Origin of the sequence: Cobetia sp. MMG027, from assembly GCF_027947415.1 — a bacterium.
Taxonomy (GTDB): Bacteria; Pseudomonadota; Gammaproteobacteria; order Pseudomonadales; family Halomonadaceae; genus Cobetia; species Cobetia marina.
This window is the reverse complement of sequence record NZ_JAQJIO010000002.1, coordinates 115,344-230,686: the sequence shown is the minus strand read 5'-3', so window position 1 is coordinate 230,686 and position 115,343 is coordinate 115,344. Positions and strand designations below refer to the sequence as shown.

The following is a 115,343-nucleotide window of genomic DNA, read 5'->3' as shown; positions in this document are numbered from 1 at the left end:
AGCCGGACGAGAAGCTGTCCGAAGACCTCAAGGCCGCGGGTGACAAGCTGTTCCAGGACTGGAAATCACGCGCCGGCAATGAAGGCCAGCAGCTGCTCGAGCGTTATCGCGCCGATCTCGATGCCTGAGCCCCGCCTGCCAGCGCCGAGCGTTCGTCCCATCATCTGAACGCTCGGCACCTGGCCGGTATCGTCACCCCGCCACGCGATGATCACGTCGCTCCCCTGTCCGCCTCTGCCCGCTGGCAGACGCGACACGGGTCTCCCCGACACGGCATCGCGTGGCCACCCTCACCTTCCCTGTGAGTGCATGTCATGACCTACTTCCTCGACAGACTCTATCGCCTCGGCGCGTGGGGTGCGGCAGCTTGCATGCTGCTGATCTGCACCCTGGTCAGCCTGCAGGTCTTCCTGCGCCTGATCGACGCCATCCTGGTGATGTTCGGTGCCGAACGTCTCGGCTTCGAGATCTCCGGCGTCTCGGAAATGGCCGCCTTCCTGCTGGTCGGCGCCACCTTCCTGAGCCTCGCCTATACCTTCACGCACCACGCGCACATCCGCGTGACGCTGGTCATCAATCGCCTGCCGCCCGCCGTGCGTGTGTGGGTCGAGAGCCTGGCGCTGCTGATCGCACTGAGCCTGAGCGTATTGATCACCCATGAACTGGTACTGCTGGTCGGCGAGAGCCTCGAGTACCACGACATTTCCTCCGGCCTGCTGGCCCTGCCGCTGTGGATTCCGCAGAGCGTGCTGGTCGCCGGTACCGGCCTTCTGTGCCTGGCGATTCTCGAGACACTGATCGCCACGCTGCGCACCGCCTTCACCGCGCCTTCACGCTACGTGGCGCCCGAGCCCGAAGACGGAGCCGAATGACATGCTGACACTCATCCTCGTCACTCTGCTGGCCCTCGCCTTGCTGCTCGGCGGCGGCGTGTGGGTCGCCTTCTCACTGATCGGCACCGGCTGGATCGTGCTGACCTTCTTCTCCACCTTCGAGACCGGCCCGATCCTGGCCTCGGACTTCTGGGGTGCCAGCTACGGCTGGGACCTGACCGCCCTGCCCATGTTCGTGTGGATGGGCGAGATCCTGTTCCGCTCCGGACTCGCCGACAACATGTTCCGCGCGCTGGCACCGTGGCTCAATCGCCTGCCGGGCCGCCTGCTGCACTCCAACATCATCGGTAGCGGTCTGTTCGCCGCCGTGTGCGGCTCCTCCGCCGCCACCTGTGCCACCGTCGGCAAGATGACCCTGCCGGAGCTTGAGCGACGCGGCTACGACAGCAACCTGGCCATCGGTACCCTCGCCAGCGCCTCGACCCTCGGTCTGCTGATTCCGCCGTCAATCATGATGATCGTCTACGGCGTGGTCACCGAGCAGTCCATCTCGCGCCTGTTCATCGCCGGTGTCCTGCCGGGCATGCTGCTGCTGGCCCTGTTCATGGGCTATCTGGCGATCTGGTCGAAGGTCGTCGGCGAGCCGCAGGGTCGCGCCGGCCATGATGAGCCGCACATGAGCTTCATGGCCAAGCTGCGCAACAGCGCCCAGTTGATTCCGCTGCTGGCACTCATCGGCGGCATCCTCGGCAGCATCTACGGTGGCCTGGCGTCACCGACGGAAGCGGCGGCGGTCGGCGTGGTGCTGTCGCTGATCATCGCGCGACTCAATGGCCACATGAGCGCCGCCACCTTCAAGGAATCGCTGTTCGCGGCGCTGCGCACCTCATGCATGATCGCCTTCATCATCGCCGGTGCCTCCTTCCTGTCCTCCGCGATGAGCTTCACCCAGATTCCGATGCAGCTGGCCGAAGGCATCGCCACCCTGGGGCTGTCGCCGACCATGCTGCTGGTGGTGCTGACGCTGTTTCTGCTGATTCTGGGCTGCTTCCTGGATGGCATCTCGCTGATCCTGCTGGTGACCTCCATCATCATGCCGGTCATCGAAGCCGCCGGTTTCGACCTGATCTGGTTCGGTATCTACCTGATCATCGTGGTCGAGATGTCGCAGATCACCCCGCCGGTGGGCTTCAACCTGTTCGTGATCCAGAGCCTGACCGGCAAGGACATCATCACCATCACCAAGGCGACGCTGCCGTTCTTCCTGTTGATGATCTTCTCCATCGTGCTGATGCACCTCTTCCCGGAAATCGTGCTCTATCTGCCCCAGGCCATGAACGGCTGATCCGGCCCTCCACGTCCCCGACGCACTGTCACGGCAGACAGATCCCCTCCCGGGACGTCGTCCTCTTCCAGACCTCCCTTCGGGGAGGTCTTTTTCGTGGCTTCTCCTTCCCACGCCAAGTCGCTAGGCTTGTGACACGCAAGCGCTTCAGGCTGCCGCCCGTGCTTCACACTGACACGCCACCGCCGGACCTCACCGTGCCCGACTCCCTGACTTCTCCCGTCACCTCACCCATCGCCGACTGGCGCCGTCGAAAGCGCCATGGTGCCCTGTGGCTCTGGACCAGTGGCCTCGCGGTCCTGGCCGCCTGCCTGCTGGATATCAGCCAGGGCAGTGGCGAGCTGCCCCTGGCACGTCTGCTGCCCGCACTGTGGCAGAGCGAAGCGAACGATCCGCTCGCCCACGCCATCCTCTGGCAACTGCGCCTGCCCATCGCGCTGATGGCGGTGACCGTCGGCGCCTCCCTGGCCATGGCCGGTGCCCAGATGCAGACCCTGCTGCACAACCCGCTGGCCGACCCCTTCACGCTGGGAGTCTCGGCGGCGGCCAGCGTCGGTGCCGGGCTTGGCCTGATCCTGCATCTCGACCTCGTGCAACTGGTGCTGCCCTCATGGCAGAGCCTCGCAGGCGCGGGGCTTGGGGTCACGCTGAATGCCTTCCTCTTCGCGCTGGGGGCCTCGCTGGTGCTGTGGAGCGCACAGCGCCTGCCCGGCGTCGGCGTACAGACTCTGGTACTGCTGGGCATCGCGCTGATGTTCTTCTTCAATGCCCTGCTGGGCGTGCTGCAGTTCGTCGCCTCGCCCGAGGCATTGCAGCAGCTGATCTTCTGGTCGATGGGCAGCCTCGAGCGCAGCAGCTGGTCACGCCTGGCCGTGTTGAGCCTGGTGATCGCGCTGTGTGCGGTGGTCTTTCATCGTCGACGCAGCGAGCTGACCGCCCTGAGCCTGGGGGAAGCCCAGGCCCGTGCGCTGGGCGTGGACGTGCGCCGCCTGCGTCTGAGCGGCCTGATGTGCACGGCGCTTCTGACCGCCACCGCCGTCTCGTTCGTCGGCAGCATCGGCTTCATCGGCCTGGTCGCGCCCCACATCGCCCGCCTGCTGGTAGGTGAACAGCAACAGCGCCTGCTGCCCCTCTCGGCGCTGATCGGCGCCCTGCTGCTGTCGCTGACCTCGATCCTCAGCCGTTCGCTCATCCCCGGCGTGCTGCTACCACTGGGCATGATCACCGCGTTGATCGGTCTGCCCTTCTTCGTCAGCCTGACGCTCAAGCGCCGAGGACACGACGGATGAACCAGCGACATGACGCGCCCACCGCCGAATCCGACGCGCCAGCCCGCCTCGCGCAGTCTCGCGACGAAGGCGCTCTCGATGGCCAGGGGCTCGTGCTTCAGGATCTCAGCGTCCTGCGCGGGGGGCATCCGGTGCTGGACATGCCGGGCACGCTGCGCGCACACCGTGGCGAGCTGACCGCCCTGCTCGGCCCGAACGGTGCCGGAAAATCGACCCTGTTGCAGACGATCGCCGGGCTGCTGCCGGCCAGCGGTCAGCTGTGTCTCGACGGGGAGGCACTGGCGTCCCTCACGCCACGCGAGCGCGCGGCACGTATCGGCTACCTGCCGCAGCTCAGTGAAGGCGGCGCGATGCTTGAGGTCTTCGAGTCGCTGCTGCTGGCGAGACGCCTGGCCGGCCATCTGGACGAGCAGGCCAATCTGCACCACTGCGAGGCGCTGGTCAGCGCACTGGAGCTGGCCCCGCTGGCCTCCCGACGACTCGGGCAGCTTTCCGGCGGACAGCGCCAGCGTGTCGCCATCGCCCAGGCGCTGGTACGCGAGCCGGCGCTGCTGATGCTGGATGAACCCACCAGCGCCCTGGACCTGCACTTCCAGCTGGCGGTGCTCGACTGGCTTGGCCGCGATGCCCGCGACCGTCAGCGCATCGTGATCGTCGCGCTGCATGACCTGAGCCTGGCCGCGCGGCATGCCGCCCAGCTCTGGCTGCTGGATCGCGGGCGTCTGGCGGCCAGCGGCCCGCCGCGCGAGGTACTGAGCGTCGAGCGACTGCGCGAGGTCTACGCCATCGAGGCACGGGTCGACTGGCCAGAGGATGGCAGCCCGCCCGCCATCGTGGCCCTTCGCGCACTCTAGGCCTGCCAGCTCTTCCCGTTCTTCCAGCCCTGCCGACTCTTCCCGTCCCTTCTGGCGCTTTGCGTTCTGTCAGGCGCGTCGCGTTCGCAAGCGCTCTTGGTCAGCCGCCTTTTGCCTTCTGGCGAAGACAAAAAAACCGCCCCCGACGCATGCGTCGGGGGCGGTTTTTCACGGGGCCATCAGCCCTCACGCAGACTCAGGACAGGTGAGAGGCCTGAGAGCCGGTGTCGATCATGCCGTGCTGCTGGCCGCCACCATGACCGCCGCCGTGGCCGCCATGACCATGATCGAACAGACCACAACCGCCGAGTGCCAGGGTGGCCGCGACCAGCGCGATCGGGAACAGATTCTTGATACGCATGAGACGTCTCCAATTCAAGGTTCGCTACACAAGACTCCCGTCAGCGAGTCTTCACTATGGCGTTCACTCTACTCACATCGGTGGCCAACGATAATCCTGCGCAACGCCTTTCCTTGATTGCTGCACACCGTGTACAACAATCGCGACGGGCCTGTCTGGGTTTTTCCGGCCCCCGTCCAGGTCAACGCGCCTTGAGCCCGCGCATATGCGCCGGAATCACCATGCGCTCGAACAACTCGAACAACAGCTCCGCGCAGATGGCCAGCAGCGCCGCCGGAATCGCGCCGTACAGCACCAGATCATAGTCGTTGAGCGAAAGCCCCGTGACGATGGGTTCGCCCAGCCCGCCCGCGCCGATGAAGGCCGCCAGGGTCGCGGTACCGATGTTGATGATGGCGGCGGTCTTGATCCCTGTCAGCAGATTGGGCGTCGCCAGCGGCAGGATGACGTGACGCAGCTGCTCACGGCGCGTCAGCCCCATCCCGCGCGCCACCTTGACCAGCAGCGGGTCCACCGTCAGCAGTGCGGTGATGGCCGCGCGGATGATCGGCAGCAGGGAGTAGACGAACAGCGCGATCACCGCCGGCACCACCCCGATCCCGAACAGCGGAATCATCAACGCCAGCAGCGCGATGGAGGGGATGGTCTGCAGCAGGCCGGTGACGTAGAGCACGACCCGCGAGACCTTCGGATTGCGGTAGACCAGCAGTGACAGCGGCAGACCGACCAGACACGCCAGCAGCAGCGCGGACAGCGTCAACTGCAGATGCTCGATGAGATTGGTACCGAGCTTGTCCCACTTGGCGCCACTGACTTCGCGTTGCTCGGTGGTGATGCCCTGCTCCTGAATGAAGCGGCTGGCCACCTGGGCGAAGCTCTGCTCCTCGGTGGAGACCTCGGCATTCAGCGCCTGCATGCTGTCCTCATCGAGACTGCCCGCCAGCTGATCCAGCGCCGCGACAGCCTTCTCCGGCAAGGCGGCATTCACGAAGGGCACCGCCAGATACTCGGGGAAATAGCCCTGGTCGTCGTCGAGCAGCACGAAGTCGAAGCGCTGGATGTCACCCTCGGTGGAGTAGGCATCGGTGGCGTCGATCTTGCTCTCGCGCAGCGCCTGATAGGCGATGCCGTGTTCGATGCCACGGGGCACCTGCGGCAGCGCGTAGGCATCCGCCAGCCCCGGCCAGCCATCCGAGCGCTTGATGAACTCATGCGACATCGCGATCGAGAGCTCCGGGTGATCCGCCAGATCACCGATCGTCCTGATCCCCAGCGACTCGGCCTGCTCACGCCGCATGCTCACGGCATAGGTGTTGTTGAAGCCCAGTGGCTTGAGCACCCTGAGCCCCCGTTCACGACTCAGAGCATCGAGCTTGTCGAGCGGCGGCACGCTGTCCAGATTGAGGATGGCGTGCGCCAGGGTGCCGGTGTACTCGGGATAGACATCCAGCTCCCCCTCCGCCAGCCCCTGATAGGTGATGATGGTCTGCCCCAGCCCGAGGCGACGCTCGACAGTGAAGCCGGCATCCTCGAGTACCTGGGCGAAGATCTCGCCGAGCAGATGGCCTTCGCGATCCGCCTTGGAGCCCACCACGATGGGCTTGTCCTCGGGCCATGCCGCGGCTTCCTCTTCCGCGCCGGCAAGCGGGCTGCTCACCAGGGCCCCCAGACTCGCCAGCGCCAGGCCGGCGATCATCAGCGCGCCGGACAGCCCGCGGCGCGAACGTTGCAGGACGGGAGTCGTCATCAGCGTCTTCATGCGCGTGCCTCCAGCAGTCGGGCCACGCGCTCATCCGCTGGCGCCCTGGCGATCGTCTCGGGACTGGCAGCCTGCAGCACCACGCCGGGTGCCATCACCACCATGTGGTCGGACAGACTCAGTGCCTCATTCATGTCATGGGTCACCATCACCACGCTGCGCGGCTCTTCCTGCTGCATGCGCTGGAACTGGGCATGCACCTCGATGCGCGTGATCGGGTCCACCGCAGAGAAGGCCTCATCGAGCAGCAGCAACGGTGGCTCCAGCATCATCGCGCGACACAGGCCGACCCGCTGCGCCTGCCCGCCGGAAATCTCATGCGGATAACGCGTCAACAGCGCCAGATCCAGGTCCATCATCTGGAACAGCCGCGTGATGCGCGCCTTGACCCTGTCCGCCGTCCAACCTTCGCGGTCCGCCAGAATGGCGATGTTGTCGCGCACGCTGAGGTGCGGAAACAGGCCGATCTGCTGGACGGCGTAGCCGATGCGTCTGCGCATGGCGGGCAGATTGGCATAGTCCACCCCCTTGCCGAAGACCTGTACCTCGCCGCTGTCCGGACGTATCAGCCCGTTGATCAGCTGCAGCAAGGTGGACTTCCCGCAGCCACTGGCACCGACCAGCGCGGTAATACGATCACGCGGCAGTTCGAGGTCGATGCCTTCGAACAATCGCTGACCCGAAAAGCCCTTGTGCAGATCGCGAAAGCGAACCGCCGGGGCGCGAGCATCACTCATCGAGAAGATCCTTCTTGCAGGTGAGAGGTGGGCAACGATGACGGCGCCTGCCCGTCGGTCAGGCCTTTTGCCTGCCATTCAGATTAACAGTGACACGCAGGTCAGGCGACTCTGGTCACGGCGTGAGTGCCGGCGTGAGTGCCGGCGTGAGTGCCGGCGTGAGTGCCCGCGCGATCCCAAGAGCCAGCACACGTCAGCTGACACTGCCTGCGACCTTGGTCAAAGCGCATGATGATAACCTTTACGTTAACGTCAACTTTGCTCTAGAGTGATTCCAGAGCCACCTCAGGCGGGCTGTCACTGACGGATCTCCCACCGCCTGCACCGGCCATGAACACTGCCTCGCCTGTCGCGTGGCTGCACGCACAGTCAAGACGCTCGAAGCGCTTCTCATCTCATCGCTGCAAAGGATGCCCGCTCATGCACAGCCTCTATACGCCGCTGGATTTCGGACTCGACGAGACACACACCCTGCTGCGTGAGCAGATCAATGCCTTTGCCCGCGACGAGATCGCACCACGCGCCGCGGAGATCGACGCCAGCAATGCCTTCCCCGATGACCTGTGGCAGAAGTTCGGCGACATGGGCCTGCTGGGCATCACCGTCCCCGAGGAAGATGGCGGCAGTGGCATGGGCTATCTGGCGCACTGCATCGCCATGGAAGAGATCTCGCGGGCCAGTGCCTCGGTGGCGCTGTCCTATGGGGCCCACTCCAACCTGTGCGTCAACCAGATCAAGCTCAACGGCAGCGCGGAGCAGAAGGCGCGCTACCTGCCCAGGCTGATGAGCGGTGAGCATGTCGGTGCCCTGGCGATGTCAGAGCCCGGCGCAGGCTCGGACGTGGTCTCGATGAAGCTCAAGGCCGAGAAGCGCGGTGACCACTACGTGCTCAACGGCAACAAGATGTGGATCACCAATGGCCCGGATGCCCACACGCTGGTCGTCTATGCCAAGACCGACCCGGACGCCGGTTCCAAGGGCATCACCGCCTTCATCATCGAACGCGACTTCCCCGGCTTCTCCACCGCGCAGAAGCTCGACAAGCTGGGCATGCGCGGCTCCAACACCTGCGAACTGGTCTTCCAGGACTGTCAGGTGCCGGCCGAGAACGTGCTCGGCGAGGTCAATCGCGGCGTGAAGGTGCTGATGCGTGGGCTGGACTTCGAGCGCACCGTGCTCGCCGCCGGCCCCATCGGCATCATGCAGGCCTGCATGGACATCGTGGTGCCCTATCTGCATGAGCGCCGTCAGTTCGGCCAGGCGATCGGCGAGTTCCAGCTGGTACAGGGCAAGATTGCCGACATGTATACCACGCTGAATGCCTGCCGCGCCTATCTCTACGCCGTGGCCGGCGCCTGTGATCGCGGCCAGACCTCGCGCAAGGACGCCGCCGGCGTCATTCTCTATTGCGCCGAGAAGGCCACCCAGATGGCGCTGGATGCCATCCAGCTGCTGGGCGGCAATGGCTACATCAACGAGTACGCCACCGGCCGTCTGCTGCGCGATGCCAAGCTCTACGAGATCGGTGCCGGCACCAGCGAGATACGCCGCATGCTGATTGGCCGCGAGCTGTTCAATGAAAGCGCATGACGCCCCACACCATCCGTTTCCCTTCGCTGATGGAGCTGCCGCATGGCCATTCTGACCTCCCTGATCAATCCGCGTAGCGACCAGTTCCGTGCCAATCATGCCGCGATGCAGGCCGAGGTCGAGCGCCTGCACCAGCTGCTGGACGGTGTCGCCGCCGGTGGTGGCGACAAGGCCCGCGAACGCCACGAATCGCGCGGCAAGCTGTTCGTGCGGGAACGTATCGACCACCTCATCGATGAGGGCTCACCCTTCCTGGAGCTGTCGGCGCTGGCGGCGCATGACGTCTATGACAGCCCGGTGCCCGGCGCGGGACTGGTCACCGGCATCGGCCGCGTCAGCGGTGTGGAATGCGTCATCGTCGCCAACGATGCCACCGTCAAGGGCGGCACCTATTTTCCGCTGACGGTCAAGAAGCACCTGCGTGCCCAGGAAGTGGCCCGCAAGCATCGCCTGCCCTGCCTCTACCTGGTGGATTCCGGTGGCGCGCATCTGCCCCATCAGGACGAGGTCTTCCCGGACCGCGATCACTTCGGCCGCATCTTCTACAACCAGGCGACGCTCTCCGCCGAAGGCATTCCGCAGATCGCCGTGGTGATGGGCTCATGCACCGCCGGTGGCGCCTACGTTCCGGCGATGGCCGATGAATCCATCATCGTGCGCGAGCAAGGCACCATCTTCCTCGCCGGCCCGCCGCTGGTGAAGGCGGCCACCGGCGAGGACATCAGCGCCGAGGCACTCGGTGGCGCCGAGGTGCACTGCAAGATCAGCGGCGTGGCCGATCACTTCGCCGACAATGACGCCCACGCCCTGCAACTGGCACGGCGAGCCGTCTCGCGCCTCAACTGGCAGCGCAAGGGGCAGCTCGCGCTGCGCGAATCCCGCCCGCCACGCCTGGACCCCAACGAGCTCTACGGCATCGTCGGCACGGACCTCAAGAAGCCCTATGACGTGCGCGAAGTGATCGGTCGGCTGGTGGATGATTCGGACTTCGATGAATTCAAGCGCTACTACGGCGAGACACTGGTGACCGGCTTCGCTCACCTGCACGGCCATCCGGTGGGCATCATCGCCAACAACGGCGTGCTGTTCTCGGAAAGTGCCGTCAAGGGCGCCCACTTCATCGAGCTGTGCGCCCAGCGCAAGATTCCGCTGGTCTTCCTGCAGAACATCACCGGCTTCATGGTCGGCTCACGTTACGAGCACGAGGGCATCGCCAAGCACGGTGCCAAGCTGGTGACGGCGGTGGCCTGTGCCAGGGTCCCCAAGTTCACGGTGCTGATCGGCGGCAGTTTCGGCGCCGGCAACTACGGCATGTGTGGCCGCGCCTACGACCCCAACCTGCTGTTCATGTGGCCCAACGCACGCATCTCGGTGATGGGCGGCGAGCAGGCGGCCAACGTGCTGGCCCAGGTCAAGTATGAGCAGCATGCGCGGGAGGGCCGCGACTGGCCGCAACAGGCACAGGAGGACTTCAAGGCACCGGTGCGCGAACAATACGAGCATCAGGGCCACCCCTGCTATGCCAGCGCCAGACTCTGGGACGATGGCGTGATCGACCCGCTGCAGACCCGCGACATTCTCGGCCTGTCCCTGGCCGCCGCGATGAATGCCGAGATAGAGGAGAGTCGCTTCGGTGTCTTCCGCATGTGATTCGCTCAACCAGTGAGAAGCCCTGACAGCCGACTCACTGGATGAATGATGATCCATTGGCTAACTGATTGGACAAGGTGACGATGACTGAATTCTGCCGACTCGAGATCGACAAGCGCGGTGTCGCCACTCTGACCCTGGCGCGCCCCGGGGTGCACAACGCCTTCGATGACCGGTTGATCAAGGCGCTGAACGGCCATCTGACGCACCTGCACGCCCTGGCGAGTCAGGGCGAGGTACGCGTGATGGTGCTGGCCTCCGAAGGCAAGAGCTTCTCGGCCGGGGCCGACCTCAAGTGGATGCAGCGCATGGTCGAGTATTCGCGCGAGGATAACCTTGCCGATTCCCGGGAGCTTGCCCGCCTGATGCAGCTGCTCGATGAACTGCCCTGTCCCAGCGTGTGCCGCGTGCAGGGGGCCACCTTCGGCGGCGCCGTGGGTCTGGCGGCCTGCTGCGACATCGTGCTGGCGGCCGAACGCGCACGCTTCTGTCTCTCCGAGGTGCGCATCGGCCTGGCACCGGCGGTGATCAGCCCCTACGTGCAGCGCGCCATCGGCATGCGCCAGATGCGCCGCTATGCACTGACCGCGGAAGTCATCGATGCCCACACCGCCCACCAGCTGGGGCTGGTGCATGACGTGTGCAGTGATGAATTGCTGGAGGCGCGCGTCGCCGACATGGTGAGCACGCTGCTGGCGACCTCGCCCGAGGCCAGCCGCGCCACCAAGGCCCTGCTCGCCGAGGTGGCCGTCGTCGACGACGACGCCCGGCGTCAGACACGCTGCTGTGAGGTGATCAGTCAGCTGAGGGTCAGTGAACAGGGACAGGCTGGACTGGCGGCATTCTTCGCCGGGACTCGCCCGCCCTGGGCGCCATCCGACGACGACAGCGCATCATCATGACGCGCCCTTCATCGACTCGCGGACAACGTCCTGAGCCACCCTCGGTCTTCTGCTGAGACGCGCCTTGCGACCGCCCCCTTTTTCCACTTCGCCACGGGATCTTGCCATGAACGTCAATCGCGATACTGAACAGCGACTGCCCACCGGTTGCGGTGAGATCCGCAAGCTGCTGATCGCCAACCGAGGTGAGATAGCGGTCCGCGTGATGCGCACCGCTCGCGCCATGGGCATCCAGACCGTTGCGGTCTACTCCGATGCCGATGCCAATGCCCTGCACGTGCGGGAAGCCGACGAAGCCGTGCGCCTCGGCCCTGCCAGCGCCAGGGAGAGCTATCTGGATGTCGACAAGGTCATCGCGGCAGCCCGCCAATGTGGCGCCGATGCCGTGCACCCGGGCTATGGTTTCCTGTCCGAGAATGCCGGCTTCGTGCGCGCCCTGGCCGAGGCCGGACTGATCTTCGTCGGCCCGCCGGAAAGTGCCATCGCGGCCATGGGCGACAAGTCGGCCGCCAAGGCGCGCATGCAGGCCGCCAGCGTGCCGTTGGTGCCCGGCTATCACGGCGATGACCAGAGTGACGCGCTACTGCAGTCCGAAGCCGACCGCATGGGCTACCCGGTCTTGATCAAGGCCTGCGCCGGCGGTGGCGGCAAGGGCATGCGCGTGGTCGAGCAGGCTCGGGAATTCCAGGCAGCGCTGGACAGCTGCCGACGCGAATCCCGCGCGGCCTTCGGCGACGAGCGCATGCTGATCGAGAAGTATCTGACCCAGCCGCGCCACGTCGAGGTTCAGGTGTTCTGTGACAGTCATGGCAGTGGCGTCTATCTGTTCGAGCGCGATTGCAGTGTCCAGCGTCGTCACCAGAAGGTGCTGGAAGAGGCCCCGGCACCCGGCCTGACACCGGCACTGCGCCGCGAGATGGGCGAGGCCGCGGTACGCGCCGCACGGGAAATCGGCTACGTCGGCGCCGGTACCATCGAATTCCTCCTCGATGCCCCGCAGCCCGGCAGCGAAAGCCATGGCGCCTTCTACTTCATGGAGATGAATACTCGTCTGCAGGTCGAGCATCCCGTCACCGAGATGATCACCGGCGAGGACCTGGTCGAATGGCAACTGCGCATCGCGCGTGGCGAGCCACTGCCCCGCCAGCAGGATGAACTTGAGCTCAAGGGTCACAGCTTCGAGGCGCGGCTCTATGCCGAGGACCCCGACAACGATTTCCTGCCTGCCACCGGTCTGCTGGAACGCTTCCGACTGGATCTCATCGGCGCCGGACTTGCCGGTGCCGAGGTCGAGAGCGCGCAACAGGCCTCCGGTACGACGACCCTCAAGGTGCGTCTGGACAGCGGCGTCGCCGAGGGCGATGACGTCTCGATGCACTACGACCCGATGCTGGCCAAGCTGATCACCTTCGGCCCGAGCCGTGAACAGGCACTCGATGCGTTGCTGCGTGCCCTGGCGGCGCTCGAGATCCGTGGTGTCACCACCAACCGTGCCTTCCTGACGCGACTGGCGGCGCATCCGGATTTCCGCGCCGCCCATCTGGATACCCGCTTCATCGAGCGTCACCACGCCAGTCTGTTTCCGACGCCTGAGCTGGACCCCGGCACGCTGGCGACGAGTGCCCTGCTGGCCCTGGCACGCCTCAATGACAGCGATGACGCATCTGGCTCGTCCGCGCCGACCCAGCCTGTCAGCCCCTGGCAGCGCCGTGATGGCTGGCGCAATGGCACGCCCCACCAGGTGACGTTGGCGTTCTGCCTGCCCGGGGACGCCGAATGCGAGGAACACAGCGACAAGGTGGCTCAGGTCATCGCCCGCCGCCCGCGTGCCTCGGGCGGGCCCGCGAGCGTGAACGACGCCCCTGTGCCTGCCTCGGGCTGGCAGCTGGAAGTGAGCACCCACTCTCACGGGAAGCGCCAGACGACACGCCTTGATGGCCACCTGTCGCGTCTTGCCGGCAATGCCATCGCCGTGACGCTGGACGGGCACCGTCGTCGCTATCAGGCCAGTCACGCCCCGGCGCGTGGTGGCGAGCTGCTGGTGCTGACCTGCGCGCAGAGCAGCGACGCACTCCCGTCCGAGTCGCGCCTGCTGTGGCGCCGCGCGGACGCCGTCGACCACGCGCAGCATGAGACCCAGGCGACCCTCAACGCCCCGATGAATGGCACCGTGGTCGCCCAGCTGGTCGAGGCTGGCGTCGCGGTGACGGCCGGCACGCCCTTGATGGTGATGGAGGCCATGAAGATGGAGCACACCATGAACGCGCCCGCCGATGGTCAGGTCGCGCAGTTCCACTTCCGTGCCGGCGACAGCGTCACCCAGGGTGACGTGCTGCTGGAATTCACGGCTGACGACGCCAAGGAGTGAGTGAGCATGCACTTTCCTGACAGCGTACGTATCGTCGAGGTCGGTGCGCGTGATGGCCTGCAGAACGAGTCCGCCCATGTCGATACGACGACCAAGCTGGAACTGATCCGGCGCCTTGCCGACTCGGGCCTGCGCCATGTCGAAGCCGCCAGTTTCGTCTCCCCCCGCTGGGTACCCCAGATGGCGGACCATCGCGAGATCATGCTGGCACTGGCCGAGCATGACACCCGTGGAGTGACCACATACTCCGCCCTCACTCCCAATCTCAAGGGGCTGGAGGCGGCGCTTGAGTGTGGCGTGCGTGAGGTGGCGGTGTTCGGTGCGGCCAGCGAGTCCTTCTCGCAGCGCAACATCAACTGCTCGATCGCGGAATCTCTCCAGCGCTTCGCCCCCGTGATGGCGCGTGCAGCGGCAGCCGGCGTGCGTGTGCGCGGCTACGTGTCCTGCGTGCTGGGCTGCCCCTACGAGGGCGAGATCGCCCCTGAGCAGGTCGCGGCGGTCGCGCGTGAGCTGCGTGACATGGGCTGTCATGAAGTCTCGCTGGGGGACACCATCGGCACCGGCACCCCGCTCAAGGCCAAGCAGATGCTGGAACGCGTCAGCCGCGAGGTGCCGGTCGAACGCCTCGCCGCCCACTTCCACGACACCTATGGGCAAGCGCTTGCCAACCTCTACGCGGTGATGGAAGAAGGCATCGCGGTGATCGACAGCTCGGTGGCCGGGCTGGGGGGCTGCCCCTATGCCAAGGGGGCCTCGGGCAATGTCGCCACCGAGGATGTGCTCTATCTGCTGCAGGGAATGGGCATCGACACTGGCGTGGATCTGGCACGCCTGGCCGCGACCGGCGACTGGATCAGCCGCAAGCTCGGGCGCCCCAATGGCTCACGCGTCGGCCAGGCTCTGATGGCGAACGGCTGATGGCGAACGGCTGATGGCGAGCGGGGAAGGTTGCCGCTGGAATTGCGACCAAGCGCCGCAGCAGCGGGCCATCTGCCCGCAATCGGTGTAGGCTTGCCGGCTTCCGCGCACCGCTTGAGCCCGATGCGCGCCTTTCCATCGCATGTCCTTGCCTTGAGCGCCGCGCCCCCCGCAGGCGCACGACACAAGCGGGACAGACTTCAGGACACCGAGATGAGCGCCCTCCCCAACTGCCCGGCCTGCAATTCCGAATTCACCTACGACGACGGCATGCAGTTCGTCTGCCCGGAGTGTGCCCACGAGTGGTCCAAGGAGGCCGTCGTCGAGGACACCGGGCCGGTCTATCGTGATGCCAACGGCAACGAGCTGGTGGATGGCGACACCGTCACCGTGATCAAGGACCTGAAGATCAAGGGCACCTCCTCCGTGGTCAAGGTCGGGACCAAGGTCAAGAACATCCGCCTGATCGAAGGGGACCACGACATCGACTGCAAGGTGGATGGCGTCGGCCCGATGAAGCTCAAGTCCATGTTCGTGAAGAAGGCCTGAGCGGTTCGAGTGCCTCTGGTGACACCAGAGAAGCGTCATGAGCCATGAGCCATGAGCCATGAACCATGAAGCCCCGCCAGAGTCTGCTCTGGCGGGGCTTCATGCGCTGATGCTCCAAGACACCCGCTCTCGCCGGGGGTCCGTGAGCACTCACTGCTTGGGAGTCGGCTTGTCCAGGGGCGTGACGTTGGAAATCTCGATCAGCCGTTGCCCACCCACCTTGAATTCGAAACGACCGCTGATCTGGACTTCGCGCCCGAGATAGGCACCGATGCGTTCGGGGGGATGCAGCTCGATACGCTGCTGCCCGGCGCCTTCCAGCCAGTAGCGCTCCGGCACCTGCTCACTGCGTATCCTGCCCTGCACGGCCACCTGCTCGCCCTGCCAGGCCTCCGAGTGCTCGAGCAGCGTGGTGACACTGGCAGGGCGCGGCGCACCCAGCTCGTCACAGCCGCTCGCCAGCGCCAGCAGCATCGCCACGCCCACCATCAGTCCGCGTTGCCTGTGATCCTTCATGTTCGTTCCTCATGTCGCTGCCCATTTCCCGTGATGGGCAGCGCTCCTGAAAATTCGGGGATGGCGTCTTTCAGGCAATCCTGTCGCGCAGGGGTTCCCGTCCCCTGACACGGCCAGACGACGGATCACCACTCGCGAGGGGGTAAATGCGAAGTTCCGAATACTTCAGTGCCAAGTGTGACAGCTGTTAGACGAAGCGATAAGTCGCCAAGGCGGACAGACCAACAGAATCAGCCAGTCTCATCAGGTCGTCGCGTCTGCCACGGGGCACTCGACCAGTAGCTGGCATGATGGCAAGGTCTCGTCACGTCATGCTTTCGCATGCCCCGCTTGTCATCCTCTCGATCAGGACACAGGTCAGGGTCGCCATGTCGAAGGCCGGCGCCACGTCGGAAACGACGTGGCAGACCCGGCAGGACGAGAGACCATGAAGGACATTCCCCACCCAGAACGCAAGAGACTTCACGATGATGACACGCAAAGTGGCCTATATCACCGGCGGTGCCCAGGGAATCGGACGCGGCATCAGTGACTACCTGCTCGCCCATGGCTGGCGAGTCGCGGTGGTGGATATCGACGTCCGGGCGGGCGAGCAGTATCTGGCGAGTCACGCCGCGACCCACGGCGAGCCGGACAGCCTGCGCGTCGAGGCCGTGGATGTGCGCAATGAAGACGCCGTCGCCGCCAGCATCGCGGCCACCTGCCAGGCCTTCGGGCGCTTGGACGCCGTGATCAACAACGCCGCGATCGCCGACCCCTTCCAGGGCAAGCTCGAGGAACTGTCCCTTGAACGCTGGCATCAGGTACTGGATACCAGCCTGACCAGCAGCTTCCTGACCGCCAAGCACGCCGCGCACCATCTGCGCGAGACCGGCGGCAGCATCGTCAATCTGGCCTCCAGCCGCGCCCTGCAATCCGAGCCGGATACCGAGGCCTACGCCGCCAGCAAGGGCGGAATCGTCGCCCTCACCCACGCCATGGCGATGAGCCTGGGGCCGGAGATTCGCGTCAATGCGGTCAGTCCAGGCTGGATCGATGCAAGCCCCCTGCAGAAGGACGGCGAGGCGGAGTCGCTGAGTGACGAAGACCACGCCCAGCATCCCGTCGGACGCGTCGGCCATGTCGATGACATCGCCGCGCTGGTGGCCTTCCTCATCTCGGAAAAGGCCGGCTTCATCACCGGTCAGAATCATGTCGTCGATGGCGGCATGACCCGCAAGATGATCTATGCCGACTGATACGAAATGGCCTGATACGACAAGGCCCGATACGACAAGGCCTGATACGACAACGCCTGGCGCATAGTCGCGTCAGGCGTTGTCCGTCCACTTCCTGCCCCCGCCTTCAGCGCGGCGGAGAGATTGCCATCACACCGCGTGCGGTGCCAGCCACTGCTTGAGCTGACCGGCCTGCATCACGCCGGATTCACGCGCGAGCTCCTTGCCCTGCTTCATCACCAGCAGGGTCGGAATGCTGCGAATGCCGAAACGACCGGCCAGCGCCTGCTGGGCTTCGGTGTCGATCTTGGCGAAGCGCACGCGGGTACCCATCTGCGCCGCGACCTCATTGAAGATCGGCCCCATCATCTTGCACGGACCGCACCAGCTGGCCCAGAAGTCGATCACCACCGGCATCTCGCTACGCGTGACCAGTGCCTCGAAGTTGGCGCTGGTCAGTTCCAGCGGCTCCTGGGGCAGCACGGCGGCGCTGCACTTGCCGCAGACGGGATTGTCATCCAGACGCGCGGTGGCCACACGATTGAGGGCAAGACATTGCGGACAGGCCAGCACGAGGGATTCAGACATGATCGGACTCCAGAAGAATGGGGATGCGGCGCGCTGCGCTGACGGCTCAGCGTCAGACACGTACCGATAGCGCAGATCATACGACTCGTGGGCCGATAAGCAATTGAGGCATCTTATCGCCTTGATTGGCTGGCTGTATCAGCCGCTCACGGGCTGACATCTGCCCCCTCGGGATATTCCCTCATCGGCGACACGGGCCCTGCCAATCATGGCAGGGCCCGTGTCGTTCATCCCCCGTGCGCCCCATACCGTCAGGTCACACGCTGGCCAGCCCGAACTTGATGCACAGCGTCACCAGCACCAGCAGGAAGAGGGTTTCCACCACCATCAGGATCACCGGCTTCCAGCCCACCACCGCCAGCTTCTGAAACGACGTCTTGACCCCCAGCGCGGCAATCGCCGCCACCAGACACCAGCGTGAGAGGTCTGTGAAGCCTTCCACGGCGACGCTCGGCACCCAGCCGAGGCTGTTGATCAGCACCAGAGCCACGAAGGCGATCAGGAAGGTGGGGAACATCGGCACCTTGCCCCCTTCATCGCCATTGGCCTGGCGTGCACTGCGAAACAGCAGCATGAAGACCATCACCGCCGGTACCAGCATCGCCACGCGCAGCAGCTTGACGAAGGTGGAGACATCGCCGGTGTGCTCGGAAATGATGTAGCCCGCCCCCACCACCTGGGCCACGTCGTGGATGGTGCCGCCGAGTAAGATGCCGGCCTCGGTATCCTCAAGCCCCAGCAGTCTGACGATCAGCGGATAGGTGATCATCGCCACGGTCGAGAGGGTCGTCACCCCGACCACGGTCATGATGGTGTGACGCTCACTGGTGGCGTTGCGCGGCATCACCGCCGACAGCGCCAGTGCCGCCGAGGCACCGCAGATGGCCACCGAGCCACCGGTCAACAGCCCCATGTCACGGTCCAGCCCCATCACGCGCGCCAGCAGCGCGCCGAACACGATGGTCGCCACCACCCCGAGCACCACCGTGATCACCGGGCCAACACCGAGACTTGCGACCTGCTCCAGCGTGATGCGCACGCCCAATAGCGCCACGCCGAGGCGCAGTACCGTCTTGGAGGCGAACTCGATCCCCGCCCTGCAGGGTCCGTCCTCGGAGAGAAAGTGCAGCGACATGCCGAACAGCAAGGCATACAGCAGCGTCGGGCCGCCGTAATGATCGGCGATGAAGGTGGTCGCCAGCGCGATGAGGATGCAGATCAGCAGGCCCGGCATGATGATGCGCACGCGCCCTTCCAGATTCCGCAACAGACGGGTAGGCGGTGTCGATGTGTCGTGAAGTGATGAGCTGTCGTGATTGGCCACGCGAATATCCCATGAAAAGGCAAGCAGGATGGCAGGGCCTGAGCCCTGCCCTGGAAGATGACAGATGCCGGTACCTGCTAGCTCGCCTGCGCCATCTCGCGCTGAGCCGCCTTGATCATGTCAGCGGCCTTCTCGGCGATCATGATGGTCGGGGCATTGGTGTTGCCCGAGACGATCACCGGCATGATCGAGGCATCGACCACCCGCAATCCGTGCAGGCCATGCACTCGCAGCGCGTCATCCACTACCGCCAGCGGGTCGTGGCCCATCTTGCAGGTCCCCGCCGGGTGATAGATGGTCTGGCTGAACTGGCGCGCGGCCTCCAGCAACTCCTCGTCACTCTCGTACTGCACGCCGGGCACGTACTCTTCGCTGATCACGGCGGCCAGCGGTGCCGCCCGGGCGATACGCCGCGCCACCTTGATGGCGTCCACCACCACGCGGCGATCTTCCTCGGCACTGAGGTAGTTGGGCTGGATGGAGGGATAGACGCTGGCATCCGCGCTGGTGATGCGCACATGGCCACGGCTGTGCGGGCGCAACTGGCATACGGACGAGGTGAACGCCGAGAACGGGTGCACGCCATCGGCGGGCTTGTCGGCACTCAGCGGCTGCATGTGGAACTGGATATCCGGGCGTGTCAGCCCCTCGCGTGACTGGGTAAAGGCACACACCTGGCTGGCCGCCAGGGTCAGCGGGCCGGTGCGTGTGAAGAGGTACTGGGTGCCGACCGCCAGCTTCTTGATCGGGCTGCGCACTTCATCATTGAGGGTGCGGCACTGGGTCTTGAACACCAGCCGCACCTGCAGGTGGTCCTGCAGGTTTTCCCCGACGCCCGGCAGCGCATGCAGACATTCCACCCCGACACTGGCCAGATGCTCAGGGTCCCCGATGCCGGAGCACTGCAGGATCTGCGGACTGCCGATGGCGCCGCTGGACAGCACCACTTCGCGCTCCGCCCGCGCCGAGCAGACATTGCCCTTCACCTCGTACTCGACCCCGACCGCGCGCTTGCCTTCCAGCAATACCCGACGGCAGTGAGCATGCTTGACCAGCGTCAGATTGCTGCGCGTGAGCGCCGGACGCAGGAATGCCTTGGCCGTGCTGCAGCGCAGGCCCCGATACGTGGTCTGCTGGAAATAGCCCACCCCCTCCTGACGCTCACCATTGACGTCCTGGTTGAGCGGAATTCCCGCCTCCACCGCAGCCTGGATGAAGCGCTCGGCGATCTCTCGCTTGAGGCGCAGATCCGAGACATGCAATGGGCCATCCGCCCCATGCCACTGGTTGGCCCCCCGCGCCTGGCACTCCGACTTGCGGAAATATGGCAGGACCGACTGATAGTCCCAGCCTTGATTGCCCTCGGCGGCCCAGTCGTCGTAGTCCTCGCGCTGGCCACGAATGTACAGCAGGCCATTGAGCGAACTGGACCCCCCCAGCACCTTGCCGCGCGGCCATTGCAGCCGACGACCATTGATGCCGGCATCCGGGTCGGTCAGGTAGCACCAGTCGGTGGCGGGGTTGTGCATGGTCTTGAAATACCCGACCGGCACATGGATCCACGGATTCCAGTCCGAGCCACCCGCTTCGAGCAGCAGCACCTTGATGGAAGGGTCTTCGGTGAGACGATTGGCCAGTACGCAACCGGCGGAACCCGCCCCGATCACGATGTAGTCATAGAAGGCTTTGGCGTCTGCATTGGCGTAACGTGTTGTTTTCATTATTTTCTCAACCATATTGAGACATATTGTCTCGTAATCATGGTATCGAAAGCATGTTTCGTCAAATACGAAACAAAACGTCTCGTTTATTTTGCCAAAGCACAAGAACTGCCCTACATTGAGATTTGTCTCGCGCCGGTAAGGGATGTGAAACGCCCCCCGAAGCCGAAGCGGAACCGAAGCGGAACCGAACCGGGACCGAAGCGGAGCCGAAGCGGAACCGAACCGGGGCCGAAGCGGAACCCAGTCACACGCTCGCTTTCGTCACGTGTGAAAAGACACCACAAGAAAAAGACGCCAACAGGTGTCATGACGCCAGGGAACACCAGATTCCCACTGCGTTCAGCCCAGACTGCATCCCACCACAAAAGCAAACACAACACCGGGAGCACTACCATGCCATCGCCACTCAGCAAGTTGTCACGCCGTGACTTTCTCGACATCTCGGGCCGCTTCGGTCTGACCTCGACCCTGCTGGCCGCCACCGGCCTCGGCGCAGGTCTTACCGCGTCCACGCTGGCGCGCGCCGCCGATCAGGAGCAGCAGAAACGCTACAAGACTGCGCCCAAGTTCCAGCTGCGCTTCGGTGCCTCGGGCTTCAACGAGCGCAATCTCGATATCCAGAAGTCCGGCCAGCTGTTCTTCGCGCGGGATCTGGAAGAACGCACCAACGGCGCCATCCGCGTCGAATTCATGGGCAGCAACGAGGTCTGCAACCAGCTGGACTGCGTGGCCAAGACCCAGCAGGGCATCGTCGACATCTACTCGGCCTCCACCCAGAATTCCTCGGGCAGCGCGCCCTACCTGAACGTGCTCGACTTCGCCTATCTGTTCCCCACCGTCGCCTCGATGTTCCACTTCTTCTATCACAGGAAGAGCGAGCAGCTGCTGCGTGAACCCCTGCGCCAGCGCCACAACCTGCAGTTTTTGTTCACCCACTGTGACCTGCGCGGCATCATGCTCGGCCTCAAGTGGCAGGACAAACCGCTGGTCACCAGCATCGACCAGCTCAAGGGCACCAAGAACCGCGTCACCGGCACCCAGATGGGCCGGATCGCCATGGAGCAGCTGGGCCTGAATCCGGTGCCGGTCGCCTGGGAAGAGACCCTCGATGGCCTGCGTCAGGGCCTGCTGGATGGCGCCGAGACCTGGATGAGCGCCGTGGCCTACGCCGGCATGGCCCCGGTGGTCTCCCAGGCCGTCGACCTGCGCTTCTTCGCCGGCACCGAGCACACCGGCATGAGCCTGCCCAAGTTCGACAGCCTCGGCGCAGAACTGCAGGACCAGGTGATGGAGTCCGCCTACTGCGCGCAGATCTTCACCCAGGGCATGAACGAGGCCGGGCGCTTCGAGATCGTCGGGGCCACCGAGCACCCCGCCCCCGGCACCGTCTTCGCCGAGAACAACGTGCGCGTGGCACCACTGTCGGATGCCGAACGCTCACGCGCCGAACAGATGTGCTCGCCGGAATTCAATCCCGAGCCGTGGGAGCAATGGCGTGAGCGCCTCAACAAGTGGTCCGGCGGTCTCGACATCTATCAGGAAATCCATGCCGTCGCGCGTGAGATCTCCCGCGACACTGCCGCCGTCAACGTCAAGCCGCAGCGCTGGTGGAGGGGGTAATGGGCGATACCACCATCTTCAGCCAACCGACCAAGCACCCCGCCATCAAGAAGGCCGCGCCCTGGGCGCGTCCCTTCCTGTGGCTGGATGCCCATCTGGAACAGGTCGTCATCCTGATCGCCTATTCCGGCATGGCCGGCATCATCTTCGTCGAAGTCATCCGGCGCTTCTTCTTCGGCCTGCAGGCCCCCTGGAGCACCAGCATTCCGGTGCTGCTGTTCCTGTGGCTGACCTGGTTCGGCGCCTCGCTCAACGTCAAGAAGCGCACTCACCTGAGCCTCAACGAGATCCGCATGAAGCTGCCGCGCGGTGGCCAGTTCGCCTGTCTGATTCTGGATGCCGTGCTGTGGATCGGCTTCGGGCTGATGGTGATCTACTTCACCACCACCCAGGTGACGCTGGCCTATGACAACTACGCCATCGTGCCGGGCACCGACAACGTCATGCAGTGGTGGTTCTACCTCGCCACGCCGCTGGCGTGGGTGATGATCATCTATCGCGTGCTGCAGAATCTCTACGCCGACTGGGCGCGCTATCGCCGCGGCGAGTCCTTCAACCTGCAACCGTCCATCATGGACTGAGGAGGTCATCATGACTGACAGCATCTGGATCTCCCTGATCACGGCGGGCGTGACGGCCTTCTTCCTGCTGGGGGTGCCCATCTTCCTCGTCATCGGCCTGTGGGTGGTCGGCACCAGTCTGGTGATCGACTTCACGCTGGCCAATGTCGGGGTCACCCTCTTCCAGGGCCTGAGCTTCTTCGGCCTGCTGGCGCTGCCGCTGTTCATCCTCACGGGGGACCTGATCAACGCGGCGGGGATCGCCAAGCGACTCTCCGACTTCGCCTACTCGACCCTGAGCTGGATGCGCGGCGGTATGGGCATGTCGACCCTCGGCGCCTGTGGCCTGTTCGCGGCGATTTCCGGCTCCAACGCCGGCACCACCGCCACCATCGGCTCGATCATGCAGCCCGAGATGGTCAAGAACGGCTATGACGAGCGCTTCGCGGCCGCCACGGCCGCCTCCGGCGGGACCGTGGGCATCATCATTCCGCCCAGCATCATCTTCATCGTCTACGGCTTCATGATGAATCTGTCGATCAGCGACCTGTTCATCGCCGGCATGGTGCCGGGCGCCCTGATGGTCATCGCGATGATGGTCGCCTGCTATCTGGTGGCCCGCCAAAATGGCTGGGGTCAGCTGCAACCCTTCAAGGCGGGCGTCAGCGCGAGGCTGGCACGCAAGGCCTATCTGGGCTTCGCGACCATCGGCGTGGTGGTCTACGGCATCTACTCGGGCAAGTTCTCGCCGACGGAAGCCGCCGCCATCACCGTGGGCTTCACCATGATCGCGGGACTGCTGATCACACGGGAAATCAGCCTGAAGAAGCTGCCGACCATCATGCTGCGTTCAGGCCAGATCGCCGGCATGCTGGCACCGCTGATCGCCATCTCGGTGGTCATGCAGCAACTGCTCTCGGTACTGGGGGCCGGTCAGGCGCTCAGCGACATGCTCAGCGGTATCGACAACTACTATCTGACGCTTGGCACCTGCATGCTGATCATCCTGCTGGCCGGCATGATTCTGGAAAGCCTGCCGGTGACCATCATCCTGGCGCCGATTCTCGCCCCCATCGCCCAGCAGGCCGGCGTGGACCCGATCCACTTCTCGGTCATCTTCCTGGTCGGTGCGGCCATCGGCTTCGTCACGCCCCCCTTCGGGCTCAATCTGTATGTCGCCAGCAGCATCACCGGCATCTCCTACGTCAGACTGGTGAAGTACGTGATTCCCTACTTCATCGCCCTGATGGCCTGCTGGCTGGCCATCTGTCTGATTCCGTCTCTTTCCCTGTTCCTGGTAAACCTGTAACACTAGCCTCATCGACAGCCCCGCGAGGGGCTGTCTTCGTCTCATTGCCGCTGCGGACACCCCCGTTCCCGGTTGACGTGATGAATCGATGCACTGACGCCCTGCCGACCTGCACCTGACGGCCGACATGTCCCTTGAGACCTTCCGCGACATGCACCGACAGGCAGGATGAGGACACTAGATGAGCAAGGACACTCCCACGAATTCGACGCTCTTTCGCGCGCTGGGCCTGCTGGAAGAGGTCGTCACCGCTCAGCACCCCATCAGCGCCGCGGATCTCGAGAAGCGCTTCGAGATTCCCAAGCCCACCGTGCACCGTCTGCTCAAGCAGCTGGAAGAACAGCAGCTGATCAGCCGGGATCTGGATGGCCGTCACCTGTTGCCCGGCCAGCGTTTCCGGCGCATGTCGCTGGGCGCACTGGCCAATGAGGGCCTCAAGGCGCCACGCCGCGTGCTGCTGGAAAAGCTGGCCGGGAAGGTCGGCGAGACCTGCAACCTGACCCTGCTGGATGGCCACGAGGTGATGTACTACGACCGCGTGGAAACCAACTGGCCGGTGCGTATCCAGCTGGCCCCCGGCTCGCACCTGCCCTTGCACTGCACCGCGAGCGGCAAGCTATTTCTGGCACTGATGCCGCTGCACCGTCGCCGCGCGCTGCTGCAGAGTCTCGCGCTCGAGGCCCATACGCCCTGCACGCTGACCTCGCGGACCACGCTGGAAGAGGCACTCGACACCGTGGTGCGCAATCAGCTGAGCACCGACGACGAGGAGTTCATCCAGGGCATGGTGGCGATTGCCGTGCCGGTCTTCGATGAGGTCGGCCAGATTCAGGCCACCCTGGCGATCCACGCGCCACGCCTGCGCCACTCCATCGAGTCCTTGCTGGAATGGGCACCACTGATGCGTCAGATCGCCACTGAGCTGGAAGGTACGCTATAGACCGTGGCTTCCCCGCTGCATCGCCCGAAAGACATCGCCCGACTGGCATAGCCCGACTGGCATCGCTCGAGTTGCATGACACCCAAACAGCTCGCCCCCGCAGACAGTCACTGTCCTGTGGGGGCGAGCTGTTTCATATGCCGTCTTGCTGCCTCCGCCTGTTCCCAAGGCGTCTCTTTCGAGGCGTCTCTTTCGGGGCGTCTCTCCCCCTGACTCAGGGCGTCGGTACCACCACCACCGGAATACTGGCGCGCTTGATCACCCCCTTGGTGACCTTGCCCGCGTAGGAGGCCACGAAGCCGCGCTTGTTGGTGGCCATGATGATCATGTCGCAGTCATGGCGCGTGGCGTAGCGGATGATCTCCGAGGCCGGATAGCCCTCCACCACATTCAACCCGGCGATCATCGGGCGTGGATCGCCGTCGTCATGGGTGCTCCAGAAGTCCTCCATCATCTTTTCCAGGTTCTCCCTCGCCTGATCGAGCCGTTGCTGCATCAGGCCCTCCAGCGTCGGCTTGTGACGGATGTTGACCTTGAGGGTGTTCATCACGTCATCCGACAGCGCCTTCACCGCATGCAGCACATGCAGCTCGGCGCCCGTCGCGCCCGCCAACCATACCGAGCGCGCCAGTACCCGCTCACAGTCTCCGCGCAGGCCCACACAACACAGGATTCGTCTGACTGCCGGCATATCCACTCTCCTTGCCGTTGATGAGAGGCATCAGGTGCCGCTGGCCTTTCAGTAACCCATCACCCTGGGTAGCCACAGCGAGATCTCAGGCACATAGGCGATCAGGAAGATGGCCGCCACCGACCCTGCCGCAAAGGGCAATGCCTTGAGCGAAATCTCCTCGATGGAGGCCCCGCCTATCCCCGAGGCCACGAAGAGGTTCTCCCCCAGCGGTGGCGTCTGGAAGCCGATGGCCAGCGCACAGACCACCACGATGCCCACGTGCACCGGGTCCATCCCCAGCATGTACATGATCGGCAGCAGCACCGGGGTGAGAATCATGATCGCGGCCAGCGTCTCCATGAACATGCCGACGAACAGCAGGAAGACGATGATCATCGCCCAGATGAGATAGAGGTTGTCGGTCATCGCCAGCATGCCCTCGGCGATATGGGCCGGCACGCGTTGCTCGACCAGCAGCCGCCCGAACACCGTCGCCGTGAACAGGATCAGCAGCACGCGACCGGTGATCCAGGTGGTGGTTTCCAGGGTGCGCAGCGTCGGCTTCCACTTGAGTTCCTTGTGCAGGAAGATGCCGACGATCAGGGTGTAGACGATGGCGACGATGGCGGATTCGGTCGGCGTGAACAGGCCGCTGTAGATGCCACCGAGGATGATGAAGGGCGCCAGCATCGACCAGATCCCCTTCCTCAAGGTGGCGCGGATATGTGTCCACGACCAGCTGTTGGTCAGCCCGCGATAGCCGCGTTTCTTCGAGATCACGTAGTTGATCATCAGCAGGAAGCCGGCGATCACCACGCCGGGCATGACGCCCGCGATGAACAGCTTCGGGATGGAGAGTGTCTGGAAATCGCCATGCAGCGCCACCGCTTCGGGAGGTGGCTGCAGCCCCATGCCGGAAATCCCGAAGATCACCATCGGGATCGAGGGCGGAATCACCACGCCAAGTCCACCCGAAGACGCCGTGACCGCCGAGGCATATCCCCGGTCATAGCCGCGCTTGGCCATCGCCGGAATCATCAGCATGCCGACCGCCGCCGTGGTGGCAGGTCCGGAGCCGGAAATCGCACCGAAGAACATGCAGGCAAACACCGTGGCAGCGGCAAGTCCCCCGGTCACCGGGCCGGCAAAGGCCTCGGCGATATCGACAAGACGCCGCGAGATGCCGGCGGCCTCCATCAGCGCCCCGGCCAGAATGAAGGCCGGCAATGCCATCAGCGGGAAGGCGCCCACCGAGGTAAAGGCGATCTGCACGAAGGCCATCGGGTTCTCGCCGATGCTCAGGTAGGTCGCCAGTGCCGCGACCCCCAGCGAGACGGTGATCGGTGCGCCAAGCACCAGCAGCAGGAAGAAGACGCCAAACAGGATATAGATGATGGTGGAATCGATCATGGTGTCCCGCTCCCGCGCTTGTCGTCATCATTGACGGATGGTCCTGTCTGCTTCAGCTCCTGCATTGCCTGGGAATCCGGGTCCACGATGTCTTCCTTGCGCACGAACTTGAGATAGTTGGTCTGGAGAATGCGCACCGTCATGGCGGTAAAGGCCAGCGGCAGAATCAGATAGAAGTACTTCATCGGCACGCCCATCGTCTGCGACTTCCAGAACAGGTTCATCTTGTTGAACACGAAGTCGTAGCTGTAATAGATGAACACCGCATTGAAGGCGATCCAGATGATATCGGTGAGCACGCCACAGGCGGTTTCCACCCAGCGCGGCAGAAAACGGAACTGGAAGGTCACGCGGTTGTGCGCCGACATGCGGGTGGCATAGACCGCCCCGAGATAGGCAAACCACACGAAGGCATAGGTCGCCAGCTCGTCTCCCCAGGGAATCGAGTAGCTGAAAAGGTTACGCAGCATGATCTGCGCGAAGAGAATGATGACGAACACCACCAGCAGGAACTGGCAGAGATAATTCTCGAGATTGTCCAGACACTTCAGAAATATCCGCATGCAGATACGTCTCCTGACATCGATGGCGTTCGCCACCCCCTGCCTGGCGCCCTTCGCAGGACGACAGACAGGGGAATGACGGACGGGCCGTTGAAAGCCTCAGCAGCTCAGCGCGTCATCAGGGAGCGGTGGACGGATCACGCCCGAGTGTCTCGAGCACTTCCACCAGCTTGTCGCGCCCACCGATGCTGTCGTAGAAGTCCGGCCAGATGCTGGATGCCTTGGCGATCCATTCCTTTTCGTCATTGGCGGGCTGGGTGATGGTCATGCCGTGCTCTTCCACCAGTGATTTCTTGATGGAATCCTCGGTGGCCAGCAGGTAGTCGTAGCTGTGGGACGTCGCCTCTTCACCCGCCGCCAGCACCAGCGTCTGCTGCTCTTCGCTCAAGCTCTGGAAGGTGCCTTCGCCCATGATCAGCGGTTCCATCGAGAACACGTAACAGCTGTCGGTGACGTGGTTCTGTACTTCGTAGAACTTCATGGCATCGATGGTGATGTAGGGATTGTCCTGACCATCGACGACACCCTGCTGCAGGGCGGTGAAGGTCTCGGACCACGCCAGCGGGTTGGGATTGACGCCCCAGGACTGGTAGGAGGAGATCATGATCTCGTTCTTGGGCACGCGGATGACCATGCCGGCCAGGTCCTCGGGTGAGGCGACGGCCTGCTTGGAATTGGTCAGACGACGGCAGCCGGAATAGGCCCAGCCCAGAATGCGGATACCGGAATCGCGCAGGGTATTGTCACGCAGCTCATCGCCGATCTTGCCGTGGGTCAGCGCCTTGGCATCGTCAGGGCCGTGGATGACATACGGCAGGGTCAGCACGCCGACGGTCGGCGAGAAGGGCGTCAGGTTGTTGATCGCCACCACTGACAGATCCACCAGGCCCATGCTGGCGTTGTTGACGGTGTCCTGCTCGCTGCCCAGCTGGCCGTTGGGGAAGAGGTCAACCTTGATGTCACCGCCGGACTTCTCTTCCACCAGGCTTGCGAAGGTCTTGCCCAGCTCGTACTGGGTGCCACCGGCGGCATCCCCCAGGGCCATCTTCCAGGTCGCGGCATTGGCGCCCCCGGCCATGGCCAGACTCGCGGCCGTCACCGCGACGGCCAATGACGCCTTGAGCGCGCTGGCGCCAGAGAAGTCGCGGAGGTCTGCTGATTGGGTCTGTGTCGAGTCGATCATCTTGTCTGTCCCGTCGTTATTGTTGTTGCGGGCTCCTGACGGCTGCGTGTGACCGCGAGCGTGGCACTGCGCCGGCACTCGTCAATGACGCCCGCTCTGCCTCCCACCTCCAGCAGTGTCGGTCTGTCATTCACGAGGTCCATCACACACTCATCTGCAGCCCTCAAGAGAGGGAGTGGGAAGTCGCGTCGTGCTGTCACTGTGCTTGCCACTTCACTTTCTTCCCCTGCGCCAGACCTCCATAGAACCAGTCCACTCCCATCGATGGGGCCAGTCTCGCCAGGCGCTTGCCCTGCCCCGCGCCGTCTGCCTCAATGAGGGCATTCCCGACGCATGACGAGGCGATCAAGCTCACCGCTCGCCCTGGACATGACGGGACAGGCAGGTATGAAAAATGCATGAAAAACGGGGACTTCCACGAAGATCCCCGCGACAACAACAGAGAAGATGCATGAGCCACCCGCTGTTTCACCTCGATGCCTCGCGCAAGGAAAGTCTGCAGTTCCAGATACGCGAGCAGATCTCGCAAGCCATTCTCGAGGGCCATCTGCCCCGCGATGAGGCACTGCCCTCCAGCCGCAAGCTGGCCCGCGAGCTGAATGTCGCGCGCAATACCGTGATGCTGGCCTATGACCAGCTGCTGGATGACGGCTTCCTGATCGCGCGCCAGCGCAGCGGCTATTTCATCAACCCCGACATTCTCAAGGGCCGCGCCGACACGCCGGTACGCCTCAATGACATCGACGCCGACAGCCTCGACTGGGATGAGCGCCTGGCCATCAAGCCCTCCGTGCAACGTGCCATCGAGAAACCCGGCGACTGGCACCAGTACGACTACCCCTTCCTGTATGGCCAGCTGGACCCGGAATTCTTCCCCACCCAGCACTGGCGGGAATGCAGCCGGGACTCGATGAGCGTGCCGTCGATCCGCAGCTGGTCGGTGGACCACATCAATCATGATGACCCGTTGCTGGTCGAGCAGATTCACCAGCGGCTGTTGCCACGCCGGGGGGTCTGGGCAAGCCCGGAGGAGATCCTGATCACGGTGGGGGCGCAGCAGGCGCTGTGGATCAGCTGCATGCTGCTGCTCAAGCAGGGCCAGCGGTTCGCGATGGAAAACCCGGGCTACGTCGACATGTACAACATCGCGCGTACCTTCACGGACGACATCCAGCTGCTGCCCATCGACGGCAAGGGCCTGCAGCCGGTGGAATCGCTCAAGGACTGCCGGCTGGTGTTCGTCTCGCCCAGTCACCAGTCGCCCACCGGCGTGACCTTGCCGCTGGAGCGCCGCCGCCAGCTGCTGGACATGGCCGAGACAGGCAATTTCCTGATCATCGAGGACGACTACGAGAGCGAGAGCAACTACGCCGACAACCCGACGCCCGCACTGAAGAGTCTCGATCGCCACAAGCGGGTCATCTATGTCGGCAGCCTATCCAAGACCCTCGCCCCCGGCCTGCGTCTGGGCTACATGGTCGCGCACCCCACGCTGATTCGTGAGGCGCGTGCGCTGCGCCGCCTGATGCTGCGCCATCCGCCGACCAACAATCAGCGCGCGGTGGGACTCTTCATCGCGCGGGGCTATCACGACAGCCTGCTCAACCAGATGCATCAGGTGATGCAGCGCCGCTTCCTGGTGATGCGCGACGCCATCCTGCGTCACCTGCCGATGATGAGCACGCCCTCCACCTATGGCGGTTCCTGCTTCTGGATGCACGGGCCGGCCAGCCTGGATGCCCATCGACTGGCCGCCCTCGCCCGCCAGCAGAGCATTCTGATCGAGGTGGGCGATCTGCACTTCTTCTGCGATCGCGACCGTCATCGCCACTACTTCCGCCTCGGCTTCTCGGCGATTCCGGAATCGCGTATCGAAGCCGGCATCATGAAACTGGCCGAGCTGGTGCCACTGGCGATGCAGGCGCCCGAAAGAGTCACTGACATGAGCGCCTGATTCTCGACAGGCACTAATGGCGAATTATTACCCTATAGCTAAAAAAGAAGCTCCCTGACTGGCCAACAAGACGTGGCAATCAGGGAGCCTCTTGTCCTTCAGGCAATCGTGCTTGCAGACCATGTCAATTGCAGGCTACTGCGCCTCGTCCTTCATCGCATACCAGCGATACAGGCAACGCTGGCCGGTACGGCGGAATGGCGCGAACAGCGGCGACTCCACCTTGTTGAGCACATTGGGATACGGCAGGCGAGACTGGAAGATCGGCAGCACCAGATCCGCCGCGTCCCTGGCGATCCACTGGGCGAGACGCTTGCCCGCCTGGGCGGAATACATCACGCCGTTGCCGCCATAGCCCATGGCGTAATAGACGCTCTGCTTGGGGTCCGGCTGATGGATGCGCGGCATCATGTCGTGACTGACATCCACCCAGCCCCACCAGGAGTAATCGACCTCGATGCCGGTCAGCGCCGGGAACTTGCGATGCATGTCGGCGATCAGCAGCTGCTCGTATTGCGCCTTGGGTGCATCGCGGCCTGATACGGCACTGCGACTGCCGATCTGCAGGCGGTTGTCCGGCAGCAGGCGGTAGTAATGGCGCAGCACGCGAGTGTCGGTGAGCACCTGGTGGGTATGAAAGCGTGTCGCCTCGATTTCCTGCGCCGTCAGCGGGCGCGTCACCAGCGAGTTGGAGAGCACCGGCATCAGGCGCTTGTCGAGCTCCGGATGCAGCTTGCCGGAGGTGTAACCGCCGGTGGCCATGCCCACCGAACGCGCCTTGACCACGCCACCCGGCGTTCTCAGATAGTGCACGCCATCGCGGGTCTCCCAGCTCTCCACCGGACTTGCCGGGTGTACCTTCACCCCCAGACGTCGCGCCTTGCGCAGATAGCCGAAGGCCAACTTGCCCGGGTGCACGCCGATGCCTTCCGGCTCGTGCATCGCGCCGCAGGCCTCTTCATCCCCGACCCACTCGTTGCGCACCGTGGCACCATCGATGATGCGGGCATCGTAGTGGAAGGTCTCGCGCAACAGGCGCGCCTCCTTCTCCAGCCCCGGCATCATGCGCTCGCGGTGGGCGATATACAGATGACCGCCCGGCTGCGGATCGCAGTCGATGTCCTTGATCAGCTCCTTGAAATTCTCCATGCCCTCGACGCACTCACGGTGCAGGCCATGGGCGGCCTCGAGACCGTAACGCTCGATCCACTGCGAACGTTTGAGGCGACCGGTGGCGCACTGCGCCTGGCCGCCATTGCGGGTCGAGCAGCCCCAGCTGACCCGATTGGCCTCCAGCACGGTGGCCTTGATGCCGTACTTCTCGGCCAGCACGATGGCGGCGGTGAGTCCGGTGAAGCCGGAGCCGACGATCACCACATCCGCGTCGATATCACCCATCACCGGGCCATCATCCTGCGGTGGCTCACCGGCGGTGGCGACCCAGTAGGTCGGCGCGTAGTCGCGCCCTTCGCCGGGGGTGGCGCTCACCAGCGGGTCATAGGCCGGGTCATACGGCTGAGAAGCCTGAGTGGCCGGGCGCTGCTCTGACTCGCTGCCCACCTCATCTGGCCGGGCGCCGTGCTGCACGATAGTTTCCATCTCGAACACCTCCTCTCACCCGCAGGGCGCGCACGCCATGACGTGCTGCCCAGGGGCAAAGACAGCTTCAGAAACCGCTTCCCTGATCGATGCGCCACTGGCGCTCAGACATTGACGGGCGGACGATTCTTGCGGAAGGCGTTCTTGATCGCGATCTTGCCGTCACGCAGCGTGAAGGCATCGATCATGCGTGCTTCGCTGCGCGCGCCATCGGCGGTGGTGCCGGTGTAGGTGCTGATGACGAAGCCACGCTCGCCATCGGCGAAGATTTCCGCGTCGATCCACTGGGCGTCCGGCGCGTTCTGCCAGGCAGCGGAGAGGCCCGCGCGCACTGCGTCCTGACCGGCGAAGGTCTTGCCTTCCAGCTCCGGCCCGGCAATGGCGAGGAATTCGCAGTCATCGGTCATCATCGACAGGCAGTCGTCGATGTCGTGACGGTTGAGGGCATCGCAGAAGGCACTCAGCAGTTCGATGGTGGCTTGGTGGGTCATGGGTCGGGCTCCGCAGTCTTGTTGTTGGGCTTGTGGTTCGAGCGTGTCGTTTGAGCAAGGGCATCAGCGATCGCTGCGCCATGCCCCGAGACTACGCCCCTGCCATCACTGCCCTTTAGCACCAGTTGGCCGCCAGCGATTGGGCCAGTTGGCAGCATTGCGGCGTGCCTGGTACCAACTGGACCCATCGTCCCCGCAAGCCCGCGCGAGACAGCGGGGTCAACTCGCCAGAGCGGTGGCGATCTCGACTCCCGGTGGCGTGAAGGCATGAGCCGACATGAAGCTCTCACGGCCCAGCAGGAGGTCACTGAGCAGACGGGTGGCGGCGGGCGCCAGCACCAGGCCATTGCGGTAGTGGCCCGCATTCACGTAGAGGCCGTGAAGGCCCGGTACCGCACCGATGAAGGGCGTGCCATCCGGCGTGCCCGGGCGCAGGCCCGCCCAGTGATGCTCCGGTTCAAGCTCGCCGAGTGCTGGCAGAATGCTCGCAGCGCTGGCATGCAGTGACTCGCGTGCCTCTAAGGTGGTGGACTTGTCGAAGTCCTGATGCTCCAGGGTCGAGCCGATCAGAATCCGCCCATCGGCGCGCGGAATCACGTAGCGCCCATCGCACAGCACCACCCGCGACAGCAGCGGATCTTCCACACGGCAAAGCCCCGCCGCCACCGGATTGAACACCATCATCTGGCCCTTCACCGGGCGCACCGGCAGCAGCACACCGGCGGCGGCGAGCAGCTTGCCACTCCAGGCGCCGCCACACACCACGACGTTATCTGCGCTGACGGTCTCATCAACCAGCCGGACGCCCGTGACACGCGACGGCGTGGCAAGCACCAGTTGCGTGACCTCGCACTCTTCACGCACCCGGATACGCACATGCGCCAGCAGACGCGCACGTAGCGCCTGACCGAGGCGCGGATTGCGGATGCTGCCCAGCGTCGGCATCCACAGCGCCTGCTGATGGCCCGCCGCCAGATGCGGCTCACGCGCGTAGAGCGCCTCCCGCCCGATCACCTCCAACGGCTTGTGCTGGGTGCGCGCCCAGTCCAGCGCCAGCGCCTCGTCCTCCACCCGCAGGTAGAGCAAGCCCTTCTGGCGGTATTCGGGGTCAATGCCGGTGGCCTCCTTGAGCGCCTCGGCAAGCCTGGGGTATTCGCCTTCTGACCAGCGTGACAGCGACGAGATGGCACTCGAGTAGCGCCACGGATACAGCGGCGAGACGATGCCGCCCCCGGCCCACGACGCCTCGCGCCCGCACTGGCCGCGCTCCAGCAGCGTGACCGTCTGGCCGGCCTCGGCCAGCTGCCACGCCATCATCATGCCCATCACGCCGCCACCAATGATCAGGGTATCGCTCATCTGCCTTGCTCCTGCGGGGGAATGAACAATCACAAATCTCATATTTCGATACGATTTGCATTATTTTTAGAAACAAAGCTATATTCAAGCCATTGCCGCTGCCCGGTTTCCTGCGTCTCCGCGACAGGTTTGCCGACCTCCCCGATACAGGTCTACCTGGCAGCCACCGACAAGAATGACGAGGGAGACACCCCGTGAGCGACGCCACCACGATGCATCATGCCAGCGCCGACCCGCGCAATGACCAGGCCAATGCCGAGCAGCCCCTGCCCGCCGGCCAGTTGCAGCCCACTGAGCTGCGCGGCGTGCGCGAGCTGTTCGGCATCGACAGTGATCTCAAGGTGCCGGTCTTTCTGGAGCGCGACGCCCACGTGCCGGAAATCGACACGGCCTATCGCTTCAATCCCGATGTCACCCTCGCCATCCTCGCCGGCTTCACCAACAACCGTCGCGTGATGGTTCAGGGCCTGCATGGCACCGGCAAATCGACCCATATCGAGCAGATCGCCGCGCGCCTCAACTGGCCGTGCCTGCGCGTCAATCTCGATGGCCATGTCAGCCGGCTGGATCTGGTCGGCAAGGACGCCATCGTGATTCGCGACGGCGTGCAGGTCACCGAATTTCAGGAAGGCATCGTGCCCTGGTCACTGACCCGCCCCATCGCGCTGATCTTCGATGAGTACGATGCCGGCCGCCCGGACGTGATGTTCGTCATCCAGCGCATTCTGGAGCGCGACGGCCACTTCACGCTGCTGGATCAGAACCGCGTGATTCGCCCGCACCCGCAGTTCCGGCTGTTCGCCACCGCCAATACCGTGGGGCTGGGCAATCAGGATGGGCTCTATCACGGCACCCAGCTACTCAACCATGCGCAGATCGACCGCTGGAACATCGTCGCCAAGCTGGATTACCTGCCGCGTGATGAGGAAGTGAAGATCGTGCTGGCCCGCGTGCCGGCCAAGGACAACGAGCGTGGCCAGGCGCTGATTCGCGCGATGGTCGCGGTGGCGGACCTCACCCGCAAGGGCTTCGCCAATGGCGATCTGTCGAGCCTGATGTCGCCGCGCACCGTGATCACCTGGGCGGAGAACTGCGAGATCTTCCGCAATCCAGCGCTGGCCTTCCGTCTCTCCTACCTCAACAAGTGCGATGAGCATGAGCGCCCGCTGGTCGCCGAGTTCTATCAGCGTTGTTTCGCCAGGGAGCTTGAGGAGTCCGCGGCGCTGATGGAGAGCGATCTGATGAGTGAACAGGACAGCGACAAGGGAGCCCGGGCATGAGTGCGGCCCAGCAGGTACGCCGTCGTCAGCAGTATCTCGAGGAGCTTGCGGCGGCAAGTCTCGGGGCACTCAGCGGTCAGGCCGGCTGGGCCTATCGGGGGCGGCGCCTGAGTCGGCATGCGCAGGCGCTGCCACTGCGCACGCCGCATCTGCGCCTTGAGGAGGATGACTGCACGCTCGACAACTATCGCGCGGTCAGCGATGCCATCGCGCTGCGCCTGCTCCACACCGACGAGGCGCTGCATCTGGCGGCGCGCCCGGCGCTGCCGGAAACCCGTCTGATCTATGACCTGCTGGAACAGCTGCGCGTCGAGGCGCTGGTCGATCCTGACATGCCCGGCGTGAAGGAAAATCTGGCGCGGCGCTTCACCGACTGGTGCCTGGCCTTCTATCACGCGGGCCTGACCGAGACGAGCAGCGGCATCCTGATCTACAGCGTCATCCAGTCGTGCTGGTCGCGCCTGATGGCCTGCGCGGTGATCCACGAGACGGAGGATTACATCGAGACGACGCGCGCCTCCTTCTATCAGGCGCTGGGCGCTGACATGGCGGGGCTGAGACGCACGCGTTTCGATCAGGCGGCCTATCAGCAGCACGCGCTGAACATCAGCCTGTGGCTGGAGCAGGAACTGGCCGAGTCGCTGGAGGAGCAGGACGGCGAGGAAGATGACGACTCCGATGCCAGCCAGCGCTTCGCGCTGTTTCTGGAAAACGAGGATGAAGAAGCGAGTCTGCTCGAGGAGCAGGCGGCATCGCCGCTGCCGAGTCATCGGCGTGGCGCGCCGGAGGAATTGCTGCCCTATCAGGTGTTCACCACGGCCTATGACCGCGAGCTGGAACCGGCCAGGCGCATGCGCGCCGCGCTGCTTGATGAGTATCGTCAGGCGCTGGATACGCGTCTGGCGGAGCAGAAGATCAACGTGCGACGACTGGCACGTCAGCTGGCGCGCCATTTCAGCTCGCCGCAGCGGGAGGGGTGGCACTTCGGGGAGGAGGAAGGAATCATCGATGGGCGGCGGCTGAGTCAGGTGATTTCCTCGCCGGACGAGCGGCGGGTCTTCCAGCGCGAGCGTTGGGTGCCCGAAGCCAGTGCGCAGGTCAGCTTCCTGATCGATTGCTCCGGTTCGATGAAGGTGCATGGCGAGGCGGTGGCGATGCTGATCGAGATACTCACCCGCGCGCTGGACATGGCCGGTGTGCCCACCGAGGTACTCGGCTTCACCACTGGCGCCTGGAATGGTGGCCGCGCCCTGAAGGACTGGCGACGCGCCGGCAAGCCCGCGCGTCCGGGCCGCCTGAATGAAGTGCAGTATCTGGTCTTCAAGCCCACCTCACTGGCGTGGCGCCGTGCGCGCCGCAACTTCGGCGCCCTGCTCAAGGCCGATCTCTACCGCGAAGGCGTGGATGGCGAAGCCGTGCAATGGGCCTGCTCACGTCTCGCGGAAAACGCTCCTGCCGGCGAAGGCGCGCGCCGTCTACTGGTCGTCATCTCCGATGGCAGCCCCTGTGACAGCGCCACCAACATGGCCAATGACGAGCAATACCTCGACAGCCACCTCAAGCAGGTGGTCGCGCAACAGACCCGCTCCGGCCGCCAGGCCATCCTCGGCCTCGGCGTCGGGCTGGACCTCAGCGCCTACTACCCTAACCAGCTGATCATCGACCTCGAACGCACCCTCGACAACGCCCTCGCCGATGAAATCGTGTATCACATGGCGCAGGCGTGTCGGCATCAGGGGAAGTAATATATACAGGAATCACTGAACCCCCTTTGACTTATTTATATCTTAAAGAACTTATCATTCTCTGACAGTTCTAAAATTGTAGATTCCTCTAAGTATCCAGAAAACTTTTGACCTGCTATTTTATCCCTCATCAAAGCAATAATATATTGACCATCTAGCTTATCCGCTGTTTTAAAAATATCATGCACTTGATTAACATCAACGTCTTCAATACTGTCATGCACGACGAATGTAGGTCTTTTTAACCCTAGCTCCTTAACTAACTTTATATAAGCCATGTCAAAAGCACTAAGCTCGCCTTTCTTTTTTCCCCCTGTAGAGTTCGGTGTTACACTAACAACTTCAAAACTACATCTCTCTTTCTCAGAGTCAAAATTTAAATCAAAGATGTATCTTTCATCATAAAAACACTTGCTTAGCTCGCCAAAAAGCCTATTAAAGTGGCTAACATTGCTATTTAGACTATCTGTGTTACTTTGTATCCTGTCTACAACTTTTTGCTTTTGCTCCTCTAGTTTAGCAAGTGATGCTTTAACTTCTTCTATTCTACTTAGCAATGTATTAGCCCTTGCTATTTCCTCTTTAATATTTGAAAGTTTCTGATATAGCGCAGCTATAGACTTCAATACTGAAGGCTCTTTTATATGCTGAAGTAATTCCGATTCATGTTTCTGCAAGCTTGATATCTCTTCCCGCAAATTTCCTTCTTCTTCTAGACACTCTGTTATACCAGCATTAATATAAGAAATCTTATTATTTATGACCTTATTATGGAAAATCATAAGATCTTCCATTGATCGTAATAGCTCTCCACTTATAGACACTTTAGCATCTAGATATATTTCTTGTAGGTACTTTCCGTTAATACTTGTTGAGTTCTCCTTCAGACTTTCTATAGATTTATTCAAATACATTGACTTAGACTTTACTTTAGAATACCTTATAGTTAGGTCCGATATTTCACTTTGTATCTTAACTAATGATTTCACATTATCATCTTGAGTTCCAGTAAAGTCATAACTTTCGATTCTTTCGATGATCTCTTTCTCTTCTGTATGTAATGGAACTATCATTTTCCTCAACACACTTTCTTTATAAGGCTGCCGATACGCAGTCAACTGTTGACTGCTAGAGACTATATCTAGATTTAATTTTGCCTTTTTCTTTAATAGGTCCAGCTCTGAAAAACCGAAAAGAAAGAGATATAACTGGTCATAGACATCGTGTTTTGTTGTAGGAAATAAAAACCTTGTAGTATTTTGCATTTTATAGTTTGTGTTTCTAATAAACTTATTAGAAACAGTACGTACCGTAGGCTTCTCGGAGCTCAACCCAAACACTTGAGAAGCCACTATTCTTTCGTAATCTTTTTTATTAGCTTCTTCCGAATCAATATAATATTCAGATTTAGATGCGGTTAGAGTAAGCGTTCGCCCTATTGTATATTTATTTTCATCGTAACCAATAAACTTTAGCTCAACTAAGACTTTATTATTTTTTATAAAATCTACTACTTGAGGTATAGGATTGTTATGCTCGCTCTCAGTATATATTTCTTTGCCATTAGATAAAAACATATAGTCCAGCAAGCGAGATAATGTAGACTTGCCTACACTATTACCTGATGATTGGTCAGGATTAGCAGAGTTGACTATAATATTGAGACCTCTTTTAAAAGAAATCTCACGAAGAATGTTATTATTTTTAAAAACAGTAAGGCTGATTAAAAACATACAAGTCTCTCATCATCATTTAAGTCAACAGCGCCAATAGCATACAGCCAGTCCAATGTGTAAACATATACATCATATGAAATTCCATGACTATACTTTAACACATTGTAGAGCTCACCCAGCTCTACTTCGCCTGCATTATCTGCTAAATGCGTTAGTATATGGGCACCTAAACTTACTGGATTGACTTCTGGGTCTGAATCAATTGTGATCATGAGGGTTTTCCATGACAATACACTCAACTATACTATATCCAACAATTAGATTCACACCAAAGACAATGTCTTCTTCAAAATATCCATCCTGTAAATCTGAAGAATTCTTAACAAAAACCATTGTAGCGTGGGCCACATCCTCGACTATATTGTCCGAGTTTTCTCTTAACTTATTCAGATCAAATGGATTGATTTCAATAGAGTATTTACACAAAGAATCCGTATAGAAATCTTTCATCTGTCTTTTTAGCTTTCTATCACCATTCATAATGTTCCTATTAAGTTCCTTTATTGAGTCATCAACTAATAATGACTCTCCTCTATAATCTATGAGATATCTTTTGGAACGTTTAAGATCATTAAGCTTTATTTTCACTTCTATGTCGGCTGGCTCACGCCTCAGATCATCCGCAGTAGCACTATTTGTCGCAATGATCTCGATAAGCTTTCCAATCACTGTAGGTCTACGTATAGAAGACTCATTTCTAATTGTAATTGGAGCTTTATTATCGGTAAAAGTTATATCACCTGACATAACTAGCCTCTATTATCAATACTAACGGGCCCGGAGTTGTCTTGAAAGAATTGTGACTTATCTCCTTGCACCAAATTATTATATTTCAATACAACTTCACTTACTTCATTTTTAAGAGTAATGTTTTCTTTAACAACACGTTTTTTACTCAAATATTGACAAACAGCAATGATAGACGACACAACTGATAAAACAGTTACTCCAATATTTACCAAAGGAAGCCTTATAAATCCATATATAGCGTCCACTATATCCATTCACTCACCCTCTAGCTTTATAAAGAACAGTAATCGCAAATTTACAATCGATCATGTAGCAGTATAGCATTAAGCCACTAAAAAAAGGTGAGATAAAATCTCACCCTTCTTTAACAAGTATATCTTTTACTAATTGATATGTCAGCTACGTACTTCTATATTGCTGCGCCTGAACAACAGTCACCGCAATGACATTGAGAATGTCGGCGGTGGAGCAGCCGCGCGAGAGGTCGTTGGCGGGTTTGGCGAGGCCCTGTAGCAGCGGGCCGATGGCTTCGGCGCCGCCGATGCGTTCGGCGAGCTTGTAGCCGATATTGCCAGCTTCCAGATTGGGGAATACCAGCACGTTGGAGGTGCCCTTGACGCGGGAGGTAGGCAGCTTGCGCTCGGCGATTTCCGCCACGATGGCGGCGTCGAGCTGCACGTCTTCATCGATGGCGATCTCCGGGCGTTGCGCCCGCACGAGATGCGCGGCCTGCACTACCTTGTCCACCGAGGCGTGATGCGCGCTGCCATTGGTGGAGAACGACAGCATCGCCACCCGTGGGTCTTCCCCGAGCAGAGCCTGGGCGCTATCGGCGGCGGCCAGCGCGATCTGCGAAAGCTCTTCCGCGTCGGGGTCGATCACCAGCCCGCAGTCCGAGAAGATCATGCCGCCCTTCAGGTTGTGGAACGGCTTGCACAGCATCATCAGAAAGAAGCTGGAGACCAGCTTGCTGCCCGGCGCCAGGCCCAGTAACTGGATGGCGCTGCGCACCACATCGGCGGTGGTATTCACCGCCCCCGCCACCGAGCCATCCGCCAACCCTTCGCGCACCAGCATGTTGGCGAACGTCAGCGGATCACGAATCTTCTCGGCGGCCTGCTCCGCCGTCATGCCCTTGGCCGCGCGATGGGCGTGCAGCGTCTCGGCAAGCCTGGCGGTGTGCTCGGAGGTGGCGGGGTCGATCAGCTCACAGCTTCCCAGCGAGCCATCCTCGAGCCCGGCTTCTCTGGCAGTGGCGGCGATGACGGTCGGGTCGCCCACCAGCATCACCTGCGCCAGGCCCTGCTCCGCCGCGCTCACCGCCGCCTGCACCACCCGCATGTCCTGCCCTTCGCAGAGCACGATACGACGCGGGTCTGCCTTGGCCCGCGCCAGAATGTTGTTGAGTGCCTTCATGTCTGTCTCCTCGCTGCCCCTGCAGGCAGCCGACACATCCAAAAAGCCCCGGACATCAGAAATGGCCGGGGCAAGGGAGAGGTTCCGTCTAGCTTGCGTGTTGCGCCATGTTCGCTTGCGCGCCTGTCCACTCAGGCGCGCAAGGGCCGGGCGTTACACGTAATCCTGATACTTCTCGAGCAGACGCACCGGCTTCTTGAGGGCGTCGCGGCGGAACGGGTCGCCCAGTTCGCGGGTACACATCACCTCGATGACGCAGGTCTTGCCTTCGTTCATCTGCATGTCGATGGCCTTCTTGAGCGCCGGGCCCACGTCTTCCAGACGGTCGACGGTGATGCCTTCGGCCCCCATGGAGCGCGCGATCTCGGCGAAGCTCTGGTTGTCCAGCTCACCGGCGACGAAGCGACGGTTGTAGAACTCGACCTGGTTCTTCTTCTCGGCGCCCCACTGGCGGTTGTGGAAGACGACGGCGGTGACCGGAATGTCGTGACGCACGGCGGTCATGATTTCCATCAGGCTCATGCCCCAGGCGCCGTCACCGGCGTAGGCGATGGCCGGACGTTCCGGCGCGGCGGTCTTGGCGCCCATGATGGTCGGCAGAGCGTAGCCGCAGTTGCCAAAGCTCATCGGGGCGAAGAAGCTGCGCGGCTTGTCGAAGCGCAGGTAGCTGTGGGCCACGGAATTGATGTTGCCGATGTCGGTGGAGACCATGACATCTTCCGGCATCGCCTTTTCCAGCTCGCGCAGAACCTGACGCGGGTGCAGGTATTCGCCGCCGGAGAACGGCTTCTCGTCCTTGGCCTCGTCGATGGCGTCGAGGCTGAAGGCGTCCTTCTCGTGGGTCCACTCGTCAAGCTCGGCTTCCCAGGCGGCCTTCTCTTCGCGGATGGTGCTGAGGCGCGAATCCTTGGTGGCATCGCACTCGAGATTGCGACCGGACAGGCGCTCGGTCAGGGCGATGGCCGCTTCACGCGCGTCACCGCAGATGCCGACGGAGATCTTCTTCACCAAGCCCAGCATCTTGTGGTCGGCATCGATCTGGATGATCTTCGCGTCCTTCGGCCAGTAGTCCATGCCGTGCTGCGGCAGGGTACCGAACGGCCCGAGACGCGTGCCCAGCGCGATGACGACATCGGCCTGGGAGATCAGCTTCATGCCCGCCTTGGAGCCCTGATAGCCGAGCGGACCACACCACAGCGGGTGGCTGGCCGGGAAGGAATCGTTGTGCTGGTAGCTGTTGACCACCGGCGCGCCGAGACGCTCTGCCAGTGCCTTGCACTCCTCGACGCCATCCGCCATCACCACACCACCACCGGAGACGATGACCGGGAACCTGGCGCTGGCCAGCAGCTCGGCTGCCTCATCCAGACTCTTGCTGCCACCCGGGCCACGGTCCACGCGTGCCGGCTTGGGAATCTCGCACTCGATCTCGCCGTAGAAGTAGTCACGCGGAATGTTGAGCTGGGTCGGGCCCATCTCGGACATGGCACGATCAAAGCAGCGGCCGGTGTATTCCGCCATGCGCGACGGGTGGGTGACGTGGCCCTGGTACTTGGTGAATTCCTGGAACATCGGCAGCTGCTTGCATTCCTGGAAGCCGCCCAGGCCGATGCCGGTGGTGCCGGCTTCCGGGGTGACGATGACCACCGGGCTGTGCGCCCAGTAAGCGGCCGCGATGCCGGTGACGCAGTTGGAGATGCCCGGGCCGTTCTGGCCGATGACCATGCCATGACGACCGGAGACACGCGCATAGCCGTCGGCCATGTGAGCGGCGCCCTGCTCATGCACCACCGGGATCAGACGGATGCCGGCCGGCGCGAAGATGTCCATCGCATCCATGAAGGCGGAACCCATGATGCCGAACATGTCGGTGACGCCATTGGCGACCATGGTTTCCACGAAAGCCTCGGAGGGCGTCATCTTCTGCTTGCCCTGCACGACCTTGCGGTTGTCTGCGCTGTCTTGAGTGCTCATGGCGTCTCCAACTATCAATTTTATGTTTATTGGTACATTTAGTTCCGATTACCGAAACATGTGACCAAAATTAGCCCTCACCATGGCGCTCGTCAAGCTAGATTTCATAAAATGATAGAAAACGCGTCTTTTTTAGAAACTTCTTCCGTCCTATGGAGTACTGTTAAAGTAGGCACAGCAACGCAAGGCACTGACGGGCCGAGCGTTTCGGCGCCATACTGCCCAGCGCACGGATTGAAGGAGGGAACAGCCCATGAACAGTGCCACCCAGCCCCAGGCAAGCCTGCCGCGTGCCAGCAAGGACGCTGACAGGGACACCGGCAAGGAAGGCAGCAAGATAGAAGGCGATACGCCCGCCCAGCGTCTGCTGGCGCTGCTGGAAGTGATCGCCGCCAAGGATCAGTTCTTCACGCTGCAAGGACTGGTGGAAGAGACCGGCCTGCCCAAGCCGACGCTGCATCGCATGCTCCAGCAGCTGGAAGGCAGCGGCATGCTGCAGCGCGAGGCGGACAACCGCCATTACAGCAAGGGCAGTCGGCTGCGCCGTCTGGCGGAAAATCTGCTGCTCAACGATACCGTGCAGGGCGCGCGCCACGGCGTGCTCAGCCGGCTGATGGAAGAGGTGGGGGAAAGCTGCAACATCACCGCGCTGTCGGGCAGCGAGGTGCTGTATCTGGATCGCGTCGAGACCCAGGCGCCGCTGCGCTTCTATCTGCATCCCGGTTCCCGGGTGCCGGTGCATTGCTCTGCCAGCGGCAAGCTGTTTCTGGCCCAGATGCCGCCCGGCCAGCGCCGCCGCCTGCTCAAGGGCACACCGCTGAACGCGATGACACGCAATACCCTGACCGACATCGACTCCGTCGAGGCCGAGATCGAGCAGGTCCGCCGGCAAGGCTATGCACTGGATGATGAGGAATTCCTGCCCGGGCTGGTGTGCATCGCGGTGCTGGCACCCAACCCGGACGGGCCGTCCAACATCGGCGTGGCGATCCAGGCGCCGGTGATGCGTCAGTCGCGCGAGGACATGCTCAAGCATCTGCCGGCACTCGAGCGCGCCGCCCGGGACATCGCCGCCATCCAGCGTGGGGCGATTCCGTCCTCCTGAGGCCAGCGGACTGGGTTGGACTGGGCTGGGCTGGGCTGGGCTGGGCTGAAGCTCGGCAGAAGCTGGACAGCGACAGACACAAGGTCGTGCTTCCCGTGATGCGCGTGAGGGGCTAGCCTAGCGGACTGCCTTCCACACGCCACGTCGAGAACACCATGTCCGCCAGCGATGCCTTGCGTCTTGTCCTGCTGTCCACCCTGTGGGGCATGTCTTTCATCTTCATGCGCGTGGCCGCGCCGGAATTCGGCCCGACCACATTGATTCTGCTGCGCATGGGCATCGGCGCGCTGGTGCTGGCCCCGCTGCTGCTGGGCGCGGGCCGCCTGAAGATGCTGTGGGAACACAAGGGCTCGCTTGCGGTGCTGGGCCTGACCAGTCAGGCACTGCCCTTCTGCCTGCTGGCGCTGGCCACCACCCAGCTGGAGGCCGGCTTCACCTCGCTGATCAACGCCACCACGCCGCTGTTCACCGCGCTGCTGGGCATGGCGCTGTTCGCCACGCCGATCCAGAAGCAACAGTATCTGGGACTGGCCGTGGCCTTCAGCGGGGTCTATGTGCTGTCGAGTGACCGCCTCGATTTCCAGCTCGGCGGCGATGGCTGGTTCATCCTCGCCGCCCTGGGGGCGACCTTCTGCTACGGCTTCGCCTCCAATTTCTCGCGCCAGCGTCTGAGTCACCTGCCCTCACCGGTGCTGGCCGCGGGCAGCTCGCTGATGTCGTCCCTGCTGTTGCTGATTCCGGGCCTGTGGATGTGGCCGACAACCAGCGTCAGCCTGGAGGCCTGGGGCAGCGCCATCGCGCTGGCGGTACTCAGCACCAGCCTCGCCTTCCTGATCTTCTTCCGCCTGCTGGCCAGCGCCGGCGCCACCGCGACCACTTCCGTCACCTTCCTGGTACCGGTCAGCGCCTTGCTGTGGGGCAACATGCTGCTCGATGAGGTGATCGATGCGCGCATCCTCACCGGCATGGGCATCACCCTGCTGGGCACCGCCATCGCCACGCGTCTGATTCGCCTGCCGACTCGCCAGAAAGTCGCCTGACGGCTGCCGCGCAATGCCAGAAGGCCCGCCCCTGAACGTGAGGTTCATGGGCGGGCCTTCTGGTTTATAGGGCTTCTGGTTTATAGGGCTTTTGGTCTATGGGGCTTTGGCTTCATGAGCGTTGTGGGTCTGGGGAGCTCAGACGCGGGTCATTCGGGTCAATCGAATCAGCCCGCCGCTTCCTCGGCGGCGTCCGCCAGCGCTTCGAAGACACGCGCCACGGCTTCCGCGCCCGGGTCGTTGTGGCCGACCAGATGGGCGGCGGGCACATAGGCGGAGCGTCCGGCCCGTGCCTTGGCCATCTCCGCGGTGGCATCCGCCCCTTGGCGGGCGGCGCGTGCCATCGCGGCCCAGTCGATGCGCTCGCCCTGCACCGACGCCTGCAGTGCGTCCAACGCCGGCAACAGCGCATCCAGCAGGCTGCGGTCCCCGCGCACGGCGCCGCCGTAATGCTGCATCCGCCCCACACCGTGATCGAGCGCCTCATGCCAGCGCTGTCCCAACGAGGCAGGTGCACGGGCGTCTGCCTCGCTGGCTTGCGTCTTCCACCGCGTCGCCGCCGCGGTGAACAGGGTCGAGAGCAGCACGCCACTGGAACCGCCCATGCCGTAGGCCAGCTGCTTGCCGATGGAGGTCATCAGCTCGCCACTGTCACCACAGGCCAGCTCACAGTCCTCCAGCGCTTCCAGCACAGCACGGGCACCGCCGGCAAAGGTGGTGCCGGTATCCCCGTCCCCGCTGATGGCATCGAGACGATCGAGATCCACCTCACTGGCCAGCAGGACTTCCAGCACAGCACGCAGTCGCTGCTCGACCTGAGGGTCGCCCGGCAGCGCTACCCTCGCCCGGCCTTCCCGGGCAGCACGCGCCTGGCAATCGGCCTTGGCTCGGGCGCGCTCGGCAAGCGTGGAGGCGTCTTGAACAGCGCGCCCACCCTCCTGACGAGGCGTGAAATGCGCCAGCGGCACCACCCGCTGAACACCGGGCCAGGCACGCGGCGCACAGCGGGCATCCAGTGCCTCTTCCAGCAAGCCGTCCAGCGGCAACAGCGTCAGCGAGAAGCCGTGCATGTCCAGTGAGGTCATCAGCGGCTGGGGTCCCACCACGGCGTGAATGCCCAGCGCCTTGAGCGACGGATGCGCCAGCGCCTCGTCGAGCAGGACCGCGCGCTCCAATGCCGAGCAGCCACCCAGATCATTGATCATCAGCAGATGGCCGGTGGCGGGCAAGTCACCCCCGGCCTCCTTGCGCGAGTGCCCCTGTATCAGCGCCGCCACTACCTGATCCATCAGGGCATGCACGTCGCAGTCTCCGGCGTGGCTGGCGAACTCCAGCGTGGTGGCGCCCGGCTCGCCATGAATGCCGAGTCCCAGCTCCGGCGCGCGTGGCTCACGCGGCTTGCCGGGATGACGCCCGACATCGAGTGCCATGCCCAGGGTCGAGCAGCTGTCCGCCACCCGGCGCGCCACGGCGGTGACCTCCTCGAGATCCGCGCCGCCTGCCGCCAGTGCCCCGGCGATCTTGTGGACCAGCAAGGTGCCAGCCAGCCCGCGCGGCTGCGGGTTGTCAGGCAGCGCCACATCATCGGCGACGATGACCATCTCGACCTTGAGTCCTTCCTGACGTGCCCGTTCGGCCGCCAGACCGAAATTGAGGCGGTCTCCGGTGTAGTTCTTGACGATCAACAGGGTCCCCGCGTCACCGGTCACCTCTCTGAGCGCCGCGAGCACCGCCTCCACCGTCGGTGAGGCGAACAGCTCGCCACATACCGCCGCGGTGAGCATGCCGGCCCCGACGAAGCCGGCATGCGCGGGCTCATGCCCGGAACCGCCGCCGGAAATCAGCGCGACCTGATCGCGCTGCCAGTCATCGCGCACCACCAGGCGCATGCCGCTGTCCGGCGCGGACAGACGCAGGCCGCTGCCATCGGGGTGCTGCAACTGGGCACTGCCGGAAAGCGCCGCGCCGATGATATCGCCCGACTGATGGAAGAACTGATTGACGCACTGTCGGCCTGTCTCGTTGTGACTCATCCTTCACTCCTTGAGGACCCTCGCCCTGCTGGTGACATGACGCCTGTCATCTCTCTGCCAGTGTCAGTCAACCATTGCCCATGCGGGATTGCCATCCGACATGACGATCAGTCCCGAGGCAGACAGAGACGACAGGGCGATACCGAGCTGACAGAAGCCCCGAGATGACAGAAGCTCCGAGATGACAGAAGTTCTGAGATATCAGAAGTTCTGAGAGGCAGTGATAGCACAAGCAGATGGCAATGCGGCGTCAGCCTGCCATCCGCGCTGTCACTCGTCGATGACCGGGCGGGTGGCGGGGTCACGCGCAGGCGTGAGGGGGATGGCGCTGTCTGCACGTGTCGCGGCGGAGGCCTGGGCCAGGGTGTCCAGCGGCGAGGCGACGGGGATCTCGGGAGGCAGACGCGGGGAGGTGCCGGCGGTGTGCCGCGCTCTGGAGGGAGAGTCCTGCAAAGCGCTGACGCGGGGCGCCTCGCCATGCCGCAAGGGGGCATGCAGATGGTAGCCGTGCTTGCCGCTGCGCTTGACGCGATACATCGCCTGATCGGCATATTCCAATGCGGCCGCGAAGTTGCCGGTGGCGTCTCGGCCGAAGCAGACCCCGATGCTCAGACCGATGCTGGCCTGTCCCGTGCTGATCTCGAGGGGCTGGCCGAAGCGTGCCAGCCAGCGCCGCACGATCATCTCGATACGCGCCGGTGTCATGCGCGGCAGCTGGAACAGGAACTCATCCCCACCGAAGCGCGCGGCCAGGTGGTGATGGACGCCCAGATGATGCAGCTCTTCATTGAGACCGTGGGCGAGCAATACCAGCACTTCATCGCCAGCACGATGGCCCAGCGCATCATTGACCTGCTTGAAGCCATCCACGTCGATGAACAACAGCGCACTGTCGTCCGCCAGCTGACGCTTGAACCAGCCATTGATGGCCTGGCGATTGGAAAGTCCCGTCAGTGCATCGGTGCTGGCCAGGGCATTGAGACGAGTCTCGTAATCCTTCTCGTGGCTGATGTCGGTATGGGTGCCCAGCAGGCGCAGCGCCTTGCCATTCGCGTCACGTTCGACGACTCGTCCCCTGTCCGCGACCCAGGTGATGCTGCCGTCTCGGGCCAGCATGCGATGCACCACCTGATAGACTTCGGTGCGCCCGGCGAGATGGTCCTCGAGATTGGCGAGCACCTCGTCGCGGTCTTCCGGGTGGAGGTGATCTCGCCAGACATCGAAATGAGCGTTCAACTCGCCGGGCTGATAACCCAGCATGCGCCCCCAGCGATAGTTGAAGATGGTGAGCTTGCCGGTGGGAACTTCCAGCTGCCAGAGACGCAGACCCGTGCCGTCGAGGGTCGACGACAACTTCTCCTCCAGACTCGCGACACGGCGCTCCAGACGTGCCTTGTCGCGCTCCATCTGCTGGATCGTGGCCTCAAGCGACTGCTCACGTAGACTCTTGCGTGTCATTCCCTCGTCCCCGGTTGACTCCCTGTCCCGCTACCCGTCACCCCCCCGGATAGCCTCGCGGGGGAATCACATTCCCGATCCCCCGCGTGATGGCCCAGGCGACATCCCGATGTCGCACCACCTCGGCCTTTGCTGCCTGCATGCCCTGTTCACACGCCCTGTTCACACGCCCGGTCCACACGCCCTGTTCACATGCCCTGTCTGCGCAGGGGGGGGCAGGGGCGACGTGTCGCCCCGGTCGCTCGGGGATCAGAGGGCCAGTTCGCCACCCTTGTCCACGGCGCGCTGGAAGGCGGCGCGCGCCCGGATGCGCGCCAGCCAGTCCTGAATGTTCGGATGATTCTTGAGCCCCTGACGCGTATCGAGCGCCTGGATCGGGAAGCTCATCTGGATATCGGCACCGGTCAGGGCGTCACCGGCAAGCCAGGGGCGACGTTCGAGACAGGTATCCATGTAGGTGAGGTGCGCCTTGATTTCCGGGCTGATGAACTTGTCATTGACTCCCTTGGCCAGTAGGCGGGCGATCGGACGGAACAACCACGGCACCGGTGGCTTGTCGAGACGCGAGAACACCAGCCTGAGCATCAGCGGCAACATGGCGGAGCCTTCGGCGAAGTGCAGCCAGAAACGGTAGTCGCGCTCGGCCTGAGTCCCGGGGGCTGGCCTGAGGTGGGCACTCTCCCCACTGCCCTGCGAGCCATAGACATCGATGAGGTATTCGATGATGGCGCCGGACTCCGCGACCACGACAGGCGCTCCCGTGTCACCGGACAGCGTGGTGTCGGTGATCACCGGCGCCTTGCCCAGCGGGTGGATGTCCTTGAGTGCCCGGGGCGCACGCATGCTCCCGGCGTCACGGGCATGGATTTCCAGGCGGTATTCCAGATTCAGCTCTTCCAACAGCCACAGAATGCGCTGCGAGCGTGAGTTTTCCAGATGGTGCACCGTGATCATGTCGTCTCCCTGAATCGTGCTTCCTGAACGCAGGCTTCGATGCCGAGTTCGACGAGGATACCCGCCGGGTACCCATCACGTCGGCTCAGCGTTCGAAGATCGTGTCGCCCAGATCATCGATGGTGCGTTTCGCCTTGAGCACGGTCAGCTCCACGGCGCCGTCTTCTCCCGGCACGGTGTCGGAGCGCTCGAAGCGATGCTCCAGCGTCTCGCCCCCTTCCAGTGGCTTGCGAATCACGCCGGAGACCCGGTACTGCCCTTCGTGCTTCTGTGGCATGGCGACGATGAGGTAACCATTGTATTCGACGGCCTCCGGTTCCTTGACCGGCGCAGGCTCGCCTGCGGAAAACAGTTTCTTGAGCATTCCCAGCATGTTGAAGGATCCTTCGGTGGCCGGCCTCTAGTGTCACCGGCATTCACCTGGAAAAAGTGAAAGAAATGAGAGTTTATGATGAGACCCTCAGCATGCCACGCCCCCGTGCCGGGGGAAATGCGACCTTCCCACCAGACACTAAGCCGCATGCCATCCGGGGCACGCGTACGGGCGTCGCGCTGGCCGCTTGCATGGCGCGGCTTGCATATCGCGACTTGCATGGCACGACTTGCATGGCACAGATGGCAGAACGCCGGCCCCGTCAGCAGTCCGGGGACTGCCACCAGGGCCGGCGTCTTGATGACCCGACAGACATCGTCATCGGGTCAGATGGGCAGGCGATCTCTCAGCATGCGCATCCGGTGATGCCTTACTCGATGCCACGTCCCTTGCTGGCCGCGATACGCAGGCGCAGGGAGTTCAGCTTGATGAAGCCGGCAGCGTCCTTCTGGTCGTAGGCGCCTGCATCGTCCTCGAAGGTCGCGATGGAGGCGTCGAACAGTGAATCCTCGGACTGACGACCCACGACGATGACGTTGCCCTTGTAGAGCTTGAGACGCACGACGCCGTTGACGACCTTCTGGGACTCATCGATGGCCGCCTGCAGCATGCGACGCTCCGGGCTCCACCAGTAGCCGTTGTACACCAGCTCAGCGTACTTGGGCATCATCTCGTCCTTCAGGTGAGCCGCTTCGCGGTCCAGGGTGATGGATTCGATGGCACGGTGAGCACGCATCATGATGGTGCCGCCCGGTGTTTCGTAGCAGCCACGGGACTTCATGCCGACATAACGGTTCTCGACGATGTCGAGACGGCCGATGCCGTTGGCGCCGCCGACCTTGTTCAGGTACTCGAGCACTTCGTGAGCGGCCATTTCCTTGCCATCGATGGCAGTGATGTCGCCCTTGGTGTAGGTCAGGTCGATGTAGGTCGCCTCGTTCGGCGCCTGCTCCGGGCTGACGCTCCAGCGCCACATCTCTTCTTCGCACTCGGTCCACGGGTCTTCCAGCACGCCACCTTCATAGGAGATGTGCAGAAGGTTCGCGTCCATGGAGTACGGAGACTTCTTCTTGTTCTTGGCGTAGTCGACTTCGATACCGTGCTGCTCGCAGTATTCCATCAACTTCTCGCGGGAGTTCAGGTCCCACTCACGCCACGGCGCGATGACCTGGATGCCCGGCTTCAGCGCGTAGGCGCCCAGCTCGAAACGCACCTGGTCGTTGCCCTTGCCGGTCGCACCGTGGGAGATGGCGTCAGCGCCGGTCTCGTTGGCGATCTCGACCAGGCGACGCGCGATCAGCGGACGTGCGATGGAGGTGCCCAGCAGGTACTCGCCTTCGTAGATGGCGTTGGCACGGAACATCGGGAAGACGTAATCGCGGACGAAGGTCTCGCGCAGATCCTCGATGTAGATCTCCTTCACGCCGAGGGCTTCCGCCTTGGCACGCGCCGGCTCGACTTCCTCGCCCTGACCGAGGTCAGCGGTGAAGGTCACGACTTCACAGTTGTAGGTTTCCTGCAGCCACTTGACGATGACTGAAGTGTCCAGGCCGCCGGAGTAGGCGAGAACGACCTTTTGCACGTCGGACATGCTTGACTCCTGAGTTGATGCTTGTAGTTCCCGCGATGCCACCGCCCGAGGACGGGGACGCAGGTGGGGATGGATCGTACGGTCGCGAGGAAGGCCTGCCCAGCAGGTGGCCGCCCGTTGCCACTCGAATCACGATGTGGGGCCGATTATAGCGAGGCTGGCACCTCACCGATACTGCTGACAGGCGCTGTCATGGGCAGAACGGGGCCTGGCGTCCCCCTGCCGGGGCCGCCCTGACGCCTGCGCCGCGACGTGTCCGTATCGCCCTGCTACAATTGCTCTCCTTGAGCGCCGGCGAGACGCACGGCGCAGCACGAGACGCAATGACGGGATTGGAGATCTTGATGACCCAGGCGAGCGAGCGCACGCTGATGGCACAACGCTTCCGTGGCTTCCTGCCAGTGGTGGTGGACCTCGAGACAGGTGGATTCAATGCCGCCGGAGATGCACTGCTCGAGATCGCTGCCGTCACGCTGACCATGGATGACGACGGCAACATGGTGCCGGATGCCACCTACGCCTTTCACGTGGCGCCCTTTGAAGGGGCCAATATCGAGCAGTCGGCACTGGACTTCACCGGGATCGATCTGGACAACCCGGTACGCAAGCAGGTGGCCGTGGCCGAGAATCAGGCACTGGGCGAAATCTTCAGCCCGATACGCAAGGCCATCAAGGCACACGGCTGCACGCGTGCGGTGCTGGTCGGTCACAACGCGGCCTTCGATCAGGGCTTCCTGAACGCGGCGGTGGAGCGTTGCGGTATCAAGCGCAATCCGTTCCACCCGTTCTCGTGCTTCGATACCGCCTCGCTTGCGGGTCTGGTCTACGGCCAGACGGTTCTGGCCCGCGCCTGCCGCGCCGCCGGCATCGAGTTCGACAACGCCTCCGCCCACTCGGCGCGCTATGACACCGAGCGCACCGCGGAGCTGTTCTGCGCGATGGTCAATCGCTTCAAGGACCTGGGCGGCTGGGATCTGGCGATGAAGGAACAGGGCATGAACGACGAGGTGCCTGCCTCGCTCGAGACGCCTGCCACCTGACAGCCAGGGGCTTGCCCGGCCCGGCCGCGCCAGACACTCCTGTGAAATCGCCACACGAAAACGCCCCCGCAGCCAGGCTGCGGGGGCGTTTTGTCTGACAGGCTCCGCTCAGATCAGAACATGTCTGACCCGGGAATACCGATCACTCGGCAGCCGCTTCCTGAGCGGCCTGCTTGATCATCGGCTCCAGCTCGCCGTTCTGGTACATCTCGACCACGATGTCGCAGCCGCCGACCAGCTCGCCGTTGATCCACAGCTGCGGGAAGGTCGGCCAGTTGGCGTACTTCGGCAGCTCCGCACGGATGTCCGGGTTGTCCAGGATGTTGACGAAGGCGAAACGCTCGCCGCACGCCATCACGGCCTGGACGGTCTGGGCGGAGAAACCGCACTGCGGCAGCTGCGGCGTGCCCTTCATGTACAGCAGGATGGGGTTCTCGCCAATCTGCTTCTCGATCGATTCGATGGTGGTGCTCATGTGCAATCCTCGGACGGTGGGCGCAAGGCCCGTGAGTGTCATTCCCTCATTCTACTGAGGGTGAGCCACGAATTCAGCCCCCGATATTGCCCCAGGGCGAGATTGGTGTCTGCAGGACAGGCCGGCGATGTCGCTGTCGGCAGGCTGACCGGCGCACGCGCGGGGCGAGGCAAGGGCTCTCGATGCCTCGCGAGACGCCTCGGCGTTGCGCCCGCCCGCTCAGCTGGCTAGGATGGCTCTTTTGACAGGCAGCGCCAATCGGGCGCCGTGATCGTCGGCGACTTCCTTCCCTCCGACGCATGGCGCCCTTTTCGATGGTGCTGCCCGAGACCCTGACAGGAGCCCGCTCGATGGCCACCCGGCACTTTCTGACTCTGCTTGACCTTTCTCCGGAAGAACTCGATTACCTGATTCAGCGCGCCATCACCATCAAGGATGGCTTGAAGAAGGAAGGTCCGGTCTACACGCCGTTCGCCAACCGTACCCTGGCGATGATCTTCGAGAAGTCCTCCACGCGCACCCGTGTGTCCTTCGAGACGGCGATGGCCCAGTTCGGCGGCCATGCCCTGTTCCTGTCGCCGCGCGATACCCAGCTGGGCCGTGGCGAGCCGATCGGTGACACCGCGCGCGTGCTCTCCGAGATGGTGGATGGCGTGATGATCCGCACCTTCGCGCACTCCGATATCGAAGCCTTCGCCGATGCCTCCAGCGTGCCGGTCATCAATGCACTCACCGATGACTACCATCCGTGCCAGCTGCTGGCTGACGTGATGACCTGGACCGAGTGCCGTGGCTCCGTGAAGGGCAAGACAGCAGTCTGGATCGGCGATGGCAACAACATGTGCCATTCCTGGATCAACGCCGCACGCCAGTTCGACTTCATCCTGCGCATCTGCTGCCCGGAAGGCTACGAGCCGGACAGCGAGATCGTTGCGGCGGCTGGCCAGCGCGTCAGCATCCATCGTGACCCTCAGGAAGCGGTCAAGGGTGCCGACCTGGTGACCACCGATGTCTGGGCCTCCATGGGCCAGGAGGAAGAGCAGCTCAAGCGTGAAGCCGACTTTGCCGGCTTCCAGGTCGACGAAGCCATGCTCGACAAGGCCGCCGACGACGTCATCTTCCTGCACTGCCTGCCGGCACACCGCGGCGAAGAGATCAGCATGGGGCTGCTGGATGACCCGCGCGCCGTCGTCTGGCAGGAAGCCGGCAACCGTCTGCACGCCCAGAAGGCATTGCTCGAATTCCTGATGCTGGGTCGTCAGGACTGAATCAGCCCTGCCTGTCGCCGCCTGCATCCATGCCGGCGGCGACATCGTATGCACAGACAGGCGGGCGCGTGAGCTCAGCGCCCGCCCCTGATGCCCTCGCCGGCTGTTCCACTCGCTGCCCTTCTCGTTTTCTGGACCGACCCGCCATCATGCAACCGCTCCTGCAGATTGATTCTCTGGAATGTCGCTACGACACCACCGTGGTGACCCGTGACATCAATTTCTCTCTCAACAAGGGGGATATCGCCTGCCTGCTCGGCCCGTCCGGCTGCGGCAAGACGACCCTGCTGCGCGCGATCGCCGGCTTTGAACCGGTGGCGGTCGGCGAGATTCGCCTCGAGGGAGAAGTGCTCTCCAGCGCCACCCAGCTGACGGCGCCGGAAGAGCGGCACGTCGGCATGGTCTTTCAGGATTACGCCCTGTTTCCGCACCTGAGCGTGGCGGACAACGTGGGGTTTGGCGTACGCCGCATGCCGAAGGCCGAGCGCAATGCCAAGGTGGCGGAACTGCTGACGCTGGTCGGTCTGGTGCATCTGGGCGAGCGTTTTCCGCATGAACTCTCGGGCGGACAGCAGCAGCGCGTGGCCCTGGCACGCGCGCTGGCGCCGGAGCCACGCATCCTGCTGCTCGACGAGCCGTTCTCGAATCTGGACGTGGAGCTGCGCCGTCAGCTGAGCCAGGAGGTGCGGCGGATTCTCAAGCACCTCGGCATCAGCGCGGTGTTGGTCACCCATGATCAGAATGAGGCCTTCGCGATGGCGGACCAGATCGGCGTCATCCATGCCGGGCATCTGCAGCAATGGGATACGCCGTTCAATCTGTATCACGAGCCGGCCACGCGCTTCGTCGCCAACTTCATCGGTCAGGGCTACTTCATCCCCGGCACGCTGGCGGACAACGAAAGCGTCTCCACCGAACTCGGGGTGATCCGCGGCAACCGTGCCTATCCGTATGAAGCCGGGACACCGGTAGACGTGCTGCTGCGTCCGGATGATCTGGTGCTGGCTGAAGGAGAGGCGGAAACCAGTGATCTCAAGGCGCGCGTGCTCAGCGCGACCTTCGCCGGTACCAGCACCCTGTATCGCCTGGCCTTGCCGTCAGGTCGTGAGGTGGAGGCGGCCTTCAACAGCCACCATGACTATCACCCGGGGGAAGACGTCAGTCTGCGCATTCAGGCCGATCACCTGATCCTGTTCGAACGACTGGAAGACAGCGACGCGGGAATGTGAACGCTTGACCGCCATTCGCCGTGGCACTGACACGGCGAATGGCTCGGGCGACAGCCAGCAATGCGCTGCTGATGCCTGCGTTACCGAAGGCGGCCGACGGCGGCCGACGGCGGGGGTGGCCCTGTGAAGGGCAAGAGGCAATGAACCAAAAAAAGCGGCCACCCCGAAGGATGGCCGCTTTTTCCATATTCTGGTGGAGCCTAGCGGGATCGAACCGCTGACCTCAACACTGCCAGTGTTGCGCTCTCCCAGCTGAGCTAAGGCCCCACTGCGCGCTCAAGTCGCGCGCCATACTTCGCAGAGCTGACCCTGCATGCCGGTATGCTGGCATCTCGTGACATGGTGGAGCCTAGCGGGATCGAACCGCTGACCTCAACACTGCCAGTGTTGCGCTCTCCCAGCTGAGCTAAGGCCCCGTACTCACGATGCAGCGAATACTACAGACCACATGACAAGCCGTCAACCCCTTATTTTTGCAGCGATTTCCCGCGTTCACCGTCACGAAGCACGCTGATGAAGGGTGGTCATCTTGCATGCGACGCACGGGATGACAGTGGCATCGACAAGCCCATGGCCAATGGGTACATTGAAAGCCATACTAACTAACACGCCTGATGACATCTTTACTGGAGCCGCCTTGATCAAGGTTCTTGTCGCTGATGACCACCACCTGGTGCGTACCAGCATCGTCCGTACCATTGAGCTAGAGGATGGGCTCAAGGTGATTGCAGAAGCCTCGGATGGCGAAACCGCGATCAAACTCTGCCGTGAGCACAGTCCGGATATCGTGCTGATGGACATTCGCATGCCCGGCGTCGATGGACTTGAAGCCACGCGCAAGATCGTTCGCAGCCTGCCGGAAGTTCGCGTGATCGTCCTGACCGCCTATCTCGAGGAATCCTTCGCCAAACGCCTGCTGGAAGCAGGGGCCTTCGGTTTCATCTCCAAGGGCACGCCCTTCGATGAAATGATTCGCGCCATTCGCCGAGTCGCCGGTGGCGAACGCTACCTGACCCCGGAGATCGCGCAACGCCTGGTGTTCTCGGGCATGGACACCGGATGCAGCAATCCCTTCGAGCAACTCTCGACCCGCGAGATGCAGGTGGCGCTGATGATCGTCAACTGTCATCGCGTCAACGAGATCTCCGACCGCCTTCACCTGAGCCCCAAGACCGTCAATACCTATCGCTATCGCATCTTCGAAAAGTTGGGCGTGACCAGTGACGTCGAGATGACGCATCTGGCCATGCGCCATCAATTGCTCGACGACTATGCTCTCGAGGCTCGGCCACTGTCGGATTGAGCCACGCAGGCGACAGCGAAGTGATTCGCTGACGGGAAAGCCCACGGCCCGATGACACCATCCCTCAGGGGAGGCATCATCGGGCCGTGGGCTTTTTTCCGATCGTCTTGCTGGCCTTTCCTTCTCTCCACTGGCATCTCTCCACTGGCATCGCTCGCCTGGCATCTCTCGATGGGCATGGCGGCGCCCGACATCACCGGGCATCCCACCCCGCCGCGTCTCCTGCCCCCTTGCTGCGCGGGACACCCGCCCCAATCTGATCTGTTTGCCTGCCGATGCGCATTGCCCCTGAAGACAGCCACGGCACCTGAAGATGGACATGCAGCTCCCCTTGATCGGGCCTTCGGCTTGTTTGATAGACTGGCGACATCTCCGAACGAGGAACCCCATGGCCAAGCAGCATCCCGATTCCACGCCACCGGAATCCGCCAACGAGTCCAACGCGAACCGCGAGCGCAGTGACGCCGCTCGGGTGTCCAGTCGTCTGATCACCAGCGATGCCTCCGCCCCGGCGGCCGAGGCGAATGACTTCGATCCGCGCCACTTCCTCAAGCATGTCAGTGATGCGCCCGGTATCTATCGCATGCTGGATACCGCCGGCGAGGTGCTCTATGTCGGCAAGGCAAAGCGCTTGAAGGCACGCCTCTCCAGCTATTTCCGCAATACCGGTCTGAATGCCAAGACCCAGGCACTGGTCGGGCGCATCGCGGATGTCCAGGTCACCATCACCCGCAGCGAAACGGAAGCGCTGCTGCTTGAGCAGACCCTGATCAAGGAGCTGCGCCCGCCGTACAACATCCTGCTGCGCGACGACAAGTCCTACCCTTACGTCTTCATCAGCCAGCATCACGACTATCCGGCGCTGGAGTTCAAGCGCGTGCGCCACAAGCGCAACGATGGCCGGTATTTCGGCCCCTATCCCAGCAGCGTGGCAGTGCGGGAATCGCTGACGTTGATGCAGAAGATCTTCCGGCTGCGCAATTGCGAGGATTCGGTATTCGCGCATCGTGAGCGTCCGTGCCTGCAATATCAGATCAACCGCTGCACTGCGCCGTGCGTCGATTACATCAGCAAGCAGGATTATCGTCGCGACATGGAACACGCGGTGATGTGCCTGAACGGCCAGAGCGATCAGGTCACCGATGAGCTGAGTCGGGCGATGGAAGATGCCGCCATGCGCCTGGAATTCGAGGAGGCGGCACGCCTGCGCGATCAGGTCGCCCAGCTGCGTCGGATGCAGGAGAAGCAATATGTCGATACCGGCACCGGCAACGCCGACATTCTGGCACTCGCCGAGCGCCCGGGTGGACTGTGCATCAGCGTGCTGTCAGTCCGCCAGGGGCGCATGCTCGGAGCGCGTCATTTCTCGCCGGGCAACGGACTGGACCTCACCAGCAGCGAGCTGTTGACCGGCTTCGTCAGTCAGTACTACCTGGGTCAGGATCGCGAGATGCCCGATGAGGTGCTCACCTCACTGGCACTCGAGGATGCGCCGCTGGTGGAAGGTGCACTGAGCGAGAAAGCCGGTCGCCGCGTTCGCGTGGCACACCAGGTACGCGGCCATCGCGCCCAGTGGCTCACGCTGGCACAGACCAACGCCGAGCAGTATCTGGCCACTCAGCTGGCCAGCCGCCAGCAGCTCTCCAATCGCTTTCTGTCATTGCGCGATGCTCTGGGACTCGCGGAAGTGCCCAAACGCCTGGAGTGCTTCGACATCTCCCACAGCCACGGTGAGGCGACCGTGGCCAGCTGCGTGGTGTTCGATCACGAGGGCCCCATCAAGTCGGATTATCGACGCTTCAACATCGAGGGGGTGACGGCCGGTGATGACTACGCCGCCATGCAGCAGGCGCTGACGCGACGTTTCAAGCGTATGCAGGAGGGAGAAGGCAAGCGCCCTGACATCCTGCTGGTCGATGGCGGCAAGGGTCAGCTCAACATGGCGCGTGAGGTCTTCGTGTCGCTCGGCGTGACCGACATCATCCTGCTCGGGGTCGCCAAGGGCACCACGCGCAAGGCCGGCCTGGAGACGCTGTTCATCGAGACGGTGCATGACACCCTGGATCTCGACAGCCATTCACCGGCGCTGCACTTGATCCAGCATATCCGTGATGAATCGCACCGTTTCGCGATTGCCGGCCACCGCGCCAAGCGTGACAAGGCGCGCCGCACCTCGAGCCTCGAGGGCATCGCGGGGGTTGGGCCCAAGCGCCGCCGGGAACTGCTCAAGTTCTTCGGGGGACTCCAGGGGGTCAAGCAGGCCTCCAAGCCGGAACTGGCGCGGGTGCCCGGCATCAGCGAATCCCTTGCCGAGGTGATCCATCAGGCACTGCACGGCTGACCGATCATGCAGCAGGGGATACATCGACACCCCACGCCGACCTCTGTCACCCTCAGCCTGCCGCACAGGCAGGGGTAACGGAAGTCGGCTTGAATATCCTGCGGTTTGGCATGGCTGAATACCTCACCGGCAGGCTAGAATAGACGACTTGTGCGGCGCTAGCGGAGCGATCTGCCCTTTCGGGGCGTCGCCCTTGATTTCGCCCAGCCACCCGACGCTTCATGCAAGGACTCGTGCCGTCACGATGAGCATTCCCAATATCCTGACTCTGATCCGCATCCTGTTCATTCCGCTGCTGGTGGTGTGCTTCTATCTGCCATATGACTGGAGCCTGCCCGTCACCGCCCTGCTGTTCGCCCTGGCGGCAGTGACCGACTGGTTCGATGGCTATCTCGCGCGACGCTGGAATCAGACGACGCCCTTCGGCGCCTTCCTGGACCCGGTGGCTGACAAGCTGATGGTCGCCGTGGCATTGGGACTGTTGATCGAACGCTACGACAGCCTGTGGATGACGATTCCCAGCTTGATCATCATCGGTCGCGAGATCGTCATCTCCGCACTGCGCGAATGGATGGCCGAGATCGGCAAGCGCGGCAGCGTGGCAGTCTCATGGGTCGGCAAGCTGAAGACCGCTGCCCAGATGCTCGCCCTGTTCATGCTGCTGTACTTCTCCCCAGGCAGTCTCGGGGGCGATGCCGGCCTCGGCCTGCTGTATATCTCCGCTGCCCTGACGTTGTGGTCGATGATCAGTTACCTGCGTGCGGCATGGCCGGAACTGATACGCTCCGTCTGACACGCGGCGCATGTTCAGCATGACGAATGTTCAGTACGACACTGGCCCAGCAAGTTGCCCGACTGGCAGAGGCCAGTTCTCGAGACGCCCACCCGCCCTTTCGGCAGGTGGGCGTCGTCGTTTCCGACCACCAGGTCTGCGAGACATTTTTTCATTAACTGTTTGACAGCATGGGAATTATCCGTATAATTCGACCTCGAGTTCAGCGGGAATAGCTCAGTGGTAGAGCACAACCTTGCCAAGGTTGGGGTCGCGAGTTCGAATCTCGTTTCCCGCTCCAATGAAACAGGTGGCCTTGACGGCACTTCGACATTGACTCAATTCTCTTGCGCAACGCGCAGAGAAACCTCGGATCAGACATCAGTTTCGACTGACATCTCGATCATTGAGGCTGGATGGCAGAGTGGTCATGCAGCGGACTGCAACTCCGTGTACGCCGGTTCGATTCCGACTCCAGCCTCCATTTCAGAACGCCTGACATCCCCTGTCCTGCACTGAAATGGACAAGACACCTTCCCTCCTGGTCGTCTTGCTTTTCTACATTATCCATCTCGTTTCATCTGTTGAATCACTGACACTCCCTGTCGGTCTTCTCTGATTTTCGCCTTCAGTACCTGCATCATTTCCCGCTGGTCTTTTCATTCCTCATCCTTGCCTGAGCCCCTGTTGCACACGTCTTGCGCAGAGGATTCATTGCGCCTGTCCGCCCGGATACCCGAACGCGCGTCATGTGCATCGCTGCCCTCAGTGATGAGGCAAAGGGATTGCAGAACAATCAGTTAACCCTCGTATGTCACGCATTAAAGTTGACCTTGTTCTGAAATATGCTAAGTTATGCGCCAGTCTGCGCGGCCATGGTGGAATCGGTAGACACCGGAGACTTAAAATCTCCTGCCTTCGGGCGTGCCGGTTCGAGTCCGGCTGGCCGTACCATCGCTTCAGGCAGCACCACGCCAAGCAGGACAGACTCAAGCAGCATTCAAGAGCGTCGCCATGTCATGTTCATCATGTCCGGGCGGCGCTTTTTCATGCCTGTCGTCCAGAAACCTCGCCAGATGCCACCCCCTGCTGAGCTGCCATTACCTGCTCGATACTCACCGCCAGGTGCCCTGTGCGATTGAATTGACTTCTCTGCTCCCCAAGGTCTATTTCCTCTGAGCCCACGTGAGTGTGCATCATCTCATTGCCGCCCCACCTCATTGCCGCCTCATGAAATGGCCGAAGGAACTCCCCATGTCCGACGATTCGTCCCACCGCCCTGCCGCCCAGTTCATCGCTTCCCGTGATGTGGCACAGGAAATCTGTCGAGAAGCCTGCGAACACATCCATACCCTGTCAGCCCCCCGCATTCTGGTACTGGCCATTCTGGGCGGCGCCTTCATCACCATGGGGGCGCTGTTTTCGATCCTGCTGTCGACCGGGGTCGAGACACATGGCTTGCAGCTGCTGCTTCAGGGGGTCGGGTTCTCGGTCGGATTCTTCCTCGTCATCCTGACCGGTGCCGCCCTCTTTACCGAGGCCAATGTCATCCTGCCGGTCAGTGCGCTCAACTGCTCCCGCAGTGACATGCTGCGGCGCGGCCTGAAGTTCTGGGTACTGGCCTGGATAGGCAATCTGCTCGGCACGATGCTGACAGGCTGGGTGATCTCGGTGGCACAGGTCTACTCCCCCCAGCACTATCAGCTGCTGGCCGAACTGGTGGCGAAGAAGATGCACTATCAACAGACAGGAGGTGCCGAAGGCTGGTTCTCGCTGGTGCTGTCGGGAATGCTGGGCAACTGGATGGTCGGGATGGCGGCATTTCTCGCCGTGATGGGCAGGACCATCATCGACAAGTTCGTGCCCATCGTGCTGGCCGTCAGTCTGTTCGTGGCAGGCAACTTCCAGCACAGCCCGGCCAACATGGCCTATTTCTCGATGATCATGCCGACGGGAGAAGGCCCCGGCTGGTGGGACGCCATGCGCTGGAACATCCTGCCGGCAGGCATCGGCAACCTGCTGGGCGGCAGCCTGCTGGTCGCGCTGCCATTGTGGTACGGACTGCGTCCGAAACGGTGTGAGTGACAGGCCGGGGTACGCCGTCATGGCGCTCTCCCCGTGATGCTGGCGCGCAGATGCGCCTGCTGCGATGGCTACATGCGACTACACTGAAATGTGTCACATCGCTGTCAGAGTGGCTGTGTGACCCACTCCCCCACCACGCTCACGTGCAGGAGCCCAACATGCTGACATTGCTCAAGAGTCCCGCTGATCACGTCGTCGCCCTGCGGCTGGAAGGCAGCATCGATCAGGCGTCGCTCGCTCCCGTGATCCGCGAATGTGATGAGCGCCTCGCGCGCCATGAGCGCATCTCGTTGCTGGTGGAAATCGAGCGCTTCGGGCTGATCACGCCGGCAGCGCTGCTCAACGATATCGGCTACGCCCTGCGTCATCTTGGCGACTTCGAACGCGAGGCCATCATCAGCAAGGCCGAGTGGTTGCGTCACGTCACCGAATTCAGCAAGCATCTGGTGCGCTCCATCGAAGTCCGCCACTTCTCGCCTGCCGAGCGAGAAGCCGCCTATGCCTGGGTGGCCGAGTCACCCCGTGGCAGCACTCCGAGCACCGATCCGCACGCCTCGGCAGAAGCCCGCCATCAGCACGACGAGGCCTGACAGCTTCCAGTCCGCACCTTGCTCCCTCGCCCTGCGGCTTTCAGGGCAAGGTGCGGGTCAGCACCAGTCCCGCCAGCAGCATCACTCCCATCGCCATGGCCCACAGCGTCATCGCGCGCTCCACGGCGGGACGCTCAGGCACACGCAGCAGCTGGTACACGGTGATCAACGGCAGCATGTAGCGCGTCTCGATCAATTCCCGCGTGCAGATCATCAGCGCGAGCATCACCAGCAGCAGCCCACCATGCCCCAGTCTCAACGGTGCTCTCAGCCACCAGAAGGCCACGCTGGTGGACATCAGCAGGGTGATCCAGCGCGCGACCGGGTGCTCGTTCCACCACATCAGCCAGACATTGCGAATCGTCCAGCGCTGGAAGTTGTAGTCATGGGTCAGCTCGAAGCTCATTGCCAGCACCAGCCACAGGCCGACCGCCAGCAGCAGCAACGGCATTCCTCGCCGCCATCCCTCCCGCGAACATGCACGCTTCATCCCCTGCCATTGACGCGGCAGGTCCGAAAGCCACAGCGGCAGGAACACCATGCCGATCACCGCCAGGTAATAGCCGAGATTGCCGGTGTGCCAACCGGCCTGATGGCGCGTGGTGTCTCCCATGGCGATGCCGCCATTCCAGAGAAGGAAGCCGAGAAAGGCGACCACCGGTAGCCCGAGCACCCACCACCAGTTGATGAACAGTGTCCACCAGGTGGAGAGCCGAGAGAGCGGCGCGCGCAAGGGAGTCGCCAGTCCTGCCATCCGCGCCTCGCTCACGGCCTTGTGATGGGTCAGACACAGCAGCAGGCCGCCCCACAACCCCAGCAGCACGATGCTGTCCTGACGCAACCCCAATCCCGCCATGATCAATACCATCAGCAGCAGACGCTGTTCTCGCACCAGTGCGACGAGCTGCAACGCGACCAGCGCGATGATCCAGGGGTCGGTATACACCAGCGCCAGATAGGGAAAGATGATCGGCAGCCACAGCCACTGCCAGCACTGACGGCTGGCCTGGTGACGAGCGTCGTGCGCCTCCAGCGAAGGAGCGAGACGCCGGTAGCCCTGCGGCAATGCCCGCCAGAGGAGGAACGCCATGACGCTGAAGCCCACCAGCGAAAGACCGCGCACCCAGTCCACCGACGGCATCTGTGGCCAGCGTCCCGTCATGGTGGCTGTCGCCAGCGGCAGATTCAGCCAGTCCCCGAGCGTCTGGAGCGTCATCAGTACCAGCGCCATGCTGGCGTGATAGAGCGTCAGCGTGGTCAGCTTGGGATGCTGATGCCAGTCGCCCTCCAGAAACTGGCGGATCTGCGCGAAATGGACTCCCTCATCGACGAAGGGAATCGGCAGATGGCGGCTCACCAGCCACAGGGAAAGCCCCAGACATGACACCAGCACCATCAGCACCAGAGCGGTCCGCCACCGCGGGTGTCGTCTGACGGGCGCGCATCCTGCGTGATGATCCTGTGACGCCATGTCCACCTCTCCTTGTGCGACCCTCCCCGTCACCTGACGAGGCAGTCTTCGTCCTGCAGTGCCCTCATGCCTCTGACACAGGACGCCCTGCGCCCTGCACCAGTATCGGCAGGCCGGCGCACTTTTTTCCAGTCTGTCGCAGCACTTTGCCCCACAAAGCCTCGCGGCAGTACAATGCCCCCAGTCTGCTTCGCTGATACGCCCGCCGTTGGCGTGCCGAAGTCCTGCCTGTTCTTGCTTCGCGATTGCGAAGCGTACCGATCAAAGCGACAAGTCGAGGGATCGCTGAGCCCATGCGTGCCAGTCAACTGCTGATTTCCACTCTCAAGGAAACCCCGTCCGATGCTGAAGTCATAAGCCACCAGCTGATGCTGCGTGCCGGCTTCATTCGTCGCCTGACCTCCGGGCTCTACACCTGGATGCCGCTGGGTCTGCGCACCATGCGCAAGGTCGAGCGCATCGTCCGTGAAGAGATGGACCGCGCCGGCGGCCAGGAAGTGCTGATGCCCGCCGTGCAACCTGCCGAGCTCTGGCAGGAATCCGGTCGCTGGGAACAGTACGGCCCGGAGCTGCTGCGTGTCGTTGATCGTCATCAGCGCGACTACTGCGTCGGCCCGACCCACGAGGAAGTCATCACCGACCTCGCGCGTCGCGAGCTGAACAGCTACAAGCAGCTGCCGGCCAACTTCTATCAGATCCAGACCAAGTTCCGTGACGAGATTCGTCCGCGCTTCGGTGTGATGCGCTCCCGTGAGTTCATCATGAAGGATGCCTATTCCTTCCACCTGAGCGAAGACTCGCTCAAGGACACCTATCAGGTGATGTACGACACCTACGTGCGCATCTTCACGCGCCTGGGTCTCGACTTCCGCCCCGTCATTGCCGACAACGGCTCCATCGGTGGTACCGGCTCCCACGAATTCCACGTGCTGGCCGATTCCGGAGAAGACGCCATCGCCTTCTCTACCGGCTCCGACTTCGCTGCCAACATCGAGAAGTGCGAGGCTCTGCCCGCACCGCTGGGCGAGACGCCGCAACGCGCTGCACCGACTCAGGACATGCAGCTGGTCGATACGCCGAATGCCAAGACCATCGCCGCCCTCGTCGAGCAGCATGGCCTGGCCATCGAGAAGACCGTCAAGACGCTGATCGTCAAGGCGGCCGAAGGTGTCGAGGGAGGGCTGGTCGCGCTGATGGTACGCGGTGATCACGAGCTCAACGAGATCAAGGCCGAACACCTGCCACAGGTCGCCGTGCCGCTGACCATGGCCAGCGACGAGGAAGTGCGTGCCGCCGTCGGCGCCGGCTTCGGCTCGCTGGGTCCGGTGGGACTCGAGATGCCGATCATCATCGATCGCAGCGTCGCTCTGATGAGCGACTTCGGTGCCGGTGCCAACATCGAAGGCAAGCACCACTTCGGCCTGAACTGGGAGCGCGACCTGCCGCTGCCGGAAGTCGCCGACATCCGCAATGTCGTCGCGGGTGACCCGTCACCGGACGGTCACGGCGTGATCGACATCGCGCGCGGTATCGAGGTGGGTCATATCTTCCAGCTGGGCACCAAGTACTCCGATGCCATGAACGCCACCGTGCTCGACGAGAACGGCAAGGCCAAGCCGCTGTGGATGGGCTGCTACGGCATCGGCGTGACCCGCGTGGTGGCCGCGGCCATCGAACAGGGCAACGACAAGGGCGGCATCGTGCTGCCGGAAGCCATCGCACCCTTCCAGATCGCCATCGTGCCGATGAATGCCCACAAGTCCGTGCGCGTCAGCGAGACCTCCGAGCGTGTCTATCAGGCGCTGACCGCCGCAGGCTACGATGTCCTGCTGGATGATCGTGATCTGCGTCCGGGCAACAAGTTCGCCGATGGCGAACTGCTGGGCATTCCGCATCGTCTGGTGATCGGTGATCGCGGTCTCGACAACGGCGAGTATGAGTACAAGGGCCGCACGGACGCGGACGCGACCATGGTCCCCGTCGACAACCTGATGGACTTCCTGGCCGAGCGCAGCGGCAAATAAGCCTCAGGCGCCGCCCAGGGCGCTTCCTTGACGCGAAGCACGACAGCCCGCTCCCCTCTCGGGGGCGGGCTGTCGTCGTTTCAGGCGGCTGATTGACTGGGGCATTAACGTCAACGCCGCGAACACGGCATAATGCCGGCATGACCGATACGCAGGGACTGCGCATGACCACACCACGCCCCGAAGGCGCTCGTACTCCACACCACCAACGCCTGCTCCGCCACCTGGCAGGAGCAGCCTGTCTCGTGGTGGGCAGCATGGTAGCCATGCTGCAGAGCGCGCCCCTCCATGCTGCGGCCGCCATCCCCGAGCACGGCCTCTCTCCGGCACTGCGTGAAAGCCTGAGAGAAGCGCTGGCAGAGCCTGAAGCCTTCGACGACCCCATCGATGCCCTGCACTGGGTGCTGAGCATGCAGCAGCGTCTGGAGCGCTACATGCCCGATCGCGCCGCCCGGATCGACCTGCTGCGCAAGATCCGCCGCGAAGCCACCCGCACGGGGCTGGCACCGGAGCTGATTCTGGCCGTGATCCAGGTGGAAAGCGCCTTCAAGCCGACGGCGGTATCCCATGCCGGCGCGCGAGGGCTGATGCAGGTGATGCCATTCTGGAAGCGCGAGATCGGCGAGCCGGGCGACAACCTGCTCGACCAGGACACCAGCCTGCGCTACGGCGCCACCATCCTCGCCCACTACCTCAAGCGTGAGAAGGGCGACATCACCGATGCACTGGCCCGCTACAATGGCAGCCTCGGCAAGACCTGGTACCCGGAACGGGTGATGCGCGCCTGGACCACCCGCTGGTGGTATCAGGCCCCCGCTCCCTTCGTCGCCGAGCGCCTGCCGGACAGTGAAATGCCCGGAGAGAACACGCCCGAGCCTCCTGATACGGCCCACGACGAGCGCAGGATGGCACCACAGGACGCCTTGGCGACGGAGGCCATCCTGAGCGCCAATACCACCGGCAACCCGCTGTCAGACGAAGAGGCGCTGGATGCGCCTGCCAGTCGCTCTCTGGCCGCCGGTGGCAGCCCCTGAGCCACGCCATGTCGCAGCCGTGATCCGAAAGCGGTGTCATCGCTGTCCGGACATGAAAACGCCTCGCTCGGTCACCCGAGCGAGGCGTTTTCATCTGGCGTATCGCGAGAACGGCGGCCGATCAGACCAGCGCCGGGCCCGCCGCGATGATCGCCTCATCCACACCGGCGAACTTCTTGAAGTTCTCGACGAACTTGGCGGACAGGTCACGCGCCTTGCTGTCATAGGCAGCGCGGTCTTCCCAGGTCTCGCGCGGGTCGAGCAGGCTGGAATCGACGCCCGGCACACGCACCGGCACATCCAGGTTGAGCACGTCGATGTGACGCGTCTCGATATCGGCGAGTGCGCCGTTCTGGATCGCGCTGATGATGCTGCGGGTGGTCGGGATGGAGAAGCGTGAGCCACCCTCTCCGTAGGCACCACCGGTCCAGCCGGTGTTGACCAGATAGACGCGCGAGCCGAACGCCTCGATGCGCTTGATCAGCAGATCCGCGTACTCACGCGCCGGGCGCGGGAAGAACGGCGCGCCGAAGCAGGTGGAGAAGGTCGCCTCGAGGCCGGCGGTGGAGCCCATCTCGGTGGAGCCGACCTTGGCGGTGTAGCCGGACAGGAAGTGATAGGCGGCCGCCTGCTTGCTGAGCACGGACACCGGGGGCAGCACACCGGACATGTCGCAGGTCAGGAAGACGATGGCATTCGGCTCACCGGCACGATTTTCCGGCACGCGCTTCTCGATGTGCTCCAGCGGGTAGGCCGCACGCGAGTTCTGGCTGAGAGTGTCGTCGCCGTAATCCGCACCGCGACGGTCATCCAGCACCACGTTTTCCAGCACGGCGCCGAACTTGATGGCATTCCAGATGACCGGCTCGTTCTTCTCGGAGAGGTCGATGCACTTGGCGTAGCAGCCCCCTTCAATGTTGAAGACGGTGCCTTCGCCCCAGCCGTGCTCGTCATCGCCGATCAGATGGCGCGCCGGATCGGCGGACAGAGTGGTCTTGCCGGTGCCGGAAAGACCGAAGAACAGCGTGGTCTCGCCGTCATCACCGACATTGGCGGAGCAATGCATCGGCAGCACGTCCTTTTCCGGCAGCAGGAAGTTCTGCACCGAGAACATGGCCTTCTTCATCTCGCCGGCATAGCGCATGCCAGCCAGCAGAACGCGACGACGTGCGAAGTTGATCAGCACCACGCCATCGGAGTTGGTGCCATCGCGCTCGGGCTCACACACGAAGTGCGGCGCGTTGAGGATGGTCCACTCGCTCTTGTCCTTGGCATTGAAGCTGTCCGGACGCACGAACATGGTACGCGCGAACAGGTTGTGCCATGCCGTTTCCGTGGTGACACGAATCGGCAGGTAATGCTCGAGATCGGCGCCGACGTGCAGTTCGGACACGAAGCTTGTCTGCGCACCGAGGTAGTCCTCGACCCGGTCCCACAGCGCGTCGAAACGTTCAGGGCTGAACGGGCGGTTGACGCTTCCCCAGTCAATGGCGTCCGAGGTGGACGGCTCATCGACGATGAAGCGGTCGTTCGGGGAGCGACCACTGCGAGCCCCCGTCTCCACGACCAGCGCGCCGTTGTCGGCCAGACGTCCTTCGCCGCGAGCCACTGCCAGCTCGATCAGCTCTGCGCTGCTGAGATTGGTGTGAGTGGTCACCGCACTGTCTTGATGCTTGCTCATTCGCGTCTCCGCGGCTCAGGGCCGCCCTCTCTCTTGATGGCTCTTGCCAGATGCCGGCGGTACATGCCGCAGGCTTATTTTGGGGTATCGAACGATGCTGCCGGAATCGACCATGGCCTACAGGCCATGTTGCCGCAACGGAGCGTCCAGCCCCGTACTGGCAAGGCATTATGGCAAAAAGGGACTCGGGCGGAAACGCTGATTGCTGCAACGCCCGACAGCGCATTGACTGACACTCGAGACGCGAAATGTCCGACAATTTCACCTCGCTCGCTGCCCCCCCTGCCGCTGGCCCCATGATGGGCGCCCCTCCTGCACTCCTGCCCCTCCTGCCCGTCGTCGACAGCACCTGCCCATCGATAGCACCTGCCCATCGACAGCTGCTGCGCATCGACAGTCTCCGCCCGAGACTCCGGCCAACACTGCCCGAGCTGACGCAAGGCAGGCCAACAGGCCGCGCTGACGCCAGCGCGATTGCTGGACTCAGTGGACGATCGGGCTGCCTGCGGCCGGGTCTTCGATGATGGCTTCGACTTCCGCGGCATTGAAGGAATACCGGGTATGGCAGAAGTGGCATTGCGTGGCCAGCTCACCATGCTCGGCGACGATCTGGCGCAACTCGTCCGCGGCGATGCTGTGCAGTGCCGCGCCGAGACGCTCACGAGAACAGGTACAACCGAAACGCAGCGCCTTGGGTTCGAAGATGCGCACGGTCTCTTCGTGATAGAGACGGTGCAGCACGTCCTGCTGATCAAGCGCCAGCAGTTCTTCGGCCTTGAGGGTGTCGGCGAGATGGACGACTCGCTCCCAGGCATCGGGGTCCTTGTTGGCATCGTCGTCAGGCAGCTGCTGGAGCATCACGCCACCGGCACGCTGTGCATCGGCCATCAACCACAGACGCGTCGGCAGCTGCTCGGACTGACTGAAGTAGCTTTCCAGGCAACCGGCGAGGCTGTCCTGATCGATCGCCACGATCCCCTGGTAACGCTTGCCGTCACGCGGGTCCAGCGTGATGACGATCTGCCCCTGCCCCACCAGAGCCTGGAGCGTGGCTTCATCGGTCGGCAGCACGTCCTCGTCACTGAGACGGGCAATGGCACGCAGCTCACCGCCGGGATTGGACTCGGCCATCAGCTGACGCACGATCCCCGTGCCACGCACTTCCAGTGTCATGGTGCCATCCAGCTTGATGGTCTCGGTCAGCAGCGCCACCGCTGCCAGCATCTCGCCCAGCTGGCGCGAGATGGCCTGGGGATAGGCATGACGATCAAGGACTTCGGCATAGGCCTTGTCCAGGGTGACGATCTCGCCGCGCACATTGGTGGCGTCGAACAGGAATCGCTGGATCTGATCGAAATTCGGCGTCGTCTCTTCGTGGGCGTCGCCGGCTTGCTTGTCAGGGTCTTGCATGTCGTGATCACTCATTGGGGGCTCCTCGAACCGAGCCATCGCTGCCACCAGCTCGTGGACCACGAGCTGGTGGCAGCGATGAACCTCGGCGACGACGCAGGCCTGCCTCGGCTTCAGCACCGAAGGCCGGGCCGTGCGTCATGAATTGGGTAAGTATCAACGTGACGTCCACAGGCTTTCCCCCCGCAAGGGTGGCGAGAGCCTGTGTCGTCAGCTTTCGGAATCCTGGCGCTGGAAGCGGTGGATGCTGCGCCGCTGCTTCTTGTCGGGACGTCCCACGGGCGGGCTCATGCCCTGATTGCCAAGGCGACGCACCTCGGCCTCCCGTTCGCGGCGCGCACGCGACTCCTGCGTCTCCTGATAGAGTGCCTGCGCCTGGGGCGCGCCACGGCGCTGGTCGCTGAGTGCCAGCACTTCGACCACCAGCCGATCCCAACCTTGCGGCACTTCGATCAAGGCGCCGACCTCGACGGTCTTGGACGTCTTCACCTTGCTGCCGTTGTACTGGATCTTGCCACCTTCAATGGCTTTCTTAGCCATGCCGCGCGTCTTGAAGAATCGCGCCGCCCACAGCCACTTGTCGATGCGTACCTGGTCACTCATCAAGACTCCTTGCGCTCCTCGTGTTCCAGATGAAGGCCGCCCCCCGCCGTCAGCACGGCAAAGCCGTCCAGTCCGTGCACGTGCTCGAAGTCACGCGCTTCGCGCTTCGAGTCCGGCTGACGCACGCCCAGCAGATGCGCGATACCGTAGGTGCGCGCACTCTCCAGCACCTGGGGATTGTCATCGATGAACAGGGTACGTGCCGGCTCGAAGGGCTCGATCTCGTTGAGCCGATGCCAGAAGGCCTGCTCCTCCTTGGCGTGTCCGAGATCCGCCGAGGAGACGACGGCATCGAAGTAATCGCCCATGCCGGTCAGACCGAACTTGAGCTCGATCCCGTGACGGTCCGCGTTGGTCGCCAGTACCACGCGCTGCGGTTGATCCCGTAGCCAGGCGAGAAAGTCCTCTGCCTCGTGGCGATACCCGATCAGATGCTGCACCTCACGCTTGAGCGCGACAACATCCAGCTTCAGCTCGCGGCTCCAGTAATCGAGGCTGTACCAGTTGAGCGTGCCGGATTCGCTGATGATGCGCGCCTTGAGGTCCGCCTGCAGTGCGCTATCGAGACGATGCAGCTCACAGTAGCGGCGTGGCAGGTGCTCCAGCCAGAAGTGGCTGTCGAAATGCAGGTCCAGCAAGGTGCCATCCATGTCGAGCAGCACGGTGTCGATCGTGGTCCAGTCAATCATCGGTAGTCTGTCAGCCGGCGGGGAATTTGGGGTTGTATAGTGTAAAGCATGGTCCTGCGCTGCGCATGTGCCCACACGGGACATCAGCGATGCCGGCAAGCTCACGACAATTGCCCTGCCCGGCACAGCCTGCCACGATGGGCGCGACAGCTTGATGCTCGGGCATGACCGCCTGCCCGGCGCCCGCTTCTTGATCTCTGCCTTGAGGACTTCCGATGGATGATGCGCCACGCCCCGATCACTCGACCATCGGGCACTACGCCGATGGAGACGCGCTGACACCCCCCCGTATCGACTCGCGACGCGAGGTGGCTCGCTCGCGGCTGTTTACCGTCGAGGCGCTGGAACTGACCTTCTCGAATGGCGCGACGCGCAGCTTCGAGCGTCTCAAGAGTGGTGGCCATGGTGCGGTGATGATCGTCGCCATGCCAGACCCGGATCACGTACTGCTGATCCGTGAATATGCCGCCGGGCCGGAGCAGTACGTGCTGACCCTGCCCAAGGGGCTGATCGACCCCGGCGAAGACCCGGTGACCGCCGCCAACCGTGAACTGATGGAGGAGTGCGGTTTCGGCGCTCACGACATCGAGCCGCTGGCCGAACTGAGCCTGGCACCCAACTACATGGATCACCGCATGAACGTCATGCTGGCGCGTGACCTGTACGAGAAGCGTCTGCCGGGGGATGAGCCGGAACCTCTGGTCGTCGAGCGCCATCGCCTCGACGAGCTGCCGGCATTGCTGGCACGCGAGGACTTCCACGAGGCGCGGGCCATCGCCGCCCTCTTCATGGCCAGGGAACGCCTGCTGGCCGGCGAGGAGCTCCATAGCCCCGACTGGTGGTAAGGCGTCGGGCGTGCCCTGGCCCTGCCCTCTCGCGCTGTTCTTCAGACAACGACAAGCCCCCGCCAATGGCGGGGGCTTGTCGTTTCACCCGTGATGTCAGTGGACGGATCGTGCTGGCGACCTGCCCGGACACACCACGAGATCATGCCGTACCCGAGTCATCCTCGGGATCAGAAGACGTTCACTCGGTCTTCATGCTGCCATCGGCAGTGTTGGCCGAGCCGGACTCCGGGCTCACACCCATGTGGTCCTCGCCTTCGTCCATCACCTTGCCGTGCTTGGCGGATTCAGACTGTGCGGTCCCGCCTTCCACCATCATGGAATCCTTCTTGGTGTTGGCAGAACCACTTTCGGTATTGCGTTCGGCATCGTCTTGCACCATGCCACCTTCATGGCCAGCGGCTGTGCCACCCTCTACCTTGGTGGAGTGAGCACCGGTATTGGCGGAACCGGTATTGCTGGATTCGTGGTGATCGGCATAGGCAGCGGCGGTCGGCAGTGCAAAGGCAGTTGCGATGAGTGCAGCAGTCAGCTTGTTCATGATCCATCCTCCAGTAGCGGTCTGATGCAAAAGGCGAGCAGATGATTCACTCGACCGTTGCCGTTGAGCCGCGGCATGCATCGGGATCGAAGTGATCCTCTGTCATCCGGGCCAGGCAAGACGACGGGCGAGCGATTCACCTGCGTCTTGCGGATAAGGGTTGCCAAGACATCCTGTCGTGACATCGTCAGAGCTCGTGATCACTCGAAAACCGTCACTAGAGTTGTACCGTGAAAGCGTGACGAGCTGGCGAGTGATGACATTGATCTAATTGAGCGTGTTCCATCACACAGCGTCTGATGCCTAAAGATATGGAACTACTTGGGCTGAGTTTCAAGCACAGGAAGGAAAGAAAAATGATCTGCCAGAGAATTACTTGTACAAGAGTAAATTGTCGCGTCGCGTTTAATTAGCGCCTACCCCGCTCCAGGACAGCACGGCAGCAGGCTCCAGCCCGACGATGCAGCCAACCAGTGCGATCGGATGCCCAGGATTCGCTTGCAGTATTTTACTCAACGAAACATTTTGTAACTCTGTTTGAGAAGCAAGGACACTTCCTCGCGGCCACTCGCAGTGCACAGCACCATCCTCTCTACGGGCACCGCCACCGACATGCTGACCACGACAGGAGAATCACATGCCAGATGTGCTGATAGGGGGCCGCGCGGGACAAGGTTCGGCAGGCCACATCACGCTGGACGCAGCATTGGCCAATCGCCATGGGCTGGTGGCGGGCGCGACGGGCACCGGCAAGACCGTCACCCTGCAGGTACTGGCCGAGGAATTCTCGCGCATGGGGGTGCCGGTGTTCACTGCCGACATCAAGGGCGATCTTTCCGGCATCGCTGCCGCCGGCACTCCCCATCCTCGCATCGATGAGCGCTTGAACAGCCTGGGGATCGATGATTGGCAGCCGCACGCCGCCCCCGTCAGACTATGGGACCTCCATGGCAAGAGCGGTCACGCGGTTCGCGCAAGCGTGGCATCGATGGGGCCCGAGCTGATGGCTAGTCTGCTGGAGCTCAACGAGACCCAAGGCGGCCTGATGCATCTGGCCTTCGATCACGCCGAGCGTGAGGGTCTGGAGCTGGTCGACCTCAAGGACCTGATCAGCCTGCTGAAGCACATCGAGCGCGAGCGTGACAGCTTCGAGGCACGTTACGGCAGCGTCAGTCCCCAGAGCCTGGGGGCGATGCTGCGTCGGGTCCACGTCCTGGCCACGCAGGGCGGCGAACGCTTCTTTGCCGAACCGGCACTGGATATCCACGACATGCTGGCGACGCGCGGGCATGCAGAGCAGGCCCGTGGCTATATCAATCTGCTCGACGGTCGCGAGCTGATGCAGAGCCCTCGTCTCTACACCACCTTCCTGCTGTGGTTCCTGTCCACCCTGTTCCGCGAGCTTCCCGAGCGCGGGGATGCCGACCGGCCAGTACTGGTGTTCTTCTTCGATGAAGCGCACCTGTTGTTCGATTCAGCCCCCAAGGCACTGCTGACGCGTCTGGAGCAGACGGTCCGCCTGATTCGCTCCAAGGGCGTCGGTGTCTATTTCGTGACCCAGTCACCCGCCGACATCCCCGATGAGGTGCTCGGTCAGCTGGGCAATCGCATCCAGCATGCGCTGCGCGCCTTCACACCGCGTGACCAGAAGGCCGTCAAGACGGCCGCCGACACCTTCCGCCCCAATCCGGAACTCGATACGGCGCAGGTGATCACGGAACTGGGCGTAGGCGAAGCTCTGGTCTCGGTACTCGATGCCAACGGCACACCGACGCAGGTGGAACGCACGCTGATCGCCCCGCCGCGAGGACGCATCGGTCCATTGAGCGACGCGGAGCGTGCCACGCTGCTGGCCGACTCCTCCCTGGCCGGGCGCTACGACGAGCGCGTGGATCGTGAGTCCGCCCATGAGCGACTGGAGGCGCGACTTGCCGCCCAGGCGCAAGCCTCACATGCCACGAATCCCCGTGAGCCTGACAAGACCAGGCCCGGGGAGGCAGACCGTGATCCAAGCCAGCGTCCATCGGAAAACGTTGATTCTGAAGAAGCCCGGTCTGAAGGGGCGCAAGCCACCCGGCCGCCCGCTGCCGCCAGGCCCTCTCGGGACACCGGAGGTGGTCGCAAGCGCCAGGGCGTCATGGAAACCTTGCTGAAATCGGTGATGCGCGCGCTGGGGTCGCAGCTGGGACGCTCCCTGATTCGCAGCCTCCTTCGCTCATTCACACGTCGTTGACGCACTGACCGGGCAAGACAATGACCGCCTCGCCCTTCCAGCTGCCACGAAGGGCTGCCCACGCTTCGGCATGGGTAGGCATACATGGTCAATGTCCTGCAGGTTTGCCTGTCTTTGACTGACATCAAGGCATCACACGATCTTCACTCGCGTCTTCCCGGAACCAGCCATACTGGAGAGTGCTGCTTACCGGCAGCACACCCATACACTCAATGGCTCGCCAACACTCTCGGGGAGGCTTCACGATGTGCATGAACGAAGAAGTGATCGATCACTGGCTTTACAGCAACTGGTTCAGTATCGAACTGGCACTGGAAGACCTGGAAGCTCAGCAGCAGCCGGCACCACCGCTGGCCGAGGCGGCCTGATTCCCGCCCACGACTCGTGAGCAGTACCAGCAGACCGCCATCAACGTCCTTGCGAAGACACGCCAACCCATGGCGAAGGCAAGGAGCCCTCATTTCGGAGCCCCTCATCGAGACCCTCGCTGAGGGGCTCTGCCCTTGTCAGCCTGCACAGACTGCCCGCTGCGTTTGCGAAAGGTTGAGACAATCGATTTCCTCGCCTGTCACGTCTCACGGCAAGTCGTATATTGAGGTGTGGTATGGAAAGCCTCCCTCTCCTGCAGCATGTCAGATAAGGATATCGCATGATGCCAAGCTCATTCTCTGCCGTGCCCTTGCCTTCGGGCAACGCCGGACACCCCCATGATTCCCTGCTGCCAGAGCACCTGCAGGCACTGCTGGCGCTCAGCCTGACACCTGAGCCCTCCCACGAACGCCACGTGGAAGCCCATCTGGATGCCGGTTGCCGTCTGCTTGGCATGACCACCGCCATCCTCGGACATGCAGAATCCAGTCGCTATGAGATCATGGCGGCGGTCAATCCCCCTGCTGGGCGAGAAGTCGGAGGCGAATGCCCACTGGAAGAGACCTGGTGTTCCAGCGTCATCGCGCAGGCTGCCTGCGTGGCTCATCGCCACATCAGCGCTGAAGAAGACACTCGCGCCCACGCTGCCTATTCCTGCATGCCCTTTGAAAGCTATGTGGCAGCGCCACTCTGGTCTGAAGGTCGCCTGACCGGCACGCTGTGCTTCGGCGATGAAACACCGCGCCAACAGGACTTCACCGCCAGTGAGCGAGCCCTGGTGGAGACGCTTGCCACGGCACTGGGCCAGCTGCTGGATGTCCAGCGCGCGAAAGAGCGCACACGCAGTGAGCTCGACAACCTGCGTCTCGCCTACCAGAAAATGGAAGGACTGTTCTCCCATTGCAGCCTGCCCATGGCCCTGATGGACTTTCATGGCCACTGGACCCGCATGAATCCGGCCTTTTCCCGACTGCTGGGCATGGAGCCAAAGGAACTGACATGCAGTGCCCTGGAAGACATCTCGCACCCACAGGACATGCTGACGTGCCGCGAGGCATTGAGCGCCATGCGGACGGGCGACATCAGCGAATATCGGCAGCCACACCGTTATCTCGGGCGTCATGGCCAAATGATCGACGTGATGCTGGAGCTGAAGGTGATCGACAGTCGCGCCGGGATCATTCTCTCCCAGCATGAAGACATCAGCGAGCGCCGTGCTCATGAAGCGAGCCTGACCAAGCTGCGCCACCAACTGGAAACTCGCTCGCCTGCCGCTGGCCGACTCCCCGGCTCGACACTCGACAAGCTGATGCCGTTCGAATTGATCGAGCAACAGCTGGACAACGAGATCGCGCGCAGTGCACGCCATGGCCAGCCATTGTGCATCCTGATCCTCAGCGTGGATGACCTGGAGGATTACACGCGCGAATATGGCCACGTGGCGGGAGAACGCCCTCTGCAGCAGGTGGCATCCATCCTGCGCAACGCCAGCCGCAAGAGCGATCTCCTGTGCATGCGTGAGGACAACTCCTTGATGGCGATCCTCACCAGCACCGATGCCAGCGGCGCGATCATCCTTGCCGAACGCGTCCGCCATGCCGCCTCCGAACTGTCAGGGCTGGATCGGCCAATCACCTGCAGTGTCGGCCTGACCGGCTATCATCCGGCCCCCGATACCATGAGACTGGCCAATCGACTCGAGTTGATGGACCGTGCCCAGCAGGCGCTCAAGAAAGCCCAGCGCCAGGGATGCAACCGGGTACGGTTTCTCGACCCAGACCCGGTCATGCCGCTTGACGCCGGTACACTGACCAACCTGCCGCCAAAGCCTGCCGGTACTGACTGACTCAGGGCCCGAGGAGGCTGAAATGCTCGGCAACCACTTCGAATGCCAGACATGCAAACGGCCACCCCGAGGGGTGGCCGTTTGCATGTCATTGGCGTCCTGCCTGGTGATCAGTGCTGCCGGTCTTCAACAGGCACTGACCGCCAGCACCTTCACGGCGGCACTGGCGGACGGGATCAATCCAGCTTGCTCAGATCACGCACGGCGCCCTTGTCAGCCGAGGTCGCCAGCAAGGCATAGGCCTTGAGCGCGGCGGAGACACGACGATTGCGCTGGATGCTCGGCTTCCAGGCATCCTTGCCGCGCGCATCCATCGCTTCACGACGCGCATGTAGCTCGCTATCGCTCAGCTGGACATTGATGGTGCGATTGGGGATGTCGATCAGGATGGTGTCACCGTGCTCGACCAGGCCGATGGCGCCACCCGCCGCCGCTTCCGGAGACGCATGGCCGATGGACAGGCCAGAGGTACCGCCGGAGAAACGACCGTCGGTGAGCAGCGCGCACGCCTTGCCCAGTCCCTTGGACTTCAGGTAGGACGTCGGGTAGAGCATTTCCTGCATGCCCGGACCGCCCTTCGGCCCTTCGTAGCGGATGATCACGACATCGCCTTCCTTGACCTTGTCGGCCAGGATGTCTTCCACCGCCTGATCCTGAGATTCGCAGACATAGGCACGGCCTTCGAAGACGAGGATGGAGTCATCGACGCCTGCCGTCTTCACCACGCAACCATCCAGTGCGATGTTGCCGTACAGCACGGCCAGGCCGCCCTGGGTGGAGAAGCAGTGATCGTAATCGCGGATACAGCCCTGGGCGCGATCACCGTCCAGGCTCGGCCAGCGCGCGCTCTGCGAGAAGGCGGTCTGGGTCGGGATCCCCCCCGGACCGGCACGATAGAACTCGACGACTTCATCAGTGGGCGAGCGCATGATGTCCCACTCTTCCAGCGCCGCAGACAACGAGTCGCCATAGACGGTCGGCACCGAGGTATCCAGCACGCCGGCGCGGTCCAGCTCGCCCAGAATCCCCATGATGCCACCGGCACGATGGACATCCTCGATGTGATACTTCTGGGTGTTCGGCGCCACCTTGCACATCTGCGGCACGCTGTGGGACAGCTTGTCGATGTCGGACATGGTGAAGTCGACACCGGCCTCCTGAGCGGCGGCCAGCAGGTGCAGGATGGTATTGGTCGAGCCCCCCATGGCGATATCCAGCGTCATCGCGTTGGCAAACGCCGCCCGTGAACCGATGGCACGCGGCAACAGGTGCTCTTCGTTGCCTTCGTAGTAACGGCGTGCCAGCTCGACGATACGATGCCCGGCGTTCTCGAACAGGCGACGACGATCGGAGTGAGTCGCCAGCACCGTACCGTTGCCCGGCAACGCCAGACCCAGCGCTTCCATCAGGCAGTTCATGGAGTTGGCCGTGAACATGCCCGAGCAGCTGCCACAGGTCGGGCAGGCACTGCGCTCGATCTCGGCGACCGTCTCGTCGTCGACGCTGTCATCGGCCGCGATGACCATCGCATCGACCAGGTCGAGACCGTGGTCCAGCAGCTTGGTCTTGCCGGCTTCCATCGGGCCGCCGGAGACGAAGATGACCGGGATGTTGAGGCGCATGGCGGCCATCAGCATCCCGGGGGTGATCTTGTCGCAGTTGGAGATGCACACCAGCGCATCCGCACAGTGGGCATTGACCATGTATTCGACGCTGTCGGCGATCAGGTCACGCGACGGCAGCGAATACAGCATGCCGTCGTGCCCCATCGCGATGCCATCGTCCACCGCGATGGTGTTGAATTCCTTGGCGACACCGCCGGCCTTCTCGATTTCGCGCGCTACCAGCTGCCCCATGTCCTTGAGGTGGACGTGGCCGGGCACGAACTGGGTGAAGGAGTTGGCAACGGCGATGATCGGCTTCTGGAAGTCACCATCTTTCATGCCGGTGGCGCGCCACAGGGCGCGGGCGCCGGCCATGTTACGACCTGCGGTGGTCGTACGGGAGCGATACTCTGGCATGGTGTCCTCGTCAATGATGCTTGGCCACTCTCCTGTGCAGAACGATCGACGGAGAACATCCCCGAGCGCGGGGCTTGTCCGGGTGATCCTTCGCACGGGAGTGGCTTCTGTTTTGATCAGGCTGCGCTTCTCTTGTGAAAAGACGCAGACCTGGTGTCCAGTGGAGATGCGGGGCATGTGAGCCACCGCTATCTGCCTGAGCTCAATTCTGTCATGTCCCGCCCCTGCTTGCCTACCAGATAGCATCGCATGTACGCGGCGGCAGCGTGAAAGACGCCGCGATGGCTCCCGAACGTTGAATGCCGCAACTCCTAGCGTGGGTTTCCCCCGAGAGGCGCTGTTTACACTGGAAGACGACATATCAGGCAGTGTCAGACATCCCTCAAGGAACAGGAGTCACCCATGGCCGGAAAATTCGTCATCACCCGCGGCAAGGACAGCAAGTTCTATTTTGCGCTCAAGGCCGGCAACGGTGAAAAGATCCTCCAGAGCCAAGGCTATGCCGACAAGCGCGGCTGCCTGAACGGCGTGGAATCCGTGCGCAAGAACGCCGCCGAGGAAAAACGCTTCACGAAGGAAGTCGCCAAGGATGGTCGCTTCTATTTCACGCTGCTGGCCGCCAACAGCCAGCAGATCGGCCGCAGCCAGATGTACAAATCGGAATCCGGGCGCGACAACGGCATTGCCAGTGTCGGACGCAATGCACCGGAAGCCGCCGTACTGGAACAGCTCGATATCGCCTGAATGCCCGCGAGCGTGACGTCTGCATGCACACGACGCCCCACGGAAAAGCAGAAGCCCCGCCGATTGGCGGGGCTTCTGCTTTTCCGTGGGGCGTCGCCATCCATTCTGCGCCGTGCGTTGTCAGTGGCGCTGCGCGTTGTCGCTGTCAAAGACCACTCGTGCCACATCCGCGTAGCGGGCCGCGAAGTGGACGATCATGCCCTCCTTCAGATAGTCCGGCAGCTCATCATAATCCCGCTGGTTGGCCTGTGGCAGGATCAGTTCGAAGATGTCACTGCGGCGTGCGGCAATGACCTTCTCACGGATACCGCCCACCGGCAGCACCTGCCCGGTCAATGTCAGCTCACCGGTCATCGCCAGTCCCTTGCGCGGCGCCTGATGCCTGGCCAACGACATCAACGCCGTGGTCATGGTCACGCCAGCGCTCGGGCCATCCTTGGGTGTCGCCCCTTCCGGCACGTGCAGGTGAATGAAGGATTCATTGAAGAAGTCAGCCTCGGCATCGTAGGCCTCAAGATTCGCCAGGGTATAGGAATAGGCGATATTGGCCGATTCCTGCATCACTTCCCCAAGCTTGCCGGTCAGCTTCAAGCCACGCGTCAGGCCGTGCACACGTGTGGCCTCGATGGGCAGGGTCGCGCCGCCCATGCTGGTCCAGGCAAGCCCGGTCACCACGCCTTCGCCGGCCAGGACCTTCTCGCGACGGAAGATTGGCGCCCCCAGGAATTCCTCGAGATTCTTGACCGAGACCTTGACCGTCGGCAGGTCCTCCTCGAGCAGCTTGACCGCCGCCTTGCGCACGATGCGGTGCAGCTGCTTCTCCAGCTGACGCACGCCCGCCTCGCGAGCATAGCCCTCGATCACCTGACGCAGCGCGGCGTCACTCAGATTGATGCGCTTCTTGGGAATGTTGTCGCGTGTCAGCAGCTTCGGCCACAGGTGATGCTTGGCGATCGCCATCTTCTCTTCGGCGATGTAACCGGAGAGGCGTATCTGCTCCATGCGGTCCAGCAGCGGCCCCGGGATGCTATCCAGCGTGTTGGCGGTACACACGAACAGCACCTTGGACAGATCGAGGCGCACGTCGAGGTAGTGATCGAGGAAGTCGACGTTCTGCTCCGGGTCCAGCACCTCGAGCAGCGCCGAGGCCGGATCGCCCTGGAAGGACTGCCCCAGCTTGTCGATCTCATCCAGCATGATCACCGGGTTCTCGACCTTGACCTCCTTGAGTGCCTGCACCAGCTTGCCGGGCATGGCACCCACGTAGGTACGGCGATGGCCCTTGATCTCCGACTCATCGCGCATGCCGCCGACCGAGAAGCGATAGAACTCGCGCCCCAGTGCCTGAGCGATGGAGCGCCCGATCGAGGTCTTGCCCACACCGGGCGGGCCCACCAGCAGCAGGATCGAGCCACCGACATCGCCCTTGAAGGTGCCTTCGGCCAGGAACTCGATGATGCGTGATTTCACGTCATCCAGCCCGTCATGGTCGCGATTGAGCACCTTGCGCGCATGGGCGAGATCCAGCTGGTCGGTGGAGGTGATGCCCCAGGGAAGCGAGGTCAGCCAGTCCAGATAGTTGCGCGTGGTGCCGTACTCCGGCGAGCCGGTCTCCAGCACCGAGAGCTTGTCGAGTTCGTCGTCGATGCGCGATTGCACCCGTTCGGGAACCTTGAGCTCATCGAGGCGACCGCGGAAGGTATCCACATCATTCTCGCGATCATCCTTGGAGATGCCCAGTTCACGCTGGATGACCTTGAGCTGCTCACGCAGGAAGAATTCACGCTGATGCTTTTCCATCTGCGCGTTGACCTGCTGAGAGATCTCGGTCTGCAGCTGGGCGACCTCGATCTCCTTGCGCAGCAGCGGCAGTACCTTCTGCATGCGCTCCATCACCGGCAACGATTCCAGCACCTCCTGCAACTCCGGCCCCTTGGCCGAGGTGATGGCAGCGGCAAAGTCGGTCAGCGGGCCGGGTTCATGCGGGCTGAAGCGATTGAGGTACTGCTTGAGCTCTTCGCCGTACAGCGGATTGATCGGCAGCAGCTCCTTGATGCCATTGATCATCGCCATCGCGTAGGCACGTGCCTCATCGCTCTCGGCATCCACCGGCTCGCGCGGGTAGGTCACCTCGACCAGATAGGGCGGCTTGCGTGACAACCAGCGGGTGATCCGGAAGCGGCGCAACCCTTGCGCGATGAACTGGACCTGATCCTGGCCATCTTCGGGCTTGTGGACACGCACTGCCGAACCGATCTCGGGAAAATGCTCTGCCCCCATCTCGTCGACTTCGACATCACCGACGAAGGCCAGCCCCACCGCATGGTGTGGCGTGTTGCCGACCCGCTCCATGGTCTCTGCCCAGCGCTGCTTGTTGATGACCAGCGGCTGGACCTGAGCCGGAAAGAAGGGACGATTGTGGATCGGCAGCAGGTAAAGGCGCTCAGGTAGCTGATCACCACTGGGTACCAGCCCACCAGCCCCCGGGGAATGCTCAGGCTCTTCCTGACTGGCATCTTCAAAACCGGACAGAACGTTGTCGTGATCGGAGGTATCTTCGTGACGTGACATGCAACCCTCGTGAAACCGGGCCTCGGTTGAGGCGATCATCTTCACCAATGTGGTCTGTCGGGCACTTTATCAAGTACTGTCGGGCACTTGTCTGACGGGATGCCTGTCTATCGGCACCGGTTCGCCACCTGCCGACGGATACGACAAGGCCCGCCAGAAGGCGGGCCTTGTCAGCTGTCCAGCACGATGGCAGACAGAAGGGTACGGTCAGATCCGAAGGTGGCTCAGCCACCTGTGAAAGACAGGCCGGCTTAGTCAGTCCGGCTCAGTCAGACCGACTCAATCTGGCCGGCTCAGTCAGGCTGGCTCAATAGATCGGCTTGCCATTGACGAGCAGCGCATCCCCATCGATGGTCAGCACCAGGTTCTTGTCAGCGGAGTCCGGCGGGATGCCCGCCATCATCGCCAGCATCGGCGGCACATTGCGGAATTCGAAACGTCCACTCATGCGATCCAGGAAGGCACGCTGCCCTTCGATGGTCTGCAGTTCGGCGATGCTCAGATCGGTCATCCCGGCCCCATCGAGAATCAGCTGCCCCTCACCCTGCATGTCGACACCGAAGACTTCGCTGCGCGCCTTGAGGGACTCCAGCGTCAGACGAGGAGACGTGCTCAGCATGGTGAACAGCGGCGCCTCGACCTTCTCAAGCATGGCGACCTGCTGATCTTCCGTCAGCTCTTCAAACGGCTTGCCGGCTTCTTCCAGCAGGCCCTGCAGCTGAGTGATGAAATCATAGACCGCCGCGCCCTGAAGACGGTCGATCGACAGCGCCAGACTGCCGCTGGCCATCTGCTGATCACCGGCACTCACGTCCTGCACGGCCAGCTTCATCAGATAGCGAAGCTCGGTCGGGTCGAGCCGCGTCTCGCCGGAATAGCTGATATCGGTCGCCACCACCGGCGGCTGCCCCATGCCATTGTCGATGGTCAGCGTATCCAGCTCGATCTTGTCATCCTGGCGGAAGTCGTTGTCCGCACCACGATAAAGACCGTTCAGGCTCAGGGTACCGACGCTGATCTTCTCGTCACCATTGGTGATCTCGAAGGGAGAGACCTCGCCGTCGACGGTGATCTCGGGAGTATCACCGCCATCATGTGACGCCGTCAGCTCGCCACCCTTGAAGTTGAAGCGCGTGCCGCTTTCCGGGTCCTGCCATTCAAAGACAGGCAGTGTCACCGTGGTATCACTGGCACCGCTGAAATTGTCGACGCTGCCGTCGAAGGCGATGGCCTTTCCATCCCCGATGACCTCGGAAAGCACATCGCGGGCCGGTGTACCGTACTGCAGCTTGATATTGCCCTTCATGCTGGTGGAGAGCAGGCCATGACCGGCTTCATAAGGCAGCACGACACGCACGGGCCCTTGCTGCTCCCCCGTGGCAAGCTCCATCTTGAGTCGACCGCTCGAGTCGAACCAGCCGCTCTGCACGTCATCGCGGCTGGCCTTGATGTCGGCGCTGCTGTCGAGCTCCGCCACCATTCGCGCCATCTCGTCTTCGAAACGCTGACTGGAATACGCCACGCCACCGACATAGCCGGCAGCACCGATGACGACGACAGCCGCCGCAGTTACGAGTCCCTTGCCCATCGTTGTTATCCCTTGTTTATCATTGTTGAAGCGTCACACCCACCACGCAGTGCCTCGCTTCCTGTTCAATGCAGCCACAGCCATAGATGCATGGTCGACCAGGCGAAGATGCCGGCGAAGATGTCATCGAGCATGATGCCGAATCCCCCCGCCACACGACGGTCAGCCCAGCGGATCGGCCATGGCTTGAGAATGTCGAAGACCCGGAAGACCACGAACCCCCAGAGGGCAGCCTGCCATGAAAACGGCACGGCGACCATGGTGATCCAGTAGCCGACGAATTCATCCCAGACGATGCCGGAATGATCGTGGACGCCCAGATCCTTCGAGGTGCGATCACAGATCCAGATCCCGAGAACGGAGGCGGCCACCACGATGGCGATGTAGGGCCAGAGCCCCAGTCCCGCCATCATCCAATAGAACGGAATGGCGGCCAGGGTGCCGAAGGTGCCGGGCGCAAAGGGCGCCGTGCCACTGCCGAGCCCGAAGGCCAGGAAATGGACGGGACGACGCCAGACACTGGCAGGTGCACGATTCATGAGCTCACCTCCGTGGCATCCGCCGGCGGGAAGTGCTGCCAGCTGCGTCCCGCGGCGGCCTGCTCGACCCCTTCCTGCTCGAGGATGACACGCGGCTCGCTTCCCTCCACTGCCTGCATGCGCCCGATGACACTCAAGGACAGATTCAGGGGGCGCAGCGCGTTGATGGCGCTCTCGAGATGCTCTTCCGGCATCGTCAACAGCAGCTCGTAATCATCACCGCCATTGAGGACCGCCTCGCGCGCGCCCTGCTCGCCCAGCGCCGCCATCAGCTCCGGCGCCAGCGGCAGTTCGCCAAGCTCCAGCGCCGCCGACAGCTGACTGGCACGACAGATGTGTGCCAGGTCACCCATCACGCCATCGGAGACATCCAGGCCCGCACTGGCCAGCTGGCGCAGTGCGAGGCCCGCCTCCACACGCGGCTCCGGACGCAGATAGGCGGCCAGACACGGGTCCAGCACATCCCGCGTGCCGGACTGCCATGCCTTCAGACCGGCATGCGCCATTCCCGGTGCGCCCGTGATGACCACCAGGTCGCCTTCACGGGCACCATCACGTCGCAGGATGGGACGGGATACGCTATCCGGATGGCCTGCATCCTCCAGCATCAGCGGCAGCTCGCCATGCACGGTGATCGTGATGGAGAGCGGGCCGCGTGTGACATCGCCCCCGACCAGGGCGATGCCATGACGTTCGGCCAGCGCATGGAAGCCGGCAGCGAAGCCATGCAGCCAGTCCTCGTCGACCTCCGGCAGCGTCAAGGCCAGCAACGCCCAGCGCGGCGTCGCCCCCATGGCGGCCAGATCGGAAAGATTGACCGCCAGGGCGCGATGCCCGATCGAGGACGCCGGAGCATCCGGCGGGAAGTGAACGCCCGCCACGGAGGTATCGACACTGATCGCCAGCTGCATGCCATCACCGGCGGCGAGGAGCGCACAGTCGTCACCCGGCCCCAGCAGCACGCCCGGTGCCCCGGACAGATCGCGCTGGAAGTAGCGGGCGATCAACTCGAATTCGCCCGGCATGTCAGCGCAGGCGGGCCTGGGTCACCTCGGCGCTGCGCAGCTTGACTGCCAGCTTGTCGAGGATCCCGTTGACGTACTTGTGACCATCGGTGGCACCGAAGGTCTTGGCCAGCTCGACCCCTTCGTTGATGGCGACACGGTACGGCACTTCCATGCGCTTGGAGAGCTCGTAGGCGCCCAGACGCAGGATGGCCAGCTCGATCTCGTCGAGATCCTGAAGACGACGATCCAGCAGCGGGCTGATGCTGGCATCCAGCTCTTTCTGGAAACGCGGCACGTTGTGCAGCAGCTCATGGAACAGCGCCTGGTCAGCGATGCGCATCACCTCGACCCAGTTCTCGTGCAGCTCGACATCGTCATCGACCTGCTGACCGCGAAACTCGGCTTCGATGGTGGTCATGCTCTTGCCGGTCATCTGCCACTGGTAGATGCCCTGGACCGCCAGCTCACGCGCGGCACGGCGTGCCTGCTGCTGCTTGGACGGTTCACGCTCGGAACGTTGCTGACGTTCGCTCATGCATCACCTCCCATGGCCTTGAGCAGCGAGACCATTTCCATGGCGGCCATCGCGGCTTCAGTGCCCTTGTTGCCGGCCTTGGTGCCCGCACGCTCGATGGCCTGCTCGATGGAGTTGACCGTCAGCACGCCATTGGCCACCGGCGTGTCGAACTCGAGCTGCAGACGAGACAGGGCGGAGTTGCATTCACCGGCGACATATTCAAAGTGCGGCGTGCCACCACGAATCACCGCGCCCAGCGTGATGACGGCGTGCGGCTTGACCTTGGCCAGCACGGCCTTGACGGCCAGCGGGATTTCCCAGGCGCCCGGCACGTGGATCAGGTCGATGTTTTCCTCATCGACGCCGTGGCGTACGAGGGAATCGACCGCGCCTTCCACCAGGCTATCGACGACGTGGTGGTTGAAACGCCCGACGACGATGACGTAACGGCCATCGACATTGGTGAAGGTGCCTTCGAGTTGAGCAATCGGTTGCATGGTCAGTCCACAATGCTAGCGCCCCGGCGAACCGGGGCGGAGATATCAATCATACCGGGAGCGACGACCGCGACTGGTCACCACTCCCGCCATTTGGGTAGTGCCGGGGCCTTATGCACCCACGGTGTCTGTGCCACTGGCCGCGTCATCACTGCCGATCAGCTCGACCACTTCGAGGCCGAAACCGGACAGCGCAGAGAACTTCCACGGCGAGCTGAGCAGACGCATCCGGCCGACGCCGAGATCCCTGAGGATCTGGGCACCGGTACCGGTAGTCAGATAGTTGCCCGCACCATCGGATTCGTTGGTGCGCGGCGTACGACGTCGTCCGAGGAAGACATCGAGACGTTCCTTGTAATCCTGTGAATCACTGCCGGTATCCAGCAGCACCAGCACGCCCGCATCAGCGGCAGCGACCTGTGACAGTGCATCATGGAGCGCCCAGCTGCTGCTGCCCGGCTGACGCAGGGTCAGGAGGTCACGCATCGGGTCCTCCACATGCACACGCACGGTGGTCAAGGCGTCAGGCGTCGGCGTGCCCTTGACCAGCGCCAGATGGTGACGGCCCTGGATGCGATCGCTGAAGCAGTGCAGCGTCAGCTCGCCGAAGGCCGTCTCGACCTGCTCGCTGTCCAGCACTTCCACGGTCTGTTCGTTGTGGATGCGGTATTCGATCAGGTCCGCGATGGTGCCGACCTTGAGATCATGCTCGGCGGCAAAGCGCTCGAGCTCCTCACGACGCGCCATGCTGCCGTCGTCGTTCATGACCTCACAGATCACGCCGGTCGCGCCAAAGCCCGCCATGGAGGCCAGATCACAGGCCGCCTCGGTGTGGCCGGCACGACGCAGCACGCCACCCGGCTCCGCCATCAGCGGGAAGATATGCCCCGGCTGGACGATATCCTGCGGACGGGCGTTGCGGGCGGCAGCCGCCTGCACGGTACGTGCGCGATCAGCAGCGGAGATACCGGTGGTGACGCCTTCGGTGGCTTCGATGGAGAGCGTGAACTTGGTGCCGAAGCCGGAACCGTTGGCCTGCACCATCAAGGGCAGCTGGAGCTGCTCGCAATGCTCACGCGACATCGGCATGCAGATCAAGCCACGCGCATGACGCGCCATGAAGTTGATGTGCTCGGCTGTCACGGCTTCCGCGGCGATGATGATGTCGCCTTCGTTCTCACGATCCTCGTCATCCATGAGGATGACCATCTTGCCCTGCCGGATATCCTCGACGAGTGCTGCGATGCCTGATAGCGCCATGCTTGCTCCACATTTCGGACCGCGCCGACGGTTGCCCGGCCCACGCGTGTTATCAAAAAGTCGGGCGTCAGGGTACCCCGCCACCCGGTTTTGCGCCAGCGCCCCGCGACGCCACTGTCGCCAGACAGCGGCAAGTCCTTGCGCTGGCAGGCAATTTCTCTCAGTCAGTTCAGCCGACAGGCTCGCCGTTGTCGGGCACTGCCGTGATGCGCCAGTCGCGCCCCACGGCACGAATCTCACGGATCTCGACCCGCCGCTGCTGCGCCATGTGCTCGAGTCCGGGCAGGGCCAGCAACGGACGCGCCTCCCCGCCCAGCAGCGTCGGCGCCATGAACAGCTGCATCTCATCCACCAGCCCGGCACTGAGCATGGCACCGGCAAGCACCGCACCGGTCTCCAGCAGGACCTCATTGGCCTGCTCGTGCTCGGCCAGATGGCGCAACAGCGCCTCGAGATCCACACGTCCCTCCGGGCCCGCCGGCAGCGCCAGCACCTCGGCGCCGGCCGCTTCCAACAGTCTGCGCCGTTCTGCCTGAGCCGCTGTCTCATCCGCGACACAGACCACCAGGGTTCTGCCGTCCTGCTCAAGGATTCGCGCCGCCAGTGGCAGGCGCAGATGCGTATCCACCACCACGCGCAACGGCTGACGCGCCACCAGCGCCTCGAGCCCCAGCGGATGCGCCTCCAGCCCCAGCTGCTCGGCGCGCACGTTGAGGCGCGAATCATCGAAGATGACCGACTCGATACCGCTCATCACCACGCTGGAGCGTGCGCGCAGTCGCTGAACGGCGCTGCGCGCTTCCGGGCCGGTGATCCACTGGGATTCACCGGAGGCCATCGCGGTGCGACCGTCCAGACTCATGGCCTGCTTGAGACGCACGAAGGGGCGCCCGCGCTCCATGCGCGACAGGAAGCCGGGATTGAGCGCACGCGCCTCCTGCTCCAGCACGCCCACCGTCACGGCGATGCCAGCGCCCTGAAGCATGGCGATGCCACGCCCGGCCACCTGCGGATTCGGGTCCCGCATGGCGATCACCACCCGCGAGATGCCCGCCGCGATCAAGGCGCGTGAGCATGGTCCGGTTCGCCCGGTGTGCGAGCAGGGCTCCAGCGTCACGTAGGCCACGCAGCCCAGGGCTTGCTCACCGGCGGCGGCCAAGGCGTTGACCTCGGCATGCCCTTCCCCGGCGCGCACATGAAAGCCGGTGGCGATCACCTCGTCAGTGACGGGGTCGACCAGCACGCACCCGACCCTTGGATTGGGATGGGTGGTGTAGCTTCCCAGGCGCGCAAGGCGCAAGGCATGCGCCATGTGGCGAATATCGTGACCAGGCTCCTGGCCGACTGCGGTGTCATGAGAGGTGAGGGACATGCAATACCTATCGGCGTGTGACGACAACATGGACCGCCCCGACAGTCGGACCGCAGGACGGTCGGGCGATGCGCGGATCAGGAGCGGCTGTCTTCCTCGCCGGGCAGGAAACTGGGCTCCTGGGCGAGGCGGTCGATCTCGGCACGGAATTCGTCCAGATCCTGAAACCGGCGATAGACGGAGGCAAAGCGGATATAGGCGACCTGATCCAGCCGCTTGAGCTGCTGCATCACTTCGTCACCGATCCGGCGCGCCTCGATCTCACGCTCCCCCGTGGCGCGCAGACGCTGACGGATACGCTCGACAGCCGCCTCGATCAGCTCCGAGGAGACAGGACGCTTCTCCAGCGCGCGCAACATGCCTGCCCGCAGCTTGTGCTCATCGAAGCTCTCCCGGGAACCGTCACCCTTGACCACTCGCGGCATGACCAGCTCTGCCGTCTCGTAGGTCGTGAAACGCTCGCCGCAGGCCGCGCACTGGCGACGACGACGCACCTGGTCACCCTCGACCACCAGCCGGGAATCCGTGACCTTGGTTTCATGAGTTCCACAGAAGGGACAGTGCATTGTTGGGAGCCTGCTTGAGTGCGAGGTGGCGGCGTTGCGTACTTCGGCCTCCGGTACTGCCGAGCAGCGTCGGGCCACGGCAGCACAGCCGAAAGACATGGAATGGGCGCCATTGTAACCGTTAAGACTCGTGCACGGGAGCCTATGTCAGTCAGATCCTATCTGCGTTAGCCTTGAGGAGCGGAAGAGGAATCCGCATAGACTCCCGAGAACCGAGGCCGGCGAGAAACTCCCACAAGGATGCTCGCCACATGAGTGAATGATCTTCACGACCAAGTGCTTACTAATGACGCAAGGAGACGCGACATGGGAATCATCGCCTGGATCATCTTCGGACTGATCGCCGGCATCATCGCCAAGGTCATCATGCCCGGCAAGGACCCCGGTGGCATCATCGTCACCAGCATCATCGGCATCCTGGGTGCCGTGGTAGGGGGATGGATCGGCACGCAGCTCGGCTTCGGAGATGTCACCGGCTTCAATCTGGCAAGCTTCGTCATCGCCGTGCTCGGTGCCATCATCCTGCTGATCCTGTATCGAGTCGTTCGCAGGTAGCCCGCGACCCGCTCGCAGGCACTTCGCAGGCACTTCGCGAGCACTTCGCAAGCAGTGCGGGTGAGCCTGATCGGCTCTATGGCCTGACAGGAGCTGATCACATGGCTTTCCCCGCCGGTTTCACCCGCCATGACTCGACGACGGCCAGCCTGCACCAGTGGGCTGGCCGTCGTCTTGCATGGTCAAGTCACATGCACTGATGACTTCGAGGACCGCTCATGCCCGACATGCCACCTCCCGATCCTTCCACCTCTTCCTCACACGCCGCTCGACCGGGCCCACGCTCCCTGTCACACCCGCTCTCGAACGATGCCTTCGCCCGCCACGCCGAGACGCTGCTGGCGGTGATCTATCCCGAGCGCAAGGATGAGGTGCTGCGGCGTCTCGAGACACTGATGGAGCTGCATCGTTCGCGTCTTGCCCCCCGGGTTCCCGAGGGCGAACCGCTGTGGAGCGAACGTGATCAGTGGCTGATCACCTACGGCGACAGCGTGCAACAGGAAGGCGAGGCCCCGCTGGCCACCCTGAATGACTTCCTCGCGAGCCGTCTGGGTGACTGCCTCTCCGGGGTGCACGTCCTGCCCTTCTTCCCCTGGAGCAGCGACGACGGCTTCAGCGTCATCCACTACCGTGAGGTCAATCCGGCCCTCGGCGACTGGCAGGACATCCAGCGTCTGAGCGAGCAACGTGACCTGATGGCGGACCTCGTCATCAACCACTGCTCGCGGGAATCGCTGTGGTTCGCCGATTATCTGGCCGGCGTGCAACCCGGCCGCGATTACTTCATCGAGATGGACCCGGAAACGGACGTCTCCAGCGTGGTGCGACCACGCCCCTCGGCCCTGCTCACGCCGGTGCATACCCGTCGTGGCCTGCGTCATCTGTGGGCAACCTTCTCGGATGACCAGATCGACCTCAACTTCGCCAATCCCGACGTCCTGCTGGAGTTCATCGGTATCCTGCTCTATTACCTCGAGCAGGGCGCGCGCATGATCCGCCTCGATGCCGTGGCCTTCCTGTGGAAGCGTCTGGGCACCTCCTGCGTGCATCTGCCGGAGACGCATGCCGTGGTCCGCCTGCTGCGCGCCATCGTGGATCATCTGGCCCCCGGCAGCCTGCTGATCACGGAAACCAACGTGCCCCACGCCGAGAACATGTCGTATTTCGGCCTCGACCGCCTTTCCGAGCAGGACCTGACCTCCCTCGAGGGCAGCGCCCAGGCCGATGAAGCCCACATGATCTATCAGTTCACGCTGCCGCCGCTGACTCTGCATACCCTGACCTCCGGGGATGCCAGTGCGCTGACCGAATGGGCCGCCAGCCTGCCCTCTCTGCCGGCGGGATGCAGCTACTTCAACTTCACGGCCAGCCACGATGGCATCGGCGTGCGTGCGCTGGAAGGCCTGCTGCCGGACCATGAGCGCGATACCCTCGTGCGACTGGTGCACGACTTCGGTGGCTACGTCAGCATGCGCGCCAATCCGGGGCGCGCCGACACTCCCTATGAGCTGAACATCAGCTATTTCGATGCCCTCAAGGGCACGCGGCGTGGACGGGACCCGTGGCAGATCGAGCGCTTCATCGCCAGTCAGACCCTGATGCTGAGCCTGCAGGGCATTCCCGGCCTCTATCTTCATTCACTGACCGCCACCCCCAATCACCAGGAAGGGGTCGAACGCGACGGGCATCTGCGCGCCATCAACCGCCGCAAGTGGCAGCGCGATGAACTGGAAGCCCTGCTGTCCAGCCCCAACACCGCGACCCATGAGGTCTTCCATGCCTTGAAGCGCCGCATGGCACTGCGCCGCGAGGAGCCATGCTTCCACCCCGATGCCCATCAGCAGGTGTTCGACCTGGGGCCGGACTTCTTCGTCTTCGAGCGCGTCACCCACGAGGGACGTCGCCTGCTGTTCGCCCTCAATGTCACCGACCAGCCGCGTGTGCTGCCCTTGCCGGAAAGCTGGCAGGGCCTCGCGTTGACCGACCACCTGTGTCATGACAAGGCCTTCGACCCCGCCATGGCGCGCCGCCCCTATCAGGCCGCCTGGCTGATGGAGCAGTCGGTGCGCCCACCGGCCATCGAGGTCGTCTGACCTGACGACGTGCCTGCCAACGACAACGGGGCTGCCAGTGGCAGCCCCGTTGTCGTTTTACCTTCCCGTGTCTGCCGCAACGTGCGTGACCCATGAAAGCGGTTGGTGAAAGGTGTCGTTACTGGTTGTCCAGCTCCACCGCTTCATGCATGCGCTCGAGCAGGTCCGGCACCGCGGACTGCACCCGATTCCAGCTCGGAATGAAGGGCTTGTCACGCGGGTTGTCGAGGAAGGCGCTGCCGGCATCCATGATGTTGGCGGCGAACAGCTCCACTGCCGCTTCCTCGCTGTGACGATCCACCGTCAGGCCATTCATGACGGCGTCGTTGTAATAGGTCTCGATCAGATCCAGCGCGATGCGATAGTAGGTCGCCTTGATGGTGCGGAAAGTCTCGCCATGGATCTCGACCCCCAGCGTCGCCAGCTTGCGATACATGGCCTTGGCGATATCCAGACTCATGCGATTGAGGCCGCCCAGCGCATCTTCCTCGGACAGCGGCTGATGCTTGTGATCATAGGCATCGGCGATGTCCACCTGGCACAGACGCTTGGTGGAATAGTTGCGATGCACCTCGGACAGCACGCCGATCTCCAGCCCCCAGTCGCTGGGGATGCGAATGTCCGCCAGCACGTCGGTGCGCATCGAGAACTCACCGGACAGCGGATAACGATAGCTGTCGAGATAATCCAGATACGGCAGCGGGCCATAGACCTTCTTGAGCGCACGGATCAACGGCGTGACCATCAGACGTGCCACGCGACCATTGAGCTTGCCCTGGGCGATGCGCGAATAGTAGCCCTTGCAGAATTCGTAGTTGAACTGCGGATGGGCGACCGGGTAGATCAGACGCGCCAGCAGGCCGCGATCATAGGTGACGATATCGCAGTCATGCAGTGCCACCGCCTCGGCGATGCCTGATGACTGCACGTAACCGGAGCAATACCAGACGTTGCGCCCCTTGCCGGCCTCCATCGGTGCCAGACCATGCTCGGTCAGCTCTTCATCCAGTGCACGCAGGCGCGGCCCGTCGTTCCACAGGATACGGTGATGCTGTGGCAGGTGAGAGAAGAACTCCTTGGCATGCTCGAACTGGTCGCGGTCGGCACGATCCAGCCCGATCACGATCTCGCTGAGATACGGCACCTGCGCCAGCTCATCGACGATGTGCTTGAGCGCGGGGCCTTCCAGCTCGGAATACAGCGAGGGCAGAATCAGGCTCATCGGCCGCTTGCGGGAGAAGCGCATCAGATCCGCTTCAAGGTCCTCCACCGGACGGTCGGTCAGGTTATGGAAGTTGGTGATGATGCCATTCTGGTAAAAATCGCTCATGTCAGCTCCTTGTCATACCGAAGACACGCATCAGGCAGGCGTCAGGCGCGCAGGCCTCTGGATGTCCATTCTTCCGGCTGGCCATTGGCCAGCCAGTGACGTAATCCCTCGACCCATCCCTGCGGCCCGGGGTGATTGGCGCGAAAACAGCGGCGTTCATCCGCCAGTAGCGGATACTCGGCAAGCTCCCGATCGCGCTGTGAGGTATCACCGACGCTGGGGATCAGGACAGCGTTGTCGACCGCGGCCAGCAATGGCAGATCATTGGCGCCATCACCGAAGCCCAGTGTCCAGGGACGCACCCGCTCACAGAGCCGGTAGCGCGCGATCAGATAGCGCGCCGCCACCCCCTTGTCAGTGTCGCCCGTCACATGATGGAAACGCCCGCCCCGCGTCAGCTTGAGGCCATGGCTGGCCAGGCGCGTGCGGAACTCCTCGAGGCGCTCCGGCGCGTCCTGCCATACCAGCGGTTCACTGGCATCACGCTCCCCCGCCAGCGCCGCATCCGCCTCTCCCAGCCCCGTCAGCTCGCTGATTCTTGCCACCGACATCGCGGCAAAGCCTTCAAAGGCGAATTCCTCGCTCAGTCCCTCCAGCACCTCGAGAATCGCGCGGCGCGGCATGGCCACCGCGATACGGCACAGGCCGTGCGCATCCGGGGCACTGGCCTCCTCCAGTGGATAGGCACTGAGCCAGGAGGCCGGCAGCGCCACGACGCCTCCGTTCTCGGCGATCCAGGGCTGACCCGCCAGCCCCAGCGAGCGCATCAAGGGCGTGAGTTCAGCCGCGGTCTTGGAGGTATTGGGCACGACCCAGGCGCCGCGAGCACGCAGGCGGGTCAGCCAGCTGCGCGCCGGACCCGGCGAGTAATCGTGATGGTCCAGCAGCGAGCCATCCAGGTCGGTCAGCAACAACAGCGGTGCTTGAGTCTCTGACATGTGAACTCTCCTCATGAAGTGCTGCAGCGTGCCAGGCATCCCCGCGGTGCGGTCTCGTTGCGCCAGGCAAGCCTGCCAAGAGCATTGCAGGGAATGTGCCAAGATGGTGCAGTCGCAATGACAGTCTGGCCTCTCAACTCTCAACTCTGATTCACCGCCGGCTTGCTTGCACCAACAATGAGCACAAATCCCCTGATGCATGTCGCGTCGCCACATTGCAGCGCAAACCTGTCGTCACGAACGACGACGCCCTCGCATCTGCGAGGGCGTCGAGTCTTCGGCCATCAGCAACATCTGTTGAGACTAGACCAGCCACAGTGACAGTTGCGGCCACAGCAGCAACATCGCCAGCACGCACAGCTGGATGGCGATGAACGGCAGCAGCGAGACGAAGATATCCTTGAGACTGATGCCTTCCGGTGCCACGCCTTTCAGATAGAAGGCGGCAGGCCCGAAGGGAGGCGACAGGAAGGACACCTGCATGTTGACCGCGAACAGCACGCCGAACCATACCGGGTCATAGCCGAGCTGAACGATGATCGGCACGAAGATCGGCAGGGTCAGCATCGCGATGCCGATCCAGTCGAGGAACAGCCCCAGCAGCAGCAGGATCGCCATCATCACCATGATGATCGCCAGCGGCGGGATATCGAGGCCGAGAATCATGCTCGACACGAAGCGGTTGCCGCCCATCAGGTTGTAGACCCCGACCAGCGCCGCCGCCCCGATACCGATCCAGATGATCATGCCGCAGGTGTTCATGGTCTGGGACAGCGCACGCTGCATCAGGGTGATGGAGAATTCACCCCGCAGCATCACCGCCACCAGCACGCCGAAGCTGCCCATCGCCGCTGCCTCCGTCACCGAGGCCACCCCACCATAGATGGAACCCAGCACCAGTCCCGCGATGATCGCCGGCACGCCGACGGCCTTGAGCAGCTCACGCTTGCTCTGGAAGCTGGCACGCCGTTCCTCCTCGGGCATCACCGGCCCCAGCGCGGGATTGCGCAGGCAGCGGATCAGCACATAGAGGATATAGCTTGCCATCAGCACGATGGCCGGGGTGATCGCCGCGGTGAACAGATCGGCAATCGACTGGTTGGCGATCAGGCCATAGATGATCAGCACGATGGAGGGCGGCATCATGGTGCCCAGCGAGCCCCCGGCACACACCACGCCGATGGCGATGTGCTTGTCATAGCCGAGCCGGAGCATCTGCGGCAGCGCCAGAATCCCCAGCAGCACGATCTCGCCGCCGATGATGCCGGACATCGCCGCCAGGAAGAACGCCACCACGATGGTCTGGATCGCCACACCACCCGGCAGGCGACCTGCCATCACGCGCATGGCATTGAACAGGTCCTTGGCGATCCCCGAGCGATCCAGCAGCGAGGCCATCAACACGAACATCGGCACCGCCACCAGCGAATACTCGGTGACGAAGCCATAGACACGACTGGTGACCAGCGGCAGCGCCATCGGGCCGAACCAGCCGAAGGTGTAGGCCAGCGCGACCAGGCCGGTGACGAAGGCCAGCGGCAGGCCGGTGACCAGCAGCGCGAAGATGCCGCCGACCAGCAGCATGGTAGCCGTTGCGATATCCATCAGCGCTGCTCCTTGTCTGACGTGGTACGCGTCTCTTGTGCCGTGTGGGCAGCAGCGTCACTTTCCCCTTCGGGCGGACGGGGAGAGAAGAAGGTCTGGTAGAGATGCCACAGCGCCTGCAGGGTCATCACCGCCAGCGCGAACAGGATCACGCCCTTGGTCAGCGCCGGAAACGGCGGATTCCATGAGGTGCCGGAGCGCTCCAGCTGCCATTCGCCCAGCGGGCTGTGCGAGGCGCGCCAGAACATCACCCAGCCTGCGTAACTCATCGCCATGCAGAACACGAGCGTCATCACGTCATTGAAGCAGTCCAGCACGTAGCGAAAGCGCGTGCCGACCAGGTCGTAGAGCACACGCACGCGAATATGGCGGTTGTTGGCCAGCGCCGCCGGCCCGCCCAGCGCGAAGCTGGTCGCGACCAGAAAGATCACCGTCTCGTGGACCCAGGAGGTCGGCGAGTCGAGGCCATAGCGCATCACCACCTCGAACACGCTGATCGCCATCGCCAGCAATACCAGCCACGCCGCGGCGCGCGTGCCCTTGCCGACCAGTCGGTCCAGCGGCGTGCGCGTGCCCAGATTCGGGTCGTGGTCATCCGACGCCTCCGGCAGGCCCGGCGACGCCACATCATGTTCTGCCATATCGAATTCCTTGCTAACTGGCTTGCTCAAGGAGGATCGGCGCGCCCAGTGAGCACGCCGATCATCATCTCCCGCGTCTTTCCTGATCGTCTTGATCCTGTCGACGTCTCGCCCCGGCGACTCTTGTCACGCGGCCGATGACAGCGAGTGGACGCTTACATCAGGTTGCGGTCGGTGAGGAAGGTGACCACGGACTCGTAGACCTTGCCGGTCAGCTCGTTCTTCTCGGCCCATACCTTCCATTCCTGCTGGGCGATGCGACGGAACTTGGCGCGCTCTTCCGGCGCCATGTCGATCACCTCGATATCCGGATTGGCTCGCGCTGCGCTCACCGCCTTGAGGTCACGTGCCTTGAGGGTGAAGACCATGTCGTAGGCCATCGAGTCAGTCGCGGTCTCCATGATCGCCTTGAGATCCGCCGGCAGGCCGTCCCAGATGTCCTTGTTCATCGACACCGCCACCATCGGCAGCGAGTGGAAGCCTGGATAGGACGGGTACTTGGCGAAGCTGTGCAGGCCCTGGTCATCATTGGTGGCGAACACGGTGTAATCCGCCGCGTCGATCACGCCCTTCTCGAGACCGGTGTAGACCTCGGAGCCCGGCAGGTTGACGGGGGCTGCACCGGCCTTCTGGAAGATGTTGTAGACCATGCCTTCCGGCGCACGCACCTTGAGGCCCTTGAGGTCATCGACGGTACGCACCGGCTTCTTGGAGACGAAGGACTCAAGCCCGGTGGCGCCTGCGCCGATCAGATGCACGCCGTAGGGCTCGACCAGCTCGTTGTAGAGCGCCTCACCACCGCCGTGCTGCATGTACTCGAGATATTCCAGCGGATCCCCCCAGGCACCCACCAGGTTGCCCAGCATGCCGAAGGCCGGATTCTGGCCCGAGAAGTAGGACGGGTCCGTCAGGTGGCCCTGCAGGATGCCGGCGCTGACGGCGTCCAGCGTCTGGTTGGCCTGTACCACGGCATTGACCGGCAGGATCTCGATGGCGATGCGCCCATCCGACATGGTCTTGATGTTCTCGGCCCAGGCCTTCTTGACCTCGAACTGCGGCTCACCGGCCGTTTCCGAGGTCTGGAAGGTCCATTCGTACTCGGCCGCCCAGCTGGGCGCGGCCATCGCACTGGCGGCCAGCGCCGTGGAAAGGGCAAGCGCCTTGAGCGCGAAACGCCCGGAGGCGAGGGACGGACGGTGGGACGTGGTGGAATGCGGCATGGTGGAACTCCTGGCGTGTTGTTATGACGTGTTATGACGTTCTTTGGCGGAGGGAAGACGTGCAGACACTTCCCGGCGTGGCGACGCCCAGGGCGCGGGTCACTCTCTTGACAGGGGGGCGGAGAGACTGGGCAGCTGACCGAAACGACGTAGCAGCTCCAGCGGCTCCTGGGCGCGCCCGACACCGTGCGGCCCATCGGCCACCTCGGGCATGGCGAGCCCGAGATCGCGCCCGGTGCGATCCAGCACATGCAGGGTTGCGGCATGGGCCGCCTCCGGCTGGCGCAGACGAATCGCCTCCATCACCGCACGATGGCGACCGAGACTGTCGCCCAGCTCCGAGGCGTTGTGGTTGGAGGTCGCCACCAGCAGGCTGATCGAGGGCTTGAGCACATGGCCGAGCTGCGCCCAGATGACGTTGTGGGTCGCGGCGAAGATGGCGTCATGGAAGGCGATATCGGCACGATCGAATTCTTCCATGGCGCTGCCGCCATGCACCGCTGCCGCCATGCCGTCGTAGGCCTGCTCGATGGCGGACAGGTCCTGGGCGGTGGCCTCGGTGGCCGCCAGTGCGGCAACGAAGGGTTCGATGGAAATGCGGAAGGCGTAGATATCCCGTGCCAGCTGCGGATGCGGCATCGCATAGCGTGTCATCCAGCCGGTGACGCGTGGGTCGAGCAGATGCCACTCGCTGAGCGGATTGACGCGCGTGCCCTGCCCGGTGGTGCGGGTCAGGATGCCGGCATTGACCAGACTCTGGATCGCGGTGCGTACGGTGGCACGGCTCTGGGCGTGCTGATCGCAGAGATCCAGCTCACGAGGGATCAGATTGCCCGGCGGATAACGATTCTCGAAGATGGCCTGCGCCAGCCATTCCGCCACATCGACACGGGCGGTGGTCGACGATTCACTGGCGGTCGCTGACGTTGGGGATGACGTGCTGGCGCGCGGGTGGCCGCCTGCAGCACTCCTGGGTGGCGTGGGCATGATCGAACGTTCCTTGATGGCGTGGCGCGTCAATTGTGGCTCGCTCACCTCCCTCGCAGGATGGGTCGCGGTGCGCTCTTGTCCGTCAAGGAATAGCCCATGTCAGACATGCCAACAAGACACCTTAGACCAAGGGTGAGACCCGACTTTGGTCACACCTTTACGCAACTCCATGTTGCGCAAGGATTATTCAACTTCACCAGACTTCGCGCCATCTTCGCTCATGTCGCGAACCGGACACGACCGATCATCACCGTTCGCTCGGCGCCGCTGTCGGCCACCACCGTTCTCACCGCGGCCTCGCCTGCCGCGCCGAAGCTTGCCGAGAGCTCGATCTGACTGACCCCCTGGGCGATCAGCTCACTGACCAGGCGCTCGGCCGCCTTGAGCGAGCCCAGTGTGGCGACGGAGAGTCGCATCTCCCCGCTCCCCTGGCTGCTCAGCGAGGTATTGCCACTGTGCTCGACCAGAATCAGGAAGGCATGGTGCATAACGTCGTGCGTCTTCACGGCCATGACAGTCTCCTCACCACGAGATGGATCACGCATCAAGAAGCCTAGCGTGTCCCCGCGAGCATCAGGACTGATCTTTCTGAGCGCTTGTGGACCACGGATCAACGACATGTCGCCCCGTCTGGACGTGAGCCGGGCACAAAAAAACGCCTGCCGCTTTCGCGACAGGCGTTCTCGAGCACCTCACTCCGAACCGGTGGCCAGCTCCCTCATGATGCGAACATCATGTGTCGGCGAGCGCCATCCGTCAGGTACTCAGGCGTAGACCGGCAGACGTGCACAGACCTCGGAGACCTTGGCCTGTACCTCGGCTTCGGCAGCGGCGGAATCGCCGGCGACCATCGCCTCGAGGATGTCGCAGATCCAGCCCGCCAGATCCAGACACTCCTGCTCCTTGAAGCCGCGCGTGGTGACGGCCGGGGTGCCGATACGCAGACCGGAGGTGACGAACGGCGACTGCGGGTCACCCGGCACGGCATTCTTGTTGACGGTGATGTGGGCACGGCCCAGTGCGGCGTCAGCGTCCTTGCCGGTCAGGCCCTGCTTGACCAGTGACAGCAGGAACAGGTGGTCTTCGGTGCCGCCGGAGACGACTTCGAAGCCACGCTCCAGGAACACGGATGCCATGGCCTGGGCGTTCTTGACGACCTGCTGCTGGTAGGTCTTGAAGGACGGATCCATCGCTTCCTTGAAGCAGATCGCCTTGGCCGCGATGACGTGCATCAGCGGACCACCCTGGCCACCCGGGAAGACGGCGGAGTTCAGTTTCTTCTCGATGTCGGCATTGCCTTCGGCAGACAGGATCAGGCCGCCACGCGGACCACGCAGGGTCTTGTGCGTGGTGGTGGTGACGACGTGGGCGTGGGGCAGCGGGCTCGGGTAGACACCGGCGGCGACCAGACCGGCCACGTGGGCCATGTCAACCAGCAGGTAGGCACCGACTTCGTCGGCGATCTTGCGGAACTCGGCCCAGTCGATGATCTGGGAGTAGGCGGAGAAGCCGGCGATGATCATCTTCGGCTTGTGCTCACGCGCCAGACGCGCGACTTCGGTGTAGTCGATCAGGCCGTTCTCGCCCAGACCGTACTGCACGGCGTTGTAGTGCTTGCCGGAGAAGTTCGGACGTGCACCGTGAGTCAGGTGACCACCCGCGTCCAGGCTCATGCCCAGAATGGTGTCGCCCGGCGAGACCAGCGCCTGGAAGACGGCACTGTTGGCCTGGGAACCGGCGTGCGGCTGAACGTTGGCGTAGGTGGCACCGAACAGTTCGCAGGCACGATCGATGGCCAGCTGCTCGACCTTGTCGACGAACTCGCAACCGCCGTAGTAACGCTTGCCCGGGTAGCCTTCCGCGTACTTGTTGGTCAGCTGGGAGCCTTGCGCCTGCATGACGCGGGGGCTGGCGTAGTTCTCGGAGGCGATCAGCTCGATGTGAGCTTCCTGGCGAACGACTTCGTCGTCCATGGCGCTCAGGAGCGCATCATCAAAACCGGCAATCTGCATGTCACGGGTGAACATCGGGTGTCCTCGCCTGAAGGGTGATGACGACAGCGAATTCCGGCGCGGCCGGATCGCCATCTAGGGGTAAGATCAGGACCAGCATGATACCTCAGCCGGCGGTCCGATTCACATGAATCAGCATCATTGTTAACGCAAGATGGCCTCACGATCGACACGACGATCCCGAGGCCATCCTGCGGCGGCGTCATGCACTGCGCTGACGCTGCCTTTCCATGCTCACTGCAGGGCGCGCAGCCCCGCCATGGGCGGCTGGCGGCGCACTTCCCGCGACAGCCAGAAGCCCAGCCCGCCGACCAGCACAGCACCGATCAGCGGCAGGCCGAGCCACAGCCACGGATGCAGCACCATCGGCAGGCCCAGCCAGCCGGAATAGAGCCCGACCGCCGCGCCTTCCGCCAGCATCGCGCCCAGCAGACCGCTCAATGCCCCCAGCAGCACGAACTCGGCAGCCTGCAGACGGGCCAGCAGGCTCTGCCCGGCACCGAATACCTTGTAGAGCGCGCCTTCGTGTTCTCGTGCGGGGCGGCTGGCCACCAGGGCCGCGTAGAGCACACTGGCACCGGCCAGCAGTACCAGACCGAGAATCAGCTCGACGGCCCGCGAGACCTGGGCGATCAGCTCCTGCACCCGCGTGAGAATCGCGTCGATGTTGATCAGGGACACGCTGGGGTAATCGCGCACCAGCGGTGCCAGCGCTCCCTCATCCTCGAGATGAAACGCCGTCATGTAGCTGTGGGCGAAGCTCTCGAGCGCCCCGGGCGGGAAGATGACATAGAAGTTGGGCATGAAGCTGTCCCAGTCCACATGGCGCAGATTGACCACCTGCGCCTTGAGGGTCTCGCTGCCGATGGTGAACGACAGGCTATCGCCGATGGACAGTCCCATGCGCTGCGCCAGGTCTTCCTCCATCGAGACCGGCACCCCCTGCGCCTCGGCGATGGCCTGACGGCGCGAGGGTTCGGCATCCGCGAAGTCCTCGAGCGGCGCCCAGTCACCTGCCGTCACGCGGTTGTGATCAGGCAGATCACGATGCCAGGTGAGATTGAGCTCACGCTGGGGCACGCCGCGTGAGGATTCAGCCTCCCCGGTGCCTTCCTGCATGCCACCGGCCGCCTGTTCCGTGTCCGGCTGACGTTCACGGGTAGCGGCATTTTCCAGCGCCCGCTGCTGTGAGCGACCCAGCAGGGATTCGCCTTTCAGGGCGGTGATGCGCCCCCGCACCATCGGATAGAGCTCACTCAGGCCGTCTTGGGGCGACTCCGCCCCTTGCGCCTCCACGATGGCCGACAGCTCCTCGCCGAAGGCCTGCTGCTGGCCCGGCTGGATGTTGATGGCGAAGTGGTTGGGGGCATTGGCCGGAATCTGCGCCTGCCAGCGGCTGATCAGATCACCACGCACCAGCGCGATCAGTGCCACGGCCGCGAAGGTGACGGCGAAGGCCACCAGCTGACCGAGACTGGCGCCGCGACGCCGCGCCAGCAACCCGCCCGCCAGACGGACCGGCCGACTCCAGCCGCCCTGTCCCCGCGTACGCGCCACCACCTTGACCATCAGTGACAGCAGCAGCTGCCCCACCACCAGCAACAGACCCAGCCCGATGACGCCGCCGACCAGCAACCCGGCCGCCAGCATGAGATCGCCCGAGTAGAGCCACATCAGGGCGCCGAACACCAGACTGGCCATCGCCACCACCACCCAGGCCGAGGCCGGCAGCGGGGCCAGTTCACGCCGCAGCACCTTGAGCGCACTGACCTGACGCAGGCGCAGCAGCATCGGACCGGCGAAGCCGGCCAGCACCGCCAGTGCCGTCAAGATCCCCAATGCCAGCGGCAAGGGGCCCGGCGCCGGCAGCTCCAGCGGCAGGAAGCGCTCCAGCAGTGCCACCAGCCCCATCTGCCCCAGCAGCCCGAACACGGCCCCCAGGGTGCTGGCCAGCAGCGCCAGCCAGCCAAGCTGAGCGGCAAACAACCGTGACAGCTGACGCTGGGAAGCCCCGAAGCAGCGCCATAGCGCGGCACTGTCCAGATGGCGTTCCACATAGCGGCGCGTCGACATCGCCACCGCGACCCCGGCCAGCAGCACCGCCACCAGCCCGGCCAGACTCAGATACTTGTCGGCACGCTCCAGTGAGCGCCCCAGTCGCGGGCGATCCTCGCGCACGTCCTTGAGGCGCACCTCGGCATTGTCGGCACTGGCCAGCAGCGGCGCGATAGCATCGCGCGCCTGCTGCACCGCCGCCGGATCGCCAGCGGCCAGCAGGCGATATTCCATGCGTGAACCGGGCTGGATCAGACCGGTCGCCTCGAGATCCGCCATGTTGAACATCAGGCGCGGGCTGAATTCGGAGAAACCGCCCTGCTGGTCCGGCTCACGAGTGATCAGGCCGCTCAGGGTCAGGGTCTTGCGTCCCACGGTGAGGGTATCCCCCGGCGACACTCCCAGCGCCGTGGCCAGGCGTGGCACCAGCCAGGCCTCCCCGGGTGGCGGGATGGCGGGGCGCGTGGCGGCTCTCTCGCCATCAGCCGACCCGCCGTCGGCAGGCTTGCCGTCCGCCCCCGCGATTCGGGTCTCGGGCGTATCGGAGGCAAGCTCGACCTGCCCCATAAGCGGATACCCCGGCGAGACTGCCTTGAGGCTCGAGAGCACGAAGCTGTCGCCATGCGAGGCCATCGAGACCATGCCCAGCTGCGGCGACATCTCGAGCCCGGCCTCCTCGAAGGCCTGCCGGAAACGCGGGTCCAGTGGGTTGCTGGACTCCAGCACCAGATCTCCCCCCAGCAGCTGTCCCGCCTGGCGCGTGAGACCACGATCCAGACGATCCAGAAAGAAGCCGATCATGGTGGTCGCGGCCACCGCCAGCATCAACGCCAGAAACAGTGCCCGCACATCACTGGCACGCAGGTCCCGCAGCAGGCCACGCAACGCAAGCGGCAGACGCATGGCGCCCCCGCGCGGCGATCGCGCGTCAGATGTCATGCTGGCATCAGTCATGCTGCCCTCCTTGCGGTGTGGCCACCGCAGGTGCCGTGGCATCGTCCCGCCATTCGACCAGCTTGCCGGCTTCCAGCGTCAGACAGCGATCACAGCGTCTGGCCAGGGTCAGATCATGGGTGACCAGAATCAGCGTGGTGCCGCGCTCACGGTTGAGGGTGAACAGCAGCTCCGCGATGCGATCACCGGTAGCGGTATCCAGATTGCCGGTGGGCTCATCGGCGAACACCAGCCCCGGTCCCGCCACGAAGGCGCGGGCGATGGCCACCCGCTGCTGCTCGCCGCCAGACAGATGACGCGGCAGGTGATCAAGACGCTCCGCCAGCCCCACTCGCGCCAGCCAGTCACGTGCCCTGGCCTCGATATCGCCCCGGGGCGCCAGCTCCAGCGGCATCAGCACGTTCTCCAGCGCCGTCAGGGTCGGCAGCAGCTGGAAGTTCTGGAACACGAAGCCCACCTGCCCCGCGCGCAGCGCCGCACGCCCGTCTTCATCCAATCCGGCAAGCGAGGTGCCGAACAGGCGAATATCGCCTTGGGTCGGACTGTCCAGCCCCGCCAGCAACCCCAGCAGCGTGGATTTTCCGGACCCACTGGCCCCGATGATCGCCACGCTCTCGCCGGCTGCCACGGCAAGCTCTAGGTCTTCAAGAATGGTCAACTGGCCGTCACCGCTGGCGACACGCTGGGTCAGACCCGTGACATTGAGGACTGCCGTCGGCGCCTGCGGATTCGCTGCTGACGGTGCCGCGACTGACGCTTGATCCGACGCAAAGGGGGCGTCGTTAATGGAGGCGTTATGTGACATCGTGTCTGCTCGCTTATGGTTGTGAACGGGATGGCCATGAACGCCAGTCCCCGAAACGGATGTGAAACGTGTGCAGATGATGGAGATGAGGAATGCAGAGATGGCTGGTGAATCGCCGTGAAACGCAACGTCTGTCCCGAGTCGCCGAACCGCGCGTCACGCGCAAGACTGCCGGACTCACGCGGCTGCGCAATGCGCTTGCCAGTACGGCACTGACCCTTGTGGCCGTGCTGGCGCCTCAGGTGGCGCTGGCAGAGGCGCCGGCTCCCTGGCTGGTGGTCGGCGACTCCCTCTCGGCCGGCTACGGCATCGACAGCAGCCGGGGTTGGGTCGCGTTGCTCGACGAGCGCCTCGAGGACACCCTGGGCAACGATGCGCCGGAGGTCATCAATGCCAGCATCAGCGGCGATACCACCGAAGGCGGCCTGAATCGCCTGCCGGCACTGCTCGACCGACACGACCCTTCGCTGGTAATGATCGAACTGGGCGGCAACGATGGCCTGCGCGGCCTTCCACCTGCGCGCATGCAATCCAATCTGGCCAGCATGATCGATGCCGTGGAAGATGCCGGCGCCCAGCCCGTGCTGCTGGGGATCGAGATCCCGCCCAACTATGGCCCGGCCTATACCGACGCCTTCCGCCAGGTCTATCGGGCGCTGGCCGACGAATACTCCGTGCCGTTGGTGCCCTTCATTCTCGAGGGCATCGCCACGGCGCCGGCCGGCCAGAAACTGATGCAACAGGACCGTATCCACCCGACGGCCAAGGCCCAGCCGATGTTACTGGACAACATCTGGCCGACGCTCGAGCCGCTCGCGCTACCTGCCACACAATGACCCTGCACGTGTCTACCTTGCCTGAACATGACATGGGGCATCCCGGTCAGAATCAAAGGTGACGGTGGTTTCCCGAAGGGCGTGTCCTCTCGATGCGCCCTCTCGATACGTCCTCCCGACAAGCCCTCTTGTCATGCCCTGCCGCCACGCTTTTCATCACGCTCGTCCATCGTGCCCCGCCCGGGGCGCTTCGCCCTTCAGAGCACTGAGGATTCCACCATGAGCCAGTCCCGCAAGGCAGCCCCCGGCAAGTCAGCCCCCACAGCGACACCCGCGCATGCGGCAACCGGGCAGCCCCCGCCGGCCCCCGAGACTCCTCACATGACGCTCGGGCCGGTCTCCAGCGACGCCTACCCTTACGACAAGCGGCTCAAGCGCAAGGTCTACGAGGCCGAGAAGCGGGCCCTGCAGATCGAGCTGCTCAAGGTCCAGCATTGGCTGCGTGACAGTGGCGAGCGGCTTGCCATCGTGTTCGAAGGGCGTGACGCCGCCGGCAAGGGCGGCACCATCAAGCGCTTCATGGAATATCTCAACCCGCGTTTCGCGCGCATCGTGGCACTGGACAAGCCCAACGAGACGGAGAAGGGACAGTGGTACTTCCAGCGCTACGTCTCGCGCTTTCCCACCAGTGGTGAAGTCGTGCTGTTCGATCGCAGCTGGTACAACCGTGCAGGAGTCGAGGCGGTGATGGGCTTCGCCAGCCCTGACGAAGTCGAGCGTTTTCTCATCCAGGTGCCACAGCAGGAGCGCCTGTGGGTCGAGGATGGCCTGCATCTGGTCAAGCTCTATTTCTCGGTCTCCCGGGAAGAGCAGTCCAATCGTTTCGCCAAGCGCGCCGCCGACCCGCTGACGCGCTGGAAACTGTCACCGATGGACGCCGTGGCCCAGGAGAAGTGGGACGACTACACCACCGCAGCCGAGGCGATGTTCGCGCGTACCCACAGTCGCCACGCGCCCTGGACGCTGATTCGCTCCGATGACAAGCGTCGTGCTCGCATCGGCGCGCTGCGCCATGTGCTCAGCCAGCTCGACTACCCCGGCAAGGACACACGGCTGATCGGCACGCCGGACCCATTGATCGTGGTGGATGCCGGCCGTCTGATCCTGCCCACGGACTAGTACGCCCCTAAGGATGCAGACGCGGGCGGAGCGCGCTCATGTCGTGTGTGACAGTGTCTCCGGCGCCTTCTGCAGCTGCTGCAGGCCCAGGCCTGCCAGAATCAGCACCAGCCCCGCGAGTGTCGAGGTCAGGATCGGCTCGCCGACGATGAAGTGCAGCAGCGTCAACGACACGGGGGGAGACAGGAAGATCAGATTGGAGACCTTGGCGGTACGCGACACCTTGTGGACCGCCAGCTGCCAGAGCACGAAGGCGATGCCCATCTCGCACAGGCCGACATAGAGCCCGGCCATCAGCGCCTGAGGATTGGCGTCTTCCCCGATGAAGTTGTCAAACCCCGGCCCGATGGCCACCAGCAGCGTCAGGACCGGCAAGGCGACGCTGAAGTTCTGCCACTGGGCGACCAGCGGGGCGCGGGCATCCCGCGCGTTCAGCAGCCAGTAGAGGGCCCACAGCAGGGTCGAGCCCAGCGCCAGTCCGACGCCGAGGGGGTCGGCGAAGGCGACATCGAACACCTGCCCGCGGGTGGCGATGGTCCACACCCCGGCGTAGGCGATCAGCCCTGCCGCGACATCGATGCGCGTCAGGCGCTGCGCGAGGATCGGCACGGCAAGAAAGGCCATCGCCAGTGCCCAGGTATAGTTGAGCGCCATGGCCTCCTGCCCCGGCAGACGTGCGTAGGCACCGAATAGCACCAGATAATAGCCGACCGGGTTCATCAGCCCGGCCCAGGCCGCTGTCCGCCAGCCGCCTTTCCAGCCGCTGGCGAGCGCCTCGCGCAGCCGACCCTGACGCCACATCAGCACGCCGATCAACAGCCAGGAGACCAGCGCTGCCAGCCACACCAGCTCCAGCGGCGACATCTGCGCCAGCGCCAGCTTGAAGGCCGTTGCCACGGTCGACCACAACCCGACCGCTCCCAGACCATAGAGCATGGCCTCCCTGTCCTGACTCATGGCATGCTTCCTCGCAATTCGGATACCGCCATCCTGGCGGTGTCGACCTGACGCCCATGCCCGCCATGCGCGTCGCAGGCTTGAGCATCGCGCGCGTGGCGTGCAGCTGCAAGCCCGTGTACGCAAAGGACGCTTTACGATGACCACCAGCCCCTCCTCGCAGCTACCGCACGCCAACCCGCAGCCCGATCCCCCCTCCACGGCGCTGGTCAGCGCCTACCGTCTCGACGGCAAGGGCAGCGCGACCCTCTTGAGCGATGATGAGCTGCGCCAGGCCTGGCAGGAGCCGGAGGCCTTGATCTGGATGCACCTCGATTACACGCGAGGCGACGTCAATGATTATCTCGCCGGCATCGCGCAGCTGGATGATCCCAGCATCGAGGCCCTCACCGAGCTGGACACACGCCCACGCGTCGCACGTTTCGGCGGCGGCATCGTCACCACCCTGCGCGGCATCAATCTCAACCCGGGTGCCGCGCCGGAAGACCTGCTGTCCCTGCGCCTGTGGATGAGCCCGACTCGCCTGATCACCCTGCGCCGACGCCCCTTCCAGTCGATCACCCAGGTACGCGAGCAGCTGGAAGCCGGCCAGGGAGCCGAAAACATCTCCTGGCTGCTGGCGATGATCAGCGATGCGCTGGTCGATCGCGTCGCCGAGCTCAGCCACCGCCTTGACGATCAACTGGCGATCCTCGAGGAGGATCAGCTCAATGACGTGGAGATCGATCCCGACGACATCACGCGGCTGCGCCGCCCGTTGATCACCCTGCGGCGCTTCATGGGGCCTCAGCGCGACTGCCTGGCCCAGCTGGCTCAGGGGCCCTTGTGGATCGATGAGCAGGCGCGACTGGACCTGCGCGAGATCGCCAACCAGCTGTCGCGTTACGTGGAGGACTTTCAGGCCATGCAGGAACGCGCCCTGATCCTTCACGAGCAGCGCATGAGTGAGCACAACGAGCAGCTCAACCAGCGCATGTACCTGCTCTCCGTCATCACCGCCGTCTTCCTGCCGCTGGGCTTCCTCACCGGACTGCTGGGCGTCAATGTCGGCGGGATTCCCGGCAGCGAGAGCCCATGGGGCTTCACGCTGTTCGTCGGCATGACGCTTGGGGTGGTCGCGATGCAGATGTGGCTGCTCAAGCGCAAGAAATGGTGGTGACGCGGATCGGGGCACTCGTCACGGTGTCGGAGTGCCCTGTTCGCGGCTGGCGCGGTCGATATGGCCGAGATCGCGCTCCGGGTCGAGCACATCACGCACGCGTTGCTTGAGGTCACGGCTGTCCGGGAAGCCGCCATCCCGCTTGCGCTCCCAGAGCACCTGCCATTCGGCGTCAGGCGCAGGCTGGCAGAGCACCTCGAAGTGCCCGCCGTGACTGGGCGCGAGAGCGACCTCATCCAGCGCTTCCCCGAAGGTGGAGAGCAGTTCCTGGGCATACCAAGCCGCGCGCAGCAGCCAGTTGCAGCCGGTGCAGTAGTGAATGCGAATCTTGAGCGTGGACGGTTGATCCATGAGAGCGAGCGTTCCAATCGTGAGTGAAGAGTTGCCGTTCCCACTTCACTGCAGCGAGGCGTCCGGGTCAATGCCGAAATGCGTGCAGGGATGAGAGCGTCGACAACTGGCACTGGGCATCCCCGCACGGGCACGGAATAATGAGGATTCAGCCGCCGACCTTCGGAGCCATGCATGTCAGACCCGTCATCGTCCTCGTCCCCATCGTCTCCCTCCTCGCGCTCGGCCTCAAGGCCCTCGTCAGATGCCTCGACGGAGGCCACGACGACAGGGACGCCTGGCCCCCAGAAGGAGCACGCCACGGGACAACGCCCGGAGCAGGACCAGGTCAAGGACACCACCAGCGGCGCCCAGAGCCGCTTCTTCGAGCGCATGACCGGCGATGAAGACTCGCGCATGTGCAAGGATATCTCCGAGGATGCCTGCCATCAGCAGCCCGGCAATGTCTGGCGTCATCTGCTGGCCTCGCTGGGGACCAAGCTGGCCGACGAGCTGGCAAGCGCACGCCTGGTGCTGCCGTGGCTGCTGGGATTGATCGGCGCCCCGGTGTGGATGGTGGGGCTGCTGGTGCCGATTCGTGAAGCCGGCGCCCTGCTGCCGCAACTGGTGGTGGCGGGCTTCATCCGCCCGCTCCCGCGGCGCAAATGGGTCTGGGTCGCGGGGTCCGTGCTGCAAGCGCTGATGGCCTTCAGCCTGGTGATCATCACGCTGCTCTCTCGAGGCGACGGTGACAGTGGCCTGGGCGGCAGCCTGGCCGGTGGCCTGGTGCTGGGGTGTCTGGTCGTGCTGTCACTGGGGCGTGGCGTGGCCTCCATCGCCACCAAGGACGTACTGGGCAAGACGATCGCCAAGCAGCGCCGTGGCCGCCTGATGGGATGGAGTGGCAGCCTGGCCGGCGCCATGACGTTGCTCGCGGGGGGTGTTCTGATGCTGCTGGGCGAGCAACCCGGTCAACAGGTGCTTGCCACCCTGATGGCGATCGCGGCACTGGGCTGGAGTCTGAATGCTTTCTGCGCGGCGCTGATCAAGGAAGATCGCGGCGCCACCAGCGGCGGTGCCAATGCCTGGGACACCGTGCGCCAGGGGTTCAGCCAGCTGCGCCATGACGCCGCCTTCCGCAATTTCAATCTGGCGCGTGCGCTGTTGCTCTCAAGTGCCCTGGCCCTCCCCTACATCGCGCTGCTGGGCCAGCAGCAGAGTGGCGAAAGCCTCGGCGGACTCGGGGTACTGGTGGTCGTGTCAGGCCTGGCGGGCATGGTCGCCAGCCCCATCTGGGGCAAGCTTGCCGATACCTCGAGTCGGCGCGTGATGCGCAACGCCGGCGCCGGTGCCGCCGTGTGCTGCGCGCTGGCCGGCAGCATGGTGTGGTGGCCCGGAGCGCTTTCCGACAGCGTCTGGAGTTATGCCGTGGTCTATGGGTTGCTGGTGATCGCACATTCCGGCATTCGTCTGGGACGCAAGACCTACGTGGTGGATCTCGCCAGCGCTGACAATCGCGCGCTCTACGTGGCTCTGTCCAACACCCTCACCGGCGTGCTGATGCTGGTGCTGGGTCTTGCCATCGGCGGTCTGGCCCAATGGCTGGGTAGCGAGTGGCTGCTGCTGATTCTGGCCGGTGTCGCCACGGCGGCCGCCCTGTGTGCGCAACGTCTGCCGGAAGTGGAAGACGACTGATACCGGACAGAGCGGTCTGCCAAACCTCGCGACGGGGGCCCGGGACAGGCGCTGGCCCCCGACACATTAGCGGCTGCGATTGCATAAGCCGCGTCTCCCCGCCATAGTGAAACCGATGATGGTGCTGGAATGTCCGGGCACACGGACAGGCACCCGATACCCGTACTCTCGGGCTCGGTCACAAGGGCCGGGTTCTTTAGCCGCAAGGATCAGTGCCAGATGAAAAGACCCCACATGATCAGCCCCGAGCTGCTCGAGAGAGTGGTGAATGCCTCGGACGATGGCATCGTGGTGGCCGAACAGGAAGGTGACGAGAACATCCTGATCTACGTGAATCAGGGCTTCGAGCGCCTTACCGGTTACAGCGCCGACGAGATTCTCTACCGCGATTGCCGTTTTCTGCAGAATGACGACCGTGACCAGCCACAGCTGGACAACATCCGTGCCGCGCTGCGCGACAAGCGCCCGTGCCGCGAGATACTGCGTAACTATCGCAAGGATGGCAGCCTGTTCTGGAACGAGCTCTCCATGACACCGGTCTTCGACGAGCACGACAATCTCCAGTACTTCGTCGGTGTCCAGAAGGATGTCACCAGCCTGATGACCGCGCATGAGGAGCTGGAGCGCCTGCGGGAAGCCCGCAAGAGCGATGTCGAGTGATCACTGACACGCTCCCCTCCTTTCGGTCATGAACGACTCGCCAACGCCCACCACCCGGTGGGCGTTGGCGTTCGTGCGCAGACGAAAACTTCCCCGCGACCCACCAGAGCATGCTTCCACGCACACAGGACTTGTCATCGAACTTCTCCAGCGCTATATAGCGAAGGAGCCTTCGGCAGGTCGCCGCAGGCGGTGTCTGACGCCTCGCGTCTGGCAGACTGATTCATGATCGGGAGGTCCGCCCATGGCCCGCGAACAATTCCTCGACGATATCGATGCTACCGCCCTGGCGGAGGAAGCCACCAACGACGTGGACTTCGAACTGTCTTCCAGCTCCACCCCCGCCAGACCCCAGCGCAGCGACTCGCGCCAGCGCCTCGAAGCCCTGCTGGAAGAACGTGCGCTGGCACGCTCCATCCGTGAAGGCTGGGACGATGAAGCGGATGATGATGACCTGCTGGACGCCAGTGACTGGGGAGAGGAGGAGTGAGCGCCTCGCGATGAGGCCGGGGCTGGCCTCGAGATGCCCCTTCAGGGAAGGTTCGCCACACCGCTTCCTGGTGAAGACCAGGGGGTTCAGCCCCGTCAGCGAACCGGCCATGGAATGGCCGCCGTCACGCCAACGATGGCCCTGACTGGTCAAGCGTGACCACGGGCACTATCATCAGCGCGTCATTCCATTCTCCAACCAAATTGGGATTCCATGGCGCAATACGTCTATACCATGAACCGGGTGGGCAAGGTCGTCCCCCCGAAGCGCGAGATTCTCAAGGACATCTCGCTGTCCTTCTTCCCGGGTGCCAAGATCGGTGTGCTCGGTCTCAACGGCTCGGGCAAGTCCTCGCTGCTGCGCATCATGGCCGGCGTGGATCAGGACTACAACGGCGAAGCGCGTCCCATGCCGGGCCTCAATGTCGGCTACCTGCCCCAGGAGCCGGAGCTCGATGATTCCAAGAACGTGCGCGAGTGCGTCGAGGAATCTCTGGCCCACATCAAGAATGCCCAGGCGGAGCTGGATGAAGTCTATGCCGCCTACGCCGAGCCGGACGCCGATTTCGACGCCCTCGCCGCGCGTCAGGCCAAGCTCGAGGACCTGATCCAGGCCTCCGACGCCCACAACCTCGAGCGCAAGCTGGAAGTGGCCGCCGAAGCGCTGCGCCTGCCGCCGTGGGATGCCAATGTCGGCGTGCTGTCCGGTGGTGAACGCCGCCGTGTCGCCCTCTGCCGCCTGCTGCTCTCGAGCCCGGACATGCTGCTGCTGGATGAGCCGACCAACCACCTGGACGCCGAGTCCGTCGCCTGGCTGGAGCGCTTCCTGCACGATTACGCCGGCACCGTGGTCGCCATCACCCACGACCGTTACTTCCTCGACAATGTCGCGGGCTGGATTCTCGAGCTCGACCGTGGCCAGGGCATTCCCTTCGAAGGCAACTATTCCTCGTGGCTGGAGCAGAAGGACGCTCGCCTGCAGCAGGAAGCCAAGCAGGAAGCCTCACGCAACAAGGCCATCCAGCAGGAGCTCGAGTGGGTTCGCCAGAATCCCAAGGGTCGTCAGGCCAAGAGCAAGGCGCGTCTCAACCGCTTCGAGGAAATGCAGTCCGGTGATTTCCAGAAGCGCAACGAGACCAACGAGATCTACATTCCGCCGGGACCGCGTCTGGGCGACAAGGTCATCGAGCTGCACAACGTCACCAAGCGTTTCGAGGACAAGCTGCTGTTCGACGACCTGTCCTTCACCATTCCCCAGGGTGCCATCGTCGGTATCGTCGGCGGCAACGGTGCGGGCAAGTCCACGCTGTTCAAGCTGGTGACCGGCAAGGAAACCCCGGACAGCGGCGAAGTGGTGCTGGGCGAGACCGTCAAGATCGCCTACGTCGAGCAGCTGCGTGATGGCCTGGAAGACAATCAGACTGTCTGGGAAGCCGTCTCCGGCGGCCAGGACATGCTCAACATCAATGGCCATGAAGTCTCCTCGCGCGCCTATGTCGGCCGCTTCAACTTCAAGGGCACGGATCAGCAGAAGCGTCTGTCTGATCTGTCCGGTGGTGAGCGTGGTCGTCTGCAGCTGGCGCAGACGCTCAAGCAGGCCGCCAACGTGCTGCTGCTGGATGAGCCGTCCAACGATCTGGACATCGAGACCCTGCGTGCACTGGAAGAGGCGCTGCTCGCCTTCCCGGGCTGTGCACTGGTCATCTCGCACGATCGCTGGTTCCTGGATCGCATCGCGACCCACATCCTCGCCTACGAAGGGGACTCCAACGTGGTGTTCTTCGAGGGCAGCTACAGCGAGTACGAAGAGGATTACCATGCGCGTGTCGGCAACGATGCGCCCAAGCGCATGAAGTACAAGCGTATCGATGCCTGATCCGGTGATCTGAACCGCTGGATTGACCAGGACGCCCTTGCCGCTGACGCCGCAAGGGCGTCCTGCGTTTGAGGCAAGCCTCACAAGGGCGCTCCCGCGTCGCCTCTGGCACTTGCAGTCAGGCCGAACACGGGAGATAACGGAGCGAATGCTTGCCGTCACTCACGGCCGTCCGTCGCACACGCCGTCGCGCCACTCACAGGATCAGGAATTGCCCATGAATCGCTGGCTGCAACAGCCGCTGATGTGGTTACGCACCTTCACCACCAGCATCGCCTATCTGCCAAGCCTGCTGGCGACGCTCTATATCCTGCTTGGCTTGATCTCGGTGCTGCCTTCCGGCCTCCCCGAGCCACATGAACTGCCAGCCAGCGAGATGCTGAATGCCCTGACCTTCAAGGAGCACGACACGCCGCGCACCCTGCTGGCGGCACTGGTCGGCGGGCTCATTTCGCTGATGGTCTTCAGTTTCACCATGGTGATGAGCGTGCTGACCCAGGCGGGCGCACAGTTCTCCCACAAGCTGCTGCTGGGGCTGGTGACCGAGCGTCACCATCAGCTGGTGCTGGGACATTATCTGGGCAGTCTGCTGTTCCTGCTCATCAACCTGATGGTACCCAATACCGGCGATTCGCCAACGCTATGGCGCTCCATCGCGGTCTATCTGGGCGTGTTGATGATGGTCAATTGCCTGGGGATGTTCATCTACTTCATCCACCAGGCATCACAGTCCGTGCAGATCAATGCCGTGGCTCGCCGCCTGTCCGGGCGCACGCGGGTCTCGCTTGAACGACTGCGAGAGCGCAATCGCCACGACGGTTTCGGCGAGCGCCAGATCACTCGCGACACGTCA

Annotated in this window: 100 protein-coding genes and 5 tRNA genes (2 of these 105 cut by a window edge); 49 read left to right on the top strand and 56 right to left on the bottom strand. The window is 63.2% G+C overall.

Annotation, left to right across the window (positions count from 1 at the left end; genetic code table 11):
- The 5 genes from PJK54_RS03040 to PJK54_RS03020 all read left to right on the top strand — a co-directional run.
- Positions 1–128, top strand: the final stretch of a protein-coding gene (locus PJK54_RS03040; protein WP_271302218.1) for a TRAP transporter substrate-binding protein. 892 nt of this gene lie to the left of the window's left edge; 128 of the gene's 1,020 nt are visible here — the last part of the coding sequence; its start codon lies beyond the left edge, outside the window; its stop codon occupies positions 126–128.
- Between the two features lie 186 nt (positions 129–314).
- Entirely contained in the window at positions 315–872 is a 558-nt protein-coding gene (locus tag PJK54_RS03035; RefSeq protein WP_077374836.1) for a TRAP transporter small permease, read from the top strand.
- A gap of 1 nt (position 873) precedes the next feature.
- A complete protein-coding gene (locus PJK54_RS03030) occupies positions 874–2,178 on the top strand; it encodes a TRAP transporter large permease (RefSeq protein ID WP_271302217.1) in 1,305 nt (434 codons plus the stop codon).
- Between the two features lie 197 nt (positions 2,179–2,375).
- Positions 2,376–3,467 (top strand): FecCD family ABC transporter permease, encoded by a 1,092-nt coding sequence (locus PJK54_RS03025; RefSeq protein ID WP_170877390.1) that lies wholly within the window; start codon positions 2,376–2,378, stop codon positions 3,465–3,467.
- Entirely contained in the window at positions 3,464–4,321 is an 858-nt protein-coding gene (locus PJK54_RS03020; protein WP_271302216.1) for an ABC transporter ATP-binding protein, read from the top strand. The genes PJK54_RS03025 and PJK54_RS03020 overlap by 4 nt, the downstream gene beginning before the upstream one ends.
- Positions 4,322–4,517: 196 nt before the next feature.
- Here PJK54_RS03020 and PJK54_RS03015 read toward each other — a convergent pair whose 3' ends face one another.
- From PJK54_RS03015 to PJK54_RS03005, 3 genes are all read right to left on the bottom strand, one after another.
- The gene (locus tag PJK54_RS03015; RefSeq protein WP_167592973.1) at positions 4,518–4,682 is read right to left on the bottom strand and encodes a hypothetical protein; all 165 of its coding nucleotides are present in this window, start codon (positions 4,680–4,682) and stop codon (positions 4,518–4,520) included.
- 181 nt (positions 4,683–4,863) lie between these two features.
- Complete coding sequence (locus PJK54_RS03010; RefSeq protein WP_271302215.1) at positions 4,864–6,441, bottom strand: glycine betaine ABC transporter substrate-binding protein; 1,578 nt, start codon at positions 6,439–6,441, stop codon at positions 4,864–4,866.
- Positions 6,438–7,178, bottom strand: a complete 741-nt coding sequence (locus tag PJK54_RS03005) for an ATP-binding cassette domain-containing protein (protein ID WP_077374845.1) — start codon at positions 7,176–7,178, stop codon at positions 6,438–6,440. Before PJK54_RS03005 ends, PJK54_RS03010 begins: the two co-directional genes overlap by 4 nt.
- 420 nt (positions 7,179–7,598) lie before the next feature.
- On the opposite strand from PJK54_RS03005, the gene PJK54_RS03000 reads away from it, so the two are divergent.
- From PJK54_RS03000 to PJK54_RS02975, 6 genes are all read left to right on the top strand, one after another.
- Positions 7,599–8,768 carry an isovaleryl-CoA dehydrogenase gene (locus tag PJK54_RS03000; RefSeq protein WP_077374848.1) on the top strand — a complete coding sequence of 390 codons (1,170 nt, stop codon included), beginning with the start codon at positions 7,599–7,601 and terminating at the stop codon, positions 8,766–8,768.
- Between the two features lie 42 nt (positions 8,769–8,810).
- Positions 8,811–10,418 (top strand): carboxyl transferase domain-containing protein, encoded by a 1,608-nt coding sequence (locus tag PJK54_RS02995; protein ID WP_191237512.1) that lies wholly within the window; start codon positions 8,811–8,813, stop codon positions 10,416–10,418.
- A gap of 83 nt (positions 10,419–10,501) precedes the next feature.
- Positions 10,502–11,320, top strand: a complete 819-nt coding sequence (locus tag PJK54_RS02990) for an enoyl-CoA hydratase-related protein (RefSeq protein WP_271302214.1) — start codon at positions 10,502–10,504, stop codon at positions 11,318–11,320.
- Between the two features lie 106 nt (positions 11,321–11,426).
- Positions 11,427–13,688: an acetyl/propionyl/methylcrotonyl-CoA carboxylase subunit alpha gene (locus tag PJK54_RS02985; protein ID WP_271302213.1), complete on the top strand. Its 2,262-nt coding sequence runs from the start codon at positions 11,427–11,429 to the stop codon at positions 13,686–13,688.
- Positions 13,689–13,694: 6 nt separating this feature from the next.
- On the top strand, positions 13,695–14,606 hold the full coding sequence (locus tag PJK54_RS02980; protein ID WP_271302212.1) for a hydroxymethylglutaryl-CoA lyase: 912 nt from the start codon (positions 13,695–13,697) through the stop codon (positions 14,604–14,606).
- Between the two features lie 213 nt (positions 14,607–14,819).
- Entirely contained in the window at positions 14,820–15,155 is a 336-nt protein-coding gene (locus PJK54_RS02975; RefSeq protein WP_077374863.1) for a zinc ribbon domain-containing protein YjdM, read from the top strand.
- 150 nt (positions 15,156–15,305) lie between these two features.
- On the opposite strand, the gene PJK54_RS02970 is transcribed toward PJK54_RS02975, so the two are convergent.
- Positions 15,306–15,671 (bottom strand): hypothetical protein, encoded by a 366-nt coding sequence (locus PJK54_RS02970; protein WP_077374866.1) that lies wholly within the window; start codon positions 15,669–15,671, stop codon positions 15,306–15,308.
- Between the two features lie 467 nt (positions 15,672–16,138).
- Here PJK54_RS02970 and PJK54_RS02965 point away from each other — a divergent pair, with 467 nt between their 5' ends.
- Complete coding sequence (locus PJK54_RS02965; protein WP_271302211.1) at positions 16,139–16,909, top strand: SDR family oxidoreductase; 771 nt, start codon at positions 16,139–16,141, stop codon at positions 16,907–16,909.
- Between the two features lie 129 nt (positions 16,910–17,038).
- Here the strand turns inward: PJK54_RS02965 and trxC are convergent, their stop codons facing one another.
- The 3 genes from trxC to PJK54_RS02950 form a co-directional block, all read right to left on the bottom strand.
- Positions 17,039–17,476, bottom strand: coding sequence for a thioredoxin TrxC (trxC, locus tag PJK54_RS02960; RefSeq protein ID WP_077374872.1), 438 nt, complete (start codon positions 17,474–17,476; stop codon positions 17,039–17,041).
- Between the two features lie 256 nt (positions 17,477–17,732).
- Complete coding sequence (locus PJK54_RS02955) at positions 17,733–18,722, bottom strand: YeiH family protein (RefSeq protein WP_271302210.1); 990 nt, start codon at positions 18,720–18,722, stop codon at positions 17,733–17,735.
- A gap of 155 nt (positions 18,723–18,877) precedes the next feature.
- Positions 18,878–20,521 carry a GMC family oxidoreductase gene (locus PJK54_RS02950; RefSeq protein ID WP_077374875.1) on the bottom strand — a complete coding sequence of 548 codons (1,644 nt, stop codon included), beginning with the start codon at positions 20,519–20,521 and terminating at the stop codon, positions 18,878–18,880.
- 396 nt (positions 20,522–20,917) lie between these two features.
- On the opposite strand from PJK54_RS02950, the gene PJK54_RS02945 reads away from it, so the two are divergent.
- The 4 genes from PJK54_RS02945 to PJK54_RS02930 all read left to right on the top strand — a co-directional run bounded on the left by PJK54_RS02945 (position 20,918) and on the right by PJK54_RS02930 (position 24,953).
- Positions 20,918–22,144, top strand: a complete 1,227-nt coding sequence (locus PJK54_RS02945; RefSeq protein WP_191237517.1) for a TRAP transporter substrate-binding protein — start codon at positions 20,918–20,920, stop codon at positions 22,142–22,144.
- Entirely contained in the window at positions 22,144–22,725 is a 582-nt protein-coding gene (locus PJK54_RS02940) for a TRAP transporter small permease (RefSeq protein ID WP_077374878.1), read from the top strand. The genes PJK54_RS02945 and PJK54_RS02940 overlap by 1 nt, the downstream gene beginning before the upstream one ends.
- Before the next feature lie 10 nt (positions 22,726–22,735).
- A complete protein-coding gene (locus PJK54_RS02935; RefSeq protein ID WP_077374881.1) occupies positions 22,736–24,013 on the top strand; it encodes a TRAP transporter large permease in 1,278 nt (425 codons plus the stop codon).
- A 181-nt stretch (positions 24,014–24,194) separates the two neighbouring features.
- The gene (locus PJK54_RS02930) at positions 24,195–24,953 is read left to right on the top strand and encodes an IclR family transcriptional regulator (protein WP_271302209.1); all 759 of its coding nucleotides are present in this window, start codon (positions 24,195–24,197) and stop codon (positions 24,951–24,953) included.
- A gap of 214 nt (positions 24,954–25,167) precedes the next feature.
- Here the strand turns inward: PJK54_RS02930 and PJK54_RS02925 are convergent, their stop codons facing one another.
- From PJK54_RS02925 to PJK54_RS02910, 4 genes are all read right to left on the bottom strand, one after another.
- Positions 25,168–25,644: a universal stress protein gene (locus PJK54_RS02925; protein ID WP_077374887.1), complete on the bottom strand. Its 477-nt coding sequence runs from the start codon at positions 25,642–25,644 to the stop codon at positions 25,168–25,170.
- A 48-nt stretch (positions 25,645–25,692) separates the two neighbouring features.
- Positions 25,693–27,036, bottom strand: a complete 1,344-nt coding sequence (locus tag PJK54_RS02920; RefSeq protein ID WP_205632734.1) for a TRAP transporter large permease — start codon at positions 27,034–27,036, stop codon at positions 25,693–25,695.
- Positions 27,033–27,599 carry a TRAP transporter small permease gene (locus PJK54_RS02915; protein WP_077374890.1) on the bottom strand — a complete coding sequence of 189 codons (567 nt, stop codon included), beginning with the start codon at positions 27,597–27,599 and terminating at the stop codon, positions 27,033–27,035. Before PJK54_RS02915 ends, PJK54_RS02920 begins: the two co-directional genes overlap by 4 nt.
- 118 nt (positions 27,600–27,717) lie before the next feature.
- Positions 27,718–28,782 carry a TRAP transporter substrate-binding protein gene (locus PJK54_RS02910; RefSeq protein WP_255303130.1) on the bottom strand — a complete coding sequence of 355 codons (1,065 nt, stop codon included), beginning with the start codon at positions 28,780–28,782 and terminating at the stop codon, positions 27,718–27,720.
- A gap of 451 nt (positions 28,783–29,233) precedes the next feature.
- On the opposite strand from PJK54_RS02910, the gene pdxR reads away from it, so the two are divergent.
- Positions 29,234–30,736 (top strand): MocR-like pyridoxine biosynthesis transcription factor PdxR, encoded by a 1,503-nt coding sequence (gene pdxR, locus PJK54_RS02905; protein WP_136938741.1) that lies wholly within the window; start codon positions 29,234–29,236, stop codon positions 30,734–30,736.
- A gap of 135 nt (positions 30,737–30,871) precedes the next feature.
- On the opposite strand, the gene PJK54_RS02900 is transcribed toward pdxR, so the two are convergent.
- The 3 genes from PJK54_RS02900 to thiO form a co-directional block, all read right to left on the bottom strand.
- The gene (locus PJK54_RS02900) at positions 30,872–32,335 is read right to left on the bottom strand and encodes an NAD(P)/FAD-dependent oxidoreductase (RefSeq protein ID WP_084208080.1); all 1,464 of its coding nucleotides are present in this window, start codon (positions 32,333–32,335) and stop codon (positions 30,872–30,874) included.
- Between the two features lie 104 nt (positions 32,336–32,439).
- Positions 32,440–32,826 (bottom strand): nuclear transport factor 2 family protein, encoded by a 387-nt coding sequence (locus tag PJK54_RS02895; RefSeq protein ID WP_077374898.1) that lies wholly within the window; start codon positions 32,824–32,826, stop codon positions 32,440–32,442.
- Between the two features lie 219 nt (positions 32,827–33,045).
- Positions 33,046–34,185 carry a glycine oxidase ThiO gene (thiO, locus tag PJK54_RS02890; RefSeq protein WP_271302208.1) on the bottom strand — a complete coding sequence of 380 codons (1,140 nt, stop codon included), beginning with the start codon at positions 34,183–34,185 and terminating at the stop codon, positions 33,046–33,048.
- Positions 34,186–34,379: 194 nt separating this feature from the next.
- Between thiO and PJK54_RS02885 the strand changes: the two genes are divergently transcribed.
- Both PJK54_RS02885 and PJK54_RS02880 read left to right on the top strand, forming a co-directional pair.
- The gene (locus tag PJK54_RS02885; RefSeq protein ID WP_271302207.1) at positions 34,380–35,465 is read left to right on the top strand and encodes an AAA family ATPase; all 1,086 of its coding nucleotides are present in this window, start codon (positions 34,380–34,382) and stop codon (positions 35,463–35,465) included.
- Positions 35,462–37,210, top strand: coding sequence for a cobaltochelatase CobT-related protein (locus tag PJK54_RS02880; RefSeq protein WP_271302206.1), 1,749 nt, complete (start codon positions 35,462–35,464; stop codon positions 37,208–37,210). Before PJK54_RS02885 ends, PJK54_RS02880 begins: the two co-directional genes overlap by 4 nt.
- Before the next feature lie 35 nt (positions 37,211–37,245).
- Here PJK54_RS02880 and PJK54_RS02875 read toward each other — a convergent pair whose 3' ends face one another.
- From PJK54_RS02875 to xsc, 6 genes are all read right to left on the bottom strand, one after another.
- Complete coding sequence (locus PJK54_RS02875; protein ID WP_271302205.1) at positions 37,246–38,943, bottom strand: DUF2326 domain-containing protein; 1,698 nt, start codon at positions 38,941–38,943, stop codon at positions 37,246–37,248.
- Positions 38,934–39,158: an ABC-three component system middle component 6 gene (locus PJK54_RS02870; protein WP_271302204.1), complete on the bottom strand. Its 225-nt coding sequence runs from the start codon at positions 39,156–39,158 to the stop codon at positions 38,934–38,936. The genes PJK54_RS02875 and PJK54_RS02870 overlap by 10 nt, the downstream gene beginning before the upstream one ends.
- Positions 39,145–39,693: a hypothetical protein gene (locus PJK54_RS02865; protein ID WP_271302203.1), complete on the bottom strand. Its 549-nt coding sequence runs from the start codon at positions 39,691–39,693 to the stop codon at positions 39,145–39,147. The genes PJK54_RS02870 and PJK54_RS02865 overlap by 14 nt, the downstream gene beginning before the upstream one ends.
- A 2-nt stretch (positions 39,694–39,695) precedes the next feature.
- Positions 39,696–39,950: a hypothetical protein gene (locus tag PJK54_RS02860; protein WP_271302202.1), complete on the bottom strand. Its 255-nt coding sequence runs from the start codon at positions 39,948–39,950 to the stop codon at positions 39,696–39,698.
- A gap of 145 nt (positions 39,951–40,095) precedes the next feature.
- The gene (gene pta / locus PJK54_RS02855) at positions 40,096–41,112 is read right to left on the bottom strand and encodes a phosphate acetyltransferase (RefSeq protein ID WP_271302201.1); all 1,017 of its coding nucleotides are present in this window, start codon (positions 41,110–41,112) and stop codon (positions 40,096–40,098) included.
- Between the two features lie 153 nt (positions 41,113–41,265).
- Positions 41,266–43,086 carry a sulfoacetaldehyde acetyltransferase gene (xsc, locus tag PJK54_RS02850; RefSeq protein WP_233593319.1) on the bottom strand — a complete coding sequence of 607 codons (1,821 nt, stop codon included), beginning with the start codon at positions 43,084–43,086 and terminating at the stop codon, positions 41,266–41,268.
- A gap of 253 nt (positions 43,087–43,339) precedes the next feature.
- On the opposite strand from xsc, the gene PJK54_RS02845 reads away from it, so the two are divergent.
- Positions 43,340–44,191: an IclR family transcriptional regulator gene (locus PJK54_RS02845; RefSeq protein WP_271302200.1), complete on the top strand. Its 852-nt coding sequence runs from the start codon at positions 43,340–43,342 to the stop codon at positions 44,189–44,191.
- Positions 44,192–44,346: 155 nt separating this feature from the next.
- Entirely contained in the window at positions 44,347–45,231 is an 885-nt protein-coding gene (locus PJK54_RS02840; protein WP_271302199.1) for a DMT family transporter, read from the top strand.
- Between the two features lie 167 nt (positions 45,232–45,398).
- Here PJK54_RS02840 and PJK54_RS02835 read toward each other — a convergent pair whose 3' ends face one another.
- The 5 genes from PJK54_RS02835 to PJK54_RS02815 all read right to left on the bottom strand — a co-directional run bounded on the left by PJK54_RS02835 (position 45,399) and on the right by PJK54_RS02815 (position 51,682).
- On the bottom strand, positions 45,399–47,264 hold the full coding sequence (locus tag PJK54_RS02835; RefSeq protein ID WP_271302198.1) for a dihydroxyacetone kinase subunit DhaK: 1,866 nt from the start codon (positions 47,262–47,264) through the stop codon (positions 45,399–45,401).
- A 270-nt stretch (positions 47,265–47,534) separates the two neighbouring features.
- A complete protein-coding gene (locus PJK54_RS02830) occupies positions 47,535–48,722 on the bottom strand; it encodes a sensor domain-containing diguanylate cyclase (protein WP_271302197.1) in 1,188 nt (395 codons plus the stop codon).
- 249 nt (positions 48,723–48,971) lie between these two features.
- On the bottom strand, positions 48,972–49,676 hold the full coding sequence (locus PJK54_RS02825) for a glutathione S-transferase (RefSeq protein ID WP_141392127.1): 705 nt from the start codon (positions 49,674–49,676) through the stop codon (positions 48,972–48,974).
- Between the two features lie 85 nt (positions 49,677–49,761).
- Entirely contained in the window at positions 49,762–50,049 is a 288-nt protein-coding gene (locus tag PJK54_RS02820; protein ID WP_307722815.1) for an HlyU family transcriptional regulator, read from the bottom strand.
- Between the two features lie 370 nt (positions 50,050–50,419).
- Positions 50,420–51,682 (bottom strand): argininosuccinate synthase, encoded by a 1,263-nt coding sequence (locus PJK54_RS02815; RefSeq protein WP_255303132.1) that lies wholly within the window; start codon positions 51,680–51,682, stop codon positions 50,420–50,422.
- 302 nt (positions 51,683–51,984) lie between these two features.
- Between PJK54_RS02815 and rnt the strand changes: the two genes are divergently transcribed.
- The gene (rnt, locus tag PJK54_RS02810; RefSeq protein ID WP_077375652.1) at positions 51,985–52,680 is read left to right on the top strand and encodes a ribonuclease T; all 696 of its coding nucleotides are present in this window, start codon (positions 51,985–51,987) and stop codon (positions 52,678–52,680) included.
- A gap of 142 nt (positions 52,681–52,822) precedes the next feature.
- Here rnt and grxD read toward each other — a convergent pair whose 3' ends face one another.
- The gene (grxD, locus tag PJK54_RS02805; protein WP_077374932.1) at positions 52,823–53,155 is read right to left on the bottom strand and encodes a Grx4 family monothiol glutaredoxin; all 333 of its coding nucleotides are present in this window, start codon (positions 53,153–53,155) and stop codon (positions 52,823–52,825) included.
- 350 nt (positions 53,156–53,505) lie between these two features.
- Here grxD and argF point away from each other — a divergent pair, with 350 nt between their 5' ends.
- Positions 53,506–54,423 (top strand): ornithine carbamoyltransferase, encoded by a 918-nt coding sequence (gene argF, locus PJK54_RS02800; RefSeq protein WP_271302196.1) that lies wholly within the window; start codon positions 53,506–53,508, stop codon positions 54,421–54,423.
- Between the two features lie 149 nt (positions 54,424–54,572).
- Positions 54,573–55,652, top strand: coding sequence for an ABC transporter ATP-binding protein (locus PJK54_RS02795; RefSeq protein ID WP_271302195.1), 1,080 nt, complete (start codon positions 54,573–54,575; stop codon positions 55,650–55,652).
- Between the two features lie 191 nt (positions 55,653–55,843).
- Here the strand turns inward: PJK54_RS02795 and PJK54_RS02790 are convergent.
- Together PJK54_RS02790 and PJK54_RS02785 are read right to left on the bottom strand one after the other, a co-directional pair.
- Positions 55,844–55,919, bottom strand: a tRNA-Ala gene (locus PJK54_RS02790).
- Positions 55,920–55,992: 73 nt separating this feature from the next.
- Positions 55,993–56,068: transfer RNA gene (locus PJK54_RS02785), tRNA-Ala, on the bottom strand.
- A gap of 221 nt (positions 56,069–56,289) precedes the next feature.
- Here PJK54_RS02785 and uvrY point away from each other — a divergent pair.
- The 8 genes from uvrY (at position 56,290) to PJK54_RS02745 (ending at position 62,743) form a co-directional block, all read left to right on the top strand.
- Entirely contained in the window at positions 56,290–56,955 is a 666-nt protein-coding gene (gene uvrY / locus PJK54_RS02780) for a UvrY/SirA/GacA family response regulator transcription factor (protein WP_077374938.1), read from the top strand.
- A gap of 388 nt (positions 56,956–57,343) precedes the next feature.
- Positions 57,344–59,296, top strand: a complete 1,953-nt coding sequence (gene uvrC, locus PJK54_RS02775) for an excinuclease ABC subunit UvrC (protein ID WP_271302194.1) — start codon at positions 57,344–57,346, stop codon at positions 59,294–59,296.
- 244 nt (positions 59,297–59,540) lie between these two features.
- Positions 59,541–60,089 (top strand): CDP-diacylglycerol--glycerol-3-phosphate 3-phosphatidyltransferase, encoded by a 549-nt coding sequence (gene pgsA / locus PJK54_RS02770; RefSeq protein ID WP_077374945.1) that lies wholly within the window; start codon positions 59,541–59,543, stop codon positions 60,087–60,089.
- Between the two features lie 205 nt (positions 60,090–60,294).
- A tRNA-Gly gene (locus PJK54_RS02765) sits at positions 60,295–60,369 on the top strand.
- 109 nt (positions 60,370–60,478) lie between these two features.
- A tRNA-Cys gene (locus PJK54_RS02760) sits at positions 60,479–60,552 on the top strand.
- A 385-nt stretch (positions 60,553–60,937) separates the two neighbouring features.
- Positions 60,938–61,022, top strand: a tRNA-Leu gene (locus tag PJK54_RS02755).
- Positions 61,023–61,322: 300 nt separating this feature from the next.
- Complete coding sequence (locus PJK54_RS02750) at positions 61,323–62,153, top strand: formate/nitrite transporter family protein (RefSeq protein ID WP_169477214.1); 831 nt, start codon at positions 61,323–61,325, stop codon at positions 62,151–62,153.
- A gap of 158 nt (positions 62,154–62,311) precedes the next feature.
- Positions 62,312–62,743: an STAS/SEC14 domain-containing protein gene (locus tag PJK54_RS02745; protein ID WP_167592971.1), complete on the top strand. Its 432-nt coding sequence runs from the start codon at positions 62,312–62,314 to the stop codon at positions 62,741–62,743.
- 40 nt (positions 62,744–62,783) lie between these two features.
- Here PJK54_RS02745 and PJK54_RS02740 read toward each other — a convergent pair whose 3' ends face one another.
- Complete coding sequence (locus tag PJK54_RS02740) at positions 62,784–64,214, bottom strand: hypothetical protein (RefSeq protein WP_271302193.1); 1,431 nt, start codon at positions 64,212–64,214, stop codon at positions 62,784–62,786.
- Between the two features lie 293 nt (positions 64,215–64,507).
- Here PJK54_RS02740 and PJK54_RS02735 point away from each other — a divergent pair, with 293 nt between their 5' ends.
- Complete coding sequence (locus PJK54_RS02735) at positions 64,508–66,238, top strand: proline--tRNA ligase (RefSeq protein WP_271302192.1); 1,731 nt, start codon at positions 64,508–64,510, stop codon at positions 66,236–66,238.
- A gap of 164 nt (positions 66,239–66,402) precedes the next feature.
- Complete coding sequence (locus PJK54_RS17820) at positions 66,403–67,272, top strand: lytic transglycosylase domain-containing protein (RefSeq protein WP_333781906.1); 870 nt, start codon at positions 66,403–66,405, stop codon at positions 67,270–67,272.
- Positions 67,273–67,393: 121 nt separating this feature from the next.
- On the opposite strand, the gene PJK54_RS02725 is transcribed toward PJK54_RS17820, so the two are convergent.
- The 4 genes from PJK54_RS02725 to PJK54_RS02710 form a co-directional block, all read right to left on the bottom strand.
- On the bottom strand, positions 67,394–68,953 hold the full coding sequence (locus PJK54_RS02725; RefSeq protein WP_084208062.1) for a phosphoenolpyruvate carboxykinase: 1,560 nt from the start codon (positions 68,951–68,953) through the stop codon (positions 67,394–67,396).
- Positions 68,954–69,436: 483 nt separating this feature from the next.
- Complete coding sequence (gene hslO / locus PJK54_RS02720) at positions 69,437–70,363, bottom strand: Hsp33 family molecular chaperone HslO (RefSeq protein ID WP_271302319.1); 927 nt, start codon at positions 70,361–70,363, stop codon at positions 69,437–69,439.
- A 210-nt stretch (positions 70,364–70,573) separates the two neighbouring features.
- Complete coding sequence (locus PJK54_RS02715) at positions 70,574–70,966, bottom strand: RNA-binding S4 domain-containing protein (RefSeq protein WP_077374962.1); 393 nt, start codon at positions 70,964–70,966, stop codon at positions 70,574–70,576.
- Positions 70,966–71,655: an HAD-IA family hydrolase gene (locus PJK54_RS02710; RefSeq protein ID WP_077374965.1), complete on the bottom strand. Its 690-nt coding sequence runs from the start codon at positions 71,653–71,655 to the stop codon at positions 70,966–70,968. Before PJK54_RS02710 ends, PJK54_RS02715 begins: the two co-directional genes overlap by 1 nt.
- Before the next feature lie 215 nt (positions 71,656–71,870).
- Between PJK54_RS02710 and nudE the strand changes: the two genes are divergently transcribed.
- Complete coding sequence (gene nudE / locus PJK54_RS02705) at positions 71,871–72,500, top strand: ADP compounds hydrolase NudE (RefSeq protein ID WP_077374968.1); 630 nt, start codon at positions 71,871–71,873, stop codon at positions 72,498–72,500.
- A gap of 181 nt (positions 72,501–72,681) precedes the next feature.
- Here the strand turns inward: nudE and PJK54_RS02700 are convergent, their stop codons facing one another.
- Positions 72,682–73,041 (bottom strand): hypothetical protein, encoded by a 360-nt coding sequence (locus PJK54_RS02700; RefSeq protein ID WP_065392586.1) that lies wholly within the window; start codon positions 73,039–73,041, stop codon positions 72,682–72,684.
- A 637-nt stretch (positions 73,042–73,678) separates the two neighbouring features.
- Between PJK54_RS02700 and PJK54_RS02695 the strand changes: the two genes are divergently transcribed.
- The 3 genes from PJK54_RS02695 (at position 73,679) to PJK54_RS02685 (ending at position 77,489) form a co-directional block, all read left to right on the top strand.
- The gene (locus PJK54_RS02695) at positions 73,679–75,274 is read left to right on the top strand and encodes a helicase HerA-like domain-containing protein (protein WP_271302191.1); all 1,596 of its coding nucleotides are present in this window, start codon (positions 73,679–73,681) and stop codon (positions 75,272–75,274) included.
- Between the two features lie 245 nt (positions 75,275–75,519).
- The gene (locus PJK54_RS02690; RefSeq protein WP_271302190.1) at positions 75,520–75,642 is read left to right on the top strand and encodes a hypothetical protein; all 123 of its coding nucleotides are present in this window, start codon (positions 75,520–75,522) and stop codon (positions 75,640–75,642) included.
- A 281-nt stretch (positions 75,643–75,923) separates the two neighbouring features.
- On the top strand, positions 75,924–77,489 hold the full coding sequence (locus PJK54_RS02685) for a sensor domain-containing diguanylate cyclase (RefSeq protein ID WP_271302189.1): 1,566 nt from the start codon (positions 75,924–75,926) through the stop codon (positions 77,487–77,489).
- A 176-nt stretch (positions 77,490–77,665) separates the two neighbouring features.
- Here PJK54_RS02685 and ilvD read toward each other — a convergent pair whose 3' ends face one another.
- Entirely contained in the window at positions 77,666–79,510 is a 1,845-nt protein-coding gene (gene ilvD, locus PJK54_RS02680) for a dihydroxy-acid dehydratase (RefSeq protein ID WP_271302188.1), read from the bottom strand.
- Positions 79,511–79,912: 402 nt separating this feature from the next.
- On the opposite strand from ilvD, the gene PJK54_RS02675 reads away from it, so the two are divergent.
- A complete protein-coding gene (locus PJK54_RS02675) occupies positions 79,913–80,254 on the top strand; it encodes a YegP family protein (protein ID WP_271302187.1) in 342 nt (113 codons plus the stop codon).
- Positions 80,255–80,374: 120 nt separating this feature from the next.
- On the opposite strand, the gene lon is transcribed toward PJK54_RS02675, so the two are convergent.
- The 9 genes from lon to nrdR form a co-directional block, all read right to left on the bottom strand.
- On the bottom strand, positions 80,375–82,825 hold the full coding sequence (gene lon / locus PJK54_RS02670) for an endopeptidase La (RefSeq protein ID WP_077374983.1): 2,451 nt from the start codon (positions 82,823–82,825) through the stop codon (positions 80,375–80,377).
- A 307-nt stretch (positions 82,826–83,132) separates the two neighbouring features.
- The gene (locus PJK54_RS02665; RefSeq protein WP_271302186.1) at positions 83,133–84,413 is read right to left on the bottom strand and encodes a DUF945 family protein; all 1,281 of its coding nucleotides are present in this window, start codon (positions 84,411–84,413) and stop codon (positions 83,133–83,135) included.
- A 65-nt stretch (positions 84,414–84,478) separates the two neighbouring features.
- Positions 84,479–84,952 carry a phosphatidylglycerophosphatase A family protein gene (locus PJK54_RS02660; RefSeq protein ID WP_077374989.1) on the bottom strand — a complete coding sequence of 158 codons (474 nt, stop codon included), beginning with the start codon at positions 84,950–84,952 and terminating at the stop codon, positions 84,479–84,481.
- A complete protein-coding gene (gene thiL / locus PJK54_RS02655; protein ID WP_176503129.1) occupies positions 84,949–85,977 on the bottom strand; it encodes a thiamine-phosphate kinase in 1,029 nt (342 codons plus the stop codon). Before thiL ends, PJK54_RS02660 begins: the two co-directional genes overlap by 4 nt.
- A 1-nt stretch (position 85,978) precedes the next feature.
- Positions 85,979–86,494 (bottom strand): transcription antitermination factor NusB, encoded by a 516-nt coding sequence (nusB, locus tag PJK54_RS02650; protein ID WP_084208057.1) that lies wholly within the window; start codon positions 86,492–86,494, stop codon positions 85,979–85,981.
- The gene (gene ribH / locus PJK54_RS02645) at positions 86,491–86,973 is read right to left on the bottom strand and encodes a 6,7-dimethyl-8-ribityllumazine synthase (RefSeq protein ID WP_043331374.1); all 483 of its coding nucleotides are present in this window, start codon (positions 86,971–86,973) and stop codon (positions 86,491–86,493) included. Before ribH ends, nusB begins: the two co-directional genes overlap by 4 nt.
- Before the next feature lie 111 nt (positions 86,974–87,084).
- The gene (ribBA, locus tag PJK54_RS02640; RefSeq protein ID WP_077374998.1) at positions 87,085–88,233 is read right to left on the bottom strand and encodes a bifunctional 3,4-dihydroxy-2-butanone-4-phosphate synthase/GTP cyclohydrolase II; all 1,149 of its coding nucleotides are present in this window, start codon (positions 88,231–88,233) and stop codon (positions 87,085–87,087) included.
- A 169-nt stretch (positions 88,234–88,402) separates the two neighbouring features.
- Positions 88,403–89,605 carry a bifunctional diaminohydroxyphosphoribosylaminopyrimidine deaminase/5-amino-6-(5-phosphoribosylamino)uracil reductase RibD gene (gene ribD, locus PJK54_RS02635; protein ID WP_271302185.1) on the bottom strand — a complete coding sequence of 401 codons (1,203 nt, stop codon included), beginning with the start codon at positions 89,603–89,605 and terminating at the stop codon, positions 88,403–88,405.
- A gap of 77 nt (positions 89,606–89,682) precedes the next feature.
- Complete coding sequence (nrdR, locus tag PJK54_RS02630; RefSeq protein ID WP_077375003.1) at positions 89,683–90,171, bottom strand: transcriptional regulator NrdR; 489 nt, start codon at positions 90,169–90,171, stop codon at positions 89,683–89,685.
- Between the two features lie 306 nt (positions 90,172–90,477).
- On the opposite strand from nrdR, the gene PJK54_RS02625 reads away from it, so the two are divergent.
- On the top strand, positions 90,478–90,726 hold the full coding sequence (locus tag PJK54_RS02625) for a GlsB/YeaQ/YmgE family stress response membrane protein (protein WP_077375006.1): 249 nt from the start codon (positions 90,478–90,480) through the stop codon (positions 90,724–90,726).
- Positions 90,727–90,944: 218 nt separating this feature from the next.
- Entirely contained in the window at positions 90,945–92,819 is a 1,875-nt protein-coding gene (locus PJK54_RS02620; protein WP_240499671.1) for a sugar phosphorylase, read from the top strand.
- A gap of 118 nt (positions 92,820–92,937) precedes the next feature.
- Here PJK54_RS02620 and PJK54_RS02615 read toward each other — a convergent pair whose 3' ends face one another.
- From PJK54_RS02615 to PJK54_RS02570, 10 genes are all read right to left on the bottom strand, one after another.
- Entirely contained in the window at positions 92,938–94,149 is a 1,212-nt protein-coding gene (locus tag PJK54_RS02615) for a glycosyl transferase (RefSeq protein ID WP_077375009.1), read from the bottom strand.
- A gap of 41 nt (positions 94,150–94,190) precedes the next feature.
- The gene (locus PJK54_RS02610; protein WP_164850270.1) at positions 94,191–95,087 is read right to left on the bottom strand and encodes an HAD-IIB family hydrolase; all 897 of its coding nucleotides are present in this window, start codon (positions 95,085–95,087) and stop codon (positions 94,191–94,193) included.
- 303 nt (positions 95,088–95,390) lie between these two features.
- Positions 95,391–96,692, bottom strand: a complete 1,302-nt coding sequence (locus tag PJK54_RS02605; protein ID WP_216061351.1) for a TRAP transporter large permease — start codon at positions 96,690–96,692, stop codon at positions 95,391–95,393.
- Positions 96,692–97,333 (bottom strand): TRAP transporter small permease subunit, encoded by a 642-nt coding sequence (locus PJK54_RS02600; RefSeq protein ID WP_136938765.1) that lies wholly within the window; start codon positions 97,331–97,333, stop codon positions 96,692–96,694. The genes PJK54_RS02605 and PJK54_RS02600 overlap by 1 nt, the downstream gene beginning before the upstream one ends.
- Positions 97,334–97,488: 155 nt before the next feature.
- Positions 97,489–98,553, bottom strand: coding sequence for a TRAP transporter substrate-binding protein (locus tag PJK54_RS02595; RefSeq protein WP_136938766.1), 1,065 nt, complete (start codon positions 98,551–98,553; stop codon positions 97,489–97,491).
- A 99-nt stretch (positions 98,554–98,652) separates the two neighbouring features.
- Positions 98,653–99,540, bottom strand: coding sequence for a FadR/GntR family transcriptional regulator (locus tag PJK54_RS02590; RefSeq protein WP_191237536.1), 888 nt, complete (start codon positions 99,538–99,540; stop codon positions 98,653–98,655).
- Between the two features lie 221 nt (positions 99,541–99,761).
- Entirely contained in the window at positions 99,762–100,055 is a 294-nt protein-coding gene (locus tag PJK54_RS02585; RefSeq protein ID WP_084208052.1) for a DUF6506 family protein, read from the bottom strand.
- A gap of 252 nt (positions 100,056–100,307) precedes the next feature.
- Positions 100,308–101,570 carry a serine hydroxymethyltransferase gene (gene glyA, locus PJK54_RS02580; protein WP_271302184.1) on the bottom strand — a complete coding sequence of 421 codons (1,263 nt, stop codon included), beginning with the start codon at positions 101,568–101,570 and terminating at the stop codon, positions 100,308–100,310.
- A gap of 219 nt (positions 101,571–101,789) precedes the next feature.
- On the bottom strand, positions 101,790–104,513 hold the full coding sequence (locus PJK54_RS02575; protein WP_271302318.1) for an ABC transporter permease: 2,724 nt from the start codon (positions 104,511–104,513) through the stop codon (positions 101,790–101,792).
- A 43-nt stretch (positions 104,514–104,556) separates the two neighbouring features.
- Positions 104,557–105,369 (bottom strand): ABC transporter ATP-binding protein, encoded by an 813-nt coding sequence (locus PJK54_RS02570; protein WP_271302183.1) that lies wholly within the window; start codon positions 105,367–105,369, stop codon positions 104,557–104,559.
- A gap of 92 nt (positions 105,370–105,461) precedes the next feature.
- Between PJK54_RS02570 and PJK54_RS02565 the strand changes: the two genes are divergently transcribed.
- Complete coding sequence (locus PJK54_RS02565) at positions 105,462–106,205, top strand: arylesterase (RefSeq protein ID WP_271302182.1); 744 nt, start codon at positions 105,462–105,464, stop codon at positions 106,203–106,205.
- Positions 106,206–106,424: 219 nt separating this feature from the next.
- Positions 106,425–107,324, top strand: a complete 900-nt coding sequence (gene ppk2 / locus PJK54_RS02560) for a polyphosphate kinase 2 (RefSeq protein ID WP_271302181.1) — start codon at positions 106,425–106,427, stop codon at positions 107,322–107,324.
- Between the two features lie 36 nt (positions 107,325–107,360).
- Here ppk2 and PJK54_RS02555 read toward each other — a convergent pair whose 3' ends face one another.
- Positions 107,361–108,281, bottom strand: coding sequence for a DMT family transporter (locus PJK54_RS02555; RefSeq protein ID WP_271302180.1), 921 nt, complete (start codon positions 108,279–108,281; stop codon positions 107,361–107,363).
- A gap of 139 nt (positions 108,282–108,420) precedes the next feature.
- On the opposite strand from PJK54_RS02555, the gene PJK54_RS02550 reads away from it, so the two are divergent.
- Positions 108,421–109,440: a zinc transporter ZntB gene (locus tag PJK54_RS02550; protein ID WP_077375044.1), complete on the top strand. Its 1,020-nt coding sequence runs from the start codon at positions 108,421–108,423 to the stop codon at positions 109,438–109,440.
- Between the two features lie 18 nt (positions 109,441–109,458).
- Here PJK54_RS02550 and PJK54_RS02545 read toward each other — a convergent pair whose 3' ends face one another.
- Positions 109,459–109,791, bottom strand: coding sequence for a SelT/SelW/SelH family protein (locus tag PJK54_RS02545; protein ID WP_077375047.1), 333 nt, complete (start codon positions 109,789–109,791; stop codon positions 109,459–109,461).
- Between the two features lie 372 nt (positions 109,792–110,163).
- Here PJK54_RS02545 and PJK54_RS02540 point away from each other — a divergent pair, with 372 nt between their 5' ends.
- The 5 genes from PJK54_RS02540 to PJK54_RS02520 form a co-directional block, all read left to right on the top strand.
- Entirely contained in the window at positions 110,164–111,465 is a 1,302-nt protein-coding gene (locus tag PJK54_RS02540) for an MFS transporter (RefSeq protein WP_084208048.1), read from the top strand.
- 219 nt (positions 111,466–111,684) lie between these two features.
- The gene (locus PJK54_RS02535; RefSeq protein ID WP_077375053.1) at positions 111,685–112,125 is read left to right on the top strand and encodes a PAS domain-containing protein; all 441 of its coding nucleotides are present in this window, start codon (positions 111,685–111,687) and stop codon (positions 112,123–112,125) included.
- A 244-nt stretch (positions 112,126–112,369) separates the two neighbouring features.
- Positions 112,370–112,615: a PA3496 family putative envelope integrity protein gene (locus PJK54_RS02530; protein WP_077375056.1), complete on the top strand. Its 246-nt coding sequence runs from the start codon at positions 112,370–112,372 to the stop codon at positions 112,613–112,615.
- Positions 112,616–112,828: 213 nt separating this feature from the next.
- On the top strand, positions 112,829–114,490 hold the full coding sequence (gene ettA, locus PJK54_RS02525) for an energy-dependent translational throttle protein EttA (protein ID WP_077375059.1): 1,662 nt from the start codon (positions 112,829–112,831) through the stop codon (positions 114,488–114,490).
- A gap of 217 nt (positions 114,491–114,707) precedes the next feature.
- Positions 114,708–115,343 carry the 5' end (the start) of a DUF2254 domain-containing protein gene (locus PJK54_RS02520; RefSeq protein WP_271302179.1) on the top strand. It continues 741 nt past the right edge of the window, so only the first 636 of its 1,377 coding nucleotides appear in the window; it begins with the start codon at positions 114,708–114,710; the stop codon falls past the right edge of the window.

Coding starts and splice junctions, on each gene's coding strand:
- PJK54_RS03035 (WP_077374836.1), top strand. CDS start 315: ATGACCTACTTCCTCGACAGACTCTATCGCCTCGGCGCGTGGGGTGCG.
- PJK54_RS03030 (WP_271302217.1), top strand. CDS start 874: ATGCTGACACTCATCCTCGTCACTCTGCTGGCCCTCGCCTTGCTGCTC.
- PJK54_RS03020 (WP_271302216.1), top strand. CDS start 3,464: ATGAACCAGCGACATGACGCGCCCACCGCCGAATCCGACGCGCCAGCC.
- PJK54_RS03015 (WP_167592973.1), bottom strand. CDS start 4,682: ATGCGTATCAAGAATCTGTTCCCGATCGCGCTGGTCGCGGCCACCCTG.
- PJK54_RS03010 (WP_271302215.1), bottom strand. CDS start 6,441: ATGAAGACGCTGATGACGACTCCCGTCCTGCAACGTTCGCGCCGCGGG.
- PJK54_RS03005 (WP_077374845.1), bottom strand. CDS start 7,178: ATGAGTGATGCTCGCGCCCCGGCGGTTCGCTTTCGCGATCTGCACAAG.
- PJK54_RS03000 (WP_077374848.1), top strand. CDS start 7,599: ATGCACAGCCTCTATACGCCGCTGGATTTCGGACTCGACGAGACACAC.
- PJK54_RS02995 (WP_191237512.1), top strand. CDS start 8,811: ATGGCCATTCTGACCTCCCTGATCAATCCGCGTAGCGACCAGTTCCGT.
- PJK54_RS02990 (WP_271302214.1), top strand. CDS start 10,502: ATGACTGAATTCTGCCGACTCGAGATCGACAAGCGCGGTGTCGCCACT.
- PJK54_RS02985 (WP_271302213.1), top strand. CDS start 11,427: ATGAACGTCAATCGCGATACTGAACAGCGACTGCCCACCGGTTGCGGT.
- PJK54_RS02980 (WP_271302212.1), top strand. CDS start 13,695: ATGCACTTTCCTGACAGCGTACGTATCGTCGAGGTCGGTGCGCGTGAT.
- PJK54_RS02975 (WP_077374863.1), top strand. CDS start 14,820: ATGAGCGCCCTCCCCAACTGCCCGGCCTGCAATTCCGAATTCACCTAC.
- PJK54_RS02970 (WP_077374866.1), bottom strand. CDS start 15,671: ATGAAGGATCACAGGCAACGCGGACTGATGGTGGGCGTGGCGATGCTG.
- PJK54_RS02965 (WP_271302211.1), top strand. CDS start 16,139: ATGATGACACGCAAAGTGGCCTATATCACCGGCGGTGCCCAGGGAATC.
- trxC (WP_077374872.1), bottom strand. CDS start 17,476: ATGTCTGAATCCCTCGTGCTGGCCTGTCCGCAATGTCTTGCCCTCAAT.
- PJK54_RS02950 (WP_077374875.1), bottom strand. CDS start 20,521: ATGAAAACAACACGTTACGCCAATGCAGACGCCAAAGCCTTCTATGAC.
- PJK54_RS02945 (WP_191237517.1), top strand. CDS start 20,918: ATGCCATCGCCACTCAGCAAGTTGTCACGCCGTGACTTTCTCGACATC.
- PJK54_RS02940 (WP_077374878.1), top strand. CDS start 22,144: ATGGGCGATACCACCATCTTCAGCCAACCGACCAAGCACCCCGCCATC.
- PJK54_RS02935 (WP_077374881.1), top strand. CDS start 22,736: ATGACTGACAGCATCTGGATCTCCCTGATCACGGCGGGCGTGACGGCC.
- PJK54_RS02930 (WP_271302209.1), top strand. CDS start 24,195: ATGAGCAAGGACACTCCCACGAATTCGACGCTCTTTCGCGCGCTGGGC.
- PJK54_RS02925 (WP_077374887.1), bottom strand. CDS start 25,644: ATGCCGGCAGTCAGACGAATCCTGTGTTGTGTGGGCCTGCGCGGAGAC.
- PJK54_RS02920 (WP_205632734.1), bottom strand. CDS start 27,036: ATGATCGATTCCACCATCATCTATATCCTGTTTGGCGTCTTCTTCCTG.
- PJK54_RS02915 (WP_077374890.1), bottom strand. CDS start 27,599: ATGCGGATATTTCTGAAGTGTCTGGACAATCTCGAGAATTATCTCTGC.
- PJK54_RS02910 (WP_255303130.1), bottom strand. CDS start 28,782: ATGATCGACTCGACACAGACCCAATCAGCAGACCTCCGCGACTTCTCT.
- pdxR (WP_136938741.1), top strand. CDS start 29,234: ATGAGCCACCCGCTGTTTCACCTCGATGCCTCGCGCAAGGAAAGTCTG.
- PJK54_RS02900 (WP_084208080.1), bottom strand. CDS start 32,335: ATGGAAACTATCGTGCAGCACGGCGCCCGGCCAGATGAGGTGGGCAGC.
- PJK54_RS02895 (WP_077374898.1), bottom strand. CDS start 32,826: ATGACCCACCAAGCCACCATCGAACTGCTGAGTGCCTTCTGCGATGCC.
- thiO (WP_271302208.1), bottom strand. CDS start 34,185: ATGAGCGATACCCTGATCATTGGTGGCGGCGTGATGGGCATGATGATG.
- PJK54_RS02880 (WP_271302206.1), top strand. CDS start 35,462: ATGAGTGCGGCCCAGCAGGTACGCCGTCGTCAGCAGTATCTCGAGGAG.
- PJK54_RS02875 (WP_271302205.1), bottom strand. CDS start 38,943: ATGTTTTTAATCAGCCTTACTGTTTTTAAAAATAATAACATTCTTCGT.
- PJK54_RS02870 (WP_271302204.1), bottom strand. CDS start 39,158: ATGATCACAATTGATTCAGACCCAGAAGTCAATCCAGTAAGTTTAGGT.
- PJK54_RS02865 (WP_271302203.1), bottom strand. CDS start 39,693: ATGTCAGGTGATATAACTTTTACCGATAATAAAGCTCCAATTACAATT.
- PJK54_RS02860 (WP_271302202.1), bottom strand. CDS start 39,950: ATGGATATAGTGGACGCTATATATGGATTTATAAGGCTTCCTTTGGTA.
- pta (WP_271302201.1), bottom strand. CDS start 41,112: ATGAAGGCACTCAACAACATTCTGGCGCGGGCCAAGGCAGACCCGCGT.
- xsc (WP_233593319.1), bottom strand. CDS start 43,086: ATGAGCACTCAAGACAGCGCAGACAACCGCAAGGTCGTGCAGGGCAAG.
- PJK54_RS02845 (WP_271302200.1), top strand. CDS start 43,340: ATGAACAGTGCCACCCAGCCCCAGGCAAGCCTGCCGCGTGCCAGCAAG.
- PJK54_RS02840 (WP_271302199.1), top strand. CDS start 44,347: ATGTCCGCCAGCGATGCCTTGCGTCTTGTCCTGCTGTCCACCCTGTGG.
- PJK54_RS02835 (WP_271302198.1), bottom strand. CDS start 47,264: ATGAGTCACAACGAGACAGGCCGACAGTGCGTCAATCAGTTCTTCCAT.
- PJK54_RS02830 (WP_271302197.1), bottom strand. CDS start 48,722: ATGACACGCAAGAGTCTACGTGAGCAGTCGCTTGAGGCCACGATCCAG.
- PJK54_RS02825 (WP_141392127.1), bottom strand. CDS start 49,676: ATGATCACGGTGCACCATCTGGAAAACTCACGCTCGCAGCGCATTCTG.
- PJK54_RS02820 (WP_307722815.1), bottom strand. CDS start 50,049: ATGCTGGGAATGCTCAAGAAACTGTTTTCCGCAGGCGAGCCTGCGCCG.
- rnt (WP_077375652.1), top strand. CDS start 51,985: ATGACCCAGGCGAGCGAGCGCACGCTGATGGCACAACGCTTCCGTGGC.
- grxD (WP_077374932.1), bottom strand. CDS start 53,155: ATGAGCACCACCATCGAATCGATCGAGAAGCAGATTGGCGAGAACCCC.
- argF (WP_271302196.1), top strand. CDS start 53,506: ATGGCCACCCGGCACTTTCTGACTCTGCTTGACCTTTCTCCGGAAGAA.
- PJK54_RS02795 (WP_271302195.1), top strand. CDS start 54,573: ATGCAACCGCTCCTGCAGATTGATTCTCTGGAATGTCGCTACGACACC.
- uvrC (WP_271302194.1), top strand. CDS start 57,344: ATGGCCAAGCAGCATCCCGATTCCACGCCACCGGAATCCGCCAACGAG.
- pgsA (WP_077374945.1), top strand. CDS start 59,541: ATGAGCATTCCCAATATCCTGACTCTGATCCGCATCCTGTTCATTCCG.
- PJK54_RS02750 (WP_169477214.1), top strand. CDS start 61,323: ATGTCCGACGATTCGTCCCACCGCCCTGCCGCCCAGTTCATCGCTTCC.
- PJK54_RS02745 (WP_167592971.1), top strand. CDS start 62,312: ATGCTGACATTGCTCAAGAGTCCCGCTGATCACGTCGTCGCCCTGCGG.
- PJK54_RS02740 (WP_271302193.1), bottom strand. CDS start 64,214: ATGGCGTCACAGGATCATCACGCAGGATGCGCGCCCGTCAGACGACAC.
- PJK54_RS02735 (WP_271302192.1), top strand. CDS start 64,508: ATGCGTGCCAGTCAACTGCTGATTTCCACTCTCAAGGAAACCCCGTCC.
- PJK54_RS17820 (WP_333781906.1), top strand. CDS start 66,403: ATGACCACACCACGCCCCGAAGGCGCTCGTACTCCACACCACCAACGC.
- PJK54_RS02725 (WP_084208062.1), bottom strand. CDS start 68,953: ATGAGCAAGCATCAAGACAGTGCGGTGACCACTCACACCAATCTCAGC.
- hslO (WP_271302319.1), bottom strand. CDS start 70,363: ATGCAAGACCCTGACAAGCAAGCCGGCGACGCCCACGAAGAGACGACG.
- PJK54_RS02715 (WP_077374962.1), bottom strand. CDS start 70,966: ATGAGTGACCAGGTACGCATCGACAAGTGGCTGTGGGCGGCGCGATTC.
- PJK54_RS02710 (WP_077374965.1), bottom strand. CDS start 71,655: ATGATTGACTGGACCACGATCGACACCGTGCTGCTCGACATGGATGGC.
- nudE (WP_077374968.1), top strand. CDS start 71,871: ATGGATGATGCGCCACGCCCCGATCACTCGACCATCGGGCACTACGCC.
- PJK54_RS02700 (WP_065392586.1), bottom strand. CDS start 73,041: ATGAACAAGCTGACTGCTGCACTCATCGCAACTGCCTTTGCACTGCCG.
- PJK54_RS02695 (WP_271302191.1), top strand. CDS start 73,679: ATGCCAGATGTGCTGATAGGGGGCCGCGCGGGACAAGGTTCGGCAGGC.
- PJK54_RS02690 (WP_271302190.1), top strand. CDS start 75,520: ATGTGCATGAACGAAGAAGTGATCGATCACTGGCTTTACAGCAACTGG.
- PJK54_RS02685 (WP_271302189.1), top strand. CDS start 75,924: ATGATGCCAAGCTCATTCTCTGCCGTGCCCTTGCCTTCGGGCAACGCC.
- ilvD (WP_271302188.1), bottom strand. CDS start 79,510: ATGCCAGAGTATCGCTCCCGTACGACCACCGCAGGTCGTAACATGGCC.
- PJK54_RS02675 (WP_271302187.1), top strand. CDS start 79,913: ATGGCCGGAAAATTCGTCATCACCCGCGGCAAGGACAGCAAGTTCTAT.
- lon (WP_077374983.1), bottom strand. CDS start 82,825: ATGTCACGTCACGAAGATACCTCCGATCACGACAACGTTCTGTCCGGT.
- PJK54_RS02665 (WP_271302186.1), bottom strand. CDS start 84,413: ATGGGCAAGGGACTCGTAACTGCGGCGGCTGTCGTCGTCATCGGTGCT.
- PJK54_RS02660 (WP_077374989.1), bottom strand. CDS start 84,952: ATGAATCGTGCACCTGCCAGTGTCTGGCGTCGTCCCGTCCATTTCCTG.
- thiL (WP_176503129.1), bottom strand. CDS start 85,977: ATGCCGGGCGAATTCGAGTTGATCGCCCGCTACTTCCAGCGCGATCTG.
- nusB (WP_084208057.1), bottom strand. CDS start 86,494: ATGAGCGAACGTCAGCAACGTTCCGAGCGTGAACCGTCCAAGCAGCAG.
- ribH (WP_043331374.1), bottom strand. CDS start 86,973: ATGCAACCGATTGCTCAACTCGAAGGCACCTTCACCAATGTCGATGGC.
- ribBA (WP_077374998.1), bottom strand. CDS start 88,233: ATGGCGCTATCAGGCATCGCAGCACTCGTCGAGGATATCCGGCAGGGC.
- ribD (WP_271302185.1), bottom strand. CDS start 89,605: ATGTCCCTCACCTCTCATGACACCGCAGTCGGCCAGGAGCCTGGTCAC.
- nrdR (WP_077375003.1), bottom strand. CDS start 90,171: ATGCACTGTCCCTTCTGTGGAACTCATGAAACCAAGGTCACGGATTCC.
- PJK54_RS02625 (WP_077375006.1), top strand. CDS start 90,478: ATGGGAATCATCGCCTGGATCATCTTCGGACTGATCGCCGGCATCATC.
- PJK54_RS02620 (WP_240499671.1), top strand. CDS start 90,945: ATGCCCGACATGCCACCTCCCGATCCTTCCACCTCTTCCTCACACGCC.
- PJK54_RS02615 (WP_077375009.1), bottom strand. CDS start 94,149: ATGAGCGATTTTTACCAGAATGGCATCATCACCAACTTCCATAACCTG.
- PJK54_RS02610 (WP_164850270.1), bottom strand. CDS start 95,087: ATGTCAGAGACTCAAGCACCGCTGTTGTTGCTGACCGACCTGGATGGC.
- PJK54_RS02605 (WP_216061351.1), bottom strand. CDS start 96,692: ATGGATATCGCAACGGCTACCATGCTGCTGGTCGGCGGCATCTTCGCG.
- PJK54_RS02600 (WP_136938765.1), bottom strand. CDS start 97,333: ATGGCAGAACATGATGTGGCGTCGCCGGGCCTGCCGGAGGCGTCGGAT.
- PJK54_RS02595 (WP_136938766.1), bottom strand. CDS start 98,553: ATGCCGCATTCCACCACGTCCCACCGTCCGTCCCTCGCCTCCGGGCGT.
- PJK54_RS02590 (WP_191237536.1), bottom strand. CDS start 99,540: ATGCCCACGCCACCCAGGAGTGCTGCAGGCGGCCACCCGCGCGCCAGC.
- PJK54_RS02585 (WP_084208052.1), bottom strand. CDS start 100,055: ATGGCCGTGAAGACGCACGACGTTATGCACCATGCCTTCCTGATTCTG.
- glyA (WP_271302184.1), bottom strand. CDS start 101,570: ATGTTCACCCGTGACATGCAGATTGCCGGTTTTGATGATGCGCTCCTG.
- PJK54_RS02575 (WP_271302318.1), bottom strand. CDS start 104,513: ATGCGTCTGCCGCTTGCGTTGCGTGGCCTGCTGCGGGACCTGCGTGCC.
- PJK54_RS02570 (WP_271302183.1), bottom strand. CDS start 105,369: ATGTCACATAACGCCTCCATTAACGACGCCCCCTTTGCGTCGGATCAA.
- PJK54_RS02565 (WP_271302182.1), top strand. CDS start 105,462: ATGCAGAGATGGCTGGTGAATCGCCGTGAAACGCAACGTCTGTCCCGA.
- ppk2 (WP_271302181.1), top strand. CDS start 106,425: ATGAGCCAGTCCCGCAAGGCAGCCCCCGGCAAGTCAGCCCCCACAGCG.
- PJK54_RS02555 (WP_271302180.1), bottom strand. CDS start 108,281: ATGAGTCAGGACAGGGAGGCCATGCTCTATGGTCTGGGAGCGGTCGGG.
- PJK54_RS02550 (WP_077375044.1), top strand. CDS start 108,421: ATGACCACCAGCCCCTCCTCGCAGCTACCGCACGCCAACCCGCAGCCC.
- PJK54_RS02545 (WP_077375047.1), bottom strand. CDS start 109,791: ATGGATCAACCGTCCACGCTCAAGATTCGCATTCACTACTGCACCGGC.
- PJK54_RS02540 (WP_084208048.1), top strand. CDS start 110,164: ATGACCGGCGATGAAGACTCGCGCATGTGCAAGGATATCTCCGAGGAT.
- PJK54_RS02535 (WP_077375053.1), top strand. CDS start 111,685: ATGAAAAGACCCCACATGATCAGCCCCGAGCTGCTCGAGAGAGTGGTG.
- PJK54_RS02530 (WP_077375056.1), top strand. CDS start 112,370: ATGGCCCGCGAACAATTCCTCGACGATATCGATGCTACCGCCCTGGCG.
- ettA (WP_077375059.1), top strand. CDS start 112,829: ATGGCGCAATACGTCTATACCATGAACCGGGTGGGCAAGGTCGTCCCC.